The sequence below is a fragment of the Streptomyces sp. XH2 genome (assembly GCF_049725035.1).
Classification (GTDB): domain Bacteria; phylum Actinomycetota; class Actinomycetes; order Streptomycetales; family Streptomycetaceae; genus Streptomyces; species Streptomyces roseoverticillatus.
In genome coordinates this window covers 1-91,588 of the sequence record NZ_JBMMMZ010000018.1, presented here as the reverse complement: position 1 = coordinate 91,588, position 91,588 = coordinate 1, and the positions used below count along the sequence as shown (strand labels likewise).

88 protein-coding genes and 1 riboswitch are annotated in these 91,588 nt (G+C 73.4%); of the genes, 43 read left to right on the top strand and 45 right to left on the bottom strand.

What is annotated here, in order from left to right; all coding sequences use genetic code 11:
• Positions 1 to 96: 96 nt before the first annotated feature.
• Together dapA and ACOTKD_RS33060 are read right to left on the bottom strand one after the other, a co-directional pair.
• Complete coding sequence (gene dapA / locus ACOTKD_RS33065) at positions 97 to 990, bottom strand: 4-hydroxy-tetrahydrodipicolinate synthase (RefSeq protein WP_424892685.1); 894 nt, start codon at positions 988 to 990, stop codon at positions 97 to 99.
• A 69-nt stretch (positions 991 to 1,059) separates the two neighbouring features.
• Positions 1,060 to 2,901 carry an endonuclease/exonuclease/phosphatase family protein gene (locus ACOTKD_RS33060; RefSeq protein WP_424892684.1) on the bottom strand — a complete coding sequence of 614 codons (1,842 nt, stop codon included), beginning with the start codon at positions 2,899 to 2,901 and terminating at the stop codon, positions 1,060 to 1,062.
• Between the two features lie 307 nt (positions 2,902 to 3,208).
• Between ACOTKD_RS33060 and ACOTKD_RS33055 the strand changes: the two genes are divergently transcribed.
• The 3 genes from ACOTKD_RS33055 (at position 3,209) to ACOTKD_RS33045 (ending at position 7,552) form a co-directional block, all read left to right on the top strand.
• Positions 3,209 to 4,708 (top strand): hypothetical protein, encoded by a 1,500-nt coding sequence (locus tag ACOTKD_RS33055; RefSeq protein WP_424892683.1) that lies wholly within the window; start codon positions 3,209 to 3,211, stop codon positions 4,706 to 4,708.
• A gap of 324 nt (positions 4,709 to 5,032) precedes the next feature.
• The gene (locus tag ACOTKD_RS33050; protein WP_424892682.1) at positions 5,033 to 6,472 is read left to right on the top strand and encodes an alkaline phosphatase PhoX; all 1,440 of its coding nucleotides are present in this window, start codon (positions 5,033 to 5,035) and stop codon (positions 6,470 to 6,472) included.
• A gap of 45 nt (positions 6,473 to 6,517) precedes the next feature.
• Positions 6,518 to 7,552, top strand: a complete 1,035-nt coding sequence (locus ACOTKD_RS33045) for an MsnO8 family LLM class oxidoreductase (protein WP_424892681.1) — start codon at positions 6,518 to 6,520, stop codon at positions 7,550 to 7,552.
• On the opposite strand, the gene ACOTKD_RS33040 is transcribed toward ACOTKD_RS33045, so the two are convergent.
• Positions 7,527 to 8,735: a TerD family protein gene (locus tag ACOTKD_RS33040; RefSeq protein ID WP_424892740.1), complete on the bottom strand. Its 1,209-nt coding sequence runs from the start codon at positions 8,733 to 8,735 to the stop codon at positions 7,527 to 7,529. The genes ACOTKD_RS33045 and ACOTKD_RS33040 overlap by 26 nt on opposite strands.
• A 104-nt stretch (positions 8,736 to 8,839) precedes the next feature.
• Positions 8,840 to 9,661: an NAD-dependent epimerase/dehydratase family protein gene (locus tag ACOTKD_RS33035; RefSeq protein WP_424892680.1), complete on the bottom strand. Its 822-nt coding sequence runs from the start codon at positions 9,659 to 9,661 to the stop codon at positions 8,840 to 8,842.
• Between the two features lie 145 nt (positions 9,662 to 9,806).
• On the opposite strand from ACOTKD_RS33035, the gene ACOTKD_RS33030 reads away from it, so the two are divergent.
• On the top strand, positions 9,807 to 10,976 hold the full coding sequence (locus ACOTKD_RS33030) for a serine hydrolase domain-containing protein (protein ID WP_424892679.1): 1,170 nt from the start codon (positions 9,807 to 9,809) through the stop codon (positions 10,974 to 10,976).
• Positions 10,977 to 11,473: 497 nt separating this feature from the next.
• Here ACOTKD_RS33030 and ACOTKD_RS33025 read toward each other — a convergent pair whose 3' ends face one another.
• The 3 genes from ACOTKD_RS33025 to ACOTKD_RS33015 are packed head-to-tail and all read right to left on the bottom strand — an operon-like array spanning position 11,474 to position 14,516.
• Positions 11,474 to 12,145: a response regulator gene (locus ACOTKD_RS33025; protein ID WP_424892678.1), complete on the bottom strand. Its 672-nt coding sequence runs from the start codon at positions 12,143 to 12,145 to the stop codon at positions 11,474 to 11,476.
• Positions 12,142 to 13,440 (bottom strand): sensor histidine kinase, encoded by a 1,299-nt coding sequence (locus tag ACOTKD_RS33020; RefSeq protein ID WP_424892677.1) that lies wholly within the window; start codon positions 13,438 to 13,440, stop codon positions 12,142 to 12,144. Before ACOTKD_RS33020 ends, ACOTKD_RS33025 begins: the two co-directional genes overlap by 4 nt.
• On the bottom strand, positions 13,437 to 14,516 hold the full coding sequence (locus ACOTKD_RS33015; RefSeq protein WP_424892676.1) for a hypothetical protein: 1,080 nt from the start codon (positions 14,514 to 14,516) through the stop codon (positions 13,437 to 13,439). Before ACOTKD_RS33015 ends, ACOTKD_RS33020 begins: the two co-directional genes overlap by 4 nt.
• Before the next feature lie 106 nt (positions 14,517 to 14,622).
• On the opposite strand from ACOTKD_RS33015, the gene ACOTKD_RS33010 reads away from it, so the two are divergent.
• Positions 14,623 to 15,744, top strand: coding sequence for an aminotransferase class V-fold PLP-dependent enzyme (locus ACOTKD_RS33010; protein WP_424892675.1), 1,122 nt, complete (start codon positions 14,623 to 14,625; stop codon positions 15,742 to 15,744).
• 178 nt (positions 15,745 to 15,922) lie between these two features.
• Here ACOTKD_RS33010 and thpD read toward each other — a convergent pair whose 3' ends face one another.
• The 4 genes from thpD to ectA all read right to left on the bottom strand — a co-directional run bounded on the left by thpD (position 15,923) and on the right by ectA (position 19,192).
• A complete protein-coding gene (gene thpD, locus ACOTKD_RS33005) occupies positions 15,923 to 16,819 on the bottom strand; it encodes an ectoine hydroxylase (protein ID WP_424892674.1) in 897 nt (298 codons plus the stop codon).
• Positions 16,820 to 16,822: 3 nt separating this feature from the next.
• On the bottom strand, positions 16,823 to 17,221 hold the full coding sequence (locus tag ACOTKD_RS33000) for an ectoine synthase (RefSeq protein WP_424892673.1): 399 nt from the start codon (positions 17,219 to 17,221) through the stop codon (positions 16,823 to 16,825).
• Positions 17,222 to 17,261: 40 nt separating this feature from the next.
• The gene (gene ectB, locus ACOTKD_RS32995; protein ID WP_424892672.1) at positions 17,262 to 18,530 is read right to left on the bottom strand and encodes a diaminobutyrate--2-oxoglutarate transaminase; all 1,269 of its coding nucleotides are present in this window, start codon (positions 18,528 to 18,530) and stop codon (positions 17,262 to 17,264) included.
• 86 nt (positions 18,531 to 18,616) lie between these two features.
• Entirely contained in the window at positions 18,617 to 19,192 is a 576-nt protein-coding gene (ectA, locus tag ACOTKD_RS32990) for a diaminobutyrate acetyltransferase (RefSeq protein ID WP_424892671.1), read from the bottom strand.
• Positions 19,193 to 19,580: 388 nt separating this feature from the next.
• On the opposite strand from ectA, the gene ACOTKD_RS32985 reads away from it, so the two are divergent.
• Positions 19,581 to 20,681 carry an amidohydrolase family protein gene (locus ACOTKD_RS32985; RefSeq protein WP_424892670.1) on the top strand — a complete coding sequence of 367 codons (1,101 nt, stop codon included), beginning with the start codon at positions 19,581 to 19,583 and terminating at the stop codon, positions 20,679 to 20,681.
• 372 nt (positions 20,682 to 21,053) lie between these two features.
• Here ACOTKD_RS32985 and ACOTKD_RS32980 read toward each other — a convergent pair whose 3' ends face one another.
• The 10 genes from ACOTKD_RS32980 to ACOTKD_RS32935 all read right to left on the bottom strand — a co-directional run bounded on the left by ACOTKD_RS32980 (position 21,054) and on the right by ACOTKD_RS32935 (position 32,556).
• Positions 21,054 to 22,100, bottom strand: a complete 1,047-nt coding sequence (locus ACOTKD_RS32980) for a bile acid:sodium symporter family protein (protein ID WP_424892669.1) — start codon at positions 22,098 to 22,100, stop codon at positions 21,054 to 21,056.
• Positions 22,101 to 22,146: 46 nt separating this feature from the next.
• A complete protein-coding gene (gene cobC, locus ACOTKD_RS32975; protein WP_030366653.1) occupies positions 22,147 to 23,199 on the bottom strand; it encodes an Rv2231c family pyridoxal phosphate-dependent protein CobC in 1,053 nt (350 codons plus the stop codon).
• A gap of 92 nt (positions 23,200 to 23,291) precedes the next feature.
• Positions 23,292 to 23,690: a cobalamin biosynthesis protein gene (locus ACOTKD_RS32970; RefSeq protein ID WP_424892668.1), complete on the bottom strand. Its 399-nt coding sequence runs from the start codon at positions 23,688 to 23,690 to the stop codon at positions 23,292 to 23,294.
• Between the two features lie 4 nt (positions 23,691 to 23,694).
• Positions 23,695 to 25,143 carry a cobyrinate a,c-diamide synthase gene (locus ACOTKD_RS32965; protein WP_424892667.1) on the bottom strand — a complete coding sequence of 483 codons (1,449 nt, stop codon included), beginning with the start codon at positions 25,141 to 25,143 and terminating at the stop codon, positions 23,695 to 23,697.
• A gap of 28 nt (positions 25,144 to 25,171) precedes the next feature.
• A complete protein-coding gene (cobO, locus tag ACOTKD_RS32960; RefSeq protein WP_424892666.1) occupies positions 25,172 to 25,771 on the bottom strand; it encodes a cob(I)yrinic acid a,c-diamide adenosyltransferase in 600 nt (199 codons plus the stop codon).
• Entirely contained in the window at positions 25,771 to 27,828 is a 2,058-nt protein-coding gene (locus ACOTKD_RS32955; protein WP_424892739.1) for a putative cobaltochelatase, read from the bottom strand. Before ACOTKD_RS32955 ends, cobO begins: the two co-directional genes overlap by 1 nt.
• 38 nt (positions 27,829 to 27,866) lie before the next feature.
• On the bottom strand, positions 27,867 to 29,414 hold the full coding sequence (locus ACOTKD_RS32950; RefSeq protein WP_424892738.1) for a cobyric acid synthase: 1,548 nt from the start codon (positions 29,412 to 29,414) through the stop codon (positions 27,867 to 27,869).
• A gap of 29 nt (positions 29,415 to 29,443) precedes the next feature.
• The gene (locus ACOTKD_RS32945; RefSeq protein WP_424892665.1) at positions 29,444 to 30,418 is read right to left on the bottom strand and encodes a cobalamin biosynthesis protein; all 975 of its coding nucleotides are present in this window, start codon (positions 30,416 to 30,418) and stop codon (positions 29,444 to 29,446) included.
• Positions 30,419 to 30,546: 128 nt separating this feature from the next.
• A riboswitch (cobalamin riboswitch) is annotated at positions 30,547 to 30,669 on the bottom strand.
• Between the two features lie 396 nt (positions 30,670 to 31,065).
• The gene (locus ACOTKD_RS32940) at positions 31,066 to 31,293 is read right to left on the bottom strand and encodes a hypothetical protein (protein WP_424892664.1); all 228 of its coding nucleotides are present in this window, start codon (positions 31,291 to 31,293) and stop codon (positions 31,066 to 31,068) included.
• Positions 31,294 to 31,311: 18 nt separating this feature from the next.
• Positions 31,312 to 32,556, bottom strand: coding sequence for an anion permease (locus ACOTKD_RS32935; RefSeq protein WP_424892663.1), 1,245 nt, complete (start codon positions 32,554 to 32,556; stop codon positions 31,312 to 31,314).
• A gap of 135 nt (positions 32,557 to 32,691) precedes the next feature.
• Between ACOTKD_RS32935 and ACOTKD_RS32930 the strand changes: the two genes are divergently transcribed.
• From ACOTKD_RS32930 to ACOTKD_RS32920, 3 genes are all read left to right on the top strand, one after another.
• Complete coding sequence (locus ACOTKD_RS32930; RefSeq protein WP_424892662.1) at positions 32,692 to 33,342, top strand: class II aldolase/adducin family protein; 651 nt, start codon at positions 32,692 to 32,694, stop codon at positions 33,340 to 33,342.
• 352 nt (positions 33,343 to 33,694) lie between these two features.
• Positions 33,695 to 34,822, top strand: a complete 1,128-nt coding sequence (locus tag ACOTKD_RS32925) for an alpha/beta hydrolase (protein ID WP_424892661.1) — start codon at positions 33,695 to 33,697, stop codon at positions 34,820 to 34,822.
• Between the two features lie 111 nt (positions 34,823 to 34,933).
• Positions 34,934 to 36,358: a hypothetical protein gene (locus tag ACOTKD_RS32920; protein WP_424892660.1), complete on the top strand. Its 1,425-nt coding sequence runs from the start codon at positions 34,934 to 34,936 to the stop codon at positions 36,356 to 36,358.
• Between the two features lie 59 nt (positions 36,359 to 36,417).
• Here ACOTKD_RS32920 and ACOTKD_RS32915 read toward each other — a convergent pair whose 3' ends face one another.
• Positions 36,418 to 36,819 carry a VOC family protein gene (locus tag ACOTKD_RS32915; protein ID WP_424892659.1) on the bottom strand — a complete coding sequence of 134 codons (402 nt, stop codon included), beginning with the start codon at positions 36,817 to 36,819 and terminating at the stop codon, positions 36,418 to 36,420.
• A gap of 29 nt (positions 36,820 to 36,848) precedes the next feature.
• Positions 36,849 to 37,736 (bottom strand): KPN_02809 family neutral zinc metallopeptidase, encoded by an 888-nt coding sequence (gene ypfJ, locus ACOTKD_RS32910; protein ID WP_424892658.1) that lies wholly within the window; start codon positions 37,734 to 37,736, stop codon positions 36,849 to 36,851.
• A gap of 141 nt (positions 37,737 to 37,877) precedes the next feature.
• Here ypfJ and ACOTKD_RS32905 point away from each other — a divergent pair, with 141 nt between their 5' ends.
• From ACOTKD_RS32905 to ACOTKD_RS32890, 4 genes are all read left to right on the top strand, one after another.
• A complete protein-coding gene (locus ACOTKD_RS32905; protein ID WP_424892657.1) occupies positions 37,878 to 38,549 on the top strand; it encodes a hypothetical protein in 672 nt (223 codons plus the stop codon).
• 685 nt (positions 38,550 to 39,234) lie between these two features.
• Positions 39,235 to 40,833 carry an ABC-F family ATP-binding cassette domain-containing protein gene (locus ACOTKD_RS32900; protein WP_424892656.1) on the top strand — a complete coding sequence of 533 codons (1,599 nt, stop codon included), beginning with the start codon at positions 39,235 to 39,237 and terminating at the stop codon, positions 40,831 to 40,833.
• Between the two features lie 449 nt (positions 40,834 to 41,282).
• On the top strand, positions 41,283 to 41,504 hold the full coding sequence (locus ACOTKD_RS32895; RefSeq protein WP_030366669.1) for a helix-turn-helix domain-containing protein: 222 nt from the start codon (positions 41,283 to 41,285) through the stop codon (positions 41,502 to 41,504).
• Between the two features lie 118 nt (positions 41,505 to 41,622).
• Entirely contained in the window at positions 41,623 to 42,432 is an 810-nt protein-coding gene (locus ACOTKD_RS32890) for an enoyl-CoA hydratase/isomerase family protein (protein ID WP_424892655.1), read from the top strand.
• 28 nt (positions 42,433 to 42,460) lie between these two features.
• Here ACOTKD_RS32890 and ACOTKD_RS32885 read toward each other — a convergent pair whose 3' ends face one another.
• On the bottom strand, positions 42,461 to 43,225 hold the full coding sequence (locus tag ACOTKD_RS32885) for a hypothetical protein (protein ID WP_424892654.1): 765 nt from the start codon (positions 43,223 to 43,225) through the stop codon (positions 42,461 to 42,463).
• A gap of 291 nt (positions 43,226 to 43,516) precedes the next feature.
• Between ACOTKD_RS32885 and ACOTKD_RS32880 the strand changes: the two genes are divergently transcribed.
• The 5 genes from ACOTKD_RS32880 (at position 43,517) to amaP (ending at position 45,800) form a co-directional block, all read left to right on the top strand.
• Complete coding sequence (locus ACOTKD_RS32880; RefSeq protein ID WP_424892653.1) at positions 43,517 to 43,945, top strand: Asp23/Gls24 family envelope stress response protein; 429 nt, start codon at positions 43,517 to 43,519, stop codon at positions 43,943 to 43,945.
• A 33-nt stretch (positions 43,946 to 43,978) separates the two neighbouring features.
• On the top strand, positions 43,979 to 44,170 hold the full coding sequence (locus ACOTKD_RS32875) for a hypothetical protein (protein WP_030366673.1): 192 nt from the start codon (positions 43,979 to 43,981) through the stop codon (positions 44,168 to 44,170).
• Entirely contained in the window at positions 44,167 to 44,547 is a 381-nt protein-coding gene (locus tag ACOTKD_RS32870) for an Asp23/Gls24 family envelope stress response protein (RefSeq protein WP_424892652.1), read from the top strand. The genes ACOTKD_RS32875 and ACOTKD_RS32870 overlap by 4 nt, the downstream gene beginning before the upstream one ends.
• A 71-nt stretch (positions 44,548 to 44,618) precedes the next feature.
• The gene (locus tag ACOTKD_RS32865; RefSeq protein ID WP_424892737.1) at positions 44,619 to 45,176 is read left to right on the top strand and encodes a DUF6286 domain-containing protein; all 558 of its coding nucleotides are present in this window, start codon (positions 44,619 to 44,621) and stop codon (positions 45,174 to 45,176) included.
• Positions 45,177 to 45,203: 27 nt separating this feature from the next.
• Positions 45,204 to 45,800: an alkaline shock response membrane anchor protein AmaP gene (gene amaP / locus ACOTKD_RS32860; protein ID WP_424892651.1), complete on the top strand. Its 597-nt coding sequence runs from the start codon at positions 45,204 to 45,206 to the stop codon at positions 45,798 to 45,800.
• 16 nt (positions 45,801 to 45,816) lie between these two features.
• Here the strand turns inward: amaP and ACOTKD_RS32855 are convergent, their stop codons facing one another.
• From ACOTKD_RS32855 to ACOTKD_RS32835, 5 genes are read right to left on the bottom strand one after another with little or no spacing between them, the layout of a single operon-like run.
• Positions 45,817 to 46,572 carry an SDR family oxidoreductase gene (locus ACOTKD_RS32855; RefSeq protein WP_424892650.1) on the bottom strand — a complete coding sequence of 252 codons (756 nt, stop codon included), beginning with the start codon at positions 46,570 to 46,572 and terminating at the stop codon, positions 45,817 to 45,819.
• Between the two features lie 4 nt (positions 46,573 to 46,576).
• Positions 46,577 to 48,364: a glycoside hydrolase family 15 protein gene (locus ACOTKD_RS32850; RefSeq protein WP_424892649.1), complete on the bottom strand. Its 1,788-nt coding sequence runs from the start codon at positions 48,362 to 48,364 to the stop codon at positions 46,577 to 46,579.
• Positions 48,365 to 48,393: 29 nt separating this feature from the next.
• Positions 48,394 to 49,206 carry an SURF1 family protein gene (locus ACOTKD_RS32845; protein WP_424892648.1) on the bottom strand — a complete coding sequence of 271 codons (813 nt, stop codon included), beginning with the start codon at positions 49,204 to 49,206 and terminating at the stop codon, positions 48,394 to 48,396.
• 52 nt (positions 49,207 to 49,258) lie between these two features.
• On the bottom strand, positions 49,259 to 50,254 hold the full coding sequence (locus ACOTKD_RS32840; RefSeq protein WP_424892647.1) for a DEDDh family exonuclease: 996 nt from the start codon (positions 50,252 to 50,254) through the stop codon (positions 49,259 to 49,261).
• A gap of 47 nt (positions 50,255 to 50,301) precedes the next feature.
• The gene (locus ACOTKD_RS32835; RefSeq protein WP_424892646.1) at positions 50,302 to 53,418 is read right to left on the bottom strand and encodes an NACHT domain-containing protein; all 3,117 of its coding nucleotides are present in this window, start codon (positions 53,416 to 53,418) and stop codon (positions 50,302 to 50,304) included.
• Positions 53,419 to 53,515: 97 nt separating this feature from the next.
• Here ACOTKD_RS32835 and ACOTKD_RS32830 point away from each other — a divergent pair, with 97 nt between their 5' ends.
• Together ACOTKD_RS32830 and ACOTKD_RS32825 are read left to right on the top strand one after the other, a co-directional pair.
• Entirely contained in the window at positions 53,516 to 54,412 is an 897-nt protein-coding gene (locus tag ACOTKD_RS32830; RefSeq protein ID WP_424892645.1) for a sterol desaturase family protein, read from the top strand.
• On the top strand, positions 54,409 to 55,161 hold the full coding sequence (locus ACOTKD_RS32825) for a lysoplasmalogenase (RefSeq protein ID WP_424892644.1): 753 nt from the start codon (positions 54,409 to 54,411) through the stop codon (positions 55,159 to 55,161). The genes ACOTKD_RS32830 and ACOTKD_RS32825 overlap by 4 nt, the downstream gene beginning before the upstream one ends.
• On the opposite strand, the gene ACOTKD_RS32820 is transcribed toward ACOTKD_RS32825, so the two are convergent.
• A complete protein-coding gene (locus ACOTKD_RS32820; protein WP_424892643.1) occupies positions 55,119 to 56,660 on the bottom strand; it encodes a S8 family peptidase in 1,542 nt (513 codons plus the stop codon). The two genes, ACOTKD_RS32825 and ACOTKD_RS32820, sit on opposite strands and share 43 nt — an antisense overlap.
• A gap of 233 nt (positions 56,661 to 56,893) precedes the next feature.
• Positions 56,894 to 57,028, bottom strand: coding sequence for a hypothetical protein (locus ACOTKD_RS32815; RefSeq protein ID WP_424892642.1), 135 nt, complete (start codon positions 57,026 to 57,028; stop codon positions 56,894 to 56,896).
• 227 nt (positions 57,029 to 57,255) lie between these two features.
• On the opposite strand from ACOTKD_RS32815, the gene ACOTKD_RS32810 reads away from it, so the two are divergent.
• The 3 genes from ACOTKD_RS32810 (at position 57,256) to moaA (ending at position 60,470) form a co-directional block, all read left to right on the top strand.
• Positions 57,256 to 57,645, top strand: coding sequence for a DUF485 domain-containing protein (locus ACOTKD_RS32810; RefSeq protein WP_424892641.1), 390 nt, complete (start codon positions 57,256 to 57,258; stop codon positions 57,643 to 57,645).
• A gap of 5 nt (positions 57,646 to 57,650) precedes the next feature.
• Positions 57,651 to 59,297, top strand: coding sequence for a solute symporter family protein (locus tag ACOTKD_RS32805; protein ID WP_424892736.1), 1,647 nt, complete (start codon positions 57,651 to 57,653; stop codon positions 59,295 to 59,297).
• Between the two features lie 183 nt (positions 59,298 to 59,480).
• Entirely contained in the window at positions 59,481 to 60,470 is a 990-nt protein-coding gene (moaA, locus tag ACOTKD_RS32800) for a GTP 3',8-cyclase MoaA (protein WP_424892640.1), read from the top strand.
• Positions 60,471 to 60,508: 38 nt separating this feature from the next.
• Here moaA and ACOTKD_RS32795 read toward each other — a convergent pair whose 3' ends face one another.
• Together ACOTKD_RS32795 and ACOTKD_RS32790 are read right to left on the bottom strand one after the other, a co-directional pair.
• Positions 60,509 to 60,733, bottom strand: a complete 225-nt coding sequence (locus ACOTKD_RS32795; RefSeq protein ID WP_424892639.1) for a hypothetical protein — start codon at positions 60,731 to 60,733, stop codon at positions 60,509 to 60,511.
• Positions 60,734 to 60,948: 215 nt separating this feature from the next.
• Positions 60,949 to 61,323, bottom strand: a complete 375-nt coding sequence (locus tag ACOTKD_RS32790) for a DUF3099 domain-containing protein (protein ID WP_424892735.1) — start codon at positions 61,321 to 61,323, stop codon at positions 60,949 to 60,951.
• Positions 61,324 to 61,552: 229 nt separating this feature from the next.
• On the opposite strand from ACOTKD_RS32790, the gene ACOTKD_RS32785 reads away from it, so the two are divergent.
• On the top strand, positions 61,553 to 61,843 hold the full coding sequence (locus tag ACOTKD_RS32785; protein WP_424892638.1) for a GlsB/YeaQ/YmgE family stress response membrane protein: 291 nt from the start codon (positions 61,553 to 61,555) through the stop codon (positions 61,841 to 61,843).
• Positions 61,844 to 61,945: 102 nt separating this feature from the next.
• Here ACOTKD_RS32785 and tyrS read toward each other — a convergent pair whose 3' ends face one another.
• From tyrS to ACOTKD_RS32770, 3 genes are all read right to left on the bottom strand, one after another.
• The gene (tyrS, locus tag ACOTKD_RS32780) at positions 61,946 to 63,346 is read right to left on the bottom strand and encodes a tyrosine--tRNA ligase (RefSeq protein ID WP_424892637.1); all 1,401 of its coding nucleotides are present in this window, start codon (positions 63,344 to 63,346) and stop codon (positions 61,946 to 61,948) included.
• 114 nt (positions 63,347 to 63,460) lie between these two features.
• The gene (locus ACOTKD_RS32775) at positions 63,461 to 64,852 is read right to left on the bottom strand and encodes a metallopeptidase TldD-related protein (protein ID WP_424892636.1); all 1,392 of its coding nucleotides are present in this window, start codon (positions 64,850 to 64,852) and stop codon (positions 63,461 to 63,463) included.
• Complete coding sequence (locus tag ACOTKD_RS32770; protein ID WP_424892635.1) at positions 64,849 to 66,372, bottom strand: TldD/PmbA family protein; 1,524 nt, start codon at positions 66,370 to 66,372, stop codon at positions 64,849 to 64,851. The genes ACOTKD_RS32775 and ACOTKD_RS32770 overlap by 4 nt, the downstream gene beginning before the upstream one ends.
• 296 nt (positions 66,373 to 66,668) lie before the next feature.
• Here ACOTKD_RS32770 and fabG point away from each other — a divergent pair, with 296 nt between their 5' ends.
• From fabG to ACOTKD_RS32755, 3 genes are all read left to right on the top strand, one after another.
• Positions 66,669 to 67,388, top strand: a complete 720-nt coding sequence (fabG, locus tag ACOTKD_RS32765) for a 3-oxoacyl-[acyl-carrier-protein] reductase (protein WP_424892634.1) — start codon at positions 66,669 to 66,671, stop codon at positions 67,386 to 67,388.
• Positions 67,389 to 67,393: 5 nt separating this feature from the next.
• On the top strand, positions 67,394 to 68,164 hold the full coding sequence (gene fabI, locus ACOTKD_RS32760) for an enoyl-ACP reductase FabI (RefSeq protein WP_424892633.1): 771 nt from the start codon (positions 67,394 to 67,396) through the stop codon (positions 68,162 to 68,164).
• Positions 68,165 to 68,432: 268 nt separating this feature from the next.
• Entirely contained in the window at positions 68,433 to 68,795 is a 363-nt protein-coding gene (locus tag ACOTKD_RS32755; protein WP_424892632.1) for a hypothetical protein, read from the top strand.
• 32 nt (positions 68,796 to 68,827) lie between these two features.
• On the opposite strand, the gene ACOTKD_RS32750 is transcribed toward ACOTKD_RS32755, so the two are convergent.
• The gene (locus tag ACOTKD_RS32750) at positions 68,828 to 69,508 is read right to left on the bottom strand and encodes a FadR/GntR family transcriptional regulator (RefSeq protein WP_424892631.1); all 681 of its coding nucleotides are present in this window, start codon (positions 69,506 to 69,508) and stop codon (positions 68,828 to 68,830) included.
• A 43-nt stretch (positions 69,509 to 69,551) separates the two neighbouring features.
• Here ACOTKD_RS32750 and ACOTKD_RS32745 point away from each other — a divergent pair, with 43 nt between their 5' ends.
• The 4 genes from ACOTKD_RS32745 (at position 69,552) to ACOTKD_RS32730 (ending at position 72,055) form a co-directional block, all read left to right on the top strand.
• Entirely contained in the window at positions 69,552 to 70,820 is a 1,269-nt protein-coding gene (locus ACOTKD_RS32745) for a CynX/NimT family MFS transporter (RefSeq protein ID WP_424892630.1), read from the top strand.
• 83 nt (positions 70,821 to 70,903) lie between these two features.
• Positions 70,904 to 71,023 (top strand): SGM_5486 family transporter-associated protein, encoded by a 120-nt coding sequence (locus ACOTKD_RS32740; protein ID WP_268829820.1) that lies wholly within the window; start codon positions 70,904 to 70,906, stop codon positions 71,021 to 71,023.
• A gap of 196 nt (positions 71,024 to 71,219) precedes the next feature.
• Positions 71,220 to 71,450 (top strand): hypothetical protein, encoded by a 231-nt coding sequence (locus ACOTKD_RS32735; protein ID WP_424892629.1) that lies wholly within the window; start codon positions 71,220 to 71,222, stop codon positions 71,448 to 71,450.
• Positions 71,451 to 71,536: 86 nt separating this feature from the next.
• Positions 71,537 to 72,055: a SixA phosphatase family protein gene (locus ACOTKD_RS32730; RefSeq protein ID WP_424892628.1), complete on the top strand. Its 519-nt coding sequence runs from the start codon at positions 71,537 to 71,539 to the stop codon at positions 72,053 to 72,055.
• Between the two features lie 210 nt (positions 72,056 to 72,265).
• On the opposite strand, the gene serB is transcribed toward ACOTKD_RS32730, so the two are convergent.
• On the bottom strand, positions 72,266 to 73,498 hold the full coding sequence (gene serB, locus ACOTKD_RS32725; RefSeq protein ID WP_424892627.1) for a phosphoserine phosphatase SerB: 1,233 nt from the start codon (positions 73,496 to 73,498) through the stop codon (positions 72,266 to 72,268).
• Between the two features lie 93 nt (positions 73,499 to 73,591).
• The gene (locus ACOTKD_RS32720; protein ID WP_424892626.1) at positions 73,592 to 75,241 is read right to left on the bottom strand and encodes a streptophobe family protein; all 1,650 of its coding nucleotides are present in this window, start codon (positions 75,239 to 75,241) and stop codon (positions 73,592 to 73,594) included.
• A 229-nt stretch (positions 75,242 to 75,470) separates the two neighbouring features.
• Between ACOTKD_RS32720 and ACOTKD_RS32715 the strand changes: the two genes are divergently transcribed.
• A complete protein-coding gene (locus ACOTKD_RS32715) occupies positions 75,471 to 78,077 on the top strand; it encodes an FHA domain-containing protein (protein ID WP_424892625.1) in 2,607 nt (868 codons plus the stop codon).
• An 88-nt stretch (positions 78,078 to 78,165) separates the two neighbouring features.
• On the opposite strand, the gene ACOTKD_RS32710 is transcribed toward ACOTKD_RS32715, so the two are convergent.
• Both ACOTKD_RS32710 and ACOTKD_RS32705 read right to left on the bottom strand, forming a co-directional pair.
• Positions 78,166 to 78,873 carry a transglycosylase SLT domain-containing protein gene (locus ACOTKD_RS32710; RefSeq protein WP_424892624.1) on the bottom strand — a complete coding sequence of 236 codons (708 nt, stop codon included), beginning with the start codon at positions 78,871 to 78,873 and terminating at the stop codon, positions 78,166 to 78,168.
• Between the two features lie 338 nt (positions 78,874 to 79,211).
• A complete protein-coding gene (locus tag ACOTKD_RS32705; protein ID WP_424892623.1) occupies positions 79,212 to 79,910 on the bottom strand; it encodes a nitroreductase family protein in 699 nt (232 codons plus the stop codon).
• Positions 79,911 to 80,084: 174 nt separating this feature from the next.
• Here ACOTKD_RS32705 and ACOTKD_RS32700 point away from each other — a divergent pair, with 174 nt between their 5' ends.
• The 4 genes from ACOTKD_RS32700 to ACOTKD_RS32685 all read left to right on the top strand — a co-directional run bounded on the left by ACOTKD_RS32700 (position 80,085) and on the right by ACOTKD_RS32685 (position 82,902).
• Positions 80,085 to 81,263, top strand: coding sequence for a GAF domain-containing sensor histidine kinase (locus ACOTKD_RS32700; protein WP_424892622.1), 1,179 nt, complete (start codon positions 80,085 to 80,087; stop codon positions 81,261 to 81,263).
• A complete protein-coding gene (locus ACOTKD_RS32695) occupies positions 81,256 to 81,903 on the top strand; it encodes a response regulator (RefSeq protein WP_424892621.1) in 648 nt (215 codons plus the stop codon). Before ACOTKD_RS32700 ends, ACOTKD_RS32695 begins: the two co-directional genes overlap by 8 nt.
• Positions 81,904 to 82,065: 162 nt before the next feature.
• On the top strand, positions 82,066 to 82,302 hold the full coding sequence (locus ACOTKD_RS32690; RefSeq protein WP_424892620.1) for a chaplin: 237 nt from the start codon (positions 82,066 to 82,068) through the stop codon (positions 82,300 to 82,302).
• Between the two features lie 177 nt (positions 82,303 to 82,479).
• The gene (locus ACOTKD_RS32685; RefSeq protein WP_424892619.1) at positions 82,480 to 82,902 is read left to right on the top strand and encodes a chaplin; all 423 of its coding nucleotides are present in this window, start codon (positions 82,480 to 82,482) and stop codon (positions 82,900 to 82,902) included.
• Positions 82,903 to 82,980: 78 nt separating this feature from the next.
• On the opposite strand, the gene ACOTKD_RS32680 is transcribed toward ACOTKD_RS32685, so the two are convergent.
• Complete coding sequence (locus tag ACOTKD_RS32680; protein ID WP_424892618.1) at positions 82,981 to 83,787, bottom strand: hypothetical protein; 807 nt, start codon at positions 83,785 to 83,787, stop codon at positions 82,981 to 82,983.
• 90 nt (positions 83,788 to 83,877) lie between these two features.
• Between ACOTKD_RS32680 and ACOTKD_RS32675 the strand changes: the two genes are divergently transcribed.
• From ACOTKD_RS32675 to ACOTKD_RS32660, 4 genes are all read left to right on the top strand, one after another.
• Positions 83,878 to 84,687, top strand: coding sequence for an ABC transporter ATP-binding protein (locus tag ACOTKD_RS32675; protein ID WP_356289762.1), 810 nt, complete (start codon positions 83,878 to 83,880; stop codon positions 84,685 to 84,687).
• A gap of 82 nt (positions 84,688 to 84,769) precedes the next feature.
• The gene (locus ACOTKD_RS32670) at positions 84,770 to 85,180 is read left to right on the top strand and encodes an NfeD family protein (RefSeq protein ID WP_424892734.1); all 411 of its coding nucleotides are present in this window, start codon (positions 84,770 to 84,772) and stop codon (positions 85,178 to 85,180) included.
• 125 nt (positions 85,181 to 85,305) lie between these two features.
• Positions 85,306 to 86,241, top strand: a complete 936-nt coding sequence (locus ACOTKD_RS32665) for an SPFH domain-containing protein (RefSeq protein WP_424892617.1) — start codon at positions 85,306 to 85,308, stop codon at positions 86,239 to 86,241.
• A gap of 120 nt (positions 86,242 to 86,361) precedes the next feature.
• Positions 86,362 to 87,135: a sulfite exporter TauE/SafE family protein gene (locus tag ACOTKD_RS32660; protein ID WP_424892616.1), complete on the top strand. Its 774-nt coding sequence runs from the start codon at positions 86,362 to 86,364 to the stop codon at positions 87,133 to 87,135.
• Positions 87,136 to 87,152: 17 nt separating this feature from the next.
• On the opposite strand, the gene ACOTKD_RS32655 is transcribed toward ACOTKD_RS32660, so the two are convergent.
• Positions 87,153 to 87,659: an HNH endonuclease gene (locus ACOTKD_RS32655; protein WP_424892615.1), complete on the bottom strand. Its 507-nt coding sequence runs from the start codon at positions 87,657 to 87,659 to the stop codon at positions 87,153 to 87,155.
• 418 nt (positions 87,660 to 88,077) lie between these two features.
• Positions 88,078 to 88,617 (bottom strand): YbhB/YbcL family Raf kinase inhibitor-like protein, encoded by a 540-nt coding sequence (locus ACOTKD_RS32650; RefSeq protein WP_424892614.1) that lies wholly within the window; start codon positions 88,615 to 88,617, stop codon positions 88,078 to 88,080.
• A gap of 93 nt (positions 88,618 to 88,710) precedes the next feature.
• Here ACOTKD_RS32650 and ACOTKD_RS32645 point away from each other — a divergent pair, with 93 nt between their 5' ends.
• Both ACOTKD_RS32645 and ACOTKD_RS32640 read left to right on the top strand, forming a co-directional pair.
• On the top strand, positions 88,711 to 89,175 hold the full coding sequence (locus ACOTKD_RS32645; RefSeq protein WP_424892613.1) for a ribonuclease domain-containing protein: 465 nt from the start codon (positions 88,711 to 88,713) through the stop codon (positions 89,173 to 89,175).
• Entirely contained in the window at positions 89,172 to 89,603 is a 432-nt protein-coding gene (locus ACOTKD_RS32640) for a barstar family protein (RefSeq protein ID WP_424892612.1), read from the top strand. The genes ACOTKD_RS32645 and ACOTKD_RS32640 overlap by 4 nt, the downstream gene beginning before the upstream one ends.
• 61 nt (positions 89,604 to 89,664) lie before the next feature.
• Here the strand turns inward: ACOTKD_RS32640 and ACOTKD_RS32635 are convergent, their stop codons facing one another.
• A complete protein-coding gene (locus ACOTKD_RS32635) occupies positions 89,665 to 90,447 on the bottom strand; it encodes a sporulation protein (protein ID WP_424892611.1) in 783 nt (260 codons plus the stop codon).
• 48 nt (positions 90,448 to 90,495) lie between these two features.
• On the opposite strand from ACOTKD_RS32635, the gene ACOTKD_RS32630 reads away from it, so the two are divergent.
• Entirely contained in the window at positions 90,496 to 91,179 is a 684-nt protein-coding gene (locus ACOTKD_RS32630) for a DNA-3-methyladenine glycosylase (RefSeq protein WP_424892610.1), read from the top strand.
• Positions 91,180 to 91,588: the final 409 nt, after the last annotated feature.

The window sequence follows — 91,588 nt, the reverse complement described above, 5'->3', positions numbered from 1 at the left end:
CACCCGCCACCCGGGCGGGGGCGGGGGCTGGGGCGCGGCCCCCCCCGGGGGGGGGGGGGCGCCCGCTTCCCGCATCTGCGGGGTGGGGGCGAGGCGTCAGAGCGCCTTGTACGCCTGCAGCAGCGCCTCCGTGCGTTCCGGGGACGCCGCCCGCAGCGGCGCCCGCACCGGCCCGCCGGGCAGGCCGAGCGCGTTCAGCAGAGCCTTCGCAGTCACCGTGCCCGGCAGGCCCGACGCCATCATCAGCTCCATCAGGGGCAGCAGCCGCGCGTGCAGCCGGGCCGCCTCGGCGGTGTCGCCGCGGTCGTACGCGTCGAGCACCGACGCGACCGCCCCGCCCGCGACGTTCGCGACCGTGCTGATGTATCCGACGCCTCCCACCGAGCGCAGCGGAAGGTTCAGTTCCTCGCAGCCCGAGTAGTAGGCGAGGTCCGTCGCGGCGATGACCTTCGAGCTGCCCAGCATGTCGTAGGCGCAGTCCTTGACGCCGGCGATGCGCGGGTGCTCCGCGAGCCGCAGCATGGTGGCGGGCTCGATCCGGGTGCCCGTGCGGCCGGGGATGTCGTAGAGCATCACCGGCAGGCCGGTCGCGCCGGCCACGGTCAGGAAGTGCTCGGCGATGTCCTCCTGCGGCGGCCGGCTGTAGTACGGGGGCACGACCAGCACCCCGTGCGCACCCGCCGCCTCGGCGGCCCGGGCCAGCTCGACGGTGTGCCGGGTGTCGGCCGTGCCGATGCCCGCCGTGATCCGCGCCCGGCCGCCGACGGCCTCGGCCACGGCGCGGATGAGCGCGCTCTTCTCCGCGTCGCTGGTGGTCGGCGACTCGCCGGTGGTGCCGCTGAGGACGAGTCCGTCGCAGCCGCCCTCCCCGGCGAGGCGGTCGGCGAGGGCCTGCGCCCCGTCGAGGTCGAGCTCTCCCTGCGGGGTGAAGGGGGTGACCATCGCGCAGACGGTACGGCCGAAGGGGCTGGCGGGAGCAGTGATCGTCATGGAGGCGATTCTCGGCCCCTTCGACCGTACAGGTCTATTTAATTGTTCTCCGCCTACCAGTAAGTGGCGCTACGGCTTCCAGCGCAGCACCTGCGGGTCGTGGTCGCTCGCCTGGTCGGCGAACTCCGCGTTGACGTGGACGATGTCGTAGTCCACCCGGCGTACGTGAGAGCTGGTCAGGATGTGGTCCAGCACCTGGGAGTTGCCCTGGTAGACGTAGCCGTAGCGCTGGGCGCGCGGCAGCCGGTCGACCTGGTCGGTGAGGACCTTGCCCGCGGTGAGGGCCTTCAGCGCGGGCGAGAACTGATAGTCGTTCAGGTCGCCCGCGACGATGACGTTCGCGTTCCGGTCGGCCGCCAGCAGCTGCTTGACGAACGCGTTCACGAGCCCGGCCTGCTGGGTGCGCTGCACCTCGGAGGAGCGGGCCGGCGGCTGGAAGCGGCTGTCGACGCCCTGGTCGCCGCCCTTCGAGTTGAAGTGGTTCGCGACGACGAAGACCCGCTGTCCCCGGAAGGTGAACTGGCCCGCGAGCGGCTTGCGGCTGTTCGCCCACGCGGCGGCGGCGGGCTCGACCCGGCCGGGGGAGACGGACAGCGCGGCCTTGCCGCCTTCGCGGACGGCCTTCACGGCGGTGGTGGAGTCACCGCCGGGCTTGTCGGTGAAGGACACCCGGGCGGGGTTGAAGAGGAACGCGGTACGGATGTTGCCGCCCGGCTGGCCGCCGTCCTGGTCGTTGACGGGGTTGATCTGCCGCCACTCGTAGGCCGGGCCGCCCGCCGCCTTGATGGCGTCGGTGAGCTTCTTCAGTGTCTGCCCCGCGTCCACCACGCCGTTGTCGGTGGTGCCGTTGTCGTCCTGGACCTCTTCCAGGGCGACGATGTCGGGCGAGGCGAGGTTGGTGACCAGCGCGGACGCCAGCCGGTCGAACTTCGCCTGCGGCGTCTTGGGGGAGAGGTTCTCGACGTTGTACGTGGCGACCGCCAGCTCGTCGCCGCGCTGCTTGCGCGTGGTCTCGCGCTTCAGGCCCCGGTCGGTGAGCTTGCCGAGCTCGGTGGCCTGCAGGGTGTAGCCGCCGTAGTTGTCGTAGTCCAGCGGGCCGGCGGTGGTGCCGGACAGCTCGTCGCCGACGTTGGCGACGGGGAAGGGGCGCTGGGCGAAGGGGATCAGCGAGGCGACCTTGACGCGGCCGGCGTTCGGGTCGCGGTACGCGCCGTAGAGCGTGCCGCCGCGGCCCGTGCGGTTGCGCCGGGGCTCGGCGGTGACCCACAGCTCGTTGTGACCGGTCGCGCCGACGACGGGGGCGTTCTGCACGGAGACGCGCATGCCCTCCAGCGACTCGAAGCGGTCCAGGGCGTACGTGCCGGGGCGCAGCTGCAGCTTCTCGATCGAGCCGCCGTGCGCGTCGGGCGCGTAGCGGTCCGGGATCTGCGACGCGCTGAGGCGCACGGGGGCCGGGAGGGTGTTGCCGGAGGACCCGACCCGCCACGTGGCCCTGGTGAGCTGCGTGACCGACTGCAGGCCGGCCGACTCGCCGCCCGGGTAGTACTCGGTGACGGTGCCGGAGACGGTCACGGCGTCGCCCACGGCCACGTCCGGGGTGGTGGAGCCGGTGAAGACGAAGATGCCCTCGCTCGTGGCGTCGTTGCGGTCCGGGTGCGTGTCCTGCATCCAGAAGCCGCGGGCCGAGCCGAAGGCGCGGACGGCGGTGACGACGCCCGGCACGTCGGCGACCTGCCGGCCGGCGAGCGGCGACACGCGGGTCGTGCCCTGGATGTCGTGGATCCGCAGGCCCTCGGCGCTCGCCGCCTCCGGGGCGGCGAGCAACCCGGCCGCGAGCGCGGTGGCGAGGAGGGAACCGAGGGCCGCGGGTCTGCGCAGGGCGGCGCGGCGGGAGGACGGGGCAGTGGGCACGAGGGCCTCCGGTGAGGAATGCGAGGGGGGTATGGCGTGGAGGAATCGTCGTTGACGCGATCCTGACGATCTCTACGCGCGTCAATGTCTTGCGCACCCGGGGAAGTTGTCAAGGTTCCGCGGGTAACCGTCAGCCATATGTCGGCCCACGGTTCGGCGAACCGGGCGGCAGGGCGGGAAACCCGTCTACGCTTGGGCACCGCGCCCCGTCCGCGGCGCCCCATGCCACACCGCATGCCACCACGCGCGTCGCCGCACGTCACCGCACGTGCCGCGACGCATGTCACGACGAGGAGAAACCCCCCTGATGTCCGGAGACCGTCCGACCATGCCGCCGGTGCGGCTCCCCTCCGACGCGGAGCTCGCGCGCGACGCGCTGTCCGCGCCGCTGCTCGCCCGCGCCGCGAAGCTCGCGCGCTGGGCCGGCGAGGAGGGCGTCCCGGTCGGGGTCGGCGGCGAGCTGCTCGCGGAGCAGCTCCGCGAGGCGACCGGGCTCCTCGGGCTCGCGGGCGACGAGGACGGCGACGCGTACGCCATGGACGCGTGGCAGCACGCGCTCGACACGGGGCTCGTGGACTTCGAGGAGCACGAGGAGGAGGCCGAGGGGCCGGAAGCGGGCGAGGACGAGCCCCGCGGCACCGCCGTCGCCGGCGAGGAGCTCGCCACGCTCACCTCCGGCAGCCCCGCCGACATCCTCGACCTGTGGCTCGCCGGCTTCGAGAGCGTCCTCGCCGACGCCGCCGCGCCCGACCTCGGCGAGATCGCCGACCGGATCGCCGAGGGCGAGGACCTCGACCTCGACTCCCTCGACTGGGACCCCGAGGGCGAGGCCGACTTCCTCGACGGCGTCCTCGGCAACCTCTACCTGCTCACCGCGCTCGAACAGAGCGACGCGGACCACCCCGTACCGCTGCCGGCGCTCGCCGCGTCCATGATCGTGCCGGACGACATGGACGAGCCCACGGACGACATCCTCGAAGAGGTCTCCGACGCGATGATGCGCCTGGACGACCAGTTCCGGCTGCTCGCGCCCACCGGCATCATCGCCTACCAGCCCGTCGACGAATCCCTCATCGAGGAGGTCGACGGCGAGGGCCACATCCGCGAGTCCGTCGACGGCGTCACCTCCGAAACCCCCGAGGAGGAGGACGTCAGCCGCTACGGCATGGTCTCCCTCACCCCGCTCGGCCTCCTCGCCGTCCGCGAACGCATGCAGGAGGCGGGCGTCGAAGCCCCCGCCGTCGGCGACCTCGCCGACAAGGGCGCGGACGCGCTCCTGGCCGCCCTGCCCGGCCACCCGGAGACGGCCGCCCGCGCGGAGGCCGAGCTGTGGCTCGCCCGCCGCACGCCTGCGGAGGCCGCGGCGGAGCTGCTCGCCGCCGGGCGCGGCGACGACCTGGACGCGCCGTCCCGCCGCCTCGCCTGCCAGCAGACGCTCTCCCTCGTCGGCGCCGGCGCCGAGCCCGCCGTGCGCGAGGTCCTCGACGACCGCGAGCTCGGCGGCCTCGCCCGCGTGTGGCTCGCCGAGCACGGCGCGGCGGACGTGCCCGAGCCCGGCGAGGACATGGTCTTCTGGCTGACCATCGACACGATCGCCGCCCAGCTGGCGGCGTCCGGCGACACCGACGAGCTGCGCGGGCTGGTGGAGAGCCTCGTCGGGCAGCACAGCGGGTTCTTCGACGCGGCGTGGCGGGTGGACCACCCGGCGACGGCGGACGTCCTGGAGGCGATGGGCCGCCTCCACCCGGAGAAGAAGGTGGCCAAGGAGGCCCGCAAGGCGGCGTTCAAGGCGCGCTCGCGCGGCTGACCTTCCCGGTGGCCCCGGTGGCCCGGCCCTTCTCGGTCCGGGGCGCCGGGGAATCTTCCGCCGCGACGGCGATCGGCCACGGTGGTGGATTCCGGCGGTGCCCGGCCGGCCTGAGCCGGTCCGGCACCGCCGGATGCGTTCGCGGTGGTTGCCCGCCGCTGCGGCGGAGGGAACTGCTGGGGAGCCGGAGCCGGCCGGGTTCCCGGGCGCGGCAGCGCGTTCCGCGCGCCCCGCGCCCGTCCCCCGCGCTTCGTGTGGTGTTCATACCGCATTCCGTGGGGAACGGGAACGTAGGCGCGTGAGCCAGCGGACCCGGGAGTGCAGATGACCCTCAGCCGAAGAGACTTCGCGAAACGATCCGCCGTCGCCGGTGCCGGCGTGGCACTGACCGGCAGCGTGGGCGTCCTCGCCAGTGCCCCCGGAGCGCTGGCCGGCGGCGTGCCGGAGCAGCGAGGGGCGCGCCCCCGCCCCGCCCGCCCGCCGGGCTACGGCCCCCTCGTGCGGGACCCGAAGGGCCTCCTCGCCCTGCCGGCAGGCTTCTCGTACCGCGTGGTGACCCGGGCCGGCACCACCAGACTGGAATCGGGCGAGCCCACCCCTTCGAACCACGACGGCACGGCCGCCTTCGAGGGCCCCCGCGGCACCACCCTGCTCGTCAACAACCACGAGCTCAAGGGCCCCCGGGCCGGCTGGAAGTACCCGGTGCCGCTCGCGGAGGGGCTTGTCTACGACCCCGCCGCGTCCGGCGGCTGCACCGTCGTCGAGGTGTCGCACGACGGCGCGCACGTCACGGAGTGGGTCGGCATCGCGGGCACGTCCACCAACTGCGCCGGCGGCGCCACCCCCTGGGGCACGTGGCTGACCTGCGAGGAAACGGAGGACAAGGCCGGGCAGAACGGCATGACGAAGACGCACGGCTACGTCTTCGAGGTCGACCCGCACGACCGCCGCGCGGGCCGCGACCCCAGGCCCGTCAAGGCCCTCGGCCGGTACGCCCACGAGGCCGTCGTCACCGATCCGGCCCACGGCCACCTCTACCTCACCGAGGACGCCGCGGGCCCCAACGGCCTGTTCTACCGCTGGACCCCGCCGGCCGGCTTCCGGCACGGCCGCGGCCGGCTGCGCACCCTCGCCGACGACGCGGGCCGGCTGCAGGCCTTCAAGTGCTTCGACTCCGGCGGCCGGTTCGTCGACGACCTCTCCCGCGCCACCCGCCCCGGCACGGTGTACGGCGTGGACTGGGTGGACGTGCCGGACCGCGACGCGGCGTCCGTCTCGGTCCGCAAGCAGTTCAAGGACGGCCAGGTGACCCGGGCCCGCAAGCTGGAGGGCATGTGGTGGGGCGACGGGGGCGTGTACGTCGTCTCGTCGTTCGCCCGCGAGGAGAGCCCCGTGCAGCACGACGGCCAGGTGTGGTTCTACAACCCGCGGCGCCGCACCCTCACGCTGAAGGTGCGTTTCGGGGTCAACGAGCACCCGGAGCGGGACGGCGCCTTCGACGGCCCCGACAACATCACGGTCTCCCCGCACGGCGGCCTGATAGTCGCCGAGGACGGCGAGGGCGTGCAGCACCTCTTCGGCGCCCTGGACGACGGCAGCACGTACCCCGTCGCCCGCAACGAGCTCAACATAGGCACCGCGCAGAAGCCCGAGTACAGCGAGTTCACCGGGGTCACCTTCTCGCCGGACGGCAGGACGCTCTTCGCCAACATCCAGGAGCCCGGCATCATGCTGGCGATCACCGGCCCCTGGCGCCGCCAGTAGGGCGGTCTCCGGGAATCCTGGCCGGCCGCCTTTGTTGAAGCAGGGGTGACCATCCGCCTCTCGATACTCGACCGCTCCCGCACCCGCCGGGGCCGCCCGCAGGCCGAGGCACTGCGCGACACCGTACGGTTCGCGCAGCAGGCCGAGGCGCTCGGCTACCACCGCTTCTGGGTCTCGGAGCACCACGGCGTGCCCGGCGTGGCGGGCTCGGCCCCGACCGTGCTCGCCGCGGCGGTCGCCGCCGCGACCTCGCGGATCCGGGTCGGCACGGGCGGCGTGATGCTGCCCAACCACCGCACCCTGGTGGTGGCCGAGCAGTTCGGGGTGCTGGAGTCCCTCTTCCCGGGCCGCATCGACATGGGCCTGGGCCGCTCGGTGGGCTTCACGGACGGCGTCCGGCGGGCCCTGGGCACGGAGAAGGAGGCCATGGGGGACTTCGGCGGGCAGCTCGCCGAGCTGGAGGGCTGGTTCACGGACGGCCCGCGGCCCCGTTCCGAGGTGCACGCCCGCCCGGCGGAGGGCCTGCGGGTCCCCGCGTTCGTCCTGGCCAACGAGGCGGGCGCGGAGTTGGCGGCCGCCGCCGGCGCGGCCCTGGTGATCGGCGGCCTGAGCGGCGAGGAGCGGATGCTCGCCGCCGTCGGGCGCTACCGGGAGGCGTTCCGGCCGTCGTCGTGGTGGCAGCGCCCGTACGTCGTGGTGGCGGGCAACGTGGCCGTCGCGGGCAGCCGCGAGGAGGCCCGCCGGCTGCTCGTCCCCGAGGCGTGGGCGCTGGCCCATTCCCGGACGCACGGCGTCTTCCCGCCTTTGGAGCCAGCGGAGGAGACCGAGGCGCGGGTGATGACCGAGCGGGAGCGCCGCCTGTACGAGGAGGGGCTGCGCGGGCACATCCACGGCACGGAGGAGGAGGTGGCGGCCGCGCTCGGCGCGCTGGTCGAACGCAGCGGCGCCGACGAGGTGCTGGTCACCACCTCCTCCTACGACAGGGAGGCCCTGCTGGACTCCTACCGCCGGCTGGCCCGGGTCGCGGGCCTGCCGGCGGCGGGAGCCCCGGTGCTCACAAAGCCTGCGCCGCCGGCTTGACCAGGTCGCGGACCGTGCGGGACTTCACGAACTCGCCGAGGGCGGTCATCTCCCACTCGCCCGAGTACTGCCGGATGAACTTCGCCATCAGCACGCCCGTCTTGGGCTCGGAGCCGGTGAGGTCGAAGCGCACCAGCTCCTCGCCGGTGCGGGCGTCGAGGAGGCGGCAGTAGGCCTTGGCGACCTCGCTGAACTTCTGGCCGTTGAAGGAGCTGACGGTGAAGACCAGGCCGGTGACCTCCGGCGGGAGCCCGGCCATGTGCACCGTGATCGTCTCGTCGTCGCCGGAGCCCTCGCCGGTGAGGTTGTCACCGGAGTGCTGGACGGCGCCGTTGAGGATCTGCAGCTTGCCGAAGTAGCAGGCGTCGATCATGTTGCGGTCGGGGCCGTAGGCGATGACGGAGGCGTCCAGGTCGATGGCCCGGCCGCCCCAGGCCGGCTCCCAGCCCAGGCCCATCTTGACCGACTGCGTCAGCGGCTTCCCGCCCTTGACCAGGGACACCGTCTGGTTCTTCTGCAGGCTGACCCGGCCCTTGTCCAGGTTGATCTTCCCGCTGCCGGGGGCCGGGGCGGGCGGCGCCGGGGGCGCGGCGGGCACGGGCGGCGCGCCCGCGGGCAGCGGCGGGGCGGCGACGGGCGGCGGCACGGGGGCGGCGGGCGGCTGGACGTGGGCCGGGGCGGCCGCCGCGGGCTCCTCCACGCTCACGCCGAAGTCGGTGGCGATGCCCGCCAGGCCGTCGGCGTAGCCCTGGCCGACCGCACGCACCTTCCAGGCACCGGCCCGCCGGTAGACCTCCACGACGACGAGCGCGGTCTCCGAGCCCAGCCGGGGCGGTGTGAACGTGGCCAGGACCGAGCCGTCGTCCGCGTTGCGCACGGTGGCGGTGGGCTCGATGCCCGCGAACGTCTGGCCCTGGGCGTCGGGGCTCGCGGTCACCACGATCTTGTCGATGGCGGCGGGGACGGCGGCGGTGTCCACCGTGATGGCGTCGGGCGTGCCGCCGGCCGCGGCGCGGTGGGCCACGCCCGGCCCGGAGGGCTGGTTGTAGAAGACGAAGTCGTCGTCGGAGCGCACCTTGCCGTCGGCGGTGAGCAGCAGGCCCGATACGTCGAGCCGCACCGGGGCGGTGACGTCCACCGTCACGCGGGCGACGGAGAGAGGGATGTTCGAGCCGGGTGTCATAGCGGTCATGCCCCGGGTAACGAGCGGCCGCTCTTTGCGGTTCCATTACCGAACACCTGATGCGGTCCTGTTACGGAGTTCGCCGTTCCTGTTGTCGTCGCAGGTCAGCGAGGGTGCCGGCGCGGCGGCTCGGCGCCGCAGAACTCGCCGCCGACGAGCCCCGCGCCCTCCTGCACGGTCCCCGCCTCCGCGGCGAGCAGGGCGGCCGCGTACGGCTCCGAGTCGTCCCGGGGCTCGTAGCCGAGCGCGCGGGCCGAGGACAGGTCCCACCACGCCCGGGTGTTGGCGGAGCTGCCGTAGGCGACGGTGTGGCCGACGTCCTCGGCCGTGAGCGCGGCGTGCACGAGCCGTGCGCAGTCGCCGGGGCTCAGCCAGACCGACAGCATGCGCACGGATGCCGGCTCCGGGAAGCACGCGCCGATGCGCAGGGAGACGGTCTCGATGCCGTGCCGGTCCCGGTAGAGGGAGGCGAGGTCCTCGCCGAAGCACTTGGAGAGGCCGTAGAAGGTGTCGGGGCGGTGCGGCGTCTCCACGGGCAGTGGCCGGCCGCCCTCGGCGGGCAGGGGCGTGAAGCCGACGGCGTGGTTGCTGGAGGCGAGCACCACGCGCCGCACGCCCGCCTCGCGCACGGCCTCGTAAAGGCGGTACGTGCCCTCGACGTTGGCGCGCAGGATGTCCGCGAACGGCGCCTCCACGGGGATGCCCGCCAGGTGGACGACCGCGTCCACGCCGTCGAGGGCCTCGCGCAGCGCCGCGCCGCCGGCGGCCGGGTCGGCGAGGTCCGCGGTGACCGCCTCCGGCTCGCCCGGCACCGGGCGGACGTCCAGGAGGCGCAGCCGGTGGCCGTGGGCGGGCAGCAGGGCGCGCAGGTGGGTGCCGATGCGGCCGGCCGCGCCGGTGAGGAGGACGGTGCGGGAAGCGGGCATGGCCGGGACCTCCTGAAGATCGGAATTGTCCAATCCGATTATTCCGTGGGCGAGATGACGATCGTCACGAAATAACCACGCGCCCCGCCCGGCTTCACCCACCGGAATGCAGCACCCGCCTCACCGAACCACAAGGAGCACACCCATGCCGACCCCGACCGCCGCGCAGGCGAGCGCCGTCCAGGGAACCGTCGCCAAGGGCTACGAGGGCGTGCGCGAGGCGTTCGAAGCCACCTTCGCCGAGGAGCGCGCCGGGCACTCCGCCCAGCTCGCCGCCTACGTCCACGGCGAGCAGGTCGTCGACCTGTGGGGCGGACCCGGCATCGAGGGCGACTCCCTCACCGGCGTGTTCTCCTCCACCAAGGGCGCCGCCCACCTCGTCGTCGCCCTCCTCGTCCAGGAAGGCGTCCTGGACCTCGACCGCGAGGTGCGCCACTACTGGCCCGAGTTCGCCGCCGCCGGCAAGGAACACGTCACCCTGCGCGACCTCCTCGCCCACCGGGCCGGCCTCATCGGCGCCGACGGGGGCTTCACCTTGGAAGAGCTCGCCGACGACCGCGCCGTGGCCGGGAAGCTGGCCGCCCAGCGCCCCTACTGGCGCCCCGGCACCGCCTTCGGCTACCACGCCTACGTCATAGGCGCCCTGACCGGCGAGGTCGTCCTGCGCGCCACCGGGCGCACCATGCAGGAGCTCTACGAAGAGCGCATCCGCGCCCCGTACGGCCTCGACTTCCACATGGCCCTCCCCGAGGAGCACGAGCACCGCTTCCTCACCACCCAGCCCATGGACCCGACGCCCGCCCAGACGCGCTTCCTGCAGGAGAACGCCCCCGGTCCGCACAGCCTGTGCGGCGTCGCCTTCAACCTCAACCACACCGTGCCCACGGTCCTGGAAGAGCTGCCGAACCACCGCGTCATCCGCGCCGGCGGCCCCGCGTCCGTCGGCGGCACGGCGTCCGCGCGCGGGCTCGCCGGGATGTACGCGGCGGCCGTCAGCGGCCTCAACGGCAAGGAGGCGCTGCTGACGCCCGGCACGGCCGCCGAGTTCGCGCAGATCCACTCCGCGGGGCACGACCTCGTCGCGGGGGCGTTCGCGGCGTTCGGGCTCGGGTTCGTCAACATGTCCGCGGACAGGTTCCCCTTCCTCGGCGCCCGCGCCTTCGGCCACGGCGGCGCCGCGGGCTCACAGGCCTTCGCGGACCCGTCGACGGGCCTGGCCTTCGGCTTCAACCGCCGCCGGTTCGCCTTCCGCGAGGACAACCACGCCCAGGTCACGCGCCTGGCGAGGGCGCTCCACGAGGCGGCGAGCATCTGATGCGCGACGCTCGCCGGGTTTTCGGCGCCGCCGGGCCCGGCTTGAGGCTGTTGGGCGCCGCCGGGTGGCGCCGCGGTGGTTGATCGCCGCCGCGGCGGAGGAAGCGCCTGGGCGCAGGCCATCCCTCCGCCGCGGTGGTGTGTAACCCTCACCGTAGGTATCCGGCGGTGCCGAGCCGGCCTGAGGCTGCTCATGTTTCGGGCATCAGCCCCGTGAATGCCTGGGCGCAGGGCCCTGCCCTCCGCCGCGGTGGTGCGCAACCCTCACCGGTGGTGTTCGGCGGTGGCGAGCCGGCCTGAGGCTGCTCATGTTTCGGGCATCAGCCCCGTGAATGCCTGGGCGCAGGGCCCTGCCCTCCGCCGCGGTGGTGCGCAACCCCCACCGGAGGTGTTCGGCGGTGGCGAGCCGGGCTGAGGCTGTTGGGCGCCGCCGGGTGGCGCCGCGGCGGGAGGGCACGCCTGGGCGCGCGGGCCCCGAGACCGCGGCTCACCCCGCCGTCAGCGGGGTGAGACGAAACCGCACTCGTACGCGGCGATGACCGCCTGCGTGCGGTTGCGGACGCCCAGTTTGGACAGGGCGCCCGCGACGTGGGTCTTCACCGTCGCCGCGCCGAGGACGAGCTCCGTGGCGATCTCCGCGTTCGACAGGCCGCGGGCCATCAGCCGCAGCACCTCCGCCTCCCGGTCCGACAGCTGCGCGCGCAGCCGCCCCGCGGCCGCCCGGGCCCGCCGTGCCTCCGCGTGCTCGGCCGCGAGCGCCCGCACGGCGGCGGGGAAGAGCAGCGAGTCGCTGCGGGCCACCAGCCGGACGGCCTGGACGAGTTCGTCCGCGCCCGCCCGCTTCAGCAGGAAACCGCTGGCTCCTGCGCGCAGCGCGTCGTACACGTAACTGTCGTTCTCGAACGTGGTGACGACGATGACCCGCGGCGGGTCCTCCATGCCGCCGCCCAGCAACTGCTCCGTGGCACGGATCCCGTCGACGTCGGGCATGCGCACGTCCATCAGCACGACGTCCGGCCGCAGCTCGCGGACGACGGAGACGGCCTCCGCGCCGTTCGTGGCCTCGCCGACGACCTCCAGGTCCTCCTCCGCGCCGAGGATCGCCCGCAGGGCGGTCCGCACCATGCGCTCGTCGTCGGCGAGCACGATCCGCAGGGGCGCCGCCGTCACCGGCCCGCACCCCCGCCCAGCGGCAGGCGGACGGCGAGCCGCCACACGCCGTCCCGCTCGCCCGCACTGCTGCTGCCGCGCAGCAGCCGGGCGCGCTCCGCTATGCCCGTCAGGCCGCGGCCGCCACCGGCGCGGCGGTGTGCGTGTGCCTGTGTGGGCGTGCGGCCCTTGTCGGCACCGACCGGATTCTCCAAGGCGACCTCCACGGCCTCGTCGTTCACAGTGATCCGCAGCAGGACGGGCACCCGGCCCGCGTGCCGCAGGGCGTTGGTGAGCCCCTCCTGCACGATCCGGTACGCCTCGCGGGAGACGACCGGCGGTACGCGCTCCAGGGCGGGCGGCGCGGTGAAGGCGACCGTGCCGCCCGCGGCCCGGGTGCGCTCCAGCAGCCCGTTCAGGTCGGCGAGGGTCGGGGCGGGCGCGGCGGAGGCGGCGCCGTCCTCGCGCAGCAGCCCCAGGACGGTGTCCAGCTCGCCGACCGCCTCGCGCGTGGTCTCCTCGATCGCGGCCAGTGCCTGCCGGGCGAACTCCGGGTCGGCGTCGAGGACCTTGCGCGCCGCGCTCGCCTGCAGCGTCACCGCGCTGAGGGCGTGCCCCACGGAATCGTGCAGCTCGCGCGCGAGCCGGTTGCGCAGGGCCAGGCGCATGGCGTGCTGTTCGGCGGCGGCCAGCCGGTCGGCGGCCGTCGGCCCGAGCAGAACGGGCGCGCAGCGCGCGAGCAGCGCCCCCGCGCCCGCGGACGCCGCGGCGAGCAGGACGAGCACCGCCAGCCCGGCGAACGGCATCAGCAGCTGCCACGGCAGGGACATGTCGCCGAGCCCGTACGGGGCGTCCGTGCCGCCGGGAACGCCGGTGACCGGCAGGGCGATCAGCATCAGCGCGAACGGGGGCGTGGCCAGCGACATGCCGCTCAGGATGCCGCCGGCCAGCAGGTGCAGGGTGTACCACAGGGCGGTCCGCCCGCGCGCGGCCCACGACTCGGCCGGGCCCGTCGCGAGCTCCTCCTCGGGCAGCCCGCACAGGGACCGGGCCGCCGTGGACTCCAGGGTCCGCACCCACGGCACCAGCGCCGTCACGGCCGCGGGCACCAGCGCCAGCGCGAAGACGCCGAACTGCCGCCCCAGCGTATTGGGGAACAGGATGTTCGCGCCGCTGCTGGTGAAGACCCCCGTCAGCGTGCTCGCCAGCAGGTAGTACGGCATGAGCAGCGCGCCGCCCAGCAGGAGGTGCACCCAGCGGAGCCGGGCGCGGCGGCCCAGCAACGCGCGGGCGCCGCGCCGGAGAAGGGACGTCACGAGGCGAGGGCCTCCACGCCGGTGCGCCCGGGGACGTCCGCGGCGGTGCGCCCGGTGACGTCCACTGCGGTCCGCCCCGGGGTCGCCGCGGACATGCGCGCCGAGCGCGCGGCGAAGAAGCGCGCGCCCGCGGCGAGGACCAGCAGACCGGTGATCACCTGCACAGCGTAGGTGACGCCCATCGCGGCCGTCGGCCCCCGGCCGTCGTCGGCCAGCGACGTCAGCGTCGCGAGCAACTGCCAGCCGCCCCATGCCGCCGAGGCCGCGGAGCCGACGCCCGCGAGGAGCAGCGGCACGCGCAACGACAGGCGGCTGCCCCTGCTCGCGCCGGAGAGCAGCAGGACGATGCCCACGACCGTCGCGGCGGCGTACAGCACGTAGCCCGACTCCCCGGCCGCGAACGCGCCGCCGTACCCCCGGGCGAGCTCCGGCGACAGGCCCGCCGACCAGCCGCACGTCCACAACAGGTGCACGCCACCGGGCACGACCGCCAGCACCGCCGCGGCAGTCAGCGCGGCCCGCTGCCCGCGGCCCGGAGCAGCGCCCGCCAGGTCACCGGCGGTGCCCTGCCACAGGTGCCCCCAGCGGTCGCGGGCGTACAGCACGAACAGGGAGCCCAGGGCCAGCCCCTGGACGATGAACCCCGTGTAGACCACCCCGAACACCCACTCGTCCAGGAACGGCCGCTCGCTGCCGCCGGCCGTCGTGCCGCTCCCGCCCAGCGCCCGCACCAGCAACTGCGCCGGAAACCCGTACATGATGGGCGTCAGCAGCCCCACCGCGCCCCACATCGGCAGGAGCAGCAGCCACGCCGGTACGCGCCTGCCCCACGGGCGGGTCAGCAGCAGGGCGAGGACCACCACGGCGGCGTCCATCAGGATGGTCACGGCGTTCGCCACGACCAGGCCGGCGTCGGCATCCCGCAGGGCGCTGCCCTCCGGGATGCCGATGTGACTGCCCGCCACCCATGCGACCTTGAGGCCGAGATAGGGCAGGCACGCGGCGATGGTCACCGCGCGGAGGGCGCGGCGCTTGGTGGCGTGGTCGTCCGGGACGGTCGTCGTCGTACTGGTCATGAGACCAGGGTTCCGCCGCGGATGCGCCTGCGCGTCGCCCTGAGCGGCGGACCTCCTCCGCCGCAGGGTGGAGCGGGCTCTCCACCTCACGTCCACCTCCGGATCCATGGACGGCGCGATCACCGCCGCGCATAGTGGGGGAATGGACGAGATGAGCATGATCACGAGCGTGGGCGGGGGCATCGGGAGCCTCGCGCCCGAGCAGTTCGCGCCCGAGACCGTCTACTTGAACACGGCCGCCACGGGGCTGGTCCCCGCACCGGCCGTCGCCGCCATGCACGACGCCGCGACCGCGTACTCCCGAGGCCGGCCCGGCGGCGAGGACCACTTCCAGGTGGTGGACGCCGTCCGCGACGCCTTCGCCCGGCTGGTGGGCGTGCCCGCGCGGAGAGTCGCCACGGGCGGATCCGCCGCGGTCTTCTGCGGGCTCATCGCCCAGTCACTGCCGGACGGCGCGGAAGTGCTGTGCGCCGAGGGCGACTTCAGCTCCCTGGTCAATCCCTTCCACGTGCGGCCCGGCCTGCACGTACGGACCGTCCCTTTGGAGAAGATCGCGGCGGAGGTCCGGCCCGGGACGGCCCTGGTGGCGGTCAGCTCCGTGCAGTCCGCGGACGGGCGCGTCGCCGACCTCCGGGCGATCGAGGAGGCCGCCCGAGCGCACGGGGCCCGGACGCTCGTCGACATCAGCCAGTCCGCGGGGTGGCTGCCGACGGACGCCGGCGCCCACGACTTCACCGTGTGCGTCGGCTACAAGTGGCTGATGGGGCCCCGCGGCACGGCCTTCCTCACCGTGCCGGAGGACCTGGGCGGCCTCAGCCCCGTCTTCGCCGGATGGGTGGCCGGGGAGGACCCCTGGGGCAGCACGTACGGGCCGGTCACCGCGCTCGCCTCCTCCGCGCGCCGCTACGACCACAACCCCGCCCTCCTGGCGTACGTCGGGTCCCTGGCCGGGCTCCGGCTCGTCGAAGAGCTCGGCCCGGAGCGGATCGCGGCCCACGACCGCGCCCTCGCGGACCGCTTCCGCGCGGGGCTCGCCCGCCTCGGCCACCGGCCGGTCCCGGCGGACGGCTCCGCCATCGTCTCGGTCCCCGGCCTGGGCCCGGGCCCCACGGAGCGCCTCTCGGCGGCGGGCGTACGGGCAAGCACGCGTGCGGGCCGTCTGCGGGTGGCGTTCCACGTGTACAACAGCGCCGCCGACGTGGACGCCGCGCTGGCGGCGCTGTCCTGAGCGTCACGCCTCCGGCGAGGCGCGGGGGCGAGACCCGGCCACCCCGTTCCGCCGCGGCGGGCGGGTTCGGCACCGCCGGATGCGTTCGTGGGGGTTGCTCGCCGCCGCGGCGGAGGGGGTGTGCCGGGGGTGTGCCGGGGCCCGGCCTTGCCCTCCGCCGCGGCGGGAGGAGCAGGCGCTACCTCAACGGAGTGACCTCGCGTGCCCCGATGAAGTCCGGGCGGCGCGCCGGGGCCGCGAAGGGCTCCTCCGGTGCGTTTTCCACGCTGTTGAAGACGATGAACACATTGCTCCGCGCGAACGGCGTGATGTTGTCGCCCGAACCGTGCATGCAGTTGCAGTCGAACCACGTCGCCGAACCGGCCGGCCCGGTGAAGAGCCGTATGCCGTGCCGGTCCGCGAGCCCGGTGAGGGCCGTGTCGGACGGCGTGCCCGCTTCCTGCATCCGCAGGGACCGCTTGTAGTTGTCCCGCGGCGTCACCCCCGCGCAGCCCAGGAACGTCCGGTGCGACCCCGGCATGATCATCAGGCTGCCGTTGGTGGGGAGGTTCTCCGTCAGCGCGATCGACACCGACACCGTCCGCATCCGCGGCAGCCCGTCCTCCGCGTGCCACGTCTCGAAGTCGGAGTGCCAGTAGAACCCGGCGGCCCCGAAGCCCGGTTTGACGTTGACCCGCGACTGGTGGACGTAGACGTCGGAGCCGAGGATCTGCCGCGCCCGCCCGGCCACCCGCGGATCGCGCACCAGCTCCGCGAACACCTCGCTGATCCGGTGGACCTCGAAGACCGACCGCACGTCCTGCGAGTGCGGCTCGACGACCGCTCTCTCGTCGGCCCGCACCGCCGGGTCACCGATCAGCCGGTCGAGTTCGGCGCGCAGGACGGCCACTTCGTCCGGTGTGATCAGCTGGTCCACGGTGAGGAAGCCGTCGCGTTCGTAGCCCGCGAGGCCGGCCGCGTCGACCGGCCCGGGGGCCGGGGCCCCGGAGGCCGAGGGCCACACCACCGGGTCCCGCCGCGGAACGGCGGCCTCGCGCGTGCCGCGCGTGGGGTAGAGGTCGGTGACCGCGGCCATGGTTCAGCCCTCCTCCGTCAGCAGCGGGTAGACGCCGTTCTCGTCGTGGTCCTCCCGCCCCGTGACCGGCGGGTTGAAGACGCACACGCAGCGGAAGTCGGTCTTCGGCCGCAGGGTGTGCCGCTCGTGCCCGTCGAGCAGGTACATCGTGCCGGGCGAGATCCAGTGCGTCTCGCCGGTCTCGTCGTCGGTGAGCTCGGCCTCGCCCTCCACGCACAGCACGGCCTCGATGTGGTTGGCGTACCACATGGACGTCTCGGTCCCGGCGTAGAGGACGGTCTCGTGCAGGGAGAACCCGACCCGCTCCTTGGCGAGGACGATCCGCTTGCTCTCCCACGTACCGCTGCGGGCCTTGACGTGCCGGTCGGTGCCTTCGATGTCCTGGAGCGAACGGACGATCATGGTGAGTGCCTTTCTGTTCCGTGGTGCTTGTCTTCTTCGGTCAGGCCGTTTCGCGGACCGCGCGGGCGAGGGTCCTCAGCCCCTCGTCCAGCTCCTCGGGCGAGATCGTCAGCGCGGGCAGCAGCTTGACGACCTCGCCCTCCGGGCCGGACGTCTCCACGAGCAGCCCGAGCTCGAAGGCCCGCCGGGAGACCGCCGAGGCGCGGTCCTTGTCGGCGAACTCCAGCCCCCACACGAGCCCGCGGCCCCGGTATCGCGCGCCCAGGCCCGGGTGTTCGGCGCAGATGGCGCGCAGGGCCTCCTCGGCCTGCTCGCCGCGGGCGAGGGTCTGCTTCTCCATCTGCCTGTCGGTCCAGTACGCGTCGAGCGCCGCGGCGGCGGTGACGAAGGACGGGTTGTTGCCGCGGAAGGTGCCGTTGTGCTCGCCGGGCTCCCACACGTCGAGCTCCGGGCGGAAGAGGGTGAGCGACATCGGCAGCCCGTAGCCGCCGATGGACTTGGACAGGGTCACGATGTCCGGGGTGATGCCCGCTTCCTCGAAGGAGAAGAAGGAGCCGGTGCGGCCGCAGCCCATCTGGATGTCGTCGACGATCAGCAGCATGTCGTGCCGCTCGCACAGCGCGGCGAGCCCGCGCAGCCACTCGGGGCGGGCGACGTTGATGCCGCCCTCGCCCTGCACCGTCTCGACGATGACGGCGGCGGGGGTGTTCAGGCCCGAGCCCTGGTCGGCGAGCAGCCGCTCGAACCACAGGAAGTCCGGCACGGTGTCGTCGAGGTAGTGGTCGAAGGGCATGGGCGTGCCGTGGACGAGGGGGATGCCCGCGCCGGCCCGCTTGAAGGCGTTGCCGGTGACGGCGAGCGCGCCGAGCGACATGCCGTGGAAGGCGTTGGTGAAGGACACGATCGCCTCGCGGCCCTTGACCTTGCGGGCCAGCTTGAGCGCGGCCTCGACGGCGTTGGTGCCCGTCGGGCCGGGGAACATCACCTTGTACGGCAGGTCGCGCGGGCGCAGCACGACGTTCTGGAAGGCCTCCAGGAAGGCGCGCTTGGCGGTGGTCCCCATGTCCAGGCCGTGGGTGACGCCGTCGCGTTCGATGTAGTCGATCAGCGCGCGTTTGAGGACCGGGTTGTTGTGGCCGTAGTTGAGCGCCCCGGCGCCGGCGAAGAAGTCGAGGTACGTGTGGCCGTCCTCGTCGTACATCCGGCTGCCCTGGGCCCGGTCGAAGACCGCGGGCCAGCTGCGGCAGTAGCTGCGGACCTCCGACTCCAGGGCCTCGAAGACGCTGAGGGCGGGCGGGGTGATGGTCATGGGCTGCTCCTGTCGGTGCGTTCGATGCGTTCGGTGCGTCCGGCTGCTGAGCGCGTTCAGTGCGCCTCAGCGCGCTTCAGTGCCCCTCAGGGCGTTCGGGGCGCGAGGGGGCCGATGCGGTGCAGCACTTCGGGGTCGTGGCCGTCCTCGGGGAACAGGCCGCCGTGGAAGAGGACTTCGCGTTCGACGGTGGCGCCGTGCCGCTCGGCGAAGGAGGCGAAGAGGCGGTTGGAGGCGGTGTTGCCCGGCGTGACGGTGGTCTCGATCCCGTCGAGGCCGCCCGTCTCGCGGGCCACCCGGGCGACGAGGCCGTCCAGCAGCGCGGCGGCCAGGCCGCGGCCGCGGTGGGGGCCGTCCACGGCCACCTGCCAGATCACGAGGGTGCGGGGGCGGGCGGGGCGGATGTAGCCGGTGATGAAGCCCGCGGGCTCCCCGTCGCCGGTGCGGCGGGCCACGGCCGAGGTGGCGGCGAAGTCGCGGCACCACAGCAGGTAGCTGTACGAGGAGTTGAGGTCCAGGGTTCCCGAGTCGCGGGCGATGCGCCAGATCGCGGCTCCGTCGTCGACGCGCGGGACGTCGAGCGTGAGGTCCTCCGGAATTCCCGGGAATTCCCGGGAGGAGGCCGGGCGGGCACGTGCAAGGTCTGCTTGTGCGGCGGTCATGCGGAGGGAATTTACCGATGCGGATCGGAAATCGCATCGGGGGTGCGGGTTACCCGGCGGCGGGTGGTTGTGTTATCGCGCGGAGGCGCGTGGGCGGGCGAGGCGGGAGCGGTGGGGGATGCTTTGCCCGGAAATAACCGGGCGAAAGGGGTGGGGTGTGGAGTGTGTCACAGGGGGTTGCGGGCTGGATGAATTCCCTTGCGAAAACGTAAGGAAAATTCTGCGTTTAGGGTGCGGGTAAGCGGGCAGGAGAATGCGCGGGGAGTTGTCTGCGTGAATACGAAAGGCGGGTTCCGGGGAATTTACCGGGGCCCGGGCGGGGCCGGCCGGAGCCCGGGTCCGGCAGCCCCTTGGCGTGCGGGAGGAGCGGGCTCGTACAGTGCGGTCCATGAGCGACAGCGATGTGCTGCACATCAAGGGGCGGGTGCTCGTCGGCGCGGACCCGGAGGGCGGGGTGCGCGACGAGCTGTGGGTCGTCGACGGCCGGATCACCTTCGAACGGCCCGTGGGGGCGCGGGACGTCACCACCATCGAGGGCTGGGCGCTGCCCGGCCTCGTGGACGCGCACTGCCATGTGGGGCTCGACGCCCACGGGCCGGTCGACGAGTCCACGAGCGAGAAGCAGGCCCTGACCGACCGGGACGCGGGCGCCCTGCTGCTGCGGGACGCCGGCTCGCCCTCCGACACGCGCTGGATCGACGACCGCGAGGACCTGCCGCGCATCATCCGCGCCGGGCGCCACATCGCGCGGACGCGCCGGTACATCCGCAACTACGCGCACGAGATCGAACCGGAAGACCTCGTTGCGTACGTGGCCCGGGAGGCGCGGCGCGGGGACGGCTGGGTCAAGCTCGTCGGCGACTGGATCGACCGCGAGACCGGCGACCTGTCCGCCTGCTGGCCCCGGGGCGAGGTGGCGGCGGCCATCGCCGAGGCGCACCGGCTCGGGGCGCGGGTCACGGCGCACTGCTTCGCGGAGGAGACGCTGGCGCCGCTGGTGGAGGCGGGCATCGACTGCGTCGAGCACGCGACCGGGCTCACCGAGGACACCATTCCGCTGTTCGCGGAGCGGGGCGTCGCCATCGTGCCGACGCTGGTCAACATCGCGACGTTCCCGCGGCTCGCGGACGGCGGCGACGCGAAGTTCCCGCGCTGGGCGGACCACATGCGGCGCCTGCACGCGCGCCGCTACGACACGGTGCGGGCCGCGTACGACGCGGGCATCCCCGTCTTCGTCGGTACGGACGCGGGCGGCTCCCTCGCCCACGGCCTCGTCGGCCAGGAGGTCGCCGAACTCGTCAAGGCCGGCATCCCGCCGGTCGACGCCCTCGCCGCCACGACGTGGGCGGCCCGCGCCTGGCTCGGCCGCCCGGGCCTGGAGGAGGGCGCCCCGGCCGACATCGTCGTCTACGGCTCGGACCCCCGGTCGGACGTACGCGTCCTCGGCTCACCGAGCCGGGTGATCCTGCGGGGGCGGGTGATCCGCTGAGGGCGGGGTGCGGCCGGCAAGTTCCCTCCGCCGCGGCGGTGATCGGCCACGATGGTGGTGCTCGGCGGTGCCGGGCAGGCCTGAGGGCGCTTCGGCACCGCCGGTCACCTCCGGTGGGGGTTCCGCTCTGCTGCGGCGGCAGGAACCGGGCAACTGCCGGCTTGCCGGGCCGGTCAGCTACGGCGGTGCCGGGCAGGCCTGAGGCGGGTTCGGCGCCGCCGGTGGCGTTGCGTGGGGTTGCTCGCCGTTGCGGCGGGAGTGGTGGTGCGGGCATCTGCCCGGCGAGTTATCTCCGCCGCGGCGGAGATCGGCCACGATGGTGGTGTTCGGCGGTGCCGGGCGGGCCTGAGGGCGCTTCGGCACCGCCGCCGGTCATCTCCGGTGGGGCTTGCGCTTTGTTGCGGCGGCAGGAATGGGTTCGGCAGTGCCCCGCGGCCCGGGTGGACGGGGCGGCGCCGTCGTGGACGGGCCGCGGCGGGACATCCACGCCGCCACCACCGCCCCCGAAACGTTGTGCCACACCGAGAAGACCGCCGCCGGCAGCGCCGCCGCGGGGCTGAAGTGCGCCGTTGCCAGGGACGCCGCCAGGCCCGAGTTCTGCATGCCGACCTCGAAGGCCATCGCCCGGCTCGACGGGCCGCCGAGCCGGGCCACGCGGCCCGCCGCGTAGCCGAGGGCCAGGCCGAAGCCGTTGTGGAGGACGACGGCGAGGAGGACGAGGGCGGCCGCGTCCTTGATGCGGGCCGCGCTGCCCGACACCACGATCAGCACGAGGACGGCGATCGTCAGCGCCGACAGGGAGGGCAGCACGCCCAGCACCCGGGCGACGCGCCGCCCCGCCGCCATCCGCACCAGCGCCCCGCCGACCACCGGCACGAGCACGGTCTTGAGGATGTCGGTGAACATGGCGCCCGCGTCCACGTCCAGGAACCGGTCCGCCAGCAGCAGCGTCAACGGCGGCGTGACCAGCGGCGCGACGAGCGTCGACACGGTCGCGACGGACACCGACAGGGCGACGTCCCCGCGCGCGAGGTACGTGACCACGTTGGACGCCGTCCCGCTCGGCGCGCAGCCGACCAGGATCACCCCGGCCGCCAGCTGCGGCGGCAGCCCCAGCGCCGTGGCGATCAGCCAGCCCAGCCCCGGCATGATCACGTAATGGGCGACGAGGCCGAGCCCGACCGCCCAGGGCCGCCCCGCGACCGCACGGAAGTCGTCACCGGTCAGCGTCAGGCCCATCGTGAACATCACGACGCCCAGCAGGTACGGCACGGCCGGCGCCCAGCCGGTGAAGTGCGACGGCGCGGCGAGCCCCAGCGCCCCGGCCGCGACGACGAGCAGCGGGAACACGGTGACGGCCAGCCGCGCCGTCCGGTCGGCGGCTGCCGGGGCTGCCGGGGGTATGCGCGAGGTCGCCATACGGCGGCACCCTAGCGATCACTCCCGCCCTCGGCCAGAGGCGGTCTCACCCCTCGGCGAGCGCTTTCCCGAGGGCCTCCGCGAAGCGGTCCGTCGTCGCCCGGTCCCGGACCGCGAGGCGCAGATAGTCCGGCCCCAGCCCCGGGAACGTGTCGCCGCGCCGCACCGCGAACCCCAGCCCCCGCAGCCTGCCCCGTACGGCCGCGGCACCCCGCACCCGGATCAGCAGGAACGGCCCGGCCGCCGGCCCGTGCACCCGGACCCCCTCGAACTGGCCCACCGCGGCCGCCAGGTACGTCCGGTCCTCGGCGAGCCGCCGCGCCGCGTGCCCGGCCTCCGCGAGCGCCGGGGGAGCGCTGCACGCCTCCGCCGCCGCCAGCGCCGGCGACGACACCGGCCACAGCGGCTGCGCGCGCTCCAGCCGGGCTATGGTCCCGGGCGACGCGAGGACGTAGCCGATGCGCAGGCCCGCCAGCCCCCACGTCTTGGTGAGGCTGCGCAGCACGACCAGCCCCGGCAGGTCCGTGACCGACGCCAGCGACTCCGCCTCGCCCGGCACCGCGTCCATGAACGCCTCGTCCACGACGAGGGTCCGGCCCGGCCGGGCGAGCCGCGCCAGGTCACGCGCCGGGTGGAGCACGGACGTCGGGTTCGTCGGATTGCCGACGACGACCAGGTCCGCGTCGCCCGGCACCGCGCGCGGGTCCAGCCGGAAGCCGTCCGCCTCGTCGAGCAGCACCCGCTCCACCTGGTGCCCCGCGTCCCGCAGCGCCGCCTCCGGCTCCGTGAACTGCGGGTGCACGACGACCGGCCGCCGCACCCGCAGCGCCCGCGCGAGGAGCACGAACGCCTCCGCCGCGCCCGCCGTCAGCAGCACCCGCTCCTCCGGCAGCCCGTGCCGCGCCGCCACCGCGCGCCGCGCGGCCCGCCCGTCCGGGTACGCGGCGAGCCCGTCCAGCGACGCGGCTATGCGCTCGCGCAGCCACACCGGCGGCGTGCCGGCCCGCACGTTCACCGCGAGGTCCGTCAGCTCCGCGCCGGCACCCCGCACTTCGGCGTCACCGTGGTGGCGCAGGTCGGGTTCGCTGGGAGTGTGCATGGCCGCGGGCCGCCTTCTTGTGAGTGCCGGATGGTCGTCGGCGGGCGCGTGCGGCCCACCCGGAAACGGTACTGACGGCCGCCGAAGGACCGTCAAGCGGGTCCGTACGCGACCGCGCACGTCGCCCGCGCGGATTTCCGCTTCCCCACGGCCAGGACGGCGCCCGGCCCGGCCGCCAGCAGCGCCGCCGCCTCCGCAACGGCCGGCGTGCCCACGGCGGCCAGTGCGGCGGCCGACGGCCCCGGCACGGCGACCCGTGACAGGGCGTCGGCCCCGTAGGACCGCAGCGGCACGCCCAGCCGGGCGGCCGCCTCCAGCAGCCCGGCCTCGCCCGCCTTCGCCTCCACGGTCACCAGCGCGGACGGCCGCAGCCCGGCCGCACCCGCCTCGGCCAGTGACCGCTCGATCAGCTCCAGCACCTCCGCGGCCGGCACGCCGCGGCGGGCGCCCACGCCCACGTAGACGGAGGCGGGAACGGAGGCGGGGGCCATGGCATCACCCGCGGGCGGCGGCGCCCGCCACGAGCCGGGCGGCCGCGCCCGGGGCGCCCGCCCAGTGCACATGCAGGTACGAGGCGTGGACCCCGCCGGCCACGAACCCCTCCGTGCGGCGCTCCGGGTGGGTGAAGCCCCACGCCGGGGCCGCGCCCGCGCCCGGCTCCGTCACCGTGCGGTGGAACTCGTGGCCCCGGACACGGGTGCCCGCCTGCGCCAGCGGATTGTCCGCGATCGCCACGGCCTCGCGGTAGCCGAGGGTCAGACGGCCGGACATCCGGGCGTCCGTGGGGAGCACGCCGCACATCGGCTTGCCGTCCAGCGAACGGGAGAGGTAGAGCAAGCCCGCGCACTCGGCGATGACCGGGGCGCCGGACGCCGCGAGGGCGGCCACCTGCTTGCGGAGCGGTTCGTTCGCGGAGAGCTCCGGGGCGTAGACCTCGGGGAAGCCGCCGCCGATGACGAGGGCGGCGGTGCGGTCCGGGAGGGACTCGTCGTGGAGGGGGTCGAAGGGGGCGACCTCGGCGCCTGCCGCGCGCAGGAGTTCTGTGTGCTCGGTGTACGAGAACGTGAACGCCGGGCCGGCCGCTACTGCCACTACCGGTGCGTTCTTCGGGTGCACGCCGGTGGTCGGGTTGTGCCCGCCCTCCCCCAAGCTCTCGGCTTCGTTCGAGCAGGGGGGACCCCCATCGCCCTGCGGAACGCCTGCCCACAACGGAGCGGCAGGGTCCCAAGTGGCATCCGTCAGTGGTGGCGCGCTGTGAGCCAGTGCCAGCAGACCCTCCAGGTCGCAGCCCTCCCTCACCTGGGCCGCCTGGGCCTCCACCGCCTCCACCGCCTCGGTGCTGCGTTCCGCCACCGGGACCAGGCCCAGGTGCCGGGACGGCGTGTGGACCTGCTGGACGCGGCGGACCGCGCCCAGCACCGGCACGCCCGATTCCGTCAGCGCCTCCCGCAGGAGCGCCTCGTGGCGGTCCGAGCCGACCTTGTTGAGGATGACGCCCGCGACCCGTACCTCCGGGTCCCAGGACGCGAAGCCGTGCACCAGCGCGGCCACCGAACGCGACTGCGACGACGCGTCCACGACCAGCACGACCGGCGCCTTCAGCAGCTTCGCCACGTGCGCCGTCGACGCCAGCTCGCCCTGCCCGCTCGCCCCGTCGTACAGGCCCATCACGCCCTCGATCACCGCGACGTCGCAGCCCGCGGCCCCGTGCAGGAACAGCGGGGCGATCCGCTCCGGGCCGCACATGTACGCGTCGAGGTTGCGGCCCGGGCGGCCGGTCGCGAGCGCGTGGTAGCCGGGGTCGATGTAGTCCGGCCCGACCTTGTGGGGGGAGACCGCGAGCCCCGCGCCGGCGAAGGCCCGCATCAGCCCGGTGGCCACCGTGGTCTTGCCGCTGCCGGAGGCCGGCGCGGCGATGACCAGGCGGGGGACGCGCGTACTCACCACTGGATGCTCACCACTCGATCGACGCTCACCACTCGATGCCCCGCTGGCCCTTCTGACCGGTGTCCATCGGGTGCTTCACCTTCGACATGTCCGTCACCAGGTCCGCGAACCCGACCAGCTTCTCGGGGGCGTTGCGGCCCGTGATGACCACGTGCTGGGTGCCGGGACGGTCGCGCAGCACCTCGATCACCTCGTCCGTGTCGATCCAGCCCCAGTGCATCGGGTACGCGAACTCGTCCAGCACGTAGAGCTTGTACCGCTCGGCCGCGAGGTCGCGCTTGACCTGCTCCCAGCCCTCGCGGGCCTTCTCCTCGTTCGACAGCTCGCTGTCGCGCTGGATCCACGACCAGCCCTCGCCCATCTTGTGCCAGTCGACGGTGCCGCCCTCGCCCGACGCACCGAGCACCCGCAGCGCGTTCTCCTCGCCGACCTTCCACTTCGCCGACTTCACGAACTGGAACACCCCGATCGGCCAGCCCTGGTTCCAGGCCCGCAGCGCCAGGCCGAACGCCGCCGTCGACTTGCCCTTGCCGATGCCGGTGTGGACGAAGACGAGCGGGCGGTTGCGGCGCTGGCGCGTCGTGAGCCCGTCGTCGGGAACGGTGGTCGGCTGCCCCTTGGGCATTACGCGGCCCTCCTGGTGTGAGTGGTCCGTACGGTGTGTACGAGCGCGGAGATGCTGTCCGCGCGCAGCTCGTCCAGCGTCACGACCGGGCCGCGCAGCTCCCGGCCCAGCTCGGCGGCGAGCCCGAGCCGCACCGGCCCCTGCTCGCAGTCCACGACCACCGACGCCGTGCCCTCGCCGGCCAGCAGCCGCGCGGCCCGCGCCGCCCGCTGCAGCGGCTCCGGGCCGCCGGTGGCGCGCCCGTCCGTCACCACGACCAGCAGCGGCCGCCGCGACGGGTCGCGCAGCCGCTCCACCCGCAGCACCTCGTGCGCCCGCAGCAGACCCGCCGCCAGCGGCGTGCGGCCGCCCGTCGGCAGCTTCTCCAGCCGGGCCGCGCCCGCGTCCACCGACGACGTCGGCGGCAGCGCCACCTCGGCGCCCGCACCGCGGAACGTGATCATCCCGATCTTGTCGCGGCGCTGGTACGCGTCGAGCAGCAGCGACAGCACCGCGCCCTTCACCGCACTCATCCGCTTCCGGGCCGCCATGGAACCGGAGGCGTCCACGACGAACAGCACGAGATTGCCCTCGCGGCCCTCGCGCACCGCCTCCCGCAGGTCGTCGCGGCGCACGAGCAGGCCGGGGCCGCTGCGCCCGCGCACCCGCTGGTGCGGCGCGGCGGCCTGCACCGTCGCGGCCAGGTGCAGCCGGGACAGGGCACCGCGGGGACGGCGGGAACCGGTCGTCCGGCCGTGCGCCGTACGGGCCCGCGAGCGGCGGCCGTCGGCGCCCTCGCCGAGACCCGGGACGTCGAGCCTGCGGGTCCGGAACGGGGCGGAGGCGGCGACGGCCGGGGCCTCCGGGGCTTCCCCGGTCGCGGGCGCGCTCCCGGGGGCCTCCGCGGACTCGGACCCGGACCCGGACCCCGTCCCGGATTCCGCGGGCTCCTGCCGCTGCTGCGGCACGTCGGGCGGCGTGCCGTCGGAGCCCGGGCCGTCCTGCGGGGGCTGCTGCCCGCCGCCGTCGGGGCCGCCGCCCTCGGGACCGCCGTCGCCGGGACCGTCGTCGTCCGGCCCCTCGGGTTCGGGCTCGGGCTCGTCGTCCTCGAACTGCCGCAGGATCTCGTCGAGCTTGTCCTCGTCCAGGCCGGGGGCGTCGAACGGGTTGCGCCGGCGGCGGTGCGGCAGCGACAGCAGCGCGGCCTGCCGCACGTCCTCGGTCAGCACGTCCGTCCGGCCCGCCCACGCGGCCAGCGCCGACGCCGTCCGCGCGGTCACGATGTCCGCGCGCATGCCGTCCACTTCGAAGCCCGCGCACACGGCGGCGATCCGGCGCAGCGCGCCGTCGCCCAGCCGCACGGACGGCAGCAGCGCGCGGGCGGCGGCGATTCGCTCGCGCAGCGTCTCCTCCTCGGCGGCCCACTTGGCGGCGAACGCGGCCGGGTCCTCGTCGAAGGCGAGCCGGCGGCGGACGACCTCGACGCGCTCGTCGGGCTCGCGCGAGGCCGCGACCTCGACGGTCAGCCCGAAGCGGTCGAGGAGCTGGGGGCGCAGCTCGCCCTCCTCGGGGTTCATGGTGCCGACGAGGAGGAAGCGGGAGGCGTGACGGACGGAGACGCCCTCGCGCTCGACCGACGACACACCGGTCGCCGCCGCGTCGAGGAGGGAGTCCACGAGGTGGTCGCCCAGCAGATTGACCTCGTCGACGTAGAGGACGCCCCGGTGCGCGGCGGCCAGCAGGCCCGGCTCGAAGGCCTTCACGCCCTCGCCCAGCGCCCGCTCGATGTCGAGCGCCCCGACGAGCCGGTCCTCGGAGGCGCCGACGGGCAGCTCGACCATGCGGGCGGGGCGGGCGTCGCCCTCCTCGCCCGCATGGGGCCCGTCCGGGCAGGTGGGGTCGGGGGCCGCGGGGTCGCACGAGAACCGGCAGCCGGGGACCGTCACGACCCGCGGCAGCAGCGCCGACAGGGCCCGTACGGTCGTCGTCTTGGCCGTTCCCTTCTCACCCCGTACGAGCACTCCGCCGATGGACGGCGAGATGGCGTTGAGCAACAGGCCCAGCCGCATGTCGTCCATGCCGACGACCGCGGTGAACGGGTAGGTGGCCGAGGCCGTCAACGGGTACCCCCTGTGTTGTCGTTCCGCGCGAGCGGAGCCGGCGCGCCCGGCGGTATGAACGGGACGCCCTTCGGGACCCCGTCCTCGATCAGCCGCAGCAGCGCGTCCGTGTCCGCGTGTTCCTCGATCAGATCGCCCAGCCGGTCCAGCTGCTCCTCCCGCAGCGCGGCGAACGACGTGTCCGGGGCCGGCACGAAGGCCCGCCCCGCCGCCTCCGCGACGCGCCGCAGGAACGCCCGGCGGAAGCCGTCGCTCTCCAGGGAGCCGTGCCAGTGCGTGCCCCACACCGAGCCGACCCGGCAGCCGTCCAGGAACGGCTCGTCGCCGCCCCGCAGGTCCGCCACGCCGTGGTGGATCTCGTAGCCCTCCACGGGCTCGCCCAGGGCCGTGCCCACCGGTCTCGCCAGGGTCTTCTCCGCGGCGAAGCGGATGCGCACCGGCAGCAGGCCCAGCCCCTCGACCGTGCCCGCCTTCGACTCGACCTCGTCGTCGATCCGCTCGCCCAGCACCTGGAAGCCGCCGCAGATGCCCAGGACGGGGCGGCCCTCCGCCCCGCGCCGGGCCAGGGCGTCCGCGAGCCCGCGCTCCCGCAGCCAGTTCAGGGCCCGTACGGTGCCGCGGGTGCCCGGCACCACGACCAGGTCGGCGTCGGCGAGCTCCTCCGCGCGGTCGACGAAGCGCACGACCACGCCCGGCTCGGCCGCCAGCGCGTCCACGTCCGTGAAGTTCGACATCAGCGGCACGGCGCACACCGCGACCCGCAGCACGTCCGCGCCGTGCGGCGGGGCCACCACCGACTCGCGCACCGCGCCCCGCAGGGAGACCCGCAGGCCGTCCTCCTCGTCGATGCCGAGGCCGTGCGCGAACGGCAGGACGCCGAACGTCCGCCGGCCCGTCAGCTCGTACAGCATGTCCAGGCCCGGCTCCAGCAGCGTCACGTCGCCCCGGAACTTGTTGACGACGTAACCCGCTATCAGCTCCTGGTCCTCCGGCGACAGCAGCGCCGTCGTGCCGAAGAACGACGCGAAGACGCCGCCGCGGTCGATGTCGCCCACCACCACCACGGGCAGCCGGGCCGCCCGGGCGATGCCCATGTTGACGATGTCGCTGCGCCGCAGGTTGATCTCGGCCGGGCTGCCCGCGCCCTCGCAGATGACCGCGTCGTGCGTGCGCCGCAGCTCCTCCAGGCAGCCGGTCACGGTGCCGAACAACTGCTCCTGCCGCCCCGCGTGGTAGCCGCGCGCGCTGAGCTCGCCCACCGGCTTGCCCATCAGGACGACCTGGCTGCTGCGGTCCCCGCCGGGCTTCAGCAGGACGGGGTTCATGAGCGCGCTCGGCTCCACGCGGGCCGCGGCCGCCTGCATGGCCTGCGCGCGGCCTATCTCCGCGCCCTCGCGCGTCACGAACGAGTTGAGCGACATGTTCTGCGCCTTGAACGGCGCGACCTTGACGCCCTTGCGGGCCAGCCAGCGGCAGATGCCGGCCGTCACCACGCTCTTGCCCGCGTCCGAGGTGGTGCCGGCCACCAGCAGGCCCCCGCCCAGCGGGCCCGCGGGCCCGCTCCTGTCAGCCGTCACCGGCTCCTCCTTGCCGCTCTTGCCGTCGTCAACAGGCTGCCCACTGTGCGGGCCGCCACCGCCGTCCCCAGGGCCAGCAGCGACACCCGGTGCGAGAGGCGCACCGCGCGCTCGATGTCGTCCGTCCGCACGGGGCGGTTCTCCGCGCCCAGGACGGGGCGGTGCTCCACCCGGCCCGCGTACGCGAGCGCGCCGCCCAGCCGCACGCCGAGCGCGCCCGCGAACGCGGCCTCCACGGGACCCGCGTTGGGGCTGGGGTGGCGGGACGCGTCGCGCCGGGCCACGCGCCAGGCGCCGCGTGGATCCGGGCCCGCGAGGACGGCGAGGGCCGCGGTCAGGCGTGCGCCGGGCCAGCCGGCCACGTCGTCCAGGCGGGCCGAGGCCCAGCCGAAGCGCCGGTAGCGGGCCGACTTGTGGCCGACCATGGCGTCCAGGGTGTTCACGGCCCGGAAGCCCACCAGGCCGGGCACGCCGCCGAGCGCGCCCCACACGAGGGCGCCGACGACGGCGTCGGAGGTGTTCTCGGCCACGGACTCCACGACGGCGCGGGCGATCTGCTGCCCGTCCAGCGCCTGCGGGTCGCGGCCGCACAGGTGCGGCAGGCGCTCGCGGGCGACCTCCACGTCACCGGCGGCGAGCGCGCCCCCGATGGCGCGGGCCTCCCGGCCCAGGGACGTGCCGCCGAGCACGGCCCAGGTGGCGGCGGCGGTCAGCGCGACGTCGGCGGTACGGGAACGAGAAGCGCGTACGGTACGGGCCAGCAGTGCGGCGCCTGCCGCCGCGCCCCCGGCGCACACCAGGGTGTGCAGGGCACCGCGGCCGCGGTCGTCGCGCCACAGGCGCTGCTCCACGGCGTGCGCGGCGCGGCCGAACGCGGCGACGGGGTGGCCGCGGCGCGGGTCGCCCAGGACGCGGTCACCGAGGAAGCCGAGGGCGGCGCCGCACGCGAAACCGATCGGATCGGCACGCATCGGATCAGACCGCCGTCACGCCTCGGCGGGAAGAGAAGGCTCTGCGGGGCGTTCGGTGGCGGGCGCCGGGCATGACGATGTGTCCTCACTCAGGGTCCGCGCCCTGGCTCGACGTGACCGGCGACCAGAGTCTCCTGGCTCCCGGATCCGCGCCCGCCCCGGCCTTCCGGCTCGCCGCCGTGGCCATCGCGTGGGGGAGACGCTCCCCGGTGACAGTGGCGGGACCGCGCCGGATTCGCACCGGACTTCCTCTGCTGTCGCCGTTTGGCTCCGGAAGTCCACCATGCGCCGCGGGCGCCGTCAACTCGCTCTGACCTGGCCCGAGCGCTTCCCGTGCCGGGTGCGGCCGACGCCTTTTACCGCCGCCGCGGCGTGCAACCCCCGTGTACGTGTCCGGCGGTGCCGAACCCACCGGCGGGGCGGCGCCGGCGGAGACGTACACCCAGGATGATCGCCGTTGCGGCGGGAGTTCGCTGCCCGGCAACGAGACGCAAGCGGCCGCGGCGGCGGGGTTCGTTGCGCGGCAACGAGATGCGCTTGACCGCGGCGGAAGCCGGTTGCGCGGCCGCGGCGCAGCCCGGCTTCCCCGCGGGTACGCGAACGGCCGGACCCCTGAAGGGGTCCGGCCGTTCGAAGGCGGAGCGCGGCTACGCCACGATCAAGTAGATGCCGTAACCCACGGCCGCCGCGCACAGCGCGAAGCACGCGTACGCCCCGGAGCGCGCGAGCGCACCCGCACCCGCACCCGAGTCCGCCGAGCCCCCCGCACGGGGCGACGTGCCCACGATGCCCAGGGTGAAGATGCCCACCAGGCCGACCGTCACCACGAGGCTGACGCCGAAGACCTGGCCGAGAGCTGCCCAGTCGATGTGCATGCGTTTCTTCCTTATGCCTTAGCTCGCCGCGGCGGCGGCAGGAGCCCGCCCGGCCTCGGGGGAGGGGGAGACCGCGGCGGCGAGCGGGCCGGCCGGCGGCGGGGCGACGGCCTGCAGGGCCGCGGTGACGACACCGGCCGGCTCGGCGCCGGTGACGGCGTCGCGCGAGTCCAGGTCGTCGTGGGTGACGGGCTTGCGGCGCGAGGCCAGCCAGATCGCGCCGGAGACGGCCAGGCCGAGGACGGCGACCGCGGCGACGCCCCAGTCGCCCTGGTCGGCGAGGAAGGCCGCGCCACCGGCGACGAGGCCGGCCGCGGGGAGGGTCAGGCCCCAGGCCATGACCATGCGCCCGGCGGTCGACCAGCGCACGACGCCGCCCTTGCGGCCGAGGCCGGCGCCCATGATCGAGCCGGAGCAGACCTGGGTGGTGGAGAGCGCGAAGCCGATGTGCGAGGAGGCGAGGATCACGGTCGCGGCGCCGGTCTGGGCGGCGAAGCCCTGCGCGGGCTTGATGTCGGTGAGGCCCTTGCCGAGGGTCTGGATGATGCGCCAGCCGCCCAGGTACGTGCCGAGGGCGATGGCGAGGCCGGCCGAGACGATGACCCACAGCGGCGGGTCGGAGTGCGGTGCGACGACGCCGCCGGCGACGAGCGCGAGGGTGATCACGCCCATGGTCTTCTGCGCGTCGTTGGTGCCGTGGGCGAGGGAGACCAGGGCGGCCGAGGCGATCTGCCCGGCGCGGTAGCCCTTGGCGGTGTCGCGCTCGTCGCGGCCGCGGGCGAGCCGGTAGGTGAGCCGGGTCGCGCACCAGGCGGCGAGGCCGGCCACGATCGGCGCGGCGACGGCGGGGATGAGGACCTTCATGACGACCTTGTCGGCGTTGACCGCGTCGAAGCCGACGGAGACGACCGTCGCGCCGATGAGGCCGCCGAAGAGGGCGTGCGAGGAGCTGGAGGGCAGACCGGCGAGCCAGGTCAGCAGGTTCCAGACGATCGCGCCGACCAGACCCGCGAAGATGATCTCCGGTCTGATGCCCGCGCTCTCATCGATGATTCCCCCGGAGATCGTCTTGGCGACCTCCACGGACAGGAATGCGCCGACGAGGTTCAGCACGGCCGACATCGCCACTGCCACCTTGGGCTTGAGGGCCCCGGTGGAGATGGTGGTGGCCATGGCGTTGGCCGTGTCGTGGAAGCCGTTCGTAAAGTCGAACACCAAGGCCGTGACGATCACGATCCCGATGAGAAGCGTGATGTGTTCCATTCACCCAGGCAATCAGCTCGATGGTCAGTACAGCGGGGACCGTAAAGACCTTGGGTGAACGGAAGGTGAACTGACCCGGGCGGGGCAGTGACGCGAACCGGAGGCGGGAAACGGATGCAGAGGGGTGGAGGACGGATGAGGGAGACCGAGCAGATCCGCCGGACGTGGGCCGATGTGGTGGAGGCGGCCCGCCGCACGACCGCCGACGGCCTCGTCGTGGGCACGTCCGGCAATGTCTCCGCCCGGGTCGGCGACGTGATCGTCGTCACACCGAGCGGCGTCCCGTACGACCGGCTGACCGCGCGCGACGTGGTGGCCGTCGACCCGGAGGGCCGCCGGCTCCTCGGCGACCTGGCCCCCACCAGCGAGCTCCCCCTGCACCTCGCGGTCTACCGCGCCACGGACGCCGCCGCGATCGTGCACACGCACGCCGTCCACGCCACGGCCGTCTCCACGCTCGTCGACGAGCTGCCGCTGATCCACTACGTGACCGGCGCCCTCGGCGGGCCGGTCCGCGTCGCTCCGTACGCCCTCTACGGCAGCGACGAGCTGGCCGCGCACGCCCTGGAGGCCCTCGACGGGCGCACCGGCTGCCTCCTGCGCAACCACGGCACCCTCACCTACGGCGCCGGACTCGACCAGGCCTACGACCGCACCGCCCAGCTGGAGTGGATGAGCCGGGTCTGGCTCACGGCCTCCTCCGTCCCCGGCCGCGCTCCCTCCCTGCTGACCACGGAGCAGGCCGACCGCGCCACGGAGAAGCTCCGCGGCTACGGGCAGCCGTAGGCGGCCCGTAGCCGGGCCCGGGGGCCGCGGCCGGGCCCCGGCCCCCCCGCCCCGGGCTCCGCCGCGCAGCAGACCTCCGCCGCAACGGCGAGCAACCACCGCGGCGGAATCCGGCGGTGCCACGCCGGGCGGTAAGTGCCGGGCGGTGAGTCCGGCACCGCCGGGACGGCACATCGTGCTTGCGCGCCACCGCGGCGGCGCAGGAGCCCGGGCCGCCCGGACAGCCCGTGCAGCAGAAGCGCGCGACGCCCCCTGGGCCTGCGCAGCGGAAGCGCACGGCGCACACCCCCGGCCCCGCGCAGCGGAAGGCGTCCACTGGCCGTGGCCGCCCGTCCCGCCCACACTGGAGGGCATGGGCATACGGACCACGGCAGCCGTGGCCGCCGTCAGTGCGATCGGTGCCGGCGCGGCCGCCCTCGCGGCCGGCCGGTACGCCTCCGACGCGGCCCTGCGCGCGGCACCCGGCGGCCCGCCGCCGGACCAGCCGCGGCTCACCGTCCACTCCGTCGACGGCGACCGCATCGCCCTCACCCGTCACGAGGCCTCGCTGCGCCCCGGCACCTACGGGCTGACCGGGCGCGGCCTGCACGCCGTCGTCGGGCCCGTCGTCCAGGACGCGCCGCACGCCGCCGACACCGTCGTCCGCCGTCTGGTGCGCGTCACGCGCGGCGGGCCGGAGCCGGGTGACCGGGTGTGGCTCACACCGCAGCTCCACGCCGGGAACCCCCGCGACACCCTCGGCCTCGACCACGCCGACGTCGTCGTCCCCGGCGAGCTCGGACCGCTCCCGGCCTGGTTCGTGCCCGCCGCCCGCGACACGTGGGTGATCGCCGTGCACGGCCTCGGCGCCACGCGCGAGCACCCCATGGTCGTCATGCCGTTCCTGCACCACCTGCGGATGCCGGTCCTCGCCCTCGGCTACCGGGGCGACCCCGGGGCGCCCCGGCCACCGGACGGAATCAGCCGTTTCGGGCTCGCCGAATGGCATGATCTCGCCGCTGCCGTCCGTTATGCCCTGGCCCACGGCGCCCGCCGGGTCGTCCTCCACGGCTGGTCCACCGGAGCCACCATGGCCCTGCTGGCCGTCGGCGACCCCGGGCTGCGCCCGCACATCAGCGGCGTCGTCCTCGACTCGCCGGTGCTCGACTGGCCGGCCGCCCTGCACGCCCTGGCCGCCGGCCGCGGCGTGCCCGCCCCGCTGCTCCCGCTCGCCGTGCACGCCGCCCGCGGCCGGACCGGAATGGCCCCCGACGGGCTCGACCGGCTCCGGGACCCGGCCCGGCTGACCGTCCCCGCCCTCCTCGCCCACGGCCCCGACGACACCGTCGCCCCGTGGCACACGTCACGCGAACTCGCGGCGGGCCGTCCCGATCTGATCGTCCTGCACACCGTCCGCCGGGCCCCGCACGCCGCGATGTGGAACGCCTCCCCGGAGCGTTACGAAGAGGCGCTGCGGAGGTTCCTCATCCCCTTCATGTGACGCTCCCACAGCCCCCAAGCTGCCCTGATCCAGCGGCAGGAAGTGAAGGGTGGACAGCCGGACAATTGATTCCGATTGGGTTTTCGGAGCGGCAGCGGCAAGACTGCTCCTGTGACGTCCCGTACTCCGCGCGACTCCCGGCTCAGACTTGTCCCCCGACAGCCGATCGCCGCTGCCCGCCGGGCCGTGGCCAACCGAGGCTCCCGCCCGGCGCCCCGCCCGCCGGCCGGCACCCCCGCCCCGGCCGAACTCGCCCGGCAGGCCAGAGACTGCCTCACGGGCGCGGTCCGCGTGGCCCGCTGGGCGGCCGACGAGCGTGGCCGCGGCGCCACCCTGCGCCCCGGTACGACCGGCGGGCTCTCCGAGGAGACGGCCGGACGGGCCGCCGCGGCCCTGGGCCTGACGCCCCACCAGGCGCGCGCCGACTGGGACCGCGCCCGCCTCGCCGGGCTCGTCGAACTGCACGGCGGCACGGCCCGCCCCGGCTGGCGCATGCAGGCCTGGGACCGCGACGACGGCGCCGTCCTGCGCGGCTGGGTCGCCCTCTTCGACGCCTGGTCCCTGGCCCACCCGGCGCCCGCCGGCACCGACGCGACGGTCGCCGCCGAGGTCGTCGAGGCCGCGCCGCAGCTGCTGTCCGTCATGCACCTGTCGGCCGGGCCCGTGCCCGTCGCGATGCTCCTCGACCTGCTGCAGCAGCGCGTCGCCGAGATCCGCGCCGAGCGCTGCGAGGTCCCCTACGGCGGCCCGCCCGTCCCCGCCGCCCGGCCCGCCCCGACGGACGACGACCCGCTGGAGGAGCTCCTCGGCTGGGCGCTCGAAGGGCTCGCCTCCGTCGGCGCCCTGGTCATGCGCGGCGGCCCCGGTCCGCGGGCCGGCGCGGAGGCCGAAGCCGTGCTGACCCCGCTCGGCAACTGGGCGGTGTGGGTCAAGCTGGAGCAGATCTGCGTCGCCGCGCAGAGCCCCGCGGGCAACATCGAGCTGTCCGCCGAGGCCATGCTGCGCGGCTGCGCCGACCTCACCCCGGGCCCGGCCCGCGCCGAGTACCGCGCGTGGCTCGCCGCCCGCCCCGCCGGCAGCGCCCAGTGCGAGCTGCTGGACGCGGCCCGCGGCGACGACGCCCTCGTCCGGGGTCTGGCCTTCGAGGCGCTGCGGGCGGTCGGCGCGGCCGCGGAGCCCGCCGTCCGGGCCGTGCTGGACGAGCCGTGCCTGCGGCCGTACGCCCTGCTGTGGCTCGCCGAGCACGAGGGGCGGGACCCGGAGCAGGCGGCCGAGGTGCTCACCCGCGAGGAGGCCACCTGGCTGTGGGTGGACACGGCCGCCGCCGTCGCCGACCACGGCGAGAGCCGGCTGCTCGTGCGGCACCTCGACTCGGCGGTCCAGGGCACGGTGCCGGGGCTGCTGGAGGAGGTGCGGGCGGTGGGGCATCCGCGCACGGTGCAGGTGCTGGTCGCCCTGGCGGCGGCCCACCCGGACCCGGCCTTGGCCAAGGCTGTCCGGAAGGCGGCCTTCCAGGTGCACACGGGCGGCGTCTGAGCGGCGTGCCCCCGCGGGGGCGCGCACGACGGAGCTGAGCCCGGCCCGCCCGGCCGGGCTCAGCCCGCCGGGACGTACGTCCCGAAGCTCCACACGTTCCCCTCCAGGTCCCGCGCCATGTAGTCCCGCGAGCCGTACTCCTGGTCCGTCGGAGGCATCAGGATCTCCACCCCGCCCTTCTGAGCCTTCCGGAAGTGCGCGTCGGTGTTCTCGACCACGACGTAGACGCCCACCGGCCCGCTCTCCTTCATGGCTTCGGCGAACACCCCCACCCGGCCCTTCGAACCGATCATCACCCTGCCGTTGCCGTAGGCGAGTTCGGCGTGCAGGACCGTGCCGTCCTCGCTCTCGTACAAGGCGGCCCGCGTGAAGCCGAACGCCTTGGTGAGCTGCTTGATCGCCGCCTTCGCGTCGCGGTAGAGCAGCGTGGGGTAGATGCTCGGCGTGTGCGTGCCTGTCACGATGTCACTCCTTAGCGGTCGTTCCCCGCTCAGCGGAACGTGTTGCAGCGGGCCATGTCCCCGGTGCCGTACCCCGTGTTGAACCACTGCTGCCGCTGCGCGGCCGAGCCGTGCGTCCAGCTCTCCGGGGTCACCCTGCCCTGGAACTTCTCCTGGATGCGGTCGTCGCCGACGGCCGCCGCCGCGGACAGGCCGTCGTCGATGTCCGCCTGCGTCAACCGGCTGATCAGCGGCCGCCCGGTGGACTTCTCGGGCGTCGTCGTGGCGTGCCGGGCCCAGACCCCGGCGTAGCAGTCGGCCTGCAGCTCGACCTTGACGGAGTTGCTCTCGGCGCCCGTGCGCCGGTCCTGGGCCCGGCCCAGCGTGCCCATCAGGTTCTGGATGTGGTGCCCGTACTCGTGCGCGACGACGTACGCCTCCGCGAACGGGCCGCCGGTGGCGCCGAACTTGGTCCGCAGCTCGTTGAAGAACCCCAGGTCGAGGTAGACCTTGCGGTCGCCCGGGCAGTAGAACGGCCCGACGGCCGAGGACGCGGCCCCGCAGGCCGTACGGACCTGGCCCGTGAAGAAGACGGTCGACGCCGGGGTGTACGTCCCGGAGCGGCGGCCGAACTCCTGGCTCCAGAACGACTGGGCGCTGTTGACCACCGCGACGATCCGGCAGTCCTCGCGGGTGTTGGCGTCGCGGCCCGTCCGGCAGTGCTGATCGACCTGCGCGTCGCTGCTCGCCGTGCCGCCGGGCGTCGGCTGCGAGCTCAGCCCGAGCTCCTGCGGCCCGATGCCGAAGAACAGCCCCAGGACCAGGGCGATCAGGCCCACGATGCCGCCGCCGATCGTCATCCCGCCGCCCGGGATCCGGCCGCCGCGCTGGTCCTGGACCTGGGAGGTGTCCAGCCCCGCGTCGTCGTCGAACTGCATGCGCCCACCGCCTTCCCACCCCTGAGTATCGGTGAATCGCGTCATATGTCGCTATTGCTCGGGTGTCCGGTCCGGCGTGTCGGCGGGGCCGGCCGCCGGCGCCCGGATATCCAGGACAAACGGTACGGAAGGAGTGGCCCCATGGCGACGGCGGACCCGGTGCACGACGCCCATCGCACCCCCTTCCGGGCCGCCCTCGCGCTCCTCCTCGCCACCCTGCTCCCGGCCCTGCCGCCGGCCGCCGCGGCCCGCCACGAACGGCACGCCCCCTTCGGCGACCGGCTCACCCTGCACGCCGCCGCGCCCACCACCCGCCCCGCCGGTGCCGCCCGCGCGCCCCGGCTGCGCCTCGCGCCGGGCGGCCTGGAGGCGTACGACCCGGACACGGGCGCCCGCCGCTGGACGTACGTCCGCGAAGGCCACCGCCCGCTCCAGGCCGCCCACCCCGTCCGCGGCGAGGCCGTCGCCCTCTGGGACGACGGCCTCGTCACCGGCACCTCCCTCCACGGCCGCGCCCTCTCCGTCTGGCACCGCGGCGTCCCCGGCGCCCGCCGCGGGCCCGCGCGCGGCGCCCTCCACCTGATCGGTTCGCCGCCGGGCGCGGTGGCCGTCGTCACCCCACGGCTCGTCACCGCCTACGGGCCCGCCGACGGCGACCTCCGCTGGCACCGCGAGGCGGGCCCCGGCTGCGCCTTCGACCCCACCCGCACGGCCCACCGCGCGGGCCTCCTCCTGATCGCCCGCCACTGCGCCCCCGGGACGCCCTGGACCTCCCGGATCGCGGCGGTCTCCGCGACGGCGCCGTTCGCCTAGCGGCGTGGCGACGCGTGTGCCTTCGCCCGGGCGCCGGTGGATCCGCTGCCGCCGGTCCGGCGCCGTCGCTGCGGCAGATTTTCCGCCGCGACGGCGAGATGCCCGACGGCGGCTATCGGCGGTGCCGAGCCGGGCCTGGCCACCGGGCGGTCGGGGTCCCGCTCGCGGGCTCGGTTGCGGCCCGGGGGCCCGGGGGCCCGGGGCCGGAGTTCACCGGCCGCGCCGACAAAATTCTCCGCCGCAGCGGCGAGATGCCCGACGGCGGCTACCGGCGGTGCCGAGCCGGGCCCGGGGCCGGAGCGCACCGGCCGCGCCGACAAAATCCTCCGCCGCAACGGCGAGACGCCTGACGGCGGCTGCCGGCGGTGCCGAGCCGAGCCGGGCCCGGCCGCGGCCCCGGGCCGAGCCCCGGTACGGCACCGCCGGCAGCCGCCGTCGTGGCTGATCACCGCTGCGGCGGAGTCTGCGGCGGAGTCATGGGTGCGGGGCGCACCCGTACGGTCCGCCGGGGCCCGGCCCCGGAAGGCGGTTGCGCATCACCGTTAGACTGATGGGTATGGCATTCCTCCTCGTGCATTAGACGGCGTCGGCCGCCCCCCGCCCGCGCCCGCAGAGGCGCGCCCCCGCGCGCGGCCGAGTTCACTCCCGTCCCCACCGCCGTCCACCACGCCCTGGAGTAATCCCCGTGATCACCGCTTCCGGCATCGAGCTGCGCGCCGGCGCCCGCATCCTCATCGAGAACGCGTCCTTCCGTATCGCCAAGGGCGACCGCATCGGCCTCGTGGGCCGCAACGGCGCGGGCAAGACCACCCTCACCAAGTGCCTGGCCGGCCAGGGCATGCCCGCGGGCGGCACGATCTCCCGCTCCGGCGAGGTCGGCTACCTCCCGCAGGACCCCCGCACCGGCGACCTCGACGTCCTCGCCCGCGACCGCATCCTCTCCGCCCGCGGCCTGGACACCGTCCTGCGCAAGATGCGCGAGAACGAGGACCGCATGGCGAACGGCAAGGGCGCCACCCGCGACAACGCGATGAAGAAGTACGCCCGCCTGGAGACGGAGTTCCTCACCAAGGGCGGCTACGCGGCCGAGGCGGAGGCCGCCACCATCGCGGCCGCCCTCGGCCTGCCCGACCGCATCCTCGGGCAGCCCCTGCACACCCTCTCCGGCGGTCAGCGCCGCCGCGTCGAGCTGGCCCGGATCCTCTTCTCGGACGCCGACATCCTGCTCCTGGACGAGCCGACCAACCACCTCGACGCCGACTCCATCGCCTGGCTGCGCGACTACCTCAAGACGTACCGCGGCGGCTTCATCGTGATCTCCCACGACGTCGACCTCGTCGAGACGGTCGTCAACAAGGTCTTCTACCTCGACGCCAACCGCTCGGCCATCGACGTCTACAACATGGGCTGGAAGCTGTACCAGCAGCAGCGCGAGGCCGACGAGAAGCGCCGCAAGCGCGAGCGCCAGAACGCCGAGAAGAAGGCCGCGGCCCTCAACTCGCAGGCCGACAAGATGCGCGCCAAGGCCACCAAGACCGTCGCCGCGCAGAACATGGCCAAGCGCGCCGAGCGGCTGCTCAAGGGCCTGGACGAGGTCCGCGCCTCCGACAAGGTCGCCAAGCTCCGCTTCCCGGAGCCCGCGCCCTGCGGCAAGACCCCGCTCACCGCCGCGGGCCTGTCCAAGTCCTACGGCTCGCTGGAGATCTTCACCGACGTCGACCTGGCCATCGACAAGGGCTCGCGCGTCGTCATCCTCGGCCTCAACGGCGCCGGCAAGACCACGCTGCTGCGGCTGCTCGCGGGCGCCGAGAAGCCCGACACCGGCGAGGTCACCCCCGGTCACGGCCTCAAGCTCGGCTACTACGCCCAGGAGCACGAGACGCTCGACCCGGACCGCACGGTCCTGGAGAACATGCGCTCCTCCGCGCCCGACCTCGACCTGGTCGAGGTCCGCAAGACGCTGGGCTCCTTCCTGTTCTCCGGCGACGACGTCGACAAGCCCGCGGGCGTGCTGTCCGGCGGCGAGAAGACCCGACTGGCCCTGGCCACCCTGGTCGTCTCCTCCGCCAACGTGCTGCTGCTCGACGAGCCCACCAACAACCTCGACCCGGCCAGCCGCGAGGAGATCCTCGGCGCGCTGCGCACGTACAAGGGCGCAGTGGTGCTGGTGACCCACGACGAGGGCGCCGTCGACGCGCTGGAGCCGGAGCGGATCATCCTGCTGCCGGACGGTGTCGAGGACCTCTGGGGCCCGGACTACGCGGATCTGGTCGCTCTCGCCTGATCCGGGGCCGTGACGGCCGTCGTCTTCCCACCCGAGTCCCATCCGAGTCCCACCCGAGCCCTGCCCAGTGCCCGGCGCTTCGTAGCGCTCCGTGACGGGTGTGATCGGTGCCGTCCCGATCATTCGGCCGACGGGTGATCCTTCATCTGAGTGAGTGCGGCTCGTACCCCGCTGCCGCCCGCTGCCCCGGCGCACGACCCGTGCCATGCGCCGGGGCGTTCGCACCGCCGGCCGGGAGTGCCCCGTCTGACCTGCCCCTTCGCTACGCCACCCGTACGGTCGTACGAGCGCGATCGTTCGGAATTCCCTGCTCCGAGGCCTGCGGGCGCCGGAAATCCGGGCCGCCGGGGGCCGCGGACTTCTCATGGACCTTGTCGAATGGGTGGCCAGGAGGCCGTATAGGGGTGATCATGAGAGTCAAGAGGCGCATCTCCCATGAGGAGGCACGGGTGGCCGAGACTCTGAAGAAGGGCAGCCGGGTGACCGGCGCCGCGCGCGAGAAGCTCGCGGCAGACCTGAAGAAGAAGTACGACTCCGGTGCGAGCATCAGGGCGCTGGCCGAAGAGACCGGCCGCTCCTACGGCTTCGTTCATCGGATGCTCAGTGAATCCGGCGTGATCCTCCGGGGTCGCGGCGGAGCGACGCGCGGCAAGAAGGCCGCCTCGGCCTGACGCCCCGCGCACCCAGGGCACCGACAGTGTGGGCAGTGCCACCCGGTCGGTCGAGCAGTCGACCGGGTGGTTACTGTGCAGTCACCTACTGTGCAGTAGCCCGATCGGAGGCCCTTCGATGACCGCCCCCAACGACAAGACTCTGCTCGACACCCTGCTCGACCGTGACGGCGTCCGGCTCACCGTGGACGACGCGGTGGCCACCGTCACCCTCACCAACCCCGCCAAGCGCAACGCCCAGTCGCCCGCGCTCTGGCGGGCCCTGACCGAGGCCGGACGGCTGCTCCCGGGCAGCGTCCGGATCGTCGTGCTGCGCGGCGAGGGCCAGTCCTTCTCCGCCGGGCTCGACCGGCAGGCCTTCACCCCCGAGGGCTTCGAGGGCGAGCCCTCGTTCATCGACCTGGCCCGCGGGAGCGACGAGGCGCTCGACGCCGAGATCTCCGCGTACCAGTCCGCGTTCACCTGGTGGCGGCGCAACGACATCGTCTCCATCGCCGCGGTCCAGGGCCATGCGATAGGCGCCGGCTTCCAGCTCGCGCTCGCCTGCGACCTGCGGGTCTGCGCGGAGGACGTGCAGTTCGCCATGCGCGAGACCAGCCTGGGCCTGGTGCCGGACCTCGGCGGCACGCAGCCGCTGGTCTCCCTCGTCGGCTACGCCCGCGCGCTGGAGATCTGCACCACCGGCCGCTTCGTGCGCGCCGCGGAGGCCGAGCGCGCCGGGCTCGCCAACCTCGTGGTGCCGGCGGGCGAGCTCGACGGCGCCGTCCACGACCTCGCCGCGGCGATCCTCGCCGCCCCGCGGGACGCCGTGGTCGAGACCAAGGCCCTGCTGCGGGGCGCGGCCGGGCGCACCTACGACGAGCAGCGGGTGGCGGAGCGGGCCGCGCAGGGGCGGCGGCTGCGGGATCTGGCGGGTGTGGGGGAGTAGCGGAGAGCTCGCCGGGGGCGCGTTCGGGTCAGCCCCGGACGCGGACCCCGTAGCGGGTGCGCAGCACGTGCAGCTCCCAGGAGGACACGGCCGTGACGGACAGCGGGCCGCCGAGGAACGCGGCGATCTGCACGCCCACCGGCCCGTTCGGCAGGCCGTCGCCGAGCTGGGCGACGTTCAGCACCCACACGAGGACCGCCGTGAGGACGGCCGGCAGGGCGGCGTGCACGTCGGCCGTGTTGAATGCGTAGCGGGCGGCGGCGCCCGAGGCGAAGAAGAGGAAGGAGCCCGCCCAGATCAGCAGGGGGATGCCCGCGATCAGGACGGCCAGGCAGATCACGGCCTGGAGCACGAAGATCCCCTCCAGCACCTTGTTCAGCACGAGGAGGAGCAGCACCGCGCCGACCGCGCCGATCGGAATGCCCAGGTACCAGCCGATGGCCTTGAGCGGGTAGCGCAGCCGTGAGCGCAGCACGGGGCGGTGCTGCGGCGGCGCGTACCAGATGAATCCGGCGATCACGAGCGGGCCGACGAGGATCAGCACCAGGGGCGCCATGAACAGCTTGGTGAAGCCGTCCTCGAACACGGCGCTCCAGCCGCCGTCCACGCCGTAGACGGATATCAGCAGGAACGTGGTGAGCGCGCCGGCGGCGGCCCGCGCCTTCTGGACGCGGCCTATGACGGGGTCGATGACCCGGCCGGGGCTGGGGGCGGCGAAGATGCCGTTGGCGTGGCGGCGGGCGTGGCGGGCGAGGCTCAGGCCGTTGCCGGTCAGCAGATGTCTCAGCGCCATGCGGTGTGTTCCCCCTGTGATGCGGTGCTGCTTGATCGATCAAGCCGGGATCCTATCGCTGTGGGCATGACAGCCAAGGTCGGTGGTGCCGGCTGGCGGTGGCCCCCGCGACCTGCCCCGATGCCGTCGCGCGCCCGGCGCGCAGCCGGACCGGCGGCTCACTCCGGCCGTGGCCCGCTCCGGTCGTTTCCCCCGGATCCCCCGAGCGGGCCGGGGAATGCGCACCTAAGGTGGCAAAGGGAGCCCACAGCCCACGGCCCATGGCCCGTAGCCGAGAGAGGCGAATGGACGATGAGCGAGACCGTGTACAGCAGCGAGAGCGTTCCGACCGCCCCGGCCGACCGCGGCCGCACCACGATCGCCGACGGGGTGGTGGAGAAGATAGCCGGGCTCGCCGCCCGCGACGTCGTCGGCGTCCACGCGATGGGCAGCGGCCTCTCGCGGACGTTCGGGGCCGTCCGGGACCGGGTGCCGGGCGGCAGCAGGTCGGTCGCGCGCGGTGTGAAGGCCGAGGTCGGCGAGGTCCAGACGGCCCTCGACCTGGAGATCGTCGTGGACTACGGGGTGGCGATCGCCGACGTCGCCCGGTCCGTGCGGGAGAACGTCATCGCGGCGGTGGAGCGGATGACCGGTCTGGAGGTCGTCGAGGTCAACATCGCCGTCACCGACGTGAAGCTGCCCGACGAGGAAGAGGAAGAGCCGGAGCCGAGGCTTCAGTAGGGTCCGGTCCCGTCTTCAGTGGAGGAGCTCGCGATGAGCATGGCCGTGGTCGGCCTGATCGCCGGCATGGCGCTCGGATTCGCCGGGTACTTCGGCGGGTTCGGGGCCTTTCTGCTCGTAGCCGCCCTGGGGGCGCTCGGGTTCGTGGTGGGCCGCTTCCTCGACGGGGACCTGGATCCGGGCGAGTTCTTCCGGACGCGGGACCGGGACGGGCGGCGGCGGTGACGCTTCCGGCGGGTGAGCGCGGGGCGACACGGATCGCGGACCGCGTGGTGGCGAAGATCGCTTCACAGGCGGCCCGGGAGGCGTTGGGCGGTGCCGTGGCGCGGGGTGCCCCTGCTGCGGGTGCCCCTGCCGGGGGTGGCGTGGAGACGGGGCCGCCGTACGCCGACGTCACCGTGCACGACGACGTCGTCCGGGTGCGCGTTGCCGTCGAGCTCGGCTACCCCTCGGACATCGGGGCGCAGTGCGGGGCGGTGCGACGGCGGATCACCGAACGGGTGAAGGCCCTGGCGGGGATGGACGTGCCGGAAGTGGCCGTCACCGTGGAGCGGCTGCATTCCACGCACACGGTGTCGGCGGGGCGGGAGCGGGTGCGGTGAGCGGGATCGAGGCAGGGGGCGGGGCCGGGGGCGGCAGGGCCCAGGTCGGGAGCGGCGAGGCCGGGGGCGGCGTGGTCGGGGGCGGGGCTCCGGTCCGGCGGTTCTGGGCCGTGCGGCGGGTGCCCGCCTTCCTGGTGGCCGCCGTGGTCCTGGGGGCGGCCGGGCTCCTGCTGTACGACGTCGCCGCCGTCCGCGCGCACCGGCCCGCGATGGAGTGGCGGCGGCGACTGGCCCACGAGCTCGCCACCCGGCCCCTCGGGGACGCGTGGGTCGTCGGGGGTGCCGTCGTCGCCGTGGTGGTGGGGGCGTGGCTCGTTCTCCTCGCCGTCACGCCCGGCCTGCGGTCCCTGCTGCCCATGCGGCCCGACCGCGCCGACCTCCGGGCCGGGATCGACCGGCGCGCCGCGGCGCTCGTCCTGCGGGACCGGGCCATGGAGGTGGCCGGGGTGCAGTCCGTACGGGTCAAGGTGGGGCGCCATCGCGTGCACGTACGGGCCCGGTCCCACTTCCGGGACCTCGACGACGTACGGGCCGACGTACAGCGCGTGATGGCCGAGGGAGTGCGCAAGCTGGGGCTCGCGCGCGAGCCCGGGGTGTCGGTGCGGGTCAGCCGGCCGGCGAAGAAGTGAGGGGGAAGAAGTGAGGGGCGGTGTGCGGTGCTGAAGGGTGTCAACCGGGTGCTGGTGGGCGCGGCCGGGGTCGTGCTCGTCGGGCTGGGGGCCGCTGTTCTTGTCGGTGCGCTGGATCTTCAGCGGAGCTGGGGCTTCACGCTCCCCGCGGCCTGGCCGTTCGACGGGCCGCGGGACGTGCTCCTGAGCCGGGCCGCGCAGACCAAGTGGCGGGGCGAGGGCTGGTGGTGGCCCGCGGTCATCGCCGGGCTCGGCGTCGTGGTGCTGCTGGCGCTGTGGTGGCTGCTGGCACAGGTGCGGCGACGCCGGCTGCGCGAGCTCGTCGTGGACTGCGGGGACGGCGAGGAGGCGGTGCTGCGGGGAAGAGCGCTGGAAGAGGCGGTGTGCGCCGAGGCGGAGGCGCAGGACGGGGTGGAGCGGGCGCTGGTCGCGCTGCTGGGGCGGCGGACGGCGCCGGAGGCGCGGGTCGGGCTGACGCTCGCGCCGCACGCGTCGCCGGCGGTGGCGCTGGCGCGGCTGGACGGCGAGGCGCTGGAGCACGCGCGGGTGTCGGCGGGGGTGGGACGGCTGCCGGTGGAGGTGCGGGTGCGGGCGGTTCGGCACCGGGCCGAGCGGGTGGGGTGACGGTTGACCGTCGGCCTCAGAAGCCGTGGCGCGCCCCGCCGTCCACCGGCAGCATGACGCCGGTGAGGTAGGACGCCGCCGGGGAGAGCATGAAGGCTGCCGTCTTTCCGAATTCGGCGGGGGTGCCGTAGCGCCTCAAGGGGATCTGCGCCGTGTGGTGTTGTCTCGTTCTCTGCGGGTCGTCCGAGAGCGCGTCCAGTTCTCTCACCCTGTCCGTGTCGATGCGGTGGGGGAGGAGGCCTACGACGCGGATGCCCCTCGGGCCCAGTTCCGCGGAGAGGGACTTCGCGAAGCCCGCCAGGCCCGGGCGGAGGGCGTTGGAGACGGTCAGGCCCGGGATCGGCTCGTGCACCGATGCCGAGAGGACGAAGCCGATCACGCCTCCTTCGGGGAGTTCGCGTGCGGCGGTGCGGGCCATGCGGACGGCGCCCAGGAAGACCGTGTCGATGGCCCGTTGCCACTGGTCGTCGCTGACGTCCGCCGCGGTTCCCGCGGGCGGGCCGCCCACGCTGATGAGGATGCCGTCGAAGCCGCCGAAGTGATCGCGGGCCGCGGCGATCACGCGGTCCGGGGTGGCGGGGTCGGCGTTGTCGGCCGCGACTCCGAGGGCGCTGGGGCCCAGGGCCGTCGCCGCGGAGCGGGCGGATTCCTCGGTGCGGCCGGTGACCACGGCCTTGGCGCCGTCGGCGATGAGTTCCTGGGCGGTGGCGTTGCCCAGGCCCCTCGTGGCCCCCGTGAGGACGTACGTGCGGTCTTTCAGTCCTAGATCCATGGGGTCAGTCTTGCGGAGGGAAGAGGGCGAGGGCGGCGTTGACCAGGCCGATGTGGCTGAACGCCTGGGGGTGGTTGCCCAAGTGGCGGGCGGCGTCGGGGTCGTACTCCTCGGCCAGGAGGCCGACGTCGTTGCGGAGGCCGAGGAGGCGCTCGAAGAGGGCGTGGGCCTCCTTGGTGCGGCCGGTCGTGTGGAGGGCTTCGGCCAGCCAGAAGGAGCAGGCCAGGAACGCGCCCTCGTTGCCGGGCACGCCGTCCATGGGCTTTCCGTCGCGGCTGTAGCGGCGGAGGAGCCCGCCGTGGGAGAGCTCCTGGCGGACCGCCTCGACGGTGCCGGTGACGCGGGGGTCGTCGGGCGGGAGGAAACCGACGCGGGGGATGAGGAGCGTGGCGGCGTCGAGCTCCCGGGAGCCGTAGGACTGGGTGAAGGTGTTGCGCTCGGCGTCGTAGCCCCGCTCGCAGACCTCGCGGTGGACCTCGTCGCGCATGGCGCGCCAGCCGTCTGCGTCGCCGTCGAGGTCCGGGTCGGCTTCGAGGGCACGGACGGCGCGGTCGGCGGCGACCCAGGCCATGACCTTGGAGTGGACGAAGTGACGGCGGGGGCTGCGGATCTCCCAGATGCCCTCGTCGGGCTCGCGCCAGTGGTCCTTGATGTACTCCATCAGGCAGCGCTGGAGCTTCCACTCGTGGGGCTTGGCGGGCAGGCCCCAGCTGCGGCAGAGGTGGAGGGAGTCCATGACCTCGCCGTAGACGTCCAGCTGGAGCTGCTTGACGGCGCCGTTGCCGACGCGGACGGGGGCCGAGGCCTCGTAGCCGGGGAGCCAGGGGAGTTCGGTCTCGGGGAGTCGGCGCTCGCCGGCGAGACCGTACATCACCTGCAGGTCGGCCGGGTCTCCGGCGGCGGCGCGCAGGAGCCAGGCGCGCCAGGCGGCGGCCTCGTCGCCGTAGCCGGCGGAGAGGAGGGCGCCGAGGGTGAGGGTGGAGTCGCGCAGCCAGCAGTAGCGGTAGTCCCAGTTGCGGACGCCGCCGATCTCTTCGGGGAGGGAGGTGGTGGAGGCGGCGGCGATGCCTCCGGTGGGGGCGTAGGTGAGGGCCTTGAGGGTGATGAGGGAGCGGACGACGGCTTCGCGGTGGGGGCCGCCGTAGGTGCAGCGGCCCGCCCACTCGCGCCAGTCCGCAAGGCTGTGGCGGAGGGCTTCGTGGGGGTCGACGAGGGCGGGGCGGGGCTGGTGGGAGGGGTGCCAGGTGAGGACGAAGGCGACCTTGTCGCCGGCGGAGACGGTGAACTCGGAGCGGGTGCTGAAGTCGTGGCCGTAGGTCTTGACGGGGGGCTCGCTGCGCAGCCAGGCCGAGTCGGGGCCGGCGACGGCGACGCGGTGGCCGTCGGAGCGCCGTATCCACGGGACGACGCTGCCGTAGTCGAAGCGCAGGCGGAGGACGCCGAGCATGTCGACGCTGCCGGAGACGCCCTCGACGATGCGGACGATGTCGGGGGCGCGGTCGCGCTGGGGCATGAAGTCGAGCACTTTGACGGTGCCGGCCGGTGTCTCCCAGACGGTTTCGAGGACCAGGGAGTCCGGGAGGTAGGAGCGGCGGGTGCAGGGCGTGCCGGGGCCGGTGGCGGCGGGGGCCAGGCGCCAGTGGCCGTTGTCCTCGTCGCCGAGGAGGGCGGCGAAGCAGGCGGCGGAGTCGAAGCGGGGCAGGCAGAGCCAGTCGACCGAGCCGTCGCGGCCGACCAGGGCGGCGGTCTGGAGATCGCCGATGAGCGCGTAGTCCTCGATGCGTGCTGCCACGCGGAGCGTCTTCCCGCGAGGCGGGAAGGCTACTCGGGGGTGGCGGCTGTACGGGCTACGTCCGGTTGCGCGGCGGTCGCGGCGGGGGCGGTTCCGGCGGCGCGGTCGCGGCGCTCGCGGCGGACGAGGATGATCCAGCCGACGGGCACGAAGGCGGCGAAGAGCCACCACTGGACGGCGTAGGCCATGTGGGGGCCGATGCTGTCGTGGTCGGGGGCCGCCACCGGCTCGGGGCCCTTGGCGCCGGGGTCCGGGTCGGTGAGCTCGATGTAGCCGCCGAGGACGGGGCGGTGCAGGGACTGCGCCTGGCGCTCGCTGTTGATGCGCATGACCTGGCGGGGCGGCAGGCCGCGGGTGTCCTTGATGCCGCTGGAGTCGGTCTCGTCGGCGCGCAGCCGGCCGGTGACGGTGACCTTGCCGGAGGGCGGGGCGGGGACCTCGGGGAACTTCGTCAGGTCGCCGGTGGAGGGGATCCAGCCGCGGTTGACGAGGACGGCCGGCCCGTCGGCCTTGTCGGTGAGGAGGAGGGGGCTGAGGACCATGTAGCCGGACTTGCCGTCGGCGTCGGTCCGCAGCCGGACGACGACCTCGCCCTTGGTGTCGAAGGTGCCGCTCGCGGTGACCCGGCGCCAGACGTCGTCGGAGACGTCCTTGCCGGGCGCGGACAGCTCGGTCACCGGCACGGGGTCGGCGGCGAGACTGCGCGCGACGAAGTCGTTGCGCGCGACCCGGTGCTCGTGGCGGTGGAACTGCCAGAAGCCCAGTTTGATCATCACCGGGATGAGGACGAGCCCCACGAGGGTGAGGATCACCCACTGCCGGGACAACAGGAAGCGGTACACGCATTTGACGGTACCCGGCCCGGTTCGCCCCGGGTGCAGTGGGTGGCTCCCGTCAGGAGGCGGGGGCGGGCACCACGTGGGAGAGCAGCTGGACGAAGGCGGCCTCGTCGATCACCGGGGTGCCGAAGGAGCGGGCCTTGGTGGTCTTGGTCGTGGGGGAGTCGGGGTCGTTGGTGACCAGCACGCTGGTGAGGCGGGAGATGCTGGTCGCGACGTGCAGCCCCGCCTCGATGGCGCGGTCCTCCAGCAGCTCGCGGTCGATGGAGGTGTCGCCGGAGAAGGCCACCCGCATGCCCTGAATGAGCTGTTCGCCCTCTTTGTAACGCCCGGGGTTGGGGTACGGGCAGGCGGGGCGCTTGCGGCTCGGCCGCCAGGAGCCGGGCGTGCTGTATGAGCGCTGATGCCCGATATGTGCGGAAGTGTTGGGGGTTGTCGGCCTGTCGGACCACTCCGTGAGCGGCTGGCAGGCGAGCAGCGGCAGCCGCAGATCGGCCGCGGCCGCGAGGTGGAGGCTCGGCCGGAAGGCCTCGGCGAGCACGCGGGCGTCGTCGAGCGCGTGGTGGGCGCGCTGCTGCACGACGCCGTAGTGGGCGGCGAGCGACTCCAGCTTGTGATTGGGCAGCGGGAGCTGCAGCTCCTTGGAGAGCGCGATGGTGCACAGCCGCTGCCGGACGGGCGCGGTCGCCCGGGCGCGGGCGTACTCGCGGGCGATCATCGACCAGTCGAAGGCGGCGTTGTGCGCCACGAGGACGCGGCCTTCGAGGCGCTTGGCGAACTCGTCCGCGATCTCGGGGAAGAGCGGGGCGGAGGAGAGCACGGAGGTCGTCAGTCCGTGGATCCACACGGGGCCCGGGTCGCGCTCGGGGTTGACCAGCGTGTACCAGTGGTCCTCGACCTCGCCGCGGGCGTCCAGCTGGTAGACCGCCGCGGACACTATCCGGTCGTCCCGGGCGAGCCCGGTGGTCTCCACGTCGACGACCGCGTACCCCTCGGGGTACGCGGTCGGCCACGGAGTCGGAGCGGCGGCTGCGGTCTGGTCTTCGAGCATGGTCAGAAAGAATACGGGGGCGGACTGACAGTGACGGGGCCGGGCGGTCAGTCGATGACGAGGCGGCCGGGTGGGAAGAGGTCCGCGCCGCGGATGTGAGTCGTGTGCCGGAGCTTGATGGTGAGGTGTTCCAGAGGGGCCAGCGGGGTCAGGTCGACGGGCTCTGTTCCTGCTGCGTCGCAGGCGCTCAGGGTGAGCGCGGCGAGGGCCCGCATCTCGGCCAGAGGAGCGAGACTTCCGCTCAGGGTGCAGCCCACCAGCGTCAGGTCCCGCACTTTTCGGTGGTGGACGAGGGTTTGCGGGTCGAGTGCAGAATGCAGATTCACCTGCAGGATCGTCAGGAGCGGGGGAGTCTCCTGCTGCGCGAGTGCGGCGGCCTGCGCGTGACCCGTGATCGTCAGACGGGAGAGTCCGGGCCACTGGTCGAGGCCGTCAAGGCTGATCGAGTCGGCCTCACTTAAGAGAGTGAGACCGGTGAGCTGCGGGCCGACAGGAATGTCCGCTGTTCTCCGGACGGGACGGCAGTTGAGGTGAAGGTGGCGCAGTGCGGTATGCCCGGCGAGCGGTCCAAGGGACAGGCTGTCCATCAGACGGCCCAGGAAGAGCGTCTCCACCTCGGTCGTGGTGAGCGAAGACAGGCTCTCGACCGCCGGGCATTCGACGAGGGCGAGGCGCTTCAGCTGCCTGCAGCGGATGAGCGGAGTGAGGTCGGTCAGCTCGTGGTTGCCGACGAGGTCCAGTGACTCCAGGTGCTCGTGCCGGGTGATCTCCCCGGTGAGCCGGTGATTTCCCTCGACCGACACGTGCCGGACCCGGGGAAGCCGGGGGAGGGCCCGGATCTGCTCCGCCGACTCCACTCGCACGAAGATGCGCCCCACCTTCGCCTCGGCGAGCACCGCATCGACGAATTCCTCGGTGTCGAACGCACTCCAGCACCGCGAGAGCGCCACCTGAACCGGTGAACGGTCGTCGTTCCGGAAGCGCGAGAGCACCGCCAGCGCCCCGTCCCCGCCGATCAGCCTGGCCGTCCGTATCGTCGCCCGCGCGCTCTCCTCGTCCAGCTCCTCCGGCCCCTGGAGCAACTCGATCACCAGCTCGCCGGCCTTGGCCAGTGCCTCGGCCTCCTCGTCGCTGCGCGGCGGCAGCAGCGCCTTCGTCCGCGCCTCGATGCCGGCCCGGACCTCGGGATCCAGCTCGGGCGCGTGTTCCAGGCACGCGGCCATCAGCAGCGTCAGCCGGTGCCGGTGACTCTTCACCCGGTCCGCGCGCCGCATGAGTTGCCGCAGCAGCCGCGCCCGCTCCTCCGTCCGGGCGTGTCCGACCGCCATCCGGACCACGTCCTCCCACTGGTCGTCGTGCGCCTTGCTCACCAGCAGGCCGAAGTCCCGCGCTTCGACGGCCGCCCTCGCCCCCAGGTAGTCCTGGAAGGTCCGGTGGACGAAGTCCATCGACCCCGGCACCGGTTCGCGCAGCAGCCCGCTGCGGATCAGCAGATGGGTGAAGACCTGCCGGGCGTCCCCCTGCGCCCGCACCTGCGGCATCGCGGCCAGCCACTCCTCGATCATCTCCGTGGCGTCCGCGCACGCCGTGACCGTCTGGCCGTTCCGGATCAGCCAGTACGCGAGCCGTTGGAGCAGCAGCGTCTGCTCGTCGCGCGTGAGGTCGACGCCTTCCACGGCCGTGATGTCGCGCTCGTTGTCCCGCCGCACGAGCAGCATGTCGAGCGCCGCGTCGTACAGCTCCTTCCGCGCCCGCGGCAGATGCATCCGCCGGTCGCGGTTGAGCGCACACAGCAGCGCGCACATCAGAGGATTCGTCGCCAGCCGCCCGAGCTCCCGCCGCGTGGCCACCGCCTGCTGCAGGGACTCCTCGAAGGCCCCCTCCGCGCCCGCCGCCCGGTGCCAGTGGGCGATGAACCTGCGGATGTCCTCGCGGTCCATCGGCTGGAGCGCGTACGAGGTGAAGCCCTGGCCGTCCAGCCAGTCCTCCGGGACCGCCGACGGCCGCGTCGTCACCACGTACCGCGCCTTCGGGAACGCGGTCAGCAGCGACTGGAGCCACTCCCGCGTACGCCGTCGCTGGTCGGCCGGGACCTCGTCCACGCCGTCGATCAGCACCAGCGCCAGGCCGCTCGACAGCAGGCTCTCCGCCCAGCCCGCCGGCGCCAGTCCGGCCAGGGGGTTCCCCGTCGCGCTCAGGAACTCCCCCGGCACCGGCAGCGCGCCCCGCTGCGTGAGCGTCCGCAGCCGCAGCACGAACGGCATGGAGCAGTTCCACTCGAAGTGCTCCGGGCCGAACGACCGCCGCGCCGCGTTCGTGGCCAGCCACTGCACGAGCGTGCTCTTGCCCGAGCCCGCGGGCCCCCGCAGCAGCATCCGCTCGCAACTCGCCAGCGCCTGCTCCGTGGAGACCGATGCCTGTGCGAGGTGCGGTGAGGCATCGGCGGCCCAGCGGGCTTCGTCCCCGCCCGTCACCCTGAGGGAGATGTACGCCGTGCTCAGCGCCCACTCCCGCTCCGCGCACCCCAGCGTCAGCCCGAACAGCTCCACCCGCCCGTACGTCGCGGCGATGTACTCCCGATACTGCTCGTCGAACTCCGCGCCGCCCGGTACTGCGTCCATCCGGTCGAGCAACTCGGCCAGCCTCCGCTGCGACTCCCCCGACCGCCGCACCAGCTCCACGTCCGCCCGCGCCGCGAACGTCGGCAGCGACGTCGCGTACTCCACGATGTGCAGGCACGCCGCCCCCAGCAGCTCCGCGAACGCCGCCTCACCCGCCTCCCCGAGCCCCGCCCGCTCCACGATCCCCGGGCACCGAGCGAGCAGCTCCGTACGCAACCGCCCGGGGTCGAGGTCGGCGGCGAAGAGCGCGCGCTGGTCGAGCGGGCCCGCCGCCGCGAACACCTCGCACACCGCGTCCGCCGTCGCCTGCCACTCGTGCTCAGGCAGCCGCTCCCAAGGCCCCTTCCGGAGCTCCGACAGCCGCCGCACCAGGCGCGAGGTCTCCTCTTCCCCGAGCATCCCGGGGCGCCGCCGCCCCCACCCCACCGGTGCGGCCGCCTTCGCCGCGAGCCCCGCCCCCGGGCTCCTGGCCAGCGCCGACTTGGCGAGCGCCCCCGCCACCGCCCCCGCCACTCGCGCGAGGACCGCCTCCCCTGCCACCACCCCGTGCTCCCCCTCTTCGAACCTCCGGTAACACAATTCGATACCGAAGGGTAACTACCCCTGGCGGAAGGCCTGATGACGCGCCTATCGTGCGCCCATGCCGCACCTTCCCGATGTCGTGCTGTGGTCCATACCCGCCTTCCTCCTGCTCACCGCACTGGAGTTGGTGAGCTACCGGCTGCGCCCCGCCGAGGAGACGGGCGACGCGGGCTACACGACCAAGGACGCGGCGACCAGCATCGGAATGGGCGCCGGCAGCCTCGTCTTCGACGCGCTGTGGAAGATTCCGATCGTCGCCGTCTACACCGCCCTCTACGAGCTCACGCCGCTGCGCGTCCCCGTGCTGTGGTGGACGCTCCCGCTGATGCTGCTCGTGCAGGACTTCTTCTACTACTGGTCGCACCGCGGGCACCACGTCATCAGGATCCTGTGGGCCTGCCACGTGGTGCACCACTCCAGCCGGAAGTTCAACCTCACCACCGCGCTGCGCCAGCCCTGGACGACGCTGACCGTGTGGCCGTTCTATCTGCCGATGGTCGCCGCGGGCGTGCACCCGGCCGCGCTGGCCTTCTGCTCGTCGGCGAACCTCGTCTACCAGTTCTGGGTGCACACCGAGCGGGTGGGGAAGCTGCCGCGGCCGTTCGAGTACGTCCTGAACACGGCCTCCCACCACCGCGTCCACCACGCCTCCCAGGGCGGCTACCTGGACCGCAACTACGGCGGGATCCTGATCGTCTGGGACCGGATGTTCGGCTCCTTCGTGCCCGAGGGCGAGAAGCCGGTGTACGGGCTGACCAAGAACATCGACACGTACAACCCGCTGCGCGTCGCCACCCACGAGTACGCCGCGATCGCCCGTGACCTGCGCGCCGCGCGTGACTGGCGGGAGCGGCTGGGGAGGGTGTTCCGCGGGCCGGGCTGGCAGCCGGCGCCCCGGGAGGAAGCACCCGCCACCGCCGCCGGAGCCGTTCCCGCGCGCGAGCACGCCGCGTGAACCCCTCCCGCGCCTTCTCCGTCCCCTTCGGTGTCCTCTTCGGCGCCGTCGCCCTCGCCCACCTCGGCGCCCTGCTGGCCGGGTCCGCCGTCGCGCTCGTCACCAAGCCCGCCCTGATGCCCCTGCTCGCGGCGTACGTCCTCACGCGCGGCGGGCCCCGGCTGCTCGCCGTGGCGCTGCTGTTCGGATGCGGCGGTGACACGCTCCTGCAGGCCGGTGGGGACCTGCCGTTCCTGCTCGGCATGGCGTCGTTCGCCGCCGGACACGGCTGCTACCTCGTGCTGTGCTCGCGGCACGGCAGCCCCGGCGGTGCCCGCACCCGCCGGCTGGCCGCCGGCTACGGGGCGGCCTGGCTCGTCACCGTCGCGCTGCTGTGGCCCGGTCTGGAAACCGGGCTGCGGGTGCCCGTCGCGCTCTACAGCCTGCTGCTCGTCACGATGGCGCTGTGCGCGACCCGCACGCGGCCGCTCGCCGCGGCGGGCGGGGCGCTGTTCGTCGTGTCGGACACCCTGATCGCCACCGGCGTCGCCGGCTGGCCCCAGGCGCCTGCCGCCCAGTTCTGGGTGATGCTCACCTACATCGGGGCGCAGCTCCTGCTCGCCGAGGGGCTCCTGCGCAGCGCGGAAGGGGCCGGGCACCTGCCCGGCCCCTTCTCGGGGAAGAGTCCCGCCACGGGGAACGTCCCCTCCTCGCGCGAGCGCGAGCGTCAGCGCACCGCGTCCAGGGCGTCGACGATGCCGAAGCCGTAGAAGCCGTTGACGGGCTTCGTGCCGGTGCAGACGGCGTCCACCTTGCCGTCGCCGTCACCGTCGTACGGGGCCGTCGGGCAGCCGGGGTTGTCGGCCTGCGCCTTGAGGAGCCACTGGATCTCCTGCGGGGACGACTTGGGGTGCGCGCTCTTCAGCAGCGCCGCCACGCCGGCCACGTGCGGGCCCGCCATCGAGGTGCCCTGCAGGAAGCCCCAGTCGCCGCCGGGCAGCGTGGAGAGGATGCGGCCGTCCTTCCCGGGCAGGTCCGGGACCTGGTACTTGTCGCCGCCGGGGGCCGCCACGTCGATCTGGCCCAGGCCGTAGTTGGAGTAGAACGACTTCTGGCCCTTCGCGCCGGTCGCGGAGACGGTGACCACGCCGGGCAGCTGTGCCGGGACGTCGAGGCAGACGGACGGGTCGATCTTGCGCTTCTCCGCCGGGCGGCCCTTGTCGTTCGGGCTGGTGTCGTCGGCGATCTCCTTGGCGGCCAGGTCGAAGTTGGAGTTGCCGGCCGAGGCCACGTTGACCGTGCCCTTGTCCTGGGCGTACTTCGCCGCGCGGGAGACCGACTCGGCTATCGCCTTCTGGTCGGGGTCGTCGGCGCAGTTGAACATCCACGGGTCGACGTAGTAGCTGTTGTTCGTCACCGCTATGTCGTGCTCGGCGGCGAAGACGAAGGCGCAGACCACGCTCTCCGCGTAGAACAGGCTGTCCTTGTTGGAGACCTTGAGCGCCGAGATCTTGACGTTCGGGGCGACGCCCGCGATGCCGACGCCGTTGCGGGCCGCGGCTATCGTCCCGGCCACGTGCGTGCCGTGGTAGTCCTTGAGCGGGTTGTACGGGCGCCAGGCGCCGGGCGTGGTGTCGGCCTTGCCGCTGACGCAGCTCGCCGACTGGGCCCGGGAGAAGTTCGGGGCGAGGTCCGGGTGGGTGTCGTCCACGCCCGTGTCGATGACGCCGACGGTGACCTTGCGGCTGCCCGGGTTGACCTTCGCGGCCTGGTCCGCCTTGATGGCGGGCAGGTCCCACTGCAGGCCCTCCAGGGGCTCGGTGCCGCCGGCGGACTGCCGGGCCGCCGCCGCGGCGCTCGCCTTGGGCAGCTTCACCTTCTCGGGCTTGCCGACGTCGGTGGTGGCGGCCGGGACGATCGGCGCGGTGCGGGTGGCGCCCGCGGACTGCACGCCGGGGACCGCGCGCAGCGCCTTGGCGAAGTCCGGGTTCTTGGAGTGGGCGACGATCACGCCTATCTGCTCGTAGGCGGTCACGACGCTGCCGCCCGACGTGGCGACGGCCTTCTTCACCTTGGCGACGGTGGCGCGGTCGGCGGAGGTGTTCACCACGTACGACAGGAGGGGGCCGTCCGTGGCGGCCTGCTTCGCCTCGGGCGCGGCCTGCGGCGCGGCGGCGGCGACCCCCGGCAGGAGGCCGAGCGAGGCGGTGAGGGCGAGGCCGACGGGAACGGCGAGCAGTGCGTGCCGTCTTGAACGCAGAGGAGCCATGAGTTCTCCACATCATCCGAAAACCGCCGGAGCGCGGGCCGCGCGCGGGCGGGTACATGACGAGTGAAGCTAGCGCCGATCATGGCACCGGGCAATGCATTCCGGAACAAACGCCCTGACCGTCATCGTCGGGCAGCAAATGTCCCTGGAGCGGAGGGAATTCGGAAGGGGAGCATCCGCCTCCGAGGAGGGGGAGCGGAGGGCCGGAGCGGGCCCCGGACCGGGGTGCGGGGTCAGGGGGCGAGGTCGCTGTCCCGCAGTGACTCGATGCTCAGCGGCGGCAGCGGCACCCGGGGCCCGTACCAGCGGCCCGCCCGCGGGAGGGGCACGGACCTGCCGGTCGGCACCGCCGCTATGGGCGCCGTCAACCTGACGATCCCGAACGGTCGCCGACCGGGGGACGGCGGGGGAGGAGGAGGCGCATCGCTCACACCAGGGTCAACGAGGCCGCGGGCGGGCGGTGTCGCCCCGGCCCGCGGCTGCCGCCGAATTCCGGGTCTCCCCCCTGTCGCATACTGCGACCTGCCTCTACGATGCGTGATCCGGATCACAAGCCATCGGCTCGCGCCTCACACCCCCCTTGTCAGGAGAGACCGTGGACACCGCACCAGTCACCACTCAGGGGCCGGACGAACCCGACGGCCCGGGCACCACCGCAACCGCCCCGCCCGCCGGCGCGGCCAACCGTTTCGCCGAGGTCCAGTCGAGCGCCGAGTTCGGCGAACTGCGCCGCACACAGCGCTCGTTCGCCTTCCCGCTCACCCTCGCCTTCGTCTCCTGGTACCTGCTGTACGTCCTGCTCTCCAACTACGCGGGCGACTTCATGGGCAGCACGGTCGTGGGCAACATCAACGTCGCGTTCGTCCTCGGCTTGGCCCAGTTCCTCACCACCTTCCTGATCGCCTGGTGGTACTCACGGCACGCGGCGGCGAAGCTCGACCCGAAGGCCGAGGCCCTCCGGGCTCGCCTGGAAGCGGGGGAATGACCGTCATGGCCGGCATCTCCAGTGCCCTGCACACCGGGATCCCGCTCGCGGCCGGCGCCGCGAGCGAGCACCGCACCCTGATCATCACGCTCTTCTCCGTCTTCGTCGCCGCCACCCTCGCCATCACCGTCTGGGCCGGCCGGCAGACCAAGGACGCCACCGACTTCTACGCCGGCGGCCGCTCCTTCACCGGCTTCCAGAACGGCCTCGCCATCTCCGGCGACTACATGTCCGCCGCGTCCTTCCTGGGCATCGCGGGCGCCATCGCCCTCTACGGCTACGACGGCTTCCTCTACTCCATCGGCTTCCTCGTCGCCTGGCTGGTGGCCCTGCTGCTCGTCGCCGAGCCGCTGCGCAACTCCGGCCGCTTCACCATGGCCGACGCCCTCGCGTACCGGCTCAAGCAGCGGCCCGTGCGGACCGCCGCCGGCACCTCCACCATCGTCGTCTCGATCTTCTACCTGCTCGCGCAGATGATCGGCGCGGGCGCCCTCGTGGCACTGCTGCTCGGCGCCTCGGGCGAGGGCTCACGGCGCTGGATCATCGGCCTGGTCGGCCTGGTGATGGTCCTCTACGTGACCATCGGCGGCATGAAGGGCACCACGTGGGTGCAGATCGTCAAGGCGGTCCTGCTCATCCTCGGCACCCTGCTGATCACCGTCCTCGTGCTCAACAAGGTGGGCTGGAACGTCTCCACCCTCCTCGGGCGCGCCGCCGAGGAGAGCGGCAAGGGCAAGGCCTTCCTCGAACCGGGCCTGCAGTACGGCAAGGACGGCACCACCAAGCTCAACTTCATCTCGCTCGGCCTCGCCCTCGTCCTGGGCACCGCCGGCCTGCCGCACATCCTCATCCGCTTCTACACCGTGCCCACCGCCAAGGCCGCCCGCAAGTCCGTGAACTGGGCCATCGGCATCATCGGCGCCTTCTACCTGATGACCATCGCGCTGGGCTTCGGCGCCGCCGCCCTCGTGGGCTCCAAGTCCATCACCGCCTCCGACCCCTCCGGCAACACCGCCGCCCCGCTGCTCGCCCAGGAGGTCGGCGGCGGCGCCGGCTCGACCGGCGGCGCCGTCCTCCTCGCCGTGATCTCCGCGGTCGCCTTCGCGACGATCCTCGCCGTGGTCGCGGGCCTCACCCTCGCCTCCTCGGCCTCGTTCGCCCACGACCTGTGGGCCAACGTCATCCGCAAGGGGAAGACCAGCGAGAAGGAGGAGGTGCTCACCGCCAAGTGCGCCGCCGTCGTCATCGGCGCGGTCGCCATCGCCCTGAGCATCTTCGCCCACCGGCTCAACGCCGCCGCCGTCGTGGCCCTCGCCTTCGCCGTCGCGGCCTCCGCCAACCTCCCGACCATCCTCTACAGCCTCTTCTGGAAGCGCTTCACCACCCGGGGCGCCCTGTGGTCGATCTACGGCGGGCTGATCTCGTCCGTCGGCCTGGTGATCTTCTCCCCGGTGGTCTCCGGCAACGAGAAGGCCCTCTTCCCGGGCATGAGCTTCGACTACTTCCCGCTCGGCAACCCCGGCCTGGTCTCCATCCCGCTCGGCTTCCTGCTGGGCTGGCTCGGCTCGCTGCTCTCCGAGCCGGAACCGGACGCGGACGCCAAGTACGCCGAACTCGAAGTCCGCTCCCTCACGGGGCACGGCGCGCACTGAGCTTTCTTCCCGGACCCCGCCGGGACCTCCCGCGCACAGAGGCCGGACGGGCCGAATCCAGCCCGTCCGGCTTTTGAGGACCAGGGTCCGGGACGGAGCCCCGAAGCCACCCGCGCCTCCGGCGATCGCGTACGCTGCGGGCAGCGAACGAACGTTCAACCCCCAGTCCGCCGGAGGCGCCGCGTGCTGATCGACACCTACGGTCGCGTCGCCACGGACCTGCGCGTCTCCCTGACCGACCGCTGCAACCTGCGCTGCACCTACTGCATGCCCGAAGAGGGCCTCCAGTGGCTCGCCAAGCCCGACCTGCTCACCGACGACGAGATCGTCCGCCTCGTCCGCATCGCCGTGACCCGGCTCGGCATCACCGAGGTCCGCTTCACCGGCGGCGAGCCCCTGCTGCGCCCCGGCCTCGTGACCCTCGTCGAGCGCTGCGCCGCGCTCCGGCCGCGCCCCCGGATATCCCTCACCACCAACGGCATCGGCCTCGCGCGCACCGCCCCGGCCCTCGCGTCCGCCGGCCTCGACCGCGTCAACGTCTCCCTCGACACGCTGCGGCCCGACGTCTTCCAGCGGCTGACCCGCCGCAAGCGCCACCAGGACGTCCTCGACGGCCTCGCCGCGGCCCTCGCCGCCGGCCTCGCGCCCGTGAAGATCAACGCCGTCCTGATGCCCGGCATCAACGACGACGAGGCCCCCGGCCTGCTGGCCTGGGCCCTCGACCACGGCTACGAACTGCGCTTCATCGAGCAGATGCCGCTCGACGCCCAGCACGGCTGGCGCCGCGACGGCATGATCACCGCGGCGGACATCCTCACGAGCCTGCGCACCCGCTTCACCCTCACCCCCGAGGACGCCGGCGAGCGCGGCGCCGCCCCCGCCGAACGCTGGCTCGTCGACGGCGGGCCCGGCCGGGTCGGCGTCATCGCCTCCGTCACCCGCCCCTTCTGCGGCGCCTGCGACCGCACCCGGCTCACCGCCGACGGGCAGATCCGCAACTGCCTCTTCGCGCGCGAGGAGTCCGACCTGCGCGCCGCGCTGCGCTCCGGCGCCACGGACGAGGAGCTCGCCGCGCGCTGGCAGCGGGCCATGCGGGGCAAGAAGGCGGGCTCGGGCCTGGACGACCCGGCCTTCCTGCAGCCGCAGCGGCCCATGTCCGCCATCGGAGGCTGACCCCGGGAGCCCGCGGCGGCTCCCTTCGCCCTCGTGCCCTACGGGCGGGGCGAGGCCTCCCACTCCTCCAGCGTCACCACGTCCTTCAGGAAGCCCCGCAGCCCGAGGAAGTTGGACAGGTGCTCGCGGTGCTCGTCGCACGCGAGCCACGTCTTGCGGCGGTCCGGAGTGTGCAGCTTGGGGTTGTTCCACGCCAGCACCCAGACGGCGGGGGCACGGCAGCCCTTGGCGGAACAGATCACGGCGTCATCGGGGGAAGTCACACCCCAGACTCTACGAACCGCGTGCAGACACGGCGACGCCGGGCAGCCACGGGGGGAGCCGCCCGGCGTCGGTCTGTCGCTCCGACGGGGGATGCGGAGCGCTTAGGAAGTATGTCACGGGGTGCCCGGCGTGCGGCACTGAAACCACATGATTGATCTGAGGTTTTCTTGAGCTTTGCGGCGCGCGCCCTCGCCCGCCGCGCCCCCACGGCGTATCAGCCGTGGTCACGCCCTTGATCGCCCTCGGAGCCACGGCCGGCTTCCGGGACGGATTCCGCCATCTCCCCGCCGGGACCCGGCATCAGCACCGGCCGTGTCGGGGCCGGTACGAACGTGCCGGGCAGCGAAGGGGCGTTCTCCCGCCCCGCGTTGGCGATCACGACCGCCACGTACGGCAGCGCGGCCCCCAGGATCAGCGTGCCGATCGCCACAAAGCGCTCGACGTTCCACAGCACCACGGTGAGCACCACCGACAGGGTGCGGATCGCCATCGAGATGACGTAGCGGCGCTGGCGGCCGCGCACGTCCTCGGCCAGGCCCTGACGGGCCCCGGTGATCCTGAAGACCGCCGCTCCGCCCTGCTTCCGCATCACGTTCCACCACCTGATCCGCCGCGCCCGCACGCCCTCGCCGGGACACCCTCCACGTTACGCCGCGTGGCCACCGGGTACGAGAGCGGGTCCCGCGGCGTCCCCGTTCCCACCTGCGGCCGCGTAGGCCGGGCCCTTACGGCGGCGGACGGACCGCTCCGGCGTGCGCCGTACGGACGACGGCCCCAGAATGGCGGGGCACGGCACATCGCGCCGCTGAGGAGGCGACATGAGCTGGTTGTGGGCCATCATCGTCGGACTTGTCCTGGGCCTGATCGCCAAGGCCATCCTGCCGGGCAAACAGCAGGTTCCCCTGTGGCTGACGATCATCCTGGGCATGATCGGCAGCCTGCTCGGCAACTGGGCGGCCACGGGGCTCGGCATCAACGAGACCAAGGGCATCGACTGGGGCCGGCACCTGCTGCAGCTGGCCGGCGCCGTCCTCGTCGTCGGCATCGGCGACCGGCTGTGGGTCGCGGTCCGCGGCGGCAACAGGAGCGGCGGCAGACACGCGGCGTGACGGCGGGGGACACCGGTGGGGAACCGCGCGCCGTAACGGCGCCGGGGCGGCCCGCACGCGTCACGCGCACGGACCGCCCCGGGCCGGAGAGCGGCGGATCCCCTACCGCAGCTCGGCGATCTTCCGGCCGGCCTTGAGGTAGACCTTCCCGGCCCCGGCGACCTTCGCGACCGTCTCCGTCACGACCTCGCCCAGCGGGCGGATCGCGTCGGCCTCGGCCAGCACCACGGCCTCCTGGCCGCCGTCCGTCTCGACCACGAGCCGCAGACCGTTCTGCTTGGCCACCCGGCGGGCCGCCGAGGCGGACGGCTGGAAGCCCAGGACCTGGCTGAGCACCGCCGTCGCCGGCGAGGCGCCGTGCTCGGCGAGCTCCACCACGGGCGTCTCCACGTCGGAGAAGCTCTTCTTCGAGAACTGCGCGACGAACCCGGCCCGGGCCGCCATCGCCGCCTCGATCCCGTACAGCGCGGCCACGACCTCACCCGCGAGGATCTTCTTGAGGTCCATCGGGTGCAGCGAGCGCTCCTCGACCCGGGACAGCGCGAGGGTGATCTCCTCGTCCGTCCACTCGGTCCACGCCTTCAGGTACGGCTCCATCAGCCGGTCCGGCACCGACATGATCTTGCCGAAGACGTCGTCGGCGGGCGCGGTCAGGCCCACGTAGTTGCCCTTGGACTTGGACATCTTCGCGCCCGTGCCGTCCGTGCCCTCGATCAGCGGCATGGTGACGACGAGCTGCGGCGTCCGGCCCTTCAGCTCCATGAGCTTGCGGCCCATCTGCAGGTTCAGCAGCTGGTCGGCGCCGCCCAGCTCCACGTCGCAGTCGAGCGCGACCGAGTCCAGGCCCTGGGCGATCGGGTACAGCAGCTCCGACATCGACAGGCCCGAACCCGCCGCCAGGCGGCTGCGGAAGTCCTCGCGCTGCAGCAGCTGCGAGACCGGCACCTGCGACAGCAGCCCGAGCAGCTCCGGGAAGGTGTACGGCGCCAGCCAGGCGCTGTTCTGGACGAACGTGACCTTCTCGAAGTCGAAGAACGGGCGCACCTGCTCGCGGTAGCCCGCGAGGTTCTTCGCGATGTCCTCGTCCGTCAGCGGCGGGCGCTCGGCCGTGCGGCCCGTCGGGTCGCCGATCTTGGCCGTGAAGTCGCCGATGAGGAGGGTGACGTCGTGGCCCATGCGCTGGAAGCGGCTGAGGATGATCACCGGCACGGCGTGGCCCAGGTGGACGTCGGCCGCCGTCGGGTCGATGCCCAGCTTGAGCTTCAGGCCCTTGCCCTCCGCGCGCCGCTTCTCGATCCGCTCGGCCAGCTTGTCCACGCCCGGCAGCACCTCGACGGTGCGGGCGGCGATCAGCTCGGCCTGCTCCTTCGGCGACAGATCCGTCAGATCGAGATAGCGCCGCGAGCCCGTCTCCTGCAGCAGCCGCTGGACGGTCTGGTCGGAGGAGAGGTCCTGCGCGAGGAGCTCGCCGGCGCGGGCGACGGATTCGCCGAGGCGTGTCATGACATTCCTGGGGTCGAGAAGGGGACAGGTGGACGCGGACCAGTCTATTCGGCCCGGTGCCGCGCCCACGCTGTCGCACCCCCTCGCCGTCGCCCCGGCTGCCGGACGGGTCTGTCAGACCCCCCGGCTCACCGAGCTCATGTTGAAGTCCGGCACGCGCAGCGCGGGCGCCGCGGCCCGGGTGAAGTAGTCGCCCCACTCGCGCGGCAGCGTCGGCTCGGTGCGGCCCGCCTCGGTGGCCCGCGACAGCAGCGACACCGGGGACTCGTTGAAGCGGAAGTTGTTGACCTCGCCGACGACCTCGCCGTTCTCCACGAGATAGACGCCGTCCCGGGTCAGCCCCGTCAGCAGCAGCGACGCCGGGTCGACCTCGCGGATGTACCACAGCGACGTCAGCAGCAGACCGCGCTCGGTGGCCGCGACCATCTCCTCCATCGAGCGCGTGCCGCCCGCGTCCAGGATCAGGTTGTCCACGCCCGGGGTGACCGGCAGGTCCGTGAGCCCGGCACTGTGCCGCGTGGTGACCAGGTGCTCCAGCACCCCGTCACGGATCCAGTCCACCCGCTCCAGCGGCAGCCCGTTGTCGAAGACCGACGCGTCGTCCCCCGAGGAGGCCGTGAGCACGAACGGCGCGCACTCCAGACCCGGCGCCCGCGGGTCGCTGCGCAGCGTCAGCGGCAGCGGGGACAGCTTCTCCCCGACCCGGGTGCCGCCGCCGGCCTTCGAGAACACTGTCCGGCCCTCGGCGGCGTCGCGCGCCGCGGCCGACCACATCTGGTAGACGAGCAGGTCCGCCACGGCCGTCGGAGGCAGCAGCGTCTCGTACCGCCCGGCCGGCAGCTCGATCTTCCGCTCGGCCCACGCGAGGCGCCGCGCCAGCTCGGCGTCCAGCGCCTGCGGGTCCACGTCCGTGAAGTCCCGCGTGGACCGGCCCGCCCACGCCGAGCGCACGCCGTCCGGCGACTTGGCGTTGAGCTCCAGGGTGCCGGTCGGCTGGTCGTGGCGCAGCCGCAGCCCGGCGGACGTGCCCAAGTAGGACGAGGAGACCTCGTGGAAGGCGAAGCCGTACAGCTCGCGGCCCGCGGCGCGCGCCCCGGCGAAGGACTCGCCGAGCGCGGGCGCGAAGCCGTCGAAGACGGCGGAGGACGTCTCGGCGGGCGCGGCGGTGAAGTCGGGGGAGTGCGGCACGCCCGTCACCAGCGGCTGGGCGTCCTCGGCCGGGCCGGCCTCGCGCGCGGCGGCCTCGGCGGCCCGCACCAGCGGCTCCAGCTCTCCGGCCGTCACGGCCGAGCGCGACACGACGCCCGAGGCGGTGCCCTCCGCGCCGTCGACGGTGGCGATCACCGTGACCGTACGGCCGCGGGTGACGCCGTTGGTCGTCAGGGCGTTGCGCGCCCAGCGGAGGTTGGCCGTGGAGCGCTCGCTGGCGATCACCATGCAGCCGTCGGCGCGGGACAGCTCCAGAGCGCGCTCGACGATCTCGTGCGGCTGGTTACGACGGCTCACTGACCGGCCTCCTCAGTGGTGTTCAAGATGTTGACGTTCTCGAAGAGGGCCGAGGGGCAGCCGTGGGAGACGGCCGCGACCTGGCCCGGCTGCGCCTTGCCGCAGTTGAACGCGCCGCCCAGCACGTACGTCTGCGGACCGCCGACGGCCTTCATCGAACCCCAGAAGTCGGTGGTCGTGGCCTGGTAGGCCACGTCGCGCAGCTGACCCGCCAGCTTTCCGTTCCGGATCGCGTACGCCCGCTGCTGCGTGAATTGGAAGTTGTACCGCTGCATGTCGATCGACCAGGAGCGGTCGCCGACCACGTAGACGCCGCGCTCCACGCCGGAGATCAGCTCCTCCGTCGAGGGCCCGTCCGCCGCCGGCCGCAGCGAGACGTTGGCCATCCGCTGCACCGGGACGTTGGAGGGGGAGTCGGCGAAGGCGCAGCCGTTGGACCGGTCGAAGCCGGTGAGCTTCGCGATCCGCCGGTCCAGCTGGTAGCCCACCAGGACGCCGTCCTTGACGAGGTCCCAGGACTGGGCCTCCACGCCCTCGTCGTCGTAGCCGATGGTCGCGAGGCCGTGCTCCGCGGTCCGGTCGCCCGTCACGTTCATGAGCTCCGAGCCGTACTTCAGCTTGCCCAGCTGGTCGAAGGTCGCGAAGGAGGTGCCCGCGTAGGCCGCCTCGTAGCCCAGCGCGCGGTCCAGCTCGGTGGCGTGGCCGACCGACTCGTGGATGGTCAGCCACAGGTTGGAGGGGTCGACCACCAGGTCGTACGAGCCGGCCTCGACGCTCGGCGCGCGCATCTTCTCCGCGAGCAGCTCCGGGATCTCCGCCAGCTCCGCGTCCCAGTCCCAGCCGGTGCCCGTCACGTACTCCCAGCCGCGGCCGGCCGGGGGCGCGAGGGTGCGCATCGCGTCGAAGCCGCCGGTGACCGGGTCGACCGCGACCGCCGTCAGCTGCGGGTGCAGCCGCACGCGCTGCTGGGTGGTGGTCGTGCCCGCCGAGTCCGCGTAGAACTTGTTCTCCTGGACGGTCAGCAGGGAGGCGTCCGCGTGCGCCACCCCCTCCGCCGCCAGCAGCCGCGCGCTCCAGTCCGCGAGCAGCGCGCCCTTCTCGGCGTCCGGCACGTCGAAGGGGTTGACCTCGTAGGACGACACCCACGTCCGCTCGGCGTGCACCGGCTCCGCCGCCAGCTCCACCCTCTCGTCGGAGCCGGCTGCCGCGATCACCTTCGCCGACAGCCTCGCCATCGCGACGGCCTGCCCGGCCACCCGCGCCGCCGCGTCCATCGTCAGCTCGACGCCCGCCGCGAAGCCCCAGCTCCCGCCGTGCACCACCCGCACCGCGTACCCCAGGTCGGTGGTGTCCGAGGTGCCCGCCGGCCGGGCGTCCCTCAGCCGCCAGGACGCGCTGCGCACCCGCTCCAGGCGGAAGTCCGCGTGGTCGGCCCCCAGGGCGCGGGCGCGCGCGAGGGCCGCGTCGGCGAGTTGCCGCAGCGGCAGTGCGAGGAACGACTCGTCGATTTCATGTGGCACGGATGGCCTCCCCTAGGCGTGCGGTGTCTCCCGAAGACGCAGTGAATCACGCCGCACCACGCCCGGGGGCGGCCTTCTGCGCAGTTCAGGGGCGGACCGGAGCGCACTCCGGGAAGTGCTCCCCACGGGCCGTGCCGCTCGGCCCGGCTCCGTTTTCTGTAGGGACCCCACAGGGTCCGCCATGCGCTCCTGTTAGGGGCGGGCTGCGCGCCGTGCGCCCCGGCCCGATAGTTTTCGTACGGTACAGACGACCAATGGCAGCTAATGGCAGCTACACGTGAAGGAAGGGTGGTCCTTTGAGCCGCTCGGTTCTGGTCACCGGAGGAAACCGGGGCATCGGCCTCGCCATCGCCCGCGCCTTCGCGGAGGCGGGCGACAAGGTCGCCTTCACCTACCGCTCGGGTGAGCCGCCGGCCGCCCTCCTGGACCTGGGGTGCCTCCCCGTCAAGTGCGACATCACCGACTCCGAGCAGGTCGAGCAGGCCTACAAGGAGATCGAGGAGAAGCAGGGCGCGGTCGAGGTGCTGGTGGCCAACGCCGGCGTCACCCGCGACCAGCTGCTGCTGCGGATGTCCGACGAGGACTTCACCTCCGTCCTGGACACCAACCTCACCGGCACCTTCCGGGTCGTCAAGCGGGCTTCGAAGGGCATGCTGCGCGCCCGCAGGGGCCGCATCGTGCTGATCTCCTCCGTGGTGGGCCTGCTCGGCTCCGCGGGCCAGGCCAACTACGCCGCCTCCAAGGCCGGTCTGGTCGGCTTCGCCCGCTCGATCGCCCGTGAGCTGGGCTCCCGCAACGTCACCTGTAACGTCGTCGCCCCCGGCTTCGTCGACACCGACATGACCCGCGTGCTCACCGACGAGCAGCGCGAGGGCATCACCAAGCAGGTTCCGCTCGCGCGCTACGCGCAGCCCGAGGAGATCGCCGCCTCGGTCCGCTTCCTCGCCTCCGACGAGGCCGCATACATCACTGGAGCCGTCATTCCTGTCGACGGCGGATTGGGCATGGGTCACTGAACGACATGAGTGGAATCCTCGCAGGCAAGCGCATCCTGGTCACCGGCGTCCTCACCGAGTCGTCGATCGCCTTCCAGGCCGCGAAGGTCGCCCAGAACGAGGGCGCCGAGGTCATCCTGACCGGCTTCGGCCGGCTCTCCCTGGTCGAGCGCATCGCCAAGCGGCTGCCCAAGCCGGCGCCGGTCATCGAGCTGGACGTCACCAACCAGGAGCACCTGGACGGGCTGGCCGACAAGGTCCGCGAGCACCTCGGCGACGACGTGCCCCTCGACGGCGTCGTGCACTCCATCGCCTTCGGCCCCCAGGGCGCCTTCAACTTCTTGGAGGGCACCTGGGAGGACGTCTCCACGGCCGTCCAGGTCTCGGCGTACTCCTACAAGTCGCTGACCATGGCCCTGCTCCCGCTGATGCGCGAGGGCGGCTCGGTCGTGGGCCTGACCTTCGACGCGCAGATCGCCTGGCCGAAGTACGACTGGATGGGCGTGGCCAAGGCCGCCCTGGAGTCGACCAACCGCTACCTGGCCCGTGACCTCGGCCCCAAGGGCATCCGCTGCAACCTGGTCTCCGCCGGCCCTCTCAAGTCGATGGCCGCCAAGTCCATCCCGGGCTTCGAGGAGCTCGCGGACGTGTGGAACCACCGCGCCCCCATCGGCTGGGACCTGACCGACCCGGAGCCGGCCGGCCGCGGCGTCGTCGGCCTGCTGTCGGACTTCTTCCCGCGCACGACGGGTGAGATCGTCCACGTGGACGGCGGCGTCCACATGATGGGCGCGTAGGCGCTCCGCGAGGCTGCCTGAACGCTTCGCCGGATGTGCGGTCGTCCGGCTGCGGATCGTCCGTGGCCGGCCGCGCCCACGCGGCGGAGCCGCAGACTGATGCCGCCCCCGCGCCCCTACGGGCGCGGGGGCGGCCCCATGATGGGCCATCCGCCCCCGACGCGCGCGCCCGGTGCCCGTTCCGTTGCTCCGGAACGGGCACCGGGCTTTTCCGGCTCGTGCGCCGGAGCCCGCCCCCGCACACTGAAGGGCGGGAGGAGGTACGCGCATGAGGTCCCCGTTCCGCCGCACCGCGGCCCTGCTGTTCGCCGCCGCGGCCCTGGCCGGCTCCACGGCCCCCGCCTCCCCGGCGGCCCCCGCGCCACCGGCCGCCCCGGAACCGGCCGCCGCCCCGGCCGGGCCCCGGCACGCCGAGTGTCGCACCCGCGTCCACGGCTCCCACGCCACCGCCCACTGCTTCAACGGCAACGCGACCACCGACCACGTCCAGCTGCACGTCGAGTGCGTGCGCTGGTGGGACCCGGACATGGACACCGCCCGCGCCGCCGTCGGCCCCGCCGAACACGTCTCCCTCACGCAGCGCTGCTGGCTCGGCATACGCCACGCCTGGGTGACCCACCGCGCCGCGTGAGCCCGCGCGCCGAACGCCGCACGGGCCGCGGCTCAGCAGGCGCCGGCGACGCCCCGGCAGCCGAACGGATAGGCGCTCGCCTCCGCCCCCGCCGTCTCCTCGTCCCCCTCCTCGATGGCCGCGACCAGCCGCCCGTGATCCACGAGCCCCTCGGGCCGCAGCGCCGTCCCCACGTCCGCCCGCAGGAACTCGCGCATCACCCCGCCGAGGTCCGCGTACACCTCGGAGATCACCTCGTTGTGCGCGGCGGAGACGACGGCGGCGTGCAGCGTGGCGTCCGCCTCCACGAACCGCTCCGCGTCGCCCGAGCGCCACGCCTCCTCGCGCCGCTCCAGCAGCGCGGCCAGCTGCACCAGGTCCTGCTCGGTGCGGCGGCGTGCGGCGAGCCGGGCGGCCGAGGCCTCCAGGGCGCTGCGCAGCTCCGCCACGTGCCGCGGGTCGGCGTCGGCGAAGCGGCGGTTCATCACTCCGGCCAGCTCGCTGGTCGCGGCGACGTACGTGCCGGAGCCCTGCCGGATGTCCAGCAGGCCGTTGTGGGCGAGGGCGCGCACCGCCTCGCGCACGGTGTTGCGGGCCACGCCGAGCTGTTCGACCAGCTCGGGCTCGGTGGGGATGCGCGAGCCCACGGGCCACTCACCGGACGTGATCTGGCCCCGCAGCCCGGCGATGACCTGGTCGACGAGCCGGGAGCGCCTGGGGGAATTCAGTGGCATCGACAGCCTCCATTCATCCCATGATTCTATCTATGATGCCGTCATGGCATCCACGGCAGACGAAGACCTCAGAGCAGCCGGCACCTCCGCGCCCACCTCGGCCGGCCAGGCCGGTCCAGTCGGCCGGGCCCGCGGCGTCCCGCTCCTCGTCGCGGGCCTCGTCCTCGCCGCGCTCAACCTCCGCCCCGCCGTCACGAGCCTCGGCGCGCTGCTGAAGGAGGTCCGGGCCGACCTCGGCATGAGCGGGGCCGTGGCCGGCCTGCTGACGTCCGTGCCCGCGTTCTGCTTCGCCGTCTTCGGCCTCGCCGCACCCCGGCTGGCCCGCCGCTTCGGTCCCACGGCCGTCGTCTGCGCCGGCATGGCGGTGATAGCCGCCGGCCTCGCCCTGCGGCCGTATGCGGGCGGCGTCCCCGGCTTCCTCGCCCTGAGCGTCCTCGCGCTCGCCGGCATCGCCGTCAGCAACGTCCTGATGCCGCTGGTCGTCAGGCGCTGGTTCCCCGACCGCGTCGGCCCGATGACCGGCGTGTACTCCATGGCCATCGCCGCGGGCGCCGCGGGTGCCTCCGCCGTCACCGTGCCGCTCGCCGACGCGATGGGCCACAGCTGGCAGCTCGGCCTCGGCTCGTGGGGCCTGCTCGCCGCCGCGGCCGCACTGCTGTGGCTGGTGACCGCCCGCCGCGGCCGTACGGACAGCGCCGCCGCCCCTGCGGCCGCAGCCCAGGACGGCCCCCGCACCCGCATCACGCGCAGCCCGACCGCCTGGGCGCTCGGCATCTTCTTCGGCATCCAGGCCACCGGTGCCTACATCGTCATGGGCTGGATGCCGGCGATCTTCCGCGACGCCGGGGTGTCCGCCTCCACCGCGGGCGTCCTGAGCGCCGTCACGATGCTGACGGGCATCCCCCTCGCCTTCGTGCTGCCGCGCCTCGCCGCCCGCCTGCCCCACCAGGGCGTCCTGGTCGTCGCCCTGGCCTGCTTCGGGCTGGCCGGCTACGCGGGCCTGTGGCTGGCCCCGGCCGCCGGCGCCTGGCTCTGGGCCGTGCTGCTCGGCGTGTCCAACAGCGCCTTCACGCTCGCCCTGACGCTGATCGGCATGCGCGCCCGCACCGGCGGGGGCGTGGTGCGGCTGTCGGCGTTCGCCCAGAGCACCGGCTATCTGATCTCCATCCCCGGACCGCTGCTCGTGGGCTGGCTCAACGAGCGCACCGGCGGCTGGGACGTGCCGCTCGCCCTCATGGCCGCACTGATGGTTCCTCAGGTCGTGGCGGGGGTGCTGGCCGGGCGCGCCCGCACCGTCGAGGACGAGCTCTGACGACGCGTGCCCGTCCCGCCTCGTCCCGGCCCCGTCCCGCCCCGGCCGCGGCCGCGGGCGCGCGGGGTGGGACACTGGTGCGCATGCAGCCTGTGCTCGACCCGAACCCCAAGAACGGCCAGAAGGCCCTGCTGACGATCCTCGGCGCGATGCTCGGCATCACCGTGGTCATCTCGGTCATCGCGACGGTGTTCTCCCCCTGATCCCCGGCTTCCCCGGCCTCCTGGTCCCCGCCCCGGCGGTTCGCCTCCATGCGGGGGTGGGGCTAACCCCCCGTCCCCTAGGGGGCCTGGGTCAGGGACAAGTGGGTGGTCCACCGGATGGGAGCGGCCCCCCGTTCTCCGTAGCTTCGTAGTACACCGCGACGCGGCGGTGCACAGAGCGCTCGGAGGCGATCCCATGCCCGCCGGTACGAAAGGGTCCGCCGGTACGAAGGCCCGGACCACCAGCACGGTGCAGGCGGGCCTGCCGTGGTGGGCCCTCGCGCTCGCCGTCGCGGCCTTCACCGCCTTCTTCGCCCTCCTGGCCTCGCCCGCCTCGGCGGACCCCGGAGCGGACGCCGCCGGCACGGGCGCCGTCGCCCGCGCGGTCGCGTTCGTCCAGCTCGCGCTGGGCGAGCTCGCCGCGTGACGGCCCGCGGGGCGCTTGCGCCGCTTCGGGTGCAAGGCCCCCAACACCCCGCGCCTCGCCGTGGGTTTCGTGCGAAGCTGGACGGCATGAGCTCCGAACCGACCCGCAGGATCGTCATCCTCCGGCACGCCAAAGCCGAATGGTCCGACGGCGACGACCACGAACGCCCCCTCGCCGACCGCGGCCGCAAGGACGCCCCGGTCGCAGGCCGCTGGCTCGCCGGTTCCGGCATCACCCCCGACCTGGCCCTGTGCTCCACCTCCGCCCGCACCCGCGAGACGTGGAAGCTCGCCGTCCCCGAGCTGCCCGAGCGTCCCCGGACGGTCTACGAGGAGCGGATGTACGAGGCCTCGCTCGGCGAGCTGATCGCCCTGCTCAACGAGGTCTCCGACGAGGTCCAGGACCTCGTCCTGATCGGGCACAACCCCGGCATGCACGCCCTGGCCGACGCCCTCGCGGGCGAGGCCGACGGCGATCTGCTGGCCCGGATGAACCGCTCCGGCTTCCCGACCGCAGCCGTCGCGGTGCTGGCCTTCACCGGCTCGTGGAAGGCCGTCGAGCACGGCGTCGGCCGGCTGGTGGCCTTCTGGACGCCCCACGCCTGACGGCGGCGCGCCGGCCGGGGTGCCCGGCGATACCGGTGCGCTATTCCGCCGGACCCCCGCGGTGGGGGCTTGCCGCCGCTGCGGCGGGCCTTTCTCCCACGGACCCCGCCCGTTGCGGGCAGAGCACAAGTGCCCGCCGCAACGGCGAGGCACCCCGACGGCGAGGGTCCGGCGGAATGCGCAGCCACCGGCACCCGCACGCCGGGCCGGTCACTCGTGCGTGCGGGCCGCCTCGACCTCTTCGCGCGTGACGCCCAGCAGATAGAGCACCGTGTCCAGGAACGGGACGTTCACCGCCGTGTGCGCGGCCTGCCGGACCACCGGCTTGGCGTTGAAGGCCACGCCCAGCCCCGCGGCGTTGAGCATGTCCAGGTCGTTCGCGCCGTCGCCGATGGCCACGGTCTGCGCGAGCGGCACCCCCGCCTCGGCGGCGAACCGCCGCAGCAGCCGGGCCTTGCCCGCCCGGTCCACGATCTCCCCGGTGACCCGTCCGGTCAGCTTGCCGTCGGCGACCTCCAGGGTGTTCGCCGAGGCGAAGTCCAGCCCGAGCCGCTCCTGCAGGTCGTCGGTCACCTGTGTGAAGCCGCCCGAGACCACGCCCACCTGGTAGCCGAGCCGCTTGAGGGTGCGGATCAGCGTCCGGGCGCCCGGCGTCAGCCGCACCTCCGCCCGCACCTTGTCCACCACGGACTCGTCCAGACCCGCCAGCAGTGCCACCCGGGCGTGCAGCGACTCCTCGAAGTCCAGCTCGCCGCGCATCGCCCGCGCGGTCACCTCCGCGACCTCGGCCTCGCAGCCCGCGTGCGCCGCGAACAGCTCGATGACCTCGTCCTGGATCAGCGTGGAGTCCACGTCCATCACGACCAGGCGCTGCGCCCGGCGCTGCAGCCCCGCCGCGACGACCGCCACGTCCACGCCGCGCTCGTGCGCCTCCAGCGCGAGCGCGGTGCGCAGCGTCTCGGTCTCCGTGCCGGACACCGCGAATTCCACGGCGGTCACGGGGTACTTGGCGAGCCGGAAGATGCGGTCGATGTTGCCGCCCGTACCGGTGATCCGCGCCGCGATGGCCGCCGTCGACTCGGCGGTGAGGGGGTGCCCCAGCACCGTGACGTGGGAACGGCCGGTGCCGCGCGGACGGTTGTCGCCCCGGCCCGAGATGATCTCCGCCTGCATCCGCACCGACTCGGCCCAGCTGTGCACCGTGGCCCGCAGTTCGCCCTCGGCGTGTCCGCCGCCCTCCGGCGCCGTGACCAGCGCGCACAGAGTTATCCGGCCCCGCGTGACGACCTGCTCGATGTCGACGACGTCGACGGCGTACGCGGCGAGCGTGTCGAAGAGCCCGGCGGTGATGCCCGGCCGGTCCTTCCCGAAGATCTTGACGAGCAGGGTCGGCTCGTCGTCGCCGGGGACGGGGGTGGCAGGCGAGGTCTGCGATGCACTCATGGTCCTCTTACCGTATCGGGCCCCGCGGCGGATACGTACAGGTGTCCCGGGGAGCGGACGGCGAAGACACGGCCTACTCCGCGTGAACCGCGGTCAACGCCGCCACTGCGGCGGCCCGGGCGGCGGAGGCGGAGGTTCCTCGGGCGGCGGCGCGCCGTAGCGGTATCCGCTGCCCCGGGGCCGCCGGGGCGGCGGCAGCGGCCGGCCCGTCTGCGTCGGCGCGGTGGAGCGCTCGTCGGGCAGCAGGGGGCGCTTGTACGGGTTGGTGTCGTCCCGGGCGGGCCGTCCCGGCGAGGGGCGGTACGGGCCCGGAGGCCCCGCGAGCCCCGGGTGAGCCGCGCCCGCCGTGACGGGACGGGCCGCCGCGGCCGTTCCCGGCCCGTGGACCACCGCCCGCCGCCCCGCCGTGCCCGTCGCGCACGCCAGCACGCCGCCCACGGCCCCGGCGGCGGCGCCCCACGCGGCTCCCAGGGCCAGCGCCATCGGGGCGTTGCCGGACAGCTCCAGGCCCGCCCCGAACACGTCGAAGCCCAGCACCGACAGGCTCGCGTCGGCCTTCACGCGGGTCGCCAGCACCAGCAGCGGCAGGGCCACGGCGGTCGCCACCCCCAGGGCCACGGCGCAGCGCGCGGCGAACGCCGTCACCCCCAGGCCGTCCCGCGGCGTGCGGACCGCGGTGAGCACCCCGACGCACAGCATCATCAGCGCGCAGGCCACGGCCAGCAGCCACACCAGCGCGTCGAGCTCCGCCAGCCGGCCCAGCGTGACCGGCTCGTCGGCCCTCGCGCTGAGCAGCTCGTCCAGCGGCGAGGGCAGCACCTTGGTGAGCGCGCCGCTGGCCGTGCCGCGCCAGGAGACGAACAGCCCCAGCGGCACCGCGAGGAACACCCCGTTCGGCGCCCCGAGCAGCGCCGCCCCGAGGACGCGCTTCGGCGCGTCGTCCCCGGCGGCCGCGTACGCCGCGGCGGCCAGGCCCGCCGCCACCGCGAGGACCAGCACCGCGCAGAGCGCCGAGACGGCGGGCCGCACGCCGCGGTGGAGCACCTGCCAGCCGCGGGGGAGCGGCGCGCGCCGCGCGCCCAGCACCGCGATCAGCAGCACGCCCAGCACCCAGACCGCGGCGCCGAGCAGCGAGGGCCCGGTCCGGACGCTGAAGCCGACGGCCGCCTTGGCGTTCGCCAGGCCGGTGAGCCGGTCCGGCAGCCCGCCCGCGATGTCCCCGACGTCGCCGATTCCCGGGATCTCCAGCTTGGGGCCGCCCCCGCCCCCGTCGCCCCCGAGGCCCAGGCCGCTCCCGTCGAAGGTGATCGAGTCCTCCCCGGCCCAGGCGAGGCCGGCGAGCAGGAAGAGGAACAGCACGACCACCGAGGCGGCCCGTACGGCGAGCTCCCCGGCGCCGATCGTGGCACCGGCCCGGCGCAACGATCGCGTAAAGATCGTTGCCAGCAGGAGGGCCCCGGCGAGGCTCACTCCCAGTGGCGCGATATCGATCGCGGTGTGCGCCCCGGCGCCCTTCAGCCCGAATGCTTCAATATCGCCCGAAGGCATGAGGGATCCGCCTACGGCCAGTACGACGGCCGCCGCCGTCATCGGCCCGAGCGCGCCCGCGGCATCCGCGCCCAGCAGGTGCAATCCCAGCGCGGCGATCCCGGCCATGGCCAGAAAAGACCAGCTCACAGCCGCGATCGACGTCAGCAGCAGCTCCGCCGGACGCACCCCGCGCCCGCCCCCGTCCATGGTCATCACGGCCCCCCGTGCCGGTCTGCAACCTGGCTATTGCCCGGATGTGCATGATCCGTACGCATCCATGGCGGTAACCACTCTCAGGGTGTGTTTCGGCGGCGTCAACGGCGCCTGTTACACGGTCGCGGCAATCCCCGACTTTCGGTCCGGGGACTGTGCCTGAAATAGTTCCTCCCGATGTTCGCCATCCCTAGACTCCCCTTGCAGGGGGCTCATCGGGGGACAAGTAGTGGGGCATGGAGTGCCGGAACTCGTACTGGAATTGAATGGACAGACCTGGACGCTCGATCCGTCCAGGTCCTACACCCTCGGGCGGGATCCGCAGGGTGACATGGTGCTGCAGGACGCGCGCGTCTCGTGGCGGCACGCCACCGTACGGTGGGAGGGCCGCAGTTGGGTCATCGAGGACCACGGCAGCACCAACGGCACGTACGTGCAGGGCCAGCGGATCCACCACACGGAGATCGGCCCCGGCTCGACGGTGCACCTGGGCAACGCGACGGACGGCCCGCGGCTGAGCCTGACCGCGGGTGCCGCCGGCGCCGGGGTCGGAGCCCCCGCCGCGGACCTCTACAGCGCACAGACGGCCATGGCCGCGCCGCTGCAGCACCAGGCCCCGCCGCAGCAGGCGCCGCACCAGCCGCCGCAGCACCAGCAGCCCGGTGCCTGGCAGCAGCCGGGGCAGTACCAGCAGCCCCAGCAGCCGCAGCACGGCGGCTGGCAGCAGCAGCCCCAGCAGGCCTACGTCCCCCAGCAGCCGGGCCCCGGCGGCCACCAGCCCCCGTCGCACGGCGGCGCGCCCTCGCAGGGCGGCGCCCCGCCCGTCTACGGCGACCGCAGCCCGACGAGCTTCCACCAGATGGCCGTCGGCCGCGGCACGATGCGCATCGGTCGTGCCCTGGAGAACGAGCTGGTCGTCTCCGACCTCCAGGTCTCCCGGCACCACGCCGAGTTCCGCTCCACCGGCGACGGCCGCTTCGAGATCGTCGACCTCGGCAGCCACAACGGCACCTACGTCAACGGTCAGCCGGTCCGCCAGCAGATCATCGGCCCCAACGACATCGTCGGTGTCGGTCACTCCACCTTCCGCCTGGTCGGCGACCGCCTGGAGGAGTTCGTCGACACCGGCGACGTCTCCTTCTCCGCGCGCCACCTCACCGTCACCGTCGACGGCGGCAAGCAGATCCTCAAGGACGTCTCCTTCGGCGTCCCGGAGAAGTCCCTCATCGCCGTCATCGGCCCCTCGGGCTCCGGCAAGTCCACCCTCCTCAAGGCGCTCACCGGCTACCGGCCCGCCAACCAGGGCGACGTCCTCTACGACAACCGGAACCTGTACAAGCAGTTCGCCGAGCTGCGCCAGCGCATCGGTCTGGTCCCGCAGGACGACATCCTGCACAAGGAGCTCACCGTCCGGAAGGCGCTGCGCTACGCCGCCAAGCTCCGCTTCCCCGGCGACACCGCGGCCTCCGAGCGCGAGGCCCGCATCGACGAGGTGCTGCGCGAGCTCAAGCTCGACGTCCACAAGGACAAGAAGGTCACCGCCCTCTCCGGCGGCCAGCGCAAGCGCGTCTCGGTCGCCCTGGAGCTGCTGACCAAGCCCTCGCTGATCTTCCTGGACGAGCCCACCTCCGGCCTCGACCCGGGCATGGACCGCGACGTCATGCAGCTGCTCCGCGGCCTCGCGGACGACGGCCGCACCGTCCTCGTGGTCACGCACTCCGTCGCCGAGCTGGCGCTCTGCGACAAGCTGCTCGTCATGGCCCCCGGCGGCTCCGTCGCCTACTTCGGCCCGCCCGAGGAAGCCCTCAACTTCTTCGGCTACGAGACCTGGGCGGACGTCTTCTCGGCCTTCGAGAACTACCGCGACTACGACTGGTCGGGCCGCTGGCGCGGCTCGCAGCACTACCAGATGTACGCGGCCGACATCGACGCCGTCGCCCCGCAGTCCGTGCACGTCCAGCCGCAGATGGTGCGCCCGCCCAAGGCCCAGAGCTGGGGCTCCCAGCTGTGGACGCTGATGCGCCGCTACGCCTCCGTCATCGCCTCGGACCGCGGCTTCATGGCGCTCATGCTGATCCTCCCGGCCGTCCTCGGCGGGGTGAGCACCGTGATCCCGTCCGACTTCGGCCTCGGCCCCGCGAGCAAGGGCCACTTCAACCAGGACGCCGGCACGATCATGCTGATCCTCGCGGTCGGCATGTGCTTCTCCGGAGCCGCCAACTCCGTCCGTGAGCTGATCAAGGAACGGGTCATCTACGAACGGGAACGGGCCGTCGGCCTCTCCCGCTCCGCCTACCTGATGTCCAAGGTGGTCGTGCTCGGCCTGATCACCGCGGTGCAGGGCGCCCTCATCTGCGCCATCGGCTTCTCGGTCCGCAAGCTGCCGGAGCACGGCCTGGTCTTCAAGGCGGCGCCCGCCCTGGAGCTCTGCCTGGTGATCATCGCCCTGGGCTTCACCTGCATGATGATCGGCCTCGTCATCTCCGCGCTGGTGAAGACCGCCGAGAAGACCATGCCGCTGCTGGTCATGTTCGCGATCGTCCAGGTCGTCTTCACCGGCATCCTGTTCAAGATCTACGACTCGCCCGGCGTCGAGCAGGTCGCCTGGCTGATGCCGGCCCGCTGGGCCATCGCCGGTGCCGGCACCACGCTGGACCTCTCGCACGTGATGGCCCCGTTCGACAAGAGCCGGCCGCCGAAGCTCGACCCGCTCTGGGAGCACACCGCCACCCAGTGGGGGATCGACATCGTGGCGCTCATCGTCATCGGCGTCGCCTGCGGATTCGCAGTCGCGCGTTTGCTGCGCCGCCACGAGCCGGAGGTCATGCGCAAGTAGTCGCGCGCCTGGTTCCGTACGCGCCGAAGGGCGGCACCCGCATGGGGTGCCGCCCTTCGGCGTATGTCGGCTGTCCGCGCTCTCGCCCTTAGTAGGCGGAGTTCACGTTGTCCATCGAGCCGTACACCTTGGCCGCGTAGTTGCAGGCGGCGGTGATGTTGGCGACCGGGTCGTAGATGTCCCAGGAGGTGCCCGCGACGTGGTACGCCTTGAAGGTCGGGTCGATCACCTGGAGCAGGCCCTTGGAGGGTATGCCCTTGGCGGCGTTGGAGTCCCAGTTGTTGATGGCGCGCGGGTTGCCCGTCGACTCCCGCATGATGTTGCGGTAGATGCCGTTGTAGGAACCCGGGATGCCCTTGGCCTTCATGATGTCCAGGGCTTCCTTGATCCAGCCGTCAAGGTTGTTGGCGTAGACCTTGGGGGCCGGGGCGGCGGGGGCGGCCTGGACCGGCTTGCGCTCGGCGGACCGGCTCGCGGCCTCCTTCTCGGCGCGCTCCTTGTCGGCCTTCGCCTTGGCGGCGGCCTCGGCGTCCGCCTTCTTCTTGGCCTCGGCCTGGGCCTTCGCCAGCTTGGCGGCGTTGTCGGCCTGCTTGCCGATCTGCTCCTGCTGGTCCTGGGTGCCGAAGGCCTCCGTGCTCCAGGCGACGGGCTTCACGGCCATGGACTGCTTGGCCGAGTCGTCGGAGCCCGGGATCGCGGCGACCGCGAGGGCGGCGACGGCCGCGGCGGAGACGCCGGCGGCGGTGAACTTCTGGACCTTGGTCAGGCGGCTATAGCCAGAGATGGGGGAGCGCATGTTCGTGCTGAACCTCTTCTGATCGCTTCAAGTCGCGGTGGCCCGGATCGGCGCGGAAAGCGCCGCGTCCCGATCGACGGCGCCGTGCAACGGGAGAATTCTTAGCGGCCGCAAAAAGGTGTGGCAAAGGAGTGACGTACTATCCGGCTTCGTTGCCGAGGGGCCTGCGGGGAGGGCCGGCGGGAAGGTCAAAAGGGTCCCTGCCACCCGCTTATGCCGGATTTATCTCTCCACTAGGCGCGATCGTAGGTGACGTGCGTCCTATGCGCGGCGTCACACCGGGCGGGCGCTCCCGTCGCCCGGTGCGACCGACTCCGCACACAGCGTGCCCGCCGGGTTCAGACCTCCACGAGGACCTGGCCGAGGCTCTTGCGCACCAGATCCGGCACCTCGCAGTCGGCGGCCGGATACCCCACCGGGATCACCGCGAACGCCTTCTCGTTCACCGGCCGCCCCAGCACCTCCGACAGGAACCGCATCGGGCTCGGCGTGTGCACCAGCGCCGCGAGCCCCGACAGGTGCAGCGCCGACAGCAGCATCCCGACCGCGATGCCGACCGACTCGTCCACGTAGTAGTGCTTGCGCTTCTCCCCGCCCTCACCCAGCCAGTACCGCTGCTGGAAGACCACGATCAGCGCCGGCGCGTCCGTCAGGTGCGGCTTGACCTCGTCCGTGCCCAGCGGCCGCAGCGCCGCGAGCCACTCCTCGCCCAGCCGGCCCGCGTACGACAGCTGCTCCTCTTCCTCCGCGGCCGCACGGATGCGCCGCCGCACCCCGGCGTCCTTCACCAGGACGAAGGTCCACGGCTGCTGGTGCGCCCCGGAGGGCGCGGTGGCCGCGCACGCGATCGCGTCCCGCACCACCTGCTCCGGCACCGGGTCCGGCGAGAACTGCCGCACGGTCCGCCGCCGCCCCATCCGCTCGCGCAGCTCCGCGGCACGGGCGAGCGACTCGGCGGCGGGCATGCGCTCGGGCCGGTAGGGCACGGGCCGGTAGGCGTCGCCGTGGGTGGGCGTCCACTGAGTTGGTATAGACATGGCGAGTACATGCCCACTATCTGGTCGCGGGCAATCGTTCCGCCCGGCCGGGGCACCCCCGGCGGCAGCCGGGGGAGGGCGGCCACAACCCGACCACCGGCCTAGGCCGAACGACTCAGCCCCGGCCACCGCGAGCCCGATCCCGGGTCCTGAGGGCCCGGATACCGTAAAGCCATGACCAATGGCCCCCGCTCCGGCCTCACAGCCGTGAGCACCGCACTCCTCGCCATGAGCAGACACCTGCAGGTGCACGACGTCCTCAAGACGATCGTCGTCTCCGCCCGGGAGCTGCTGGGCGCCCGGTACGCGGCCCTCGGCGTCCCCGACGACCACGGCGGGTTCGCCCAGTTCGTCGTCGACGGCGTCAGCGACGAGCAGTGGAAGGCCATCGGACCGCTGCCCCGCCAGCACGGCGTCCTCGCCGCGATGATCCAGCAGGCCACCCCCGAGCGCCTCGCCGACGTCCGCGCGGACCCCCGCTTCGGCGGCTGGCCTGCCACCCACCCCAACATGCGCGACTTCATCGGCATGCCGGTCGCCGACGGCGACGAGGTCCTCGGCGCCCTCTTCCTCGCCAACAAGAAGCGGCCCGACCGCGTCGACGAGCCGCCCTGCGGCCTTGAGGAGGCCGCACCCACCTGCGGCTTCACCGAGGAGGACGAGGAACTGCTGAGCGTGCTGGCCCAGCACGCGGCCATCGCCCTCACCAACGCCCGCCTCTACGAGCGCAGCCGCGAGCTGACCATCGCCGAGGAGCGCGCCCGCCTCTCCCACGAGCTGCACGACGCCGTGGCCCAGAAGCTCTTCTCGCTGCGCCTGACCGCCCAGGCCGCCGCCGCGCTCGTCGACCGCGACCCGGGCCGCGCCAAGGAGGAGCTCCACGAGGCCGCCAGGCTCGCCGCGGAGGCCACCGACGAGCTCCGTGCCGCGGTCGTCGAGCTGCGGCCCGCAGGGCTGGACGAGGACGGCCTCGTCGCCACCCTGCGCACCCAGGTCCAGGTCCTCGACCGCGCCCACACGGCCAAGGTCACCTTCGCCTCGCACGGCATACGGGCCCTGCCCGCCTCCCAGGAGGAGGCGCTCCTGCGCGTCGCACAGGAGGCCCTGCACAACGCCCTGCGCCACTCCGGGGCGGGCCATGTCCAGGTCACCCTCACCCGGGCGGGGCAGGGCGCGGCGCTGTGCGTGGCCGACGACGGCTGCGGCTTCGAGCCCGAGGCGGTCCGCAAGGCCGGGCGCCACCTGGGCCTCGTGTCGATGCGGGACCGCGCGAGCGGTGTCGGCGGCAGTCTGACCGTTACCTCGGAGCCCGGCCTGGGCACCGCGATCGAGATGGAGGTGCCCGGTGGCTGAGGACGTGATCCGCGTGGTGCTGGTGGACGACCACCAGGTGGTCCGCAGGGGCCTGCGCACCTTCCTGGAGGTGCAGGAGGACATCGAGGTGGTGGGCGAGGCCGCGGACGGCGCCGAGGGCGTCGAGCGCGCGGAGGAGCTGCGCCCGGACGTCGTCCTCATGGACGTGAAGATGCCCGGCATGGACGGCATCGAGGCGCTGCGCCGGCTGCGGGAGCTGGAGAACCCCGCGCGGGTGCTGATCGTCACCAGCTTCACCGAGCAGCGCACGGTCGTCCCCGCCCTGCGCGCGGGCGCGGCGGGCTACGTCTACAAGGACGTGGACCCCGACGCCCTGGCGGGGGCGATCCGCTCGGTGCACGCCGGGCACGTCCTGCTGCAGCCCGAGGTGGCCGGGGCGCTGCTGTCGCAGGACGACCCCGGTGGCGGCGGCCAGGGGCGGGGCAACGCGCTGACGGAGCGGGAGCGGGAGGTGCTGGCGCTGATCGCCGACGGCCGGTCCAACCGCGAGATCGCGCGGGCGCTGGTGCTCTCGGAGAAGACCGTCAAGACCCACGTGTCGAACATTCTGATGAAGCTGGATCTCGCCGACCGCACGCAGGCGGCCCTGTGGGCCGTCCGACATGGGATCGGAGCCTGACCGGAAGCGCGTACGGCAAAACGGAACGTCGCATTCTGATCAGAGATTCATACGACCGTGTGGCTGTCGCCCCGGCCCCGCAACCCGAATGGCCGCAGCCCGTTCTCCATGGCGTACCGCGGCGGCTGGCCGTGGCAACGCCCTAGGAAGGTCATAAGAAGAGTGAAGAACATGAAGAAGGCCGCAGTCCTCACCATCGCTGCCGGCGGTCTCGCCATCGCCGGTGCGGGCGCTGCTTCCGCGCACGAGGCCGACGGCAAGGCGGTCAACTCCCCGGGTGTCGTCGCGGGCAACGTCGTCCAGGTGCCCGTGCACGTCCCTGTGAACGTCTGCGGCAACACCATCAACGTGGTCGGCCTGCTCAACCCGGCCGCCGGTAACTTCTGCATCAACAAGTAAGACCGATGCCTCCCGCCTGCCCGGTGTGCGCCGCATAACCGGGCAGGCGCGGGCGAGCAATCGTCCGAACGAGGGCAACACCGCCGATGGCCGTGCCATCGGCGGTTCGCTGGCGTTCATCACTACGCGACCCCGCGGCTGGGGCCGCTGAGAACGTCAGCAGAAGGAAGACCCTCCATGAACAGTGCCAAGAAAGCAGCCCTCGCTCTGGCGGTCACAGGGCTCGCCGTCGGTTCCGCCGCGGGCGTCGCGTCCGCGACCGACCACGGTGGCGGCCGCCAGGTGCATGAGCACCGCCACCACCCCGGGGGCGCCATCGCCAATGGCGTCGCCAAGGGCTCGCCGGGCGTCGTCTCCGGCAACGTCATCCAGGTGCCGATCCAGATCCCGCTGAACGTCTGCGGCAACAGCATCGACATCATCGGCCTGCTCAACCCGACCTTCGGGAACACCTGCGTCAACGCCAGCCGGGGCTGGGACGAGTTCCACAGCCGTGGCGAGTTCCACCACGGTGGCCACCACGGAGGCCACGACAAGCACGGCCACGACGGTCACTGGGGCGGCGACCACGACGATCACGACGATCGCGACGATCACTGACCGTACCGGCGCACCGGGAAGGCCCCGCGGACCTCAGGGACCGCGGGGCCTTCCGCGCGACCGTCACCGCTCACCTTCTCAGTGCCGCTTCCGGGCCCGCTCCTCGACGATCGCGTTGTACGCGGCCACCTGGGCCCGCCGCGCCGTCCGCTCCACCGGCCGCAGCGCCTGCGCCCGTGCCGCTATCTCCGACGCGCTCACCGCGGCCCCGTGCTCCCGGCCGCCGCCGTCCCCCGCCCCGTGCGCGATCTCGATCAGTGCCCCCACGCGCCGCGCCAGCTCCAGCACCCGGACGGCCCGCGGCGGATACCCCGGTGCCAGCACCTCGCTCCCGCGCTCGGCCCGCGCGCGATAGGCCTCCAATGCCGCCTGCGCCACCGGCCCCGACCCCGCCACGTCCAGCCGGGTGAGCACCTCCGTGGCCTCCCGCAGCGCCTCCGCGAGCTCCCGCTCGGCCTCCCCGAGCGAGGGCACGTCCGCCGGCGGCGCGTCCCGTACGGGCAGGCAGTGCCAGACGACCTCGACGTGCAGGTCGCCCTCCGGCCCGGCCTCGTACACCTCCGGTACGAGCCCCAGCGCGGCTCCCGTGGTGACGACCGCCTCCCCGGCCTCCAGGGCGCGGGCGTTGAACTCCGGGGGGCCGCTCAGGCCCAGCGGGTGCCCGGGCGCAGGCAGTGCGAGGCGCAGGCCCGTGGCCCCGAGGGCCCGCAGCCGGCCGAGCGCGAGCGTCAGGCCGACGGGCCCGGATTCACCGGGAAGGCCCACGACGCGGTGGACCGCGTCATCTCCGGTGATGTGGTGCGCGGCGTCATCAGGTGCGGCAAAACCCGCAATAAGGGCATTTCCCCACGCGGTGAGCCGTCCTGAGCGATGTTCATCGAGCATGGCCACCAGCCTAAGGACTGGTGCCCCCGGCGGGTGGCGTAGGTTTTCCCTGGGGGCTGCGCTTACCGGCGCCGCGACGACGAGACTGCAATGGGAGACAACGCGCTCATGAGCGAAGTGCTGGAACTGGTGGACGTATCCGTGGTCCGCGAGGGCCGGGCTCTGGTGGACCAGGTCTCCTGGTCGGTCAAGGAGGGGGAGCGCTGGGTCATCCTCGGCCCCAACGGCGCCGGCAAGACCACCCTCCTGAATGTCGCCTCCAGCTACCTCTTCCCGACCACGGGCACGGTCAAGGTCCTGGGCGAGAAGCTCGGCTCCGTGGACGTCTTCGAGCTGCGCCCGCGCATCGGCGTGGCGGGCATCGCCCTGGCGGACAAGCTGCCGCGCAGCCAGACCGTCCTGGAGACCGTCCTCACCGCCGCCTACGGCATGACGGCCACGTGGCAGGAGAACTACGAGGAGATCGACGAGCAGCGCGCCCGTGCCTTCCTCGACGTCCTCGGCATGACGGAGCTGCTGGACCGCAAGTTCGGCACCCTCTCGGAGGGCGAGCGCAAGCGCACCCTCATCGCCCGCGCGATGATGACCGACCCCGAGCTGCTGCTGCTCGACGAGCCCGCCGCGGGCCTCGACCTCGGCGGCCGCGAGGACCTCGTCCGCCGCCTCGGCCGGCTCGCCCGCGACCCGCTCGCCCCCTCGATGATCATGGTGACGCACCACGTCGAGGAGATCCCCGCGGGCTTCACCCACGTCCTGATGATCCGCCAGGGCAAGGTGCTCGCGGCCGGCCCCGTCGAGCTGGAGCTCACCTCCCGCAACCTCTCGCACTGCTTCGGCCTCCCGCTGGTCGTCGAGCGCAAGGGCGACCGCTGGACGGCCCAGGGCCTGCCGCTCTCCTGACACCCCGCCCGGACGGGCGCCCCGCGCGGGCGCCCTGTCCCGGGGCGGCCGCCGCGCCTACCATGACCTTGTGGACACATGGGTGTGGTGGCTGGTGGCCGCCGTCGGACTGGGCATCCCGCTGGTCGTGACCGCGATGCCCGAGTTCGGCATGCTCGCGGCCGGCGCCGTCGCCGCCGCCGTGACCAATGCGCTCGGCGCCGGCACCGTGGCACAGTTCATCGTCTTCGCGGCCGTCTCGGTCGCCCTGATCGCCGTCGTCCGCCCGATCGCCATGCGCCAGCGCACCCAGCGGCCCGTGCTGGCCAGCGGCGTGGAGGCCCTCAAGGGCCGGCAGGCCGTCGTCCTCGAACGGGTCGACGGCAGCGGCGGCCGCATCAAGCTCGCGGGCGAGACCTGGTCGGCCCGCGCCCTCGACGCGGACAGCGTCTTCGAGGCCGGCCAGCAGGTCGACGTCGTCGAGATCGAGGGCGCGACGGCCCTTGTCATGTGACGTGCGATCCGAACCGGTCCCCCTGAAGTGCCGTCAACGCCTGCACGGCGGTACCGCGTTCTGAAAGACTCGAACTGGATCAGTCCGGTCCACCCGATCAACGACCAGAGGCACGGGGAGCCCCGATGGAACCGATCATCATCGTCCTGATCATCTTGGTGGTGCTCGTCTTCATCGCCCTCATGAAGACGGTGCAGGTCATCCCGCAGGCCAGCGCCGCCATCGTGGAGCGCTTCGGCCGCTACACCCGCACCCTCAACGCCGGCCTGAACATCGTCGTCCCCTTCATCGACTCCATCCGCAACCGCATCGACCTCCGCGAGCAGGTCGTGCCGTTCCCCCCGCAGCCGGTGATCACCCAGGACAACCTGGTCGTCAACATCGACACCGTCATCTACTACCAGGTGACCGACGCCCGCGCCGCCACGTACGAGGTCTCCAGCTTCATCCAGGCCATCGAGCAGCTCACCGTCACCACCCTGCGCAACATCATCGGCGGCATGGACCTCGAGCGGACCCTGACCTCCCGCGAGGAGATCAACGCCGCGCTGCGCGGCGTCCTCGACGAGGCCACCGGCAAGTGGGGCATCCGCGTCAACCGCGTCGAGCTCAAGGCCATCGAGCCCCCGACCTCCATCCAGGACTCGATGGAGAAGCAGATGCGCGCCGACCGTGACAAGCGCGCCGCGATCCTCACCGCCGAGGGCATCCGCCAGTCGCAGATCCTCACCGCCGAGGGCGAGAAGCAGTCCGCGATCCTGCGCGCCGAAGGCGAGGCCCGGGCCGCCGCGCTGCGCGCCGAGGGCGAGGCCCAGGCCATCCGCACGGTCTTCGAGTCCATCCACGCCGGCGACGCCGACGAGAAGCTGCTCGCCTACCAGTACCTCCAGATGCTCCCGAAGATCGCCGAGGGCGACGCCAACAAGCTCTGGATCGTGCCCAGCGAGATCGGCGACGCCCTCAAGGGCCTCAGCGGCGCCGTCGGCAGCCTCAACCCCACGAGCGGCGCGCCCAAGACGCGCAAGGACTCCCCGCGCCGCGAGCAGCCGGGCATCGACTGACGACCCGTCCGGGGCCGGCGCTCGCTCTCGACCGGCGACCGCCCTCTCCTGCATGATCAGCGAGGCCCCCCGACCTGCCACAGGCGGGGAGGCGACAAACGGATCATGAAGGAGATGGCCATGTCCATCTGGGAAGCACTCGCGGTCTTCGCCGCCGGCATCGGCGCGGGCACCATCAACACCATCGTCGGCTCCGGCACCCTCTTCACCTTTCCGGTGCTCCTCGCCATCGGCCTGCCGCCGGTGACCGCCAACGTCTCCAACACCATCGGCCTGGTCACCGGCAACATCAGCGGCGCCATCGGCTACCGGCGCGAACTCCGCGGCCAGGGCGCCCGGGCCGTCCGCCTCGGCGCCACCGCCCTCGTCGGCGGCCTCGCCGGAGCCGTCCTGCTGCTCGCCCTGCCGTCCAAGGCGTTCGACGCGATCGTGCCCGCCCTCATCGGCATCGCCCTCGTCCTCGTCGTCCTCCAGCCCCGGCTCGCCAAGGCGCTCGCCCGCCGCCGCGAACGCAACGGCACCGAAGCGACCGCCCACCCCGACGGCGGCCCCGCCCTCCTCGTGGGCCTGCTGCTCGCCAGCGCCTACGGCGGCTACTTCGGTGCCGCCCAGGGAGTGCTCTACCTCTCCCTGATGGGCCTGCTGCTCCGCGAGGACCTCCAGCGCATCAACGCCCTCAAGAACATCCTGGCCGTCGTCGTCAACAGCGTCGCCGCGCTGGTCTTCGTCTTCGTCGCCCACGTCGACTGGACCGCAGCCCTCCTCATCGCCGCCGGCTCCACCCTCGGCGGCCAGATAGGGGCCAAGGTCGGCCGCCGCCTGTCACCCACGGCGCTGCGCGGCGTCATCGTCGTGGTGGGCGTCGTGGCCATCGTGCAGATGGTGCTGCGCTAGACGCGGGCGGTCCTGCGCTAGGGCAGGAGCTCGGGAACGGCGCCGCGGCGGCCGGGGGCACCGTACGCCCCCGCCGCCAGCAGCAGCGACTCCGCCGGAGTGGGCTCGAAGGGAAGGTTCAGCAGCGGCATCCCCGCCTGCTCCGGCGTCCGGTCCGCCTTGCGGTGGTTGTCCTCCGCGCACGCCGCGACCGTGTTGAGCCAGCTGTCCTCGCCGCCGCGGGACCGCGGCACCACGTGGTCCACCGTCGTGGCCCGCCGCCCGCAGTACGCGCACCGGTGCCGGTCCCGCACCAGCACTCCCCGCCGCGACCAGGGCGCCCGTCTTCGGAACGGCACCCGTACGTACCGGCAGAGCCTGATCACCTGCGGCGCGGGCACCTCGACCGCGGGCCCCCGCACCCGGCGCCCCGGGCGAGCCTGCTCGACCACGGCCTTGCCCTGCAGCACGAGCACCACCGCCCGCCGCAGCGACACCGTCGCCAGCGGCTCGAAGCTCGCATTGAGGACCAACGTCTCCCGCATCCCGGCCACCTCCCGGCCCACCCCCGCCCCAGCGGCGAGGTGGCTCAACTGTGCCGGTGCCGTCGCGGGACGGACAACGCAATTTCGCTGAGTGGAAAGGGAGTTGAGAGGGAGGAAGGGAAAGCGGGCAGGAAGAGGACGGGGGGGCAACGCTCCGGGCCCTTCCCCCGTGACGAACACGGGCCCGGAGCGTACGGCAGCGGACGCGGTCGCCCGGCACGCAGCCCGGCTCCGGCAGACCGCGGACGCAACTGCGCCCCGCCGCCCCCGCCACTGCGGTGTCCACTGCCCGACGGCCATGCGGGGCCGTCAGCCATGCACCACTGTGCGGTTCAAGGGCGGCGGGGCGCAACGGAATTTCCGCGACCACGCCGGGCCGTGCCGGAGCCACGCCGGCGGGCGGGCCCGCCCGGGAACCTCAGCCCGCGGCCGGCACCTCGTACTCGCCGATCAGCTGGGCCCGGCCCAGCGCGTGGAACCGCAGGTGGAAGCCCACCACGGCCGGCGACGCGTCCGCGTCCGGACCGAGCTTCTCCCTGTCCACGGCGTACACCGTGAACACGTAGCGGTGCGGCCCGTCGCCCGCCGGCGGAGCGGCCCCGCCGAAGTCCCGCGTGCCGTAGTCGTTGCGCGCGTGCACCACGCCCGCCGGCAGCCCCTTCATGTCCCCGCTGCCCGCACCCGCCGGCAGCTCCGTCACCGAGGCCGGGATGTCGAACAACACCCAGTGCCAGAACCCGCTGCCCGTCGGCGCGTCCGGGTCGTAGCACGTCACCGCGAAGCTCTTCGTGCCCGCGGGGAAACCCTCCCAGCGCAGGTGCGGAGACGTGTTCCCGCCGCTGTGGACCTGCCCCCGGCCGAGCGTCCCACCGTCCGTCAGATCGTCGCTGACCACCGTGAACGAGGGCACCGGCGGGTGGAAATCGTGGGGGAGCGGCCGTCGCTTCTGCTCGGACACCTCTGTGCCTCCTGTAACGCGCGGAATGCTGCGGATCACTGAAGACGCCAGCCTAACGAGCCCTCAGAGCCTCCGGCTGAGACCATACGAAGCGTGCTTCGACAGTTTGGCCCCATCGGACGACCGGCCGGCCGCGCCCTGCGCACCCTGACCGTCCTCCTCGCCGCCCTCCCCCTGCTCCTCCTGCCCGCCTGCTCCTCCTCCGACGGCAACAGCAAGAAGGGCGGGAGCGGCGGAGCCTCGGCCGCCGCACCGCCCGCGCCCTCATGGGCGCACGGCATGAAGACCGTCTCCCGGGAGAAGCTGCCGGCCGAGGCCCGCAAGACCCTCGACCTCATCGACAAGGGCGGACCCTTCCCGTACGACAAGGACGGCACCGTCTTCGGCAACTACGAGAACCGGCTGCCGAAACAGGCCCGCGGCTACTACCACGAGTACACCGTCCCCACGCCCGGCTCCCGCAACCGGGGCGCCCGCCGCATCATCGCCGGCAGCCACGCCGAGCGCTTCTACACCAGCGATCACTACGAGACCTTCGAAGCGGTGGTACAGCCATGACCGACCTGCTGCCCGCCCCCGGACTCACCGGACTCCTCCTCGGCACGACCCCGCCGGGCGTCTACCGGCTGCCCCCCGCCGACACCGCCCCCCGCGTCATGGCGCTCGCCGCCGAGGCCGACTGGCGGGGGGCCACCCTGCACCTGGGCGGAGTGACCACGAAGACCGCCTTCATGGACCGCTGCGCCACCGACCTCGAACTCCCCGACTGGTTCGGCCGCAACTGGGACGCCCTCGCCGACTGCCTCACCGACCTCTCGTGGTGGCGGGAGGAGGGCAAGGCACGCGGCTTCCTGCTGCTCGCCGAGGAATGGACCGCCTTCAGGAAGGCGACGCCGCGCGAGGCCCGCACGGCCGAGGCCGTCCTCGCCGACGCCGTCGACTACTGGGCCGAGGCGGAGTCACCCCTGGCGGTGCTGCTGGGCTGAGTGCCGGGGGTGACCCGCCGGGGTGATCCGCCGGGTGAGCCGGTTGAGGGCGGGTGACCGGTCAGAACCAGTTGCGCCGGCCGCCGACCTCCGCCAGCCACTGGTTGAGGTACGCCGCCCAGTCCGTCTGCCCGTACGCGTGCAGATCGACCGTGAACGACCGGTACGTGTCACTGCCCTCGGAGAACAGCCCCGGCTTCTTGTCCATCTCCAGCACGACGTCCATCTCGCGGTCGTCCGCGACGAACGACAGCTCGACCTCGTTCAGCCCCCGGTACTGCGACGGGGCCCGGAACTCGATCTCCTGGTAGAAGGGCAGCCGCTGGCGCGTCCCGCGGATGTGGCCGCGCTCCAGGTCCGCGCTCTTGAACGCGAAGCCCAGCTGCCCGAAGGCGTCCAGGATCGCCTGCTGCGCCGGCAGCGGGTGCACGTTCACCGGATCGAGGTCACCGGAGTCGACGGCGCGCGCGATGGCCAGGTGCGTCGTCACCCCCACGTTCATGCCGGTGAGGTGCCGCCCGAGGAAGGTGGTGACCGGAGTCTCCCACGGGATCTCCAGCCCGAACGGCACCGTGTGCACCGCCCCGGCCTGCACCTCGAAGGCCCCGCCCAGCTGCATGCGCGTGAACTCGACGTCCTGCTTGTACTCGCTGTCGTCGCCCTCGACCTCGACGCGGGCCTGCAGCCCGACGGACAGCCCCTGGATCGCCTGGGCGACGGAGCCGCCCTGGATGCGCACCTCGCCCTGGACGACGCCGCCCGGGACGACGTTCTCCTCGAACAGCACCGTCTCCACCGAAGCGCCTCCGGCGCCCAGGCTCGCCAGCAGCTTCTTGAACCCCATGACCGCGACCTCTCCTCTTTCCGTTCCGGTCCGTTACGCTCGATCGGCATGATCGCCGCGCCTGACCGTATGCCAGTCACCCGGGACTTCTTCGCCCGTCCCGTGCTCGAGGTCGCCCCCGAGCTGCTCGGCCGGACCCTCGTCCGCACCACCCCCGACGGACCGATCGAGGTCCGCATCACGGAGGTGGAGGCGTACGCGGGCGAGGCGGACCCCGGCTCGCACGCCTACCGCGGCCGGACCGAGCGCAATGCCTCGATGTTCGGACCGCCCGGGCACGCGTATGTCTACTTCATCTACGGCATGTGGTTCAGCCTCAACCTCGTCTGCGGGGAGGAGGGCACCGCGAGCGGCGTCCTCCTCAGGGCGGGCGAAGTGATCAGGGGCCGGGAGCTGGCCCGGGAGCGCCGCCCCAAGGCCCGCAAGGACCGCGAGCTGGCCCAGGGCCCGGCGCGGCTGGCCACGGCACTGAGTGTCGACCGGAGCCTGAACGGCACGGACGTGTGCGCCGGCCCGGACGCCCCGCTGTCCGTCCTCACCGGCCACCCCGTGCACCCGGACCGCATCCGCAACGGCCCGCGCACCGGTGTGGGCGGCGAGGGCGCGACACACCCCTGGCGGTTCTGGGCGGAAGGCGACCCGACGGTCAGCCCCTACCGCGCGCACGTCCCGCGGAACCGGGGAGCAGGTCGGGGAGGAGCCGGCAAGACCGGCCGACAGGCCGGTGCTTGACTTCGGGGTGAGGAAGACCTAACGTAGCCCGAGCCGCTTGAGACGGACGCGCTGTGTGCACGGACCGGTGGGCGGCACCACTCACTACTACGAGGTCACCCCGGACCGGGGTCATATTTTGCTGTGCCGAAATATGACGACGAACGGACTCGATCGGCTCGATTAGGAGCCGGACGGGAAAGCCGCTAAAGTAGTGAACACCCCGCCGACGGGGATCGGAAAACGAATTTCGAGCCGGAAACGGCAAGGGAAACGATCTGATAGAGTCGGAACACGAAATACCGAAGGGAAGCGCCCGGAGGAAAGCCCGAGAGGGTGAGTACAAAGGAAGCGTCCGTTCCTTGAGAACTCAACAGCGTGCCAAAAGTCAACGCCAGACTATAAAATACCCCGTCTCCGGTCTGTATGG

What these genes read in the sequence shown, in the direction of transcription:
- ACOTKD_RS32985 (WP_424892670.1), top strand. Translation starts at nt 19,581, where the DNA reads ATGAGCGACAGCGATGTGCTGCACATCAAGGGGCGGGTGCTCGTCGGC.
- ACOTKD_RS32945 (WP_424892665.1), bottom strand. Translation starts at nt 30,418, where the DNA reads ATGCGTGCCGATCCGATCGGTTTCGCGTGCGGCGCCGCCCTCGGCTTC.
- tyrS (WP_424892637.1), bottom strand. Translation starts at nt 63,346, where the DNA reads ATGACACGCCTCGGCGAATCCGTCGCCCGCGCCGGCGAGCTCCTCGCG.
- ACOTKD_RS33040 (WP_424892740.1), bottom strand. Translation starts at nt 8,735, where the DNA reads ATGACACCCGGCTCGAACATCCCTCTCTCCGTCGCCCGCGTGACGGTG.
- ACOTKD_RS32655 (WP_424892615.1), bottom strand. Translation starts at nt 87,659, where the DNA reads ATGCGGGAGACGTTGGTCCTCAATGCGAGCTTCGAGCCGCTGGCGACG.
- dapA (WP_424892685.1), bottom strand. Translation starts at nt 990, where the DNA reads ATGACGATCACTGCTCCCGCCAGCCCCTTCGGCCGTACCGTCTGCGCG.
- ACOTKD_RS32685 (WP_424892619.1), top strand. Translation starts at nt 82,480, where the DNA reads ATGAACAGTGCCAAGAAAGCAGCCCTCGCTCTGGCGGTCACAGGGCTC.
- ACOTKD_RS32890 (WP_424892655.1), top strand. Translation starts at nt 41,623, where the DNA reads ATGACCGCCCCCAACGACAAGACTCTGCTCGACACCCTGCTCGACCGT.
- ACOTKD_RS32980 (WP_424892669.1), bottom strand. Translation starts at nt 22,100, where the DNA reads ATGGCGACCTCGCGCATACCCCCGGCAGCCCCGGCAGCCGCCGACCGG.
- ACOTKD_RS32875 (WP_030366673.1), top strand. Translation starts at nt 43,979, where the DNA reads ATGAGCATGGCCGTGGTCGGCCTGATCGCCGGCATGGCGCTCGGATTC.
- ACOTKD_RS32750 (WP_424892631.1), bottom strand. Translation starts at nt 69,508, where the DNA reads ATGCCACTGAATTCCCCCAGGCGCTCCCGGCTCGTCGACCAGGTCATC.
- ACOTKD_RS32935 (WP_424892663.1), bottom strand. Translation starts at nt 32,556, where the DNA reads ATGGAACACATCACGCTTCTCATCGGGATCGTGATCGTCACGGCCTTG.
- ACOTKD_RS32840 (WP_424892647.1), bottom strand. Translation starts at nt 50,254, where the DNA reads ATGCTCGAAGACCAGACCGCAGCCGCCGCTCCGACTCCGTGGCCGACC.
- thpD (WP_424892674.1), bottom strand. Translation starts at nt 16,819, where the DNA reads ATGGCCGCGGTCACCGACCTCTACCCCACGCGCGGCACGCGCGAGGCC.
- ACOTKD_RS32830 (WP_424892645.1), top strand. Translation starts at nt 53,516, where the DNA reads ATGCCGCACCTTCCCGATGTCGTGCTGTGGTCCATACCCGCCTTCCTC.
- ACOTKD_RS32735 (WP_424892629.1), top strand. Translation starts at nt 71,220, where the DNA reads ATGCCCGCCGGTACGAAAGGGTCCGCCGGTACGAAGGCCCGGACCACC.
- ACOTKD_RS32665 (WP_424892617.1), top strand. Translation starts at nt 85,306, where the DNA reads ATGGAACCGATCATCATCGTCCTGATCATCTTGGTGGTGCTCGTCTTC.
- ACOTKD_RS32630 (WP_424892610.1), top strand. Translation starts at nt 90,496, where the DNA reads ATGATCGCCGCGCCTGACCGTATGCCAGTCACCCGGGACTTCTTCGCC.
- cobO (WP_424892666.1), bottom strand. Translation starts at nt 25,771, where the DNA reads ATGCCCAAGGGGCAGCCGACCACCGTTCCCGACGACGGGCTCACGACG.
- ACOTKD_RS32710 (WP_424892624.1), bottom strand. Translation starts at nt 78,873, where the DNA reads ATGCGCTCCCCCATCTCTGGCTATAGCCGCCTGACCAAGGTCCAGAAG.
- ACOTKD_RS32705 (WP_424892623.1), bottom strand. Translation starts at nt 79,910, where the DNA reads ATGTCTATACCAACTCAGTGGACGCCCACCCACGGCGACGCCTACCGG.
- ACOTKD_RS33015 (WP_424892676.1), bottom strand. Translation starts at nt 14,516, where the DNA reads ATGACCAGTACGACGACGACCGTCCCGGACGACCACGCCACCAAGCGC.
- ACOTKD_RS32930 (WP_424892662.1), top strand. Translation starts at nt 32,692, where the DNA reads ATGAGGGAGACCGAGCAGATCCGCCGGACGTGGGCCGATGTGGTGGAG.
- ACOTKD_RS33035 (WP_424892680.1), bottom strand. Translation starts at nt 9,661, where the DNA reads ATGCCCGCTTCCCGCACCGTCCTCCTCACCGGCGCGGCCGGCCGCATC.
- ectB (WP_424892672.1), bottom strand. Translation starts at nt 18,530, where the DNA reads ATGACCATCACCCCGCCCGCCCTCAGCGTCTTCGAGGCCCTGGAGTCG.
- ACOTKD_RS32805 (WP_424892736.1), top strand. Translation starts at nt 57,651, where the DNA reads ATGGCCGGCATCTCCAGTGCCCTGCACACCGGGATCCCGCTCGCGGCC.
- ACOTKD_RS32680 (WP_424892618.1), bottom strand. Translation starts at nt 83,787, where the DNA reads ATGCTCGATGAACATCGCTCAGGACGGCTCACCGCGTGGGGAAATGCC.
- ACOTKD_RS32740 (WP_268829820.1), top strand. Translation starts at nt 70,904, where the DNA reads ATGCAGCCTGTGCTCGACCCGAACCCCAAGAACGGCCAGAAGGCCCTG.
- ACOTKD_RS32820 (WP_424892643.1), bottom strand. Translation starts at nt 56,660, where the DNA reads ATGGCTCCTCTGCGTTCAAGACGGCACGCACTGCTCGCCGTTCCCGTC.
- ACOTKD_RS33010 (WP_424892675.1), top strand. Translation starts at nt 14,623, where the DNA reads ATGGACGGCGCGATCACCGCCGCGCATAGTGGGGGAATGGACGAGATG.
- cobC (WP_030366653.1), bottom strand. Translation starts at nt 23,199, where the DNA reads ATGCACACTCCCAGCGAACCCGACCTGCGCCACCACGGTGACGCCGAA.
- ACOTKD_RS32660 (WP_424892616.1), top strand. Translation starts at nt 86,362, where the DNA reads ATGTCCATCTGGGAAGCACTCGCGGTCTTCGCCGCCGGCATCGGCGCG.
- ACOTKD_RS33000 (WP_424892673.1), bottom strand. Translation starts at nt 17,221, where the DNA reads ATGATCGTCCGTTCGCTCCAGGACATCGAAGGCACCGACCGGCACGTC.
- ACOTKD_RS32855 (WP_424892650.1), bottom strand. Translation starts at nt 46,572, where the DNA reads ATGGATCTAGGACTGAAAGACCGCACGTACGTCCTCACGGGGGCCACG.
- ACOTKD_RS32925 (WP_424892661.1), top strand. Translation starts at nt 33,695, where the DNA reads ATGGGCATACGGACCACGGCAGCCGTGGCCGCCGTCAGTGCGATCGGT.
- ACOTKD_RS32955 (WP_424892739.1), bottom strand. Translation starts at nt 27,828, where the DNA reads ATGGACGACATGCGGCTGGGCCTGTTGCTCAACGCCATCTCGCCGTCC.
- ACOTKD_RS32880 (WP_424892653.1), top strand. Translation starts at nt 43,517, where the DNA reads ATGAGCGAGACCGTGTACAGCAGCGAGAGCGTTCCGACCGCCCCGGCC.
- ACOTKD_RS32730 (WP_424892628.1), top strand. Translation starts at nt 71,537, where the DNA reads ATGAGCTCCGAACCGACCCGCAGGATCGTCATCCTCCGGCACGCCAAA.
- ACOTKD_RS32885 (WP_424892654.1), bottom strand. Translation starts at nt 43,225, where the DNA reads ATGGCGCTGAGACATCTGCTGACCGGCAACGGCCTGAGCCTCGCCCGC.
- ACOTKD_RS32675 (WP_356289762.1), top strand. Translation starts at nt 83,878, where the DNA reads ATGGGAGACAACGCGCTCATGAGCGAAGTGCTGGAACTGGTGGACGTA.
- ACOTKD_RS33050 (WP_424892682.1), top strand. Translation starts at nt 5,033, where the DNA reads ATGACCCTCAGCCGAAGAGACTTCGCGAAACGATCCGCCGTCGCCGGT.
- ACOTKD_RS32785 (WP_424892638.1), top strand. Translation starts at nt 61,553, where the DNA reads ATGAGCTGGTTGTGGGCCATCATCGTCGGACTTGTCCTGGGCCTGATC.
- serB (WP_424892627.1), bottom strand. Translation starts at nt 73,498, where the DNA reads ATGAGTGCATCGCAGACCTCGCCTGCCACCCCCGTCCCCGGCGACGAC.
- ACOTKD_RS32745 (WP_424892630.1), top strand. Translation starts at nt 69,552, where the DNA reads ATGGCATCCACGGCAGACGAAGACCTCAGAGCAGCCGGCACCTCCGCG.
- ACOTKD_RS32755 (WP_424892632.1), top strand. Translation starts at nt 68,433, where the DNA reads ATGAGGTCCCCGTTCCGCCGCACCGCGGCCCTGCTGTTCGCCGCCGCG.
- ectA (WP_424892671.1), bottom strand. Translation starts at nt 19,192, where the DNA reads ATGACCGCCGCACAAGCAGACCTTGCACGTGCCCGCCCGGCCTCCTCC.
- ACOTKD_RS32720 (WP_424892626.1), bottom strand. Translation starts at nt 75,241, where the DNA reads ATGACCATGGACGGGGGCGGGCGCGGGGTGCGTCCGGCGGAGCTGCTG.
- ACOTKD_RS32790 (WP_424892735.1), bottom strand. Translation starts at nt 61,323, where the DNA reads ATGCGGAAGCAGGGCGGAGCGGCGGTCTTCAGGATCACCGGGGCCCGT.
- ACOTKD_RS33030 (WP_424892679.1), top strand. Translation starts at nt 9,807, where the DNA reads ATGCCGACCCCGACCGCCGCGCAGGCGAGCGCCGTCCAGGGAACCGTC.
- ACOTKD_RS32635 (WP_424892611.1), bottom strand. Translation starts at nt 90,447, where the DNA reads ATGGGGTTCAAGAAGCTGCTGGCGAGCCTGGGCGCCGGAGGCGCTTCG.
- ACOTKD_RS32970 (WP_424892668.1), bottom strand. Translation starts at nt 23,690, where the DNA reads ATGGCCCCCGCCTCCGTTCCCGCCTCCGTCTACGTGGGCGTGGGCGCC.
- ACOTKD_RS32640 (WP_424892612.1), top strand. Translation starts at nt 89,172, where the DNA reads ATGACCGACCTGCTGCCCGCCCCCGGACTCACCGGACTCCTCCTCGGC.
- ACOTKD_RS32905 (WP_424892657.1), top strand. Translation starts at nt 37,878, where the DNA reads ATGGCGACGGCGGACCCGGTGCACGACGCCCATCGCACCCCCTTCCGG.
- ACOTKD_RS33055 (WP_424892683.1), top strand. Translation starts at nt 3,209, where the DNA reads ATGTCCGGAGACCGTCCGACCATGCCGCCGGTGCGGCTCCCCTCCGAC.
- ACOTKD_RS32940 (WP_424892664.1), bottom strand. Translation starts at nt 31,293, where the DNA reads ATGCACATCGACTGGGCAGCTCTCGGCCAGGTCTTCGGCGTCAGCCTC.
- ypfJ (WP_424892658.1), bottom strand. Translation starts at nt 37,736, where the DNA reads ATGCAGTTCGACGACGACGCGGGGCTGGACACCTCCCAGGTCCAGGAC.
- ACOTKD_RS32700 (WP_424892622.1), top strand. Translation starts at nt 80,085, where the DNA reads ATGACCAATGGCCCCCGCTCCGGCCTCACAGCCGTGAGCACCGCACTC.
- fabI (WP_424892633.1), top strand. Translation starts at nt 67,394, where the DNA reads ATGAGTGGAATCCTCGCAGGCAAGCGCATCCTGGTCACCGGCGTCCTC.